Annotated in this window: 99 protein-coding genes, 1 tRNA gene, 1 rRNA gene, 4 pseudogenes and 1 riboswitch (1 of these 106 running past the window's edge); of the genes and pseudogenes, 80 read left to right on the top strand and 25 right to left on the bottom strand. The window is 36.9% G+C overall.

Going from position 1 to position 115343, the window contains the following annotated elements; translation table 11 throughout:
• The 3 genes from atzF to M3175_RS07040 all read left to right on the top strand — a co-directional run.
• Positions 1-1409: the 3' portion of an allophanate hydrolase gene (gene atzF / locus M3175_RS07050; RefSeq protein ID WP_251516569.1), read on the top strand. Its footprint begins 340 nt before the window's first position; 1409 of the gene's 1749 nt are visible here — the last part of the coding sequence; its start codon lies beyond the left edge, outside the window; it ends in the stop codon at positions 1407-1409.
• Between the two features lie 151 nt (positions 1410-1560).
• Positions 1561-3753 carry a putative bifunctional diguanylate cyclase/phosphodiesterase gene (locus M3175_RS07045; protein WP_251516564.1) on the top strand — a complete coding sequence of 731 codons (2193 nt, stop codon included), beginning with the start codon at positions 1561-1563 and terminating at the stop codon, positions 3751-3753.
• 87 nt (positions 3754-3840) lie between these two features.
• Positions 3841-4713, top strand: coding sequence for a carbohydrate kinase family protein (locus M3175_RS07040; RefSeq protein ID WP_251516561.1), 873 nt, complete (start codon positions 3841-3843; stop codon positions 4711-4713).
• Positions 4714-4755: 42 nt separating this feature from the next.
• On the opposite strand, the gene M3175_RS07035 is transcribed toward M3175_RS07040, so the two are convergent.
• Positions 4756-7140, bottom strand: coding sequence for a beta-glucosidase (locus M3175_RS07035; RefSeq protein ID WP_251516558.1), 2385 nt, complete (start codon positions 7138-7140; stop codon positions 4756-4758).
• Positions 7141-7459: 319 nt separating this feature from the next.
• Between M3175_RS07035 and M3175_RS07030 the strand changes: the two genes are divergently transcribed.
• Entirely contained in the window at positions 7460-7615 is a 156-nt protein-coding gene (locus M3175_RS07030) for a hypothetical protein (RefSeq protein WP_251516556.1), read from the top strand.
• Between the two features lie 487 nt (positions 7616-8102).
• Here M3175_RS07030 and M3175_RS07025 read toward each other — a convergent pair whose 3' ends face one another.
• A complete protein-coding gene (locus tag M3175_RS07025) occupies positions 8103-9254 on the bottom strand; it encodes an MFS transporter (RefSeq protein WP_251516554.1) in 1152 nt (383 codons plus the stop codon).
• 265 nt (positions 9255-9519) lie between these two features.
• Between M3175_RS07025 and M3175_RS07020 the strand changes: the two genes are divergently transcribed.
• Both M3175_RS07020 and M3175_RS07015 read left to right on the top strand, forming a co-directional pair.
• Positions 9520-12981, top strand: coding sequence for a glycoside hydrolase family 3 C-terminal domain-containing protein (locus M3175_RS07020; RefSeq protein WP_251516552.1), 3462 nt, complete (start codon positions 9520-9522; stop codon positions 12979-12981).
• A 272-nt stretch (positions 12982-13253) separates the two neighbouring features.
• Positions 13254-13937 carry a helix-turn-helix domain-containing protein gene (locus M3175_RS07015; protein ID WP_251516550.1) on the top strand — a complete coding sequence of 228 codons (684 nt, stop codon included), beginning with the start codon at positions 13254-13256 and terminating at the stop codon, positions 13935-13937.
• A 47-nt stretch (positions 13938-13984) separates the two neighbouring features.
• Here M3175_RS07015 and M3175_RS07010 read toward each other — a convergent pair whose 3' ends face one another.
• Positions 13985-14326, bottom strand: coding sequence for a winged helix-turn-helix transcriptional regulator (locus M3175_RS07010; protein WP_285852204.1), 342 nt, complete (start codon positions 14324-14326; stop codon positions 13985-13987).
• Between the two features lie 190 nt (positions 14327-14516).
• On the opposite strand from M3175_RS07010, the gene M3175_RS07005 reads away from it, so the two are divergent.
• Positions 14517-15161 (top strand): FMN-dependent NADH-azoreductase, encoded by a 645-nt coding sequence (locus M3175_RS07005; protein ID WP_251516546.1) that lies wholly within the window; start codon positions 14517-14519, stop codon positions 15159-15161.
• 198 nt (positions 15162-15359) lie between these two features.
• Here the strand turns inward: M3175_RS07005 and M3175_RS07000 are convergent, their stop codons facing one another.
• Entirely contained in the window at positions 15360-15677 is a 318-nt protein-coding gene (locus tag M3175_RS07000; protein WP_251516544.1) for a hypothetical protein, read from the bottom strand.
• A gap of 203 nt (positions 15678-15880) precedes the next feature.
• Between M3175_RS07000 and M3175_RS06995 the strand changes: the two genes are divergently transcribed.
• The 5 genes from M3175_RS06995 (at position 15881) to M3175_RS06975 (ending at position 23120) form a co-directional block, all read left to right on the top strand.
• Complete coding sequence (locus M3175_RS06995; RefSeq protein WP_251516541.1) at positions 15881-17791, top strand: PTS mannitol transporter subunit IICBA; 1911 nt, start codon at positions 15881-15883, stop codon at positions 17789-17791.
• A gap of 79 nt (positions 17792-17870) precedes the next feature.
• Positions 17871-19967 (top strand): BglG family transcription antiterminator, encoded by a 2097-nt coding sequence (locus M3175_RS06990; RefSeq protein WP_251516538.1) that lies wholly within the window; start codon positions 17871-17873, stop codon positions 19965-19967.
• A 12-nt stretch (positions 19968-19979) separates the two neighbouring features.
• Positions 19980-21122: a mannitol-1-phosphate 5-dehydrogenase gene (locus tag M3175_RS06985; RefSeq protein WP_251516535.1), complete on the top strand. Its 1143-nt coding sequence runs from the start codon at positions 19980-19982 to the stop codon at positions 21120-21122.
• Between the two features lie 248 nt (positions 21123-21370).
• Complete coding sequence (fbpA, locus tag M3175_RS06980; protein ID WP_251516533.1) at positions 21371-21586, top strand: Fur-regulated basic protein FbpA; 216 nt, start codon at positions 21371-21373, stop codon at positions 21584-21586.
• A gap of 148 nt (positions 21587-21734) precedes the next feature.
• The gene (locus M3175_RS06975) at positions 21735-23120 is read left to right on the top strand and encodes an L-cystine transporter (RefSeq protein ID WP_251516531.1); all 1386 of its coding nucleotides are present in this window, start codon (positions 21735-21737) and stop codon (positions 23118-23120) included.
• A gap of 119 nt (positions 23121-23239) precedes the next feature.
• Here the strand turns inward: M3175_RS06975 and M3175_RS06970 are convergent, their stop codons facing one another.
• Entirely contained in the window at positions 23240-23680 is a 441-nt protein-coding gene (locus tag M3175_RS06970; protein WP_251516528.1) for an Rrf2 family transcriptional regulator, read from the bottom strand.
• 174 nt (positions 23681-23854) lie between these two features.
• Between M3175_RS06970 and M3175_RS06965 the strand changes: the two genes are divergently transcribed.
• The gene (locus tag M3175_RS06965) at positions 23855-24718 is read left to right on the top strand and encodes an SDR family oxidoreductase (protein WP_251516525.1); all 864 of its coding nucleotides are present in this window, start codon (positions 23855-23857) and stop codon (positions 24716-24718) included.
• A 320-nt stretch (positions 24719-25038) separates the two neighbouring features.
• On the opposite strand, the gene M3175_RS06960 is transcribed toward M3175_RS06965, so the two are convergent.
• Complete coding sequence (locus M3175_RS06960) at positions 25039-26184, bottom strand: ROK family transcriptional regulator (protein WP_251516522.1); 1146 nt, start codon at positions 26182-26184, stop codon at positions 25039-25041.
• Positions 26185-26441: 257 nt separating this feature from the next.
• On the opposite strand from M3175_RS06960, the gene M3175_RS06955 reads away from it, so the two are divergent.
• From M3175_RS06955 to M3175_RS06905, 11 genes are all read left to right on the top strand, one after another.
• The gene (locus M3175_RS06955) at positions 26442-28595 is read left to right on the top strand and encodes a glycoside hydrolase family 52 protein (protein ID WP_251516520.1); all 2154 of its coding nucleotides are present in this window, start codon (positions 26442-26444) and stop codon (positions 28593-28595) included.
• Positions 28596-28688: 93 nt separating this feature from the next.
• Positions 28689-30020 carry a xylose isomerase gene (xylA, locus tag M3175_RS06950; protein ID WP_251516517.1) on the top strand — a complete coding sequence of 444 codons (1332 nt, stop codon included), beginning with the start codon at positions 28689-28691 and terminating at the stop codon, positions 30018-30020.
• 73 nt (positions 30021-30093) lie between these two features.
• Positions 30094-31593, top strand: a complete 1500-nt coding sequence (gene xylB, locus M3175_RS06945; protein ID WP_251516514.1) for a xylulokinase — start codon at positions 30094-30096, stop codon at positions 31591-31593.
• Positions 31594-31613: 20 nt separating this feature from the next.
• Positions 31614-32375 carry a polysaccharide deacetylase family protein gene (locus M3175_RS06940; protein ID WP_251516511.1) on the top strand — a complete coding sequence of 254 codons (762 nt, stop codon included), beginning with the start codon at positions 31614-31616 and terminating at the stop codon, positions 32373-32375.
• A 22-nt stretch (positions 32376-32397) separates the two neighbouring features.
• Positions 32398-33054, top strand: coding sequence for an SGNH/GDSL hydrolase family protein (locus M3175_RS06935; RefSeq protein WP_251516509.1), 657 nt, complete (start codon positions 32398-32400; stop codon positions 33052-33054).
• Between the two features lie 21 nt (positions 33055-33075).
• A complete protein-coding gene (locus tag M3175_RS06930) occupies positions 33076-34113 on the top strand; it encodes an aldose epimerase family protein (protein ID WP_251516507.1) in 1038 nt (345 codons plus the stop codon).
• Between the two features lie 147 nt (positions 34114-34260).
• Positions 34261-36003, top strand: coding sequence for a sensor histidine kinase (locus tag M3175_RS06925; RefSeq protein WP_251516505.1), 1743 nt, complete (start codon positions 34261-34263; stop codon positions 36001-36003).
• Positions 35997-36785, top strand: coding sequence for a response regulator transcription factor (locus M3175_RS06920; protein WP_371321669.1), 789 nt, complete (start codon positions 35997-35999; stop codon positions 36783-36785). Before M3175_RS06925 ends, M3175_RS06920 begins: the two co-directional genes overlap by 7 nt.
• Before the next feature lie 135 nt (positions 36786-36920).
• Complete coding sequence (locus M3175_RS06915) at positions 36921-38207, top strand: extracellular solute-binding protein (RefSeq protein WP_251517654.1); 1287 nt, start codon at positions 36921-36923, stop codon at positions 38205-38207.
• Between the two features lie 96 nt (positions 38208-38303).
• Complete coding sequence (locus M3175_RS06910; protein WP_251516503.1) at positions 38304-39182, top strand: carbohydrate ABC transporter permease; 879 nt, start codon at positions 38304-38306, stop codon at positions 39180-39182.
• Positions 39183-39199: 17 nt separating this feature from the next.
• Positions 39200-40096 carry a carbohydrate ABC transporter permease gene (locus M3175_RS06905; protein WP_251516501.1) on the top strand — a complete coding sequence of 299 codons (897 nt, stop codon included), beginning with the start codon at positions 39200-39202 and terminating at the stop codon, positions 40094-40096.
• A gap of 109 nt (positions 40097-40205) precedes the next feature.
• On the opposite strand, the gene M3175_RS06900 is transcribed toward M3175_RS06905, so the two are convergent.
• Positions 40206-41369: an endo-1,4-beta-xylanase gene (locus tag M3175_RS06900; protein ID WP_251516499.1), complete on the bottom strand. Its 1164-nt coding sequence runs from the start codon at positions 41367-41369 to the stop codon at positions 40206-40208.
• Positions 41370-41680: 311 nt separating this feature from the next.
• The gene (locus M3175_RS06895; RefSeq protein ID WP_251516497.1) at positions 41681-42664 is read right to left on the bottom strand and encodes a glycoside hydrolase family 43 protein; all 984 of its coding nucleotides are present in this window, start codon (positions 42662-42664) and stop codon (positions 41681-41683) included.
• Positions 42665-42822: 158 nt separating this feature from the next.
• Here M3175_RS06895 and M3175_RS06890 point away from each other — a divergent pair, with 158 nt between their 5' ends.
• The 10 genes from M3175_RS06890 (at position 42823) to M3175_RS06845 (ending at position 52845) form a co-directional block, all read left to right on the top strand.
• Positions 42823-43194: a cupin domain-containing protein gene (locus tag M3175_RS06890; protein ID WP_251516495.1), complete on the top strand. Its 372-nt coding sequence runs from the start codon at positions 42823-42825 to the stop codon at positions 43192-43194.
• A complete protein-coding gene (locus M3175_RS06885; protein ID WP_251516492.1) occupies positions 43179-43382 on the top strand; it encodes a hypothetical protein in 204 nt (67 codons plus the stop codon). Before M3175_RS06890 ends, M3175_RS06885 begins: the two co-directional genes overlap by 16 nt.
• A 242-nt stretch (positions 43383-43624) precedes the next feature.
• Positions 43625-44569, top strand: a complete 945-nt coding sequence (locus M3175_RS06880) for a sugar phosphate isomerase/epimerase family protein (RefSeq protein WP_251516489.1) — start codon at positions 43625-43627, stop codon at positions 44567-44569.
• A gap of 77 nt (positions 44570-44646) precedes the next feature.
• Positions 44647-45738 carry a sugar ABC transporter substrate-binding protein gene (locus tag M3175_RS06875; RefSeq protein ID WP_251516486.1) on the top strand — a complete coding sequence of 364 codons (1092 nt, stop codon included), beginning with the start codon at positions 44647-44649 and terminating at the stop codon, positions 45736-45738.
• A 70-nt stretch (positions 45739-45808) separates the two neighbouring features.
• Positions 45809-47326 (top strand): sugar ABC transporter ATP-binding protein, encoded by a 1518-nt coding sequence (locus M3175_RS06870; RefSeq protein ID WP_251516483.1) that lies wholly within the window; start codon positions 45809-45811, stop codon positions 47324-47326.
• The gene (locus M3175_RS06865; protein ID WP_251516481.1) at positions 47313-48299 is read left to right on the top strand and encodes an ABC transporter permease; all 987 of its coding nucleotides are present in this window, start codon (positions 47313-47315) and stop codon (positions 48297-48299) included. The genes M3175_RS06870 and M3175_RS06865 overlap by 14 nt, the downstream gene beginning before the upstream one ends.
• A gap of 2 nt (positions 48300-48301) precedes the next feature.
• Positions 48302-49213, top strand: a complete 912-nt coding sequence (locus M3175_RS06860; protein WP_251516478.1) for a ribokinase — start codon at positions 48302-48304, stop codon at positions 49211-49213.
• Positions 49214-49290: 77 nt separating this feature from the next.
• Positions 49291-50034 carry a DeoR/GlpR family DNA-binding transcription regulator gene (locus tag M3175_RS06855; RefSeq protein WP_285852203.1) on the top strand — a complete coding sequence of 248 codons (744 nt, stop codon included), beginning with the start codon at positions 49291-49293 and terminating at the stop codon, positions 50032-50034.
• 415 nt (positions 50035-50449) lie between these two features.
• Complete coding sequence (locus tag M3175_RS06850; protein ID WP_251516472.1) at positions 50450-52141, top strand: SulP family inorganic anion transporter; 1692 nt, start codon at positions 50450-50452, stop codon at positions 52139-52141.
• 167 nt (positions 52142-52308) lie between these two features.
• Entirely contained in the window at positions 52309-52845 is a 537-nt protein-coding gene (locus M3175_RS06845) for a D-glycero-alpha-D-manno-heptose-1,7-bisphosphate 7-phosphatase (protein WP_251516469.1), read from the top strand.
• Positions 52846-52890: 45 nt separating this feature from the next.
• On the opposite strand, the gene M3175_RS06840 is transcribed toward M3175_RS06845, so the two are convergent.
• Together M3175_RS06840 and M3175_RS06835 are read right to left on the bottom strand one after the other, a co-directional pair.
• Entirely contained in the window at positions 52891-53199 is a 309-nt protein-coding gene (locus M3175_RS06840; RefSeq protein WP_251516466.1) for a hypothetical protein, read from the bottom strand.
• Positions 53200-53295: 96 nt separating this feature from the next.
• Positions 53296-54306, bottom strand: coding sequence for a Gfo/Idh/MocA family oxidoreductase (locus M3175_RS06835; RefSeq protein WP_251516447.1), 1011 nt, complete (start codon positions 54304-54306; stop codon positions 53296-53298).
• A gap of 224 nt (positions 54307-54530) precedes the next feature.
• Between M3175_RS06835 and M3175_RS06830 the strand changes: the two genes are divergently transcribed.
• Positions 54531-55388, top strand: a complete 858-nt coding sequence (locus M3175_RS06830) for a MurR/RpiR family transcriptional regulator (protein ID WP_251516427.1) — start codon at positions 54531-54533, stop codon at positions 55386-55388.
• A gap of 54 nt (positions 55389-55442) precedes the next feature.
• Here M3175_RS06830 and M3175_RS06825 read toward each other — a convergent pair whose 3' ends face one another.
• Positions 55443-56279 (bottom strand): HAD family hydrolase, encoded by an 837-nt coding sequence (locus tag M3175_RS06825; RefSeq protein WP_251516425.1) that lies wholly within the window; start codon positions 56277-56279, stop codon positions 55443-55445.
• A gap of 201 nt (positions 56280-56480) precedes the next feature.
• On the opposite strand from M3175_RS06825, the gene M3175_RS06820 reads away from it, so the two are divergent.
• The 3 genes from M3175_RS06820 (at position 56481) to M3175_RS06810 (ending at position 62518) form a co-directional block, all read left to right on the top strand.
• Entirely contained in the window at positions 56481-57260 is a 780-nt protein-coding gene (locus M3175_RS06820) for a DUF3231 family protein (protein ID WP_251516423.1), read from the top strand.
• A 319-nt stretch (positions 57261-57579) separates the two neighbouring features.
• Positions 57580-60786 (top strand): glycosyl hydrolase, encoded by a 3207-nt coding sequence (locus M3175_RS06815; protein ID WP_251516421.1) that lies wholly within the window; start codon positions 57580-57582, stop codon positions 60784-60786.
• A gap of 538 nt (positions 60787-61324) precedes the next feature.
• On the top strand, positions 61325-62518 hold the full coding sequence (locus tag M3175_RS06810) for a C40 family peptidase (protein ID WP_251516419.1): 1194 nt from the start codon (positions 61325-61327) through the stop codon (positions 62516-62518).
• Positions 62519-63022: 504 nt separating this feature from the next.
• Here the strand turns inward: M3175_RS06810 and hxlB are convergent.
• The 3 genes from hxlB to M3175_RS06795 form a co-directional block, all read right to left on the bottom strand.
• Positions 63023-63580: a 6-phospho-3-hexuloisomerase gene (hxlB, locus tag M3175_RS06805; RefSeq protein ID WP_251516417.1), complete on the bottom strand. Its 558-nt coding sequence runs from the start codon at positions 63578-63580 to the stop codon at positions 63023-63025.
• Between the two features lie 7 nt (positions 63581-63587).
• Positions 63588-64232, bottom strand: a complete 645-nt coding sequence (hxlA, locus tag M3175_RS06800) for a 3-hexulose-6-phosphate synthase (RefSeq protein ID WP_251516415.1) — start codon at positions 64230-64232, stop codon at positions 63588-63590.
• 151 nt (positions 64233-64383) lie between these two features.
• The gene (locus M3175_RS06795; RefSeq protein WP_251516413.1) at positions 64384-64746 is read right to left on the bottom strand and encodes a winged helix-turn-helix transcriptional regulator; all 363 of its coding nucleotides are present in this window, start codon (positions 64744-64746) and stop codon (positions 64384-64386) included.
• 887 nt (positions 64747-65633) lie between these two features.
• Here M3175_RS06795 and M3175_RS06790 point away from each other — a divergent pair.
• From M3175_RS06790 to M3175_RS06780, 3 genes are all read left to right on the top strand, one after another.
• Entirely contained in the window at positions 65634-65777 is a 144-nt protein-coding gene (locus tag M3175_RS06790) for a VOC family protein (protein WP_251516411.1), read from the top strand.
• A 2-nt stretch (positions 65778-65779) separates the two neighbouring features.
• Entirely contained in the window at positions 65780-66778 is a 999-nt protein-coding gene (locus M3175_RS06785; protein WP_251516410.1) for a Gfo/Idh/MocA family protein, read from the top strand.
• Positions 66779-66970: 192 nt separating this feature from the next.
• Positions 66971-67486, top strand: a complete 516-nt coding sequence (locus tag M3175_RS06780) for a heme-binding protein (protein ID WP_251516409.1) — start codon at positions 66971-66973, stop codon at positions 67484-67486.
• Positions 67487-67647: 161 nt separating this feature from the next.
• Here M3175_RS06780 and M3175_RS06775 read toward each other — a convergent pair whose 3' ends face one another.
• Positions 67648-68685, bottom strand: coding sequence for an AbrB family transcriptional regulator (locus M3175_RS06775; RefSeq protein ID WP_251516408.1), 1038 nt, complete (start codon positions 68683-68685; stop codon positions 67648-67650).
• A 47-nt stretch (positions 68686-68732) separates the two neighbouring features.
• On the opposite strand from M3175_RS06775, the gene M3175_RS24860 reads away from it, so the two are divergent.
• A complete protein-coding gene (locus M3175_RS24860; protein WP_285852202.1) occupies positions 68733-68855 on the top strand; it encodes a hypothetical protein in 123 nt (40 codons plus the stop codon).
• Between the two features lie 400 nt (positions 68856-69255).
• On the opposite strand, the gene M3175_RS06770 is transcribed toward M3175_RS24860, so the two are convergent.
• The 3 genes and pseudogenes from M3175_RS06770 to M3175_RS06760 all read right to left on the bottom strand — a co-directional run bounded on the left by M3175_RS06770 (position 69256) and on the right by M3175_RS06760 (position 72630).
• A complete protein-coding gene (locus M3175_RS06770; protein ID WP_251516407.1) occupies positions 69256-70095 on the bottom strand; it encodes a MurR/RpiR family transcriptional regulator in 840 nt (279 codons plus the stop codon).
• A 274-nt stretch (positions 70096-70369) separates the two neighbouring features.
• Positions 70370-71068 carry an N-acetylmannosamine-6-phosphate 2-epimerase gene (locus M3175_RS06765; protein ID WP_251516406.1) on the bottom strand — a complete coding sequence of 233 codons (699 nt, stop codon included), beginning with the start codon at positions 71066-71068 and terminating at the stop codon, positions 70370-70372.
• Between the two features lie 18 nt (positions 71069-71086).
• Positions 71087-72630 (bottom strand): annotated as a pseudogene (locus tag M3175_RS06760) (PTS transporter subunit EIIC).
• A gap of 281 nt (positions 72631-72911) precedes the next feature.
• Here M3175_RS06760 and nagA point away from each other — a divergent pair.
• The 9 genes and pseudogenes from nagA to M3175_RS06710 all read left to right on the top strand — a co-directional run bounded on the left by nagA (position 72912) and on the right by M3175_RS06710 (position 79074).
• Positions 72912-73874: an N-acetylglucosamine-6-phosphate deacetylase gene (nagA, locus tag M3175_RS06755; RefSeq protein WP_251516405.1), complete on the top strand. Its 963-nt coding sequence runs from the start codon at positions 72912-72914 to the stop codon at positions 73872-73874.
• Positions 73874-74498 (top strand): annotated as a pseudogene (locus M3175_RS06750) (glucosamine-6-phosphate deaminase). The gene nagA and the pseudogene M3175_RS06750 overlap by 1 nt, the downstream one beginning before the upstream one ends.
• A gap of 447 nt (positions 74499-74945) precedes the next feature.
• On the top strand, positions 74946-75329 hold the full coding sequence (locus M3175_RS06745) for a YkvA family protein (protein WP_251516404.1): 384 nt from the start codon (positions 74946-74948) through the stop codon (positions 75327-75329).
• Between the two features lie 126 nt (positions 75330-75455).
• A pseudogene (locus M3175_RS06740) lies at positions 75456-75548 on the top strand (GNAT family N-acetyltransferase); the annotation flags it as partial.
• A gap of 471 nt (positions 75549-76019) precedes the next feature.
• Complete coding sequence (gene sigY / locus M3175_RS06735) at positions 76020-76550, top strand: RNA polymerase sigma factor SigY (protein ID WP_251516402.1); 531 nt, start codon at positions 76020-76022, stop codon at positions 76548-76550.
• A complete protein-coding gene (locus M3175_RS06730) occupies positions 76537-76881 on the top strand; it encodes a YxlC family protein (RefSeq protein WP_251516399.1) in 345 nt (114 codons plus the stop codon). Before sigY ends, M3175_RS06730 begins: the two co-directional genes overlap by 14 nt.
• Positions 76882-77189: 308 nt before the next feature.
• Complete coding sequence (locus M3175_RS06720) at positions 77190-77393, top strand: PLDc N-terminal domain-containing protein (protein WP_251516393.1); 204 nt, start codon at positions 77190-77192, stop codon at positions 77391-77393.
• Positions 77393-78298, top strand: a complete 906-nt coding sequence (locus M3175_RS06715) for an ABC transporter ATP-binding protein (RefSeq protein ID WP_251516390.1) — start codon at positions 77393-77395, stop codon at positions 78296-78298. Before M3175_RS06720 ends, M3175_RS06715 begins: the two co-directional genes overlap by 1 nt.
• Positions 78295-79074, top strand: coding sequence for an ABC transporter permease (locus M3175_RS06710; RefSeq protein WP_251516387.1), 780 nt, complete (start codon positions 78295-78297; stop codon positions 79072-79074). Before M3175_RS06715 ends, M3175_RS06710 begins: the two co-directional genes overlap by 4 nt.
• A gap of 511 nt (positions 79075-79585) precedes the next feature.
• On the opposite strand, the gene M3175_RS06705 is transcribed toward M3175_RS06710, so the two are convergent.
• The gene (locus tag M3175_RS06705; protein WP_251516385.1) at positions 79586-80056 is read right to left on the bottom strand and encodes a DinB family protein; all 471 of its coding nucleotides are present in this window, start codon (positions 80054-80056) and stop codon (positions 79586-79588) included.
• A gap of 477 nt (positions 80057-80533) precedes the next feature.
• Here M3175_RS06705 and M3175_RS06700 point away from each other — a divergent pair, with 477 nt between their 5' ends.
• The 3 genes from M3175_RS06700 to M3175_RS06690 are packed head-to-tail and all read left to right on the top strand — an operon-like array spanning position 80534 to position 82594.
• Complete coding sequence (locus M3175_RS06700; RefSeq protein ID WP_251516382.1) at positions 80534-81730, top strand: chromate transporter; 1197 nt, start codon at positions 80534-80536, stop codon at positions 81728-81730.
• 19 nt (positions 81731-81749) lie between these two features.
• Entirely contained in the window at positions 81750-82184 is a 435-nt protein-coding gene (locus M3175_RS06695; protein WP_251516379.1) for a Chromate resistance protein ChrB, read from the top strand.
• Positions 82181-82594, top strand: a complete 414-nt coding sequence (locus M3175_RS06690) for a chromate resistance protein ChrB domain-containing protein (RefSeq protein ID WP_251516376.1) — start codon at positions 82181-82183, stop codon at positions 82592-82594. Before M3175_RS06695 ends, M3175_RS06690 begins: the two co-directional genes overlap by 4 nt.
• A 462-nt stretch (positions 82595-83056) precedes the next feature.
• Here the strand turns inward: M3175_RS06690 and M3175_RS06685 are convergent, their stop codons facing one another.
• Entirely contained in the window at positions 83057-83407 is a 351-nt protein-coding gene (locus M3175_RS06685) for a CBO0543 family protein (RefSeq protein ID WP_251516373.1), read from the bottom strand.
• A 202-nt stretch (positions 83408-83609) separates the two neighbouring features.
• On the opposite strand from M3175_RS06685, the gene M3175_RS06680 reads away from it, so the two are divergent.
• The 7 genes from M3175_RS06680 (at position 83610) to M3175_RS06650 (ending at position 88333) form a co-directional block, all read left to right on the top strand.
• The gene (locus tag M3175_RS06680; RefSeq protein WP_251516370.1) at positions 83610-83984 is read left to right on the top strand and encodes a hypothetical protein; all 375 of its coding nucleotides are present in this window, start codon (positions 83610-83612) and stop codon (positions 83982-83984) included.
• A gap of 293 nt (positions 83985-84277) precedes the next feature.
• Positions 84278-84880 (top strand): VanZ family protein, encoded by a 603-nt coding sequence (locus M3175_RS06675; RefSeq protein ID WP_285852215.1) that lies wholly within the window; start codon positions 84278-84280, stop codon positions 84878-84880.
• Positions 84881-85101: 221 nt separating this feature from the next.
• Positions 85102-85293 carry a hypothetical protein gene (locus M3175_RS06670; RefSeq protein WP_251516368.1) on the top strand — a complete coding sequence of 64 codons (192 nt, stop codon included), beginning with the start codon at positions 85102-85104 and terminating at the stop codon, positions 85291-85293.
• 283 nt (positions 85294-85576) lie between these two features.
• Positions 85577-85906 (top strand): hypothetical protein, encoded by a 330-nt coding sequence (locus tag M3175_RS06665; protein ID WP_251516365.1) that lies wholly within the window; start codon positions 85577-85579, stop codon positions 85904-85906.
• A 210-nt stretch (positions 85907-86116) separates the two neighbouring features.
• The gene (locus M3175_RS06660; protein ID WP_371321668.1) at positions 86117-86650 is read left to right on the top strand and encodes a sigma-70 family RNA polymerase sigma factor; all 534 of its coding nucleotides are present in this window, start codon (positions 86117-86119) and stop codon (positions 86648-86650) included.
• Position 86651: 1 nt separating this feature from the next.
• The gene (locus M3175_RS06655) at positions 86652-87062 is read left to right on the top strand and encodes a PadR family transcriptional regulator (protein WP_251516360.1); all 411 of its coding nucleotides are present in this window, start codon (positions 86652-86654) and stop codon (positions 87060-87062) included.
• A gap of 5 nt (positions 87063-87067) precedes the next feature.
• A complete protein-coding gene (locus tag M3175_RS06650) occupies positions 87068-88333 on the top strand; it encodes an FtsW/RodA/SpoVE family cell cycle protein (RefSeq protein WP_251516359.1) in 1266 nt (421 codons plus the stop codon).
• A 784-nt stretch (positions 88334-89117) separates the two neighbouring features.
• Here the strand turns inward: M3175_RS06650 and M3175_RS06645 are convergent.
• Positions 89118-89603 carry a CBO0543 family protein gene (locus M3175_RS06645; RefSeq protein ID WP_251516356.1) on the bottom strand — a complete coding sequence of 162 codons (486 nt, stop codon included), beginning with the start codon at positions 89601-89603 and terminating at the stop codon, positions 89118-89120.
• 171 nt (positions 89604-89774) lie between these two features.
• Between M3175_RS06645 and M3175_RS06640 the strand changes: the two are divergent.
• Positions 89775-89912: pseudogene (locus M3175_RS06640) on the top strand (citrate transporter); the annotation flags it as partial.
• 7 nt (positions 89913-89919) lie between these two features.
• On the opposite strand, the gene M3175_RS06635 reads toward M3175_RS06640, so the two are convergent.
• Together M3175_RS06635 and M3175_RS06630 are read right to left on the bottom strand one after the other, a co-directional pair.
• The gene (locus tag M3175_RS06635) at positions 89920-90690 is read right to left on the bottom strand and encodes a TerC family protein (RefSeq protein WP_251516354.1); all 771 of its coding nucleotides are present in this window, start codon (positions 90688-90690) and stop codon (positions 89920-89922) included.
• A 350-nt stretch (positions 90691-91040) separates the two neighbouring features.
• Entirely contained in the window at positions 91041-93605 is a 2565-nt protein-coding gene (locus M3175_RS06630; RefSeq protein WP_251516352.1) for a substrate-binding domain-containing protein, read from the bottom strand.
• Between the two features lie 190 nt (positions 93606-93795).
• Here M3175_RS06630 and M3175_RS06625 point away from each other — a divergent pair, with 190 nt between their 5' ends.
• The 14 genes from M3175_RS06625 (at position 93796) to M3175_RS06560 (ending at position 109750) form a co-directional block, all read left to right on the top strand.
• Complete coding sequence (locus M3175_RS06625; RefSeq protein ID WP_251516349.1) at positions 93796-94512, top strand: LytR/AlgR family response regulator transcription factor; 717 nt, start codon at positions 93796-93798, stop codon at positions 94510-94512.
• A 200-nt stretch (positions 94513-94712) separates the two neighbouring features.
• The gene (locus M3175_RS06620; protein WP_251517646.1) at positions 94713-95708 is read left to right on the top strand and encodes a LacI family DNA-binding transcriptional regulator; all 996 of its coding nucleotides are present in this window, start codon (positions 94713-94715) and stop codon (positions 95706-95708) included.
• A gap of 203 nt (positions 95709-95911) precedes the next feature.
• Positions 95912-97081: a substrate-binding domain-containing protein gene (locus M3175_RS06615; RefSeq protein WP_251516345.1), complete on the top strand. Its 1170-nt coding sequence runs from the start codon at positions 95912-95914 to the stop codon at positions 97079-97081.
• Positions 97082-97138: 57 nt separating this feature from the next.
• Positions 97139-98635, top strand: a complete 1497-nt coding sequence (locus M3175_RS06610; protein WP_251516343.1) for a sugar ABC transporter ATP-binding protein — start codon at positions 97139-97141, stop codon at positions 98633-98635.
• Positions 98616-99596 carry an ABC transporter permease gene (locus tag M3175_RS06605; RefSeq protein WP_251516341.1) on the top strand — a complete coding sequence of 327 codons (981 nt, stop codon included), beginning with the start codon at positions 98616-98618 and terminating at the stop codon, positions 99594-99596. The genes M3175_RS06610 and M3175_RS06605 overlap by 20 nt, the downstream gene beginning before the upstream one ends.
• 70 nt (positions 99597-99666) lie before the next feature.
• Positions 99667-100845 (top strand): Gfo/Idh/MocA family protein, encoded by a 1179-nt coding sequence (locus M3175_RS06600; protein ID WP_251516339.1) that lies wholly within the window; start codon positions 99667-99669, stop codon positions 100843-100845.
• On the top strand, positions 100842-101813 hold the full coding sequence (locus M3175_RS06595) for a sugar phosphate isomerase/epimerase family protein (RefSeq protein WP_251516337.1): 972 nt from the start codon (positions 100842-100844) through the stop codon (positions 101811-101813). The genes M3175_RS06600 and M3175_RS06595 overlap by 4 nt, the downstream gene beginning before the upstream one ends.
• A gap of 74 nt (positions 101814-101887) precedes the next feature.
• Complete coding sequence (locus M3175_RS06590) at positions 101888-102922, top strand: zinc-dependent alcohol dehydrogenase family protein (protein ID WP_251516335.1); 1035 nt, start codon at positions 101888-101890, stop codon at positions 102920-102922.
• Between the two features lie 94 nt (positions 102923-103016).
• Entirely contained in the window at positions 103017-103868 is an 852-nt protein-coding gene (locus M3175_RS06585) for a sugar phosphate isomerase/epimerase family protein (protein ID WP_251516333.1), read from the top strand.
• Positions 103869-103941: 73 nt separating this feature from the next.
• Positions 103942-104754, top strand: a complete 813-nt coding sequence (locus M3175_RS06580; RefSeq protein ID WP_251516331.1) for a helix-turn-helix domain-containing protein — start codon at positions 103942-103944, stop codon at positions 104752-104754.
• Between the two features lie 271 nt (positions 104755-105025).
• Positions 105026-105847 carry a sugar phosphate isomerase/epimerase family protein gene (locus M3175_RS06575; RefSeq protein ID WP_251516328.1) on the top strand — a complete coding sequence of 274 codons (822 nt, stop codon included), beginning with the start codon at positions 105026-105028 and terminating at the stop codon, positions 105845-105847.
• A 26-nt stretch (positions 105848-105873) separates the two neighbouring features.
• Entirely contained in the window at positions 105874-107049 is a 1176-nt protein-coding gene (locus M3175_RS06570; protein WP_251516326.1) for a substrate-binding domain-containing protein, read from the top strand.
• A gap of 30 nt (positions 107050-107079) precedes the next feature.
• Positions 107080-108267 carry a levoglucosan dehydrogenase gene (locus tag M3175_RS06565; RefSeq protein WP_251516325.1) on the top strand — a complete coding sequence of 396 codons (1188 nt, stop codon included), beginning with the start codon at positions 107080-107082 and terminating at the stop codon, positions 108265-108267.
• A gap of 385 nt (positions 108268-108652) precedes the next feature.
• Positions 108653-109750 (top strand): L-dopachrome tautomerase-related protein, encoded by a 1098-nt coding sequence (locus M3175_RS06560; RefSeq protein WP_251516322.1) that lies wholly within the window; start codon positions 108653-108655, stop codon positions 109748-109750.
• 419 nt (positions 109751-110169) lie between these two features.
• On the opposite strand, the gene M3175_RS06555 is transcribed toward M3175_RS06560, so the two are convergent.
• Positions 110170-110242, bottom strand: a tRNA-Ala gene (locus tag M3175_RS06555).
• Positions 110243-110521: 279 nt separating this feature from the next.
• A riboswitch (TPP riboswitch) is annotated at positions 110522-110636 on the top strand.
• Between the two features lie 145 nt (positions 110637-110781).
• Between M3175_RS06555 and thiC the strand changes: the two genes are divergently transcribed.
• From thiC to M3175_RS06540, 3 genes are all read left to right on the top strand, one after another.
• Positions 110782-112566 (top strand): phosphomethylpyrimidine synthase ThiC, encoded by a 1785-nt coding sequence (gene thiC, locus M3175_RS06550; protein WP_251516319.1) that lies wholly within the window; start codon positions 110782-110784, stop codon positions 112564-112566.
• A gap of 222 nt (positions 112567-112788) precedes the next feature.
• On the top strand, positions 112789-113490 hold the full coding sequence (locus M3175_RS06545) for an MgtC/SapB family protein (RefSeq protein ID WP_251516315.1): 702 nt from the start codon (positions 112789-112791) through the stop codon (positions 113488-113490).
• A gap of 41 nt (positions 113491-113531) precedes the next feature.
• Positions 113532-114449 carry a DMT family transporter gene (locus M3175_RS06540; protein ID WP_251516312.1) on the top strand — a complete coding sequence of 306 codons (918 nt, stop codon included), beginning with the start codon at positions 113532-113534 and terminating at the stop codon, positions 114447-114449.
• 34 nt (positions 114450-114483) lie between these two features.
• Here the strand turns inward: M3175_RS06540 and M3175_RS06535 are convergent, their stop codons facing one another.
• Positions 114484-114660: a hypothetical protein gene (locus tag M3175_RS06535; RefSeq protein WP_251516309.1), complete on the bottom strand. Its 177-nt coding sequence runs from the start codon at positions 114658-114660 to the stop codon at positions 114484-114486.
• 359 nt (positions 114661-115019) lie between these two features.
• On the opposite strand from M3175_RS06535, the gene M3175_RS06530 reads away from it, so the two are divergent.
• Positions 115020-115343 (top strand): 16S ribosomal RNA (locus M3175_RS06530); the annotation flags it as partial.

Here is a 115343-nt window from a genome sequence, read left to right as displayed (position 1 = left end):
CTGGCGCCATCCCGGTTGGAAAAGCAAATCTGGATCAATTCGCCACCGGCCTTGTCGGAACCCGAAGTCCTTATGGCGAAACAAAGAACGCTCTGAATTCTGAATTAATTAGTGGGGGCTCAAGCTCAGGTTCAGCCGTTTCAGTTGCCAGGGGGCAAGTAGCCTTTGCTCTAGGAACGGATACAGCAGGGTCCGGCCGTGTACCAGCTGGGCTAAATAGATTGATAGGATTTAAACCCAGTCTTGGTGCTTGGCCAACGAAAGGGGTAGTTCCAGCCTGTGCGAGTATAGACTGTGTCACGGTGTTTACTCATACTTTATCTGATGCAGAACTCGTTGACGAGATTGTAAGAGGCTTTGATGAAGAAGATCCATGGTCAAGGGAGCTTGTGAGTAAGCCTAAAACTTTACCTGAAAAAATCTACTTTGTGCAACAGCCACACCGTTTCTTTGGACCATTTGCAGCTGAATATCAAAAAGCTTGGGAAGCAGCTATTTTACAATTGGAAGAGCTAAATATTCCAATTGAATACATTGATGGAGACTATTTATCTGAAGCTGCTAGCGTTTTATACGATGGTCCGTGGGTGGCAGAACGCTGGGCTGACTTAGGTGATTTTATTACTGAAAAAAATGGAGCAGCTTTTCCTGTAACTGAGACCGTTTTACGCTCGGGGGCGAAGCCAGAGTACGATGCGGCATCCGTTTTTAAAGCCATGCACAAACTTCAGATGTATAAACAAATGGCTCACCAGCAGTTTAAAGACGGTGTTCTCGTTATGCCTACCTCTGGTGGAACTTGGGCAAGAGAGGAAGTAAGAAGTAACCCGATAGAAACCAATAGTGCGATGGGATTGTACACCAATCATTGTAATTTATTAGATCTTTGTGCCATAAATATCCCGACCGATGATGCTGCCAGAAACCTTCCATTTGGAATCACTCTTTTTTCTACAAATCTGAATGAGCACTTTATTACAGGATTAGCCGATTTACTTCTTCATGGAAATCGTTCTGATTCAAAGAAAACTTCAACACTAGTAGCCGTTTGTGGTTTGCATATGAGAGGCTTTCCATTAGAGAAGCAAATGATCGAGCATCATGCCACCTTTGTAAGAGAAGCTAAAACCGCTTCAGTCTACAAACTAGTAAAACTTGATACGGTCCCCCCTAAACCAGGACTTATTCGAACGAATGACGAGGGAGCTTCTATTGAATTGGAACTTTGGGAGATGCCTCTTTCAGAATTCGGGAAATTTGCCCTTTTGATTCAAGCTCCACTTGCAATGGGGAAGGTACAGCTTGAGGATGGAACAGAAGTGCCAGGGTTTGTTTGTGAAGCGAGTGGTGAGAAGTTTGGAAATGATATCACACACTTAGGTGGGTGGAAATACTTGAATAATATATAAATTGAGTCGAATTCGAACCCTTTGCATCTAATGCAAGGGGCTTTTTTTTTAGGAGAGAAATTTGTTGTTGCTAATTTATTCCACGGGCTTTTATTAACATATCTCTATTTCGACCGATATATAATAAAAGATTACACTATAGGGGCTCATTATGGATAAAACATTGAAATGGCAGTATGGAAAGATCAGTATGATTATCCTCCTATTTATTGTCTCTGAGTTGATTGAGTTTTTTATTCCACATAATTCTATTGTATTTAAGGTTACTCATTATTTTCTTGTTGTAGTGATTATCATTCTATTATTATTTTTAACAAAACGAATCAATAAGCATTCAACCGATTTAAACGAGACGAATCAACGGCTTAGTACAATTTTTGAAACATTAGACGTGGCGATTTGGTCCATGAACTTAAAAACCAATAAACTTCTAATCACTCCTGGAATTGAAAAGTTATACGGCTACCCTTTATCTGATTTTTACCAGAACACCGAGCTATGGAGGGACACCATTGTAGAAGAAGATTCTCCTGTGCTTGAGGTAAGAAAGAGAAAAATAGAGAAAGGTGAAGCGGTCACTAGTGTGTACCGTATTCGTCGTCTAAATGGGGAGATTCGTTGGATTCAGGATAGAGGGATTCCTGTACTAGATACGAGGGGAACATTAATCGATTTTACAAGTGTATTATTTGATATTACAATTCTCAGAGAAAGCGAAGAACGTTATCGTAGCTTAGTGGAAATGTCACCCACTTTTATCGCCATTATTAATAGCGGTAAGTTGGATTATTTAAATCTTGCAGGTTTTCAGCTATTGGGTATCTCAGACGAACAGTCGATAAACAATGAACCGATCACAAGATTTATGAGGATGGAAACGATTAGTGATATAAAAAATAGAATGTTAAAGCACCATTTTGAGAGAAATTTAATCAGTTATGAGACAGTGATTACTGATATACATGGAAAAGAAATAGCGGTCGAACTTTCTGTATCTCCGATTAAAATCGAGGGACGTCCTGTGTTTCAAGTTATTGGTAAGGACATTACGGAGAGGAAAAAAGCAGAAGAAACGATTCATAATATGGCTTATTATGATACGTTAACAGGGTTAGGAAATAGAAATAAACTAAAAGAACAATTAGTTCATGCCACTTCCTTATCTACGAAATTTGCTGTTCTGTTTCTTGATTTAGACAGATTTAAAGTAATTAATGATACGAAAGGTCATTCCACTGGCGATTTAATACTACGTGATGTAGCCAAACGGTTACATACGATTATTGGGAAAAAAGGATCTGTGTTTAGGCATAGTGGCGATGAATTTATCGTGGTTTTAACTTGTCATGAAGTACAAGAAATGGAGCAAATAGCAAATACCATTCTACAAAATTTTAATATCCCCTTTGAAATTAGAGGAGAAGAGTACTATTTAACAACTAGCATTGGAATTAGTCGCTACCCTGAAGATGGCGAAGATCAAGAGAGTCTAATAAAGCATGCAGATACAGCCATGTATTTGGCCAAGGAACATGGGAAAAATAATTATCAATTTTATACCTCTCAGCTTGATGAGATAAAACTAAGACGGTTAGACTTGGAGAATGGGTTAAGAAAGGCGATTGAGTTAAATCAATTCTCGTTATTTTATCAACCTAAATTTCATCTGGAAAGTAAGGAGATTGTGGGTACTGAAGCTCTGTTGCGATGGTTTCATCCGACTTTAGGGGTAGTGTCTCCAATAGAATTTATTCCTCTTGCAGAAGAAACAGGGATGATTGTTGATATTGGAAAATGGGTACTAATAGAAGCCGTTAGGCAAAATAAGAAGTGGCAAGATACTGGGCTAAAACCAGTATCAGTGGCTGTCAATATTTCGGTTAGGCAATTGCTAGAGGAAGATTTCATTGAGTTCGTAGAAAACACTCTAACAGAGTATAATCTAGAAGCTAAGTTTTTAGAGTTGGAAATTACAGAAACCATCATGCAAGACATTGAAAATTCCATCCTTGTATTAAATAAACTAAAGGATTTAGGTATTAGCCTTGCAATTGATGACTTTGGTACGGGTTACTCTTCTCTAAGCTATTTAAAACATCTTCCCATTGATACAATTAAAATCGATAAATCCTTTTTAGATGATTTAGAAAAGGAAGCAGGGACGAATTCGATCGTTAAAGCCATTATTGAAATGGGAAGAACTTTAAAATTTGATGTCATTGCAGAAGGAATCGAAACAGAATTCCAAGCAAAGTATTTAATTAGTAACTATTGTGTTCATGGCCAAGGGTATATTTTCAGTAAACCCGTAAGGTCAGAGGAAATTGAAACCCTGCTAGTGTAAATGAATATTGCAGCCTAGGCTGCAATATTTTTTTTCTAGAGGCATGACGAAAGGAGTAAAAGATTGGAGAAGCAAGGGGTTATATCAATGGGTGAGGCTTTTGTGGATTTTATCTCCCAAGATCAGACGAATACAAATTATCAGCGACTATTAGGAGGAGCCACTGTCAATGTGGCGGTAGGAGTTCGAAGGTTAGGGATTCCTTCTTATTATTTGTGTAAGCTTGGGATGGATGAAACGAGTGTATTTGTGAAAGAAGAAATGGAAAAGGAACAAGTTAATCTTTCGTATTCTACTTACCAGGCCTCTAAAAAGATTTGCTCAGTATATGTTCATGTAAATGATCAAGGTGATCGATATTTCCACTCATACATAAATGAAACACCTGATGACTGGATCACAGCAGAAGAACTAGACAAAGAGTTGTTCAATCTAAGCAAACTATTCTACTTTGGATCAGGCACCCTTTTCCATCCAGTAGCAAGAAAAACAACCGAACAAGCTCTTGCGTTTGCTAGAGAAACGAATATGCAAGTTGCATTTGATACTAACATTCGGTTGAAACGCTGGGAAAGTGAAGAGCAGTGTAGAGAAGTGATTCTCTCCTATGTAAAAAAGGCTGATATCGTTAAAATGGCGGAGGATGAATTACTGTTTTTAACAAAATCGGACACATTTGAGCAAGGACTGAAAAGCATATCCAATATGAATATCCCTTTTCTTTTTATTACAAAAGGAAAGGACGGAGCTTTTGCGAGCCATGAAGATATTCAGGTGAACGTTCCAGGTATTGAAGTTAAAGCGGTTGATACGACGGGTGCAGGTGATGCTTTTATGGCCGCTCTATTATCTCGATTTCATGACAAAGGAGTACCTGAGAACAAAGCTTTGTTAGAGGAGTATACAAGCTATGCAAACCTTGCAGGTGCTATGTCAACAACCCGATTTGGATCACTTTAAAGTAAAAAACGCCAATACCCTGTGGATACTGGCGTTCATTTCTTACTTTTTACTTAGTCTATCGATTTCTACTTCTGGCTCTAACGAATTACTCACTTCTTCTACGATAATATCTTTAGGAACCGTGAAAGTTGCGGTTCCTTTAATATTCTCCGAAGAAGCACCGACCTTCACTGTATAAACACCTTTTTCTACGATCCATTGGTTTTTCTCTTCATCAAAGGAGGCTAGATCTTTCGCATTTAAGTCAAACTTTAACAGTTCGCTTTGATTTGGTTTTAACTCTTTTGTTTTTCCAAATGCCTTTAATTCAATTTCAGGTTTTTCAAGCTTTCCGTCTGGAGCTGATACATAGACTTGAACTGCTTCTTTTCCTGATACTTTTCCTGTATTTTTTATATTAGCAAATACGGTAATTTGGTCTTGGAATTTCCCAGCGTTATTCACTCGAATATTGCTGTAATCAAAGTTTGTATAAGACAATCCATATCCAAATTCATAGGCAGGCTTGACATTAAAAGTTGAGTGATAACGATAACCGACATAAATGTCTTCTTCATACACAACCTGTGTAGGATTTTCGGCTGGTGTTCCAGGGAAGTTTTCAGCAGAAGGAACATCCTCATATTTTACAGGGAAGGTGGTTGCTAGCTTTCCAGAAGGATTTATCGCTCCAGTTAATACATCGGCTACTGCATCTCCTGCTTCCTGTCCTGGTTGCCAAGCCAGGAGGATGGAATCTACTTGATCTCTCCAGCTTGCTACTTCAACAGGTCCGCCGATATTCAGGACAACCGCTACTTTCTTTCCAGCATCATGATATGCTTTTGAGACGTTTTGAATCATGGCTTTTTCCGTATCTGTTAGGAGGTAATCACCTTTTACATTCTTACGGTCCACACCTTCACCAGAGTTTCTTCCAATAACAATGACCCCAATATCTGATTCATCCTCGATTGTTTTAATCTGATTCGTATCTAACACCATCTCAGGAATGACTGGTATTTCTTTTCCGAAATCCTCACCCCATGGACTTGGCTTAATTTTGTATTCTTCCATTTGTCTTAACTCGCTAATATAGTGGCTATATTGATTCACAAGATCTTCGTGGAGTGAATATCCTGCATGCTTTAATCCGTCTACAATAGACACTGTATAAGCAGCATTTACATCTCCACTACCTGTTCCACCCTTTACCGTTTCAATCTGTGCGGTACCGAATAACGCAACTTTGTTTTCCTGCTTAAGTGGAAGTGCATTCTGATTATTCTTTAATAGAACCATTCCATCCGCCGCAGCTTGACGAGCCACTTTGGCATGTGCTTGCAGGTCTGGATTGTCAGAATGGTTATAGTTTTTAAAGCTAGGAGATTCAACGACGAAGTTTAAGATGTTCTTAACATTTCGATCCAATAATTTTTCGTCTAAGCTTCCGTCTTTTACCGCATTAGCAATTCTTTCTGAGCTTTGAGGGAAACCAGGCATAATCTGATCATTTCCTGCTCTCATTTGGGCAACAGGATCTGTTCCAGCAAACCAGTCCGTCATCACATAACCATCATAGCCCCAGTCTCCTCTTAAGACAGTTGTCAGCAATTCTGCATTTTGAGATGCTGGTGTCCCATTTATCAGATTATAGGAACTCATGACCGCTTTAGGATGAGATTCCTTTACGGCAATCTCAAAGCCTTTTAGATATAACTCTCTTAGCGCTCTTTCAGAAACGATCGTATCAATAGTAAAACGATTGGTTTCTTGATTATTTGCTGCATAGTGTTTAATAGTAGCACCCACTCCATTTGATTGGACACCATTTACTAGGGCAGCAGTCATTTTCCCTGCAATTAACGGATCCTCAGAAAAATATTCAAAGTTTCTACCGGTTAATAGGTTACGATGAAGGTTTAGAGCAGGTGCTAGTAATACATCGACACCGTATTCCTTCACTTCATTCCCTTGTGCTTGCCCAACCTTATTTACTACACTCGTATCCCAAGTGGATGCCAACGAGGTAGCAATTGGAAAGGCCGTAGTATAATACGTTTTTGATTCTCCAGGACGTGTTGGACTAATTCTCAACCCTGCTGGTCCATCCGCATAATACATGGCAGGAATTCCTAATCTTTCAATCGCTGGTGTTCCTCCAACCGCACCTTGAACGGGAAGTTTTGGAATCGTCATTCCAGGCATGCCTACACCTACTACAAGTTTTGCCTTTTCTTCCACCGTCATAGCGGCGATGACAGCATCAATGGAAGCCTTGTCTACTAATTGTGGCACTTCATTTTGTTTTATTTGTACGGTCTTTGACACTTCTTGTTCTGCTGCAAATGCTCCTGTTTGAAAACTAAATCCGGATAAAGCAATACCTGTTGCTAATGCAATGGAAGTCAATTGTCTTTTTCGTTTCTTCATCTTTTTTAACATCTTGTTCCCCCCCATAAATACGCAATCAAGTTTGGTAACGCTTTCAAAAGTAATTCTACCAACTAAAGTGTGAATTTTTTGAAGTTTTAAAAAGGATTAATTTAGTTTTACTAGTAATTTTTCAATGCAAAATCTACTGAAAATGGCCATACGACAGCGTTCACTTATAATCGACAGAATTAACGTCTCATTTTTACCAGTAACGAAGATAATATGGGTTTTTTAGAGTTTCAAGTAAATAAAAAATAAGCATTAGCACAATACAGTAAAGGGTTCCGTTTTCGGATACTTTCTTATTAAAATTCACGAGAAAAGACGTATGAATTGGCATAAAAAGAGGGTCAAAACTTATGTCATTTGCAGTGCCGTTCTGAGTACCGATTTTATTGATCTTGATAAGCGGTCGATAAAAAGTTGCTGTTTTCCACATCTAGGTTCAAGAGGGGCCGCACTTATCGGTTGGGGATCAGATTAACCATTCGAGCTGATCAATAGACGGAGAAATTCCGCTTAATTAGAAATTCTTTTTAAAAAAGGCTTAAATAGACGGAGAGATTCCGCCTATTGGCTCGAAAAATACGAAAATAGGAGATTTTGCTTTGCTTTAGCGGAAAAACTCCCCTTATTTACCCCAAAACGAGGCTCCATTCTGCAACTAACCGGAAATTCTCCGCTTAGTTTACTTTTGCTAGTTACTCGATTAAGGACAAAACATCTTACTTTATAAAGGTGTAAGTTTAATCTAAAAATCCACGAAAAACCTCATAATGATGCACTACGGTGAACCGTATCACAGGTAAGTGAGGTTTTATGTAATCTTGTTTTTGTATTCATAATAAAGAAACTCACCAATTATGATCTGCCTCGTAAATATTAGATACCATTCTGTCATTTCGGTACGTATTTTAAGAAAAGCACTTCAAAACGGAACTCTTTAACAATACAGTGTCTGCTTTATCTGTTTAATTTTCTTTTACCTCTGATAAATTCACCTTTTCCGGTCGTATCCAAAAGGTCCCCGAAACTAAGAAAATCCCACTAACTAAAAACACAGACATAATACCAGCTGAGGCACCAATCACTCCAAAGAAAAGAGGAGCGATCAGCTGTGATAGGCGATTCGTGGTTAATCGTAGTCCGAGAACTTCTCCGGTCCTTGATTTAGGCGACGCATTATACGTCGTTGTCATAGAGAGAGGTTGACCACAACCCAAGCCCAATCCCATAAGGGAGCTCAAAATGCCCATAAAAATCATATTCTCTGAAAAAGGCATAAGCAGAAACGAGGTTCCAGCAACAATGATAGAAGTAAGAAGGACCCTATCTCTTCCCATCCCCTCTATTAATTTTGGTAGAAATACGCGCACAACAATCATTGCTAGTCCTTGAAGGGCTATAATGATGCCTATCATGGAATCAGACATTTGGAAGCTTTTTGCATACAGAGGAAAATAGGCAACAAAAATATCTCTTGAGTACAGTACTAGGGCACTTGAAAACAAGGCTTTTTGTAATAATGGATTTTGTAATAGCTTAATAGAAGAAAGAATTCCATAATGATTAGCAGAAGTTTGTCTTTTGATTACCGGGAGGAAAAAAGTAAAAATCACTGGCACGATCCCAATTAGAATGGAAAGCAGAAAAGAAAACGAATATGAAATATGCTCCGTAACAAATCCTCCGATGATAGGCCCAATTAATGCTCCTGTTGCTACTGCCATGCTAAGCATACTAAAGTAGTGGTCACGATTCTCCTTTGTTGCACTATTTCCTAGGACATTCTGTAAGGAAACAGGGATAAATACACTTCCAATTCCTACAAAAAATTGGCTCACAAACAAGGCCCACATGCTTGGGAAACTCAATGGAATAGCCATCCCCACAAGTATTGAAAATAAACCAATGAAAACAGGGATGCGATCTCCAAGTTTATCCGCTAATTTACCGGCTTGAATCGCAAATATGAGCGGAAATAAGGCAAATGCGGCCGTAAGGACACCTATTTCAAGGGGAGAAGCTCCTAGCTCTGAGGCATAAAGCGTGATCACAGGTCTCGTCATATTGATAACGGTCTGAAATCCTAATGTAATGATAAATACAATTCTTAAAACCAACCCTATCACCTCAATCTGAAAAAAACTTCATTGTAGTCTAAGACATACTTTAAGTATACTCTTCATTTGACAGAGTAAAAATTAGGAAAATCCAATCAAGTTTGATAATAAAAATGAATCCCCTACTATCTGTCTTAAAAATGTGTACACAATCGTAAGAATCACTCACTATCGTTAAATGGTAGAGAGGGAGTAAGATATTTTTATAGGAGACCGGTCCCTCCAGTATTGAAAGCGCCTAATAAAATATCTGAGAGGAAGTGCTGTGTTGAAGAAATCCCGTCTATTTAAAATAGGGAGAAAATCACTATCCGTTTTGCTCATTACTTCATTAACTGCGAGTATGGTTGGATTTAAAGCTCCAATGAAACAAGCAGAAGAGAAGATCGTTTTTAATAACCAGGTGGGTGGGGTATTTGATGGAATGCCGCTGTTTGACGGAGTTCCTGACCATCTAGATGAGTATGTTGATGCATATTTTGCATACACAGGTCTAGAAGGACCAGCTGTATATGCAACAGGTTCAAGAAACCATTACACCTTACAACGTGGAGCCAATAAAGGCAAGGTGATTCCTGGTGCTCTTTCAGCAGCAGATAATGTCCAAGGGGTATCAACGGATTTCCCTGCTTTAGTAGGAATGGGGCAAACCTGGAACAAAGAACTGCTTACGGATATTGGTAAAGTAGTAGGAAGTGAAAAAATTAGCACATTAAAAGTAAAGCAAGGGGAGTCTAATATTCACGGTGGAACAGATCCTTCTGCGACGGTTGCATTTACGGTTGTGAGTGATATGAGAATTAACCCGTTAAGCGGTCGATTTGATGAAGGGTTTTCTGAAGATGTTCACATGGCTGCTACGATGATTGATAATATGGCAGCAGGACTTAGTGGGACTGACCAGGAAAAAAGTGAAGATGGCTTTTGGATGCGTGCAGCTGTTGGAACGAAACATTACTCTGTATATAATGCACAGTGGTTCCGACAGACGGCAAATAATAGTGCTGGTGCCAGATCAATTTTCGAATATCAAACAAAAAGTCCATTGAAAGCATTAAGCTCAGGTTCAGTTGCAGGGGTAATGACTTCATTTGGACGAACGAATGGTATTCCAAACATTCTTTCACCATACCAAATTCATGCTAATAATCACTCGAAGTACGGTGTGTATAGCTCTCCTGATTTTAATGGGGATGCACTTGTTTTTGGGGCAAATGGGCAAGGAAATGGTTATGATACGCAATATGCAACGGATCGAACGGCTGCAACCATCTTAATGATTTTAGCTGATGCGAATGCTGGACGTCCTGGGCCAAATCCTCAAAATGCATTAGACGATGTGGCCGCTGTAGTTGACGCAGTTGAAGAAGGGAAATACGGTGTAACAAAAGAGGATTTAATCGATGCAGCTCGTCCGCATGTGAATCAAATGGTTCGCGTGGGTATTTTTAACGAAGTAGATGAAAATGGAATTCCAAAGAACTATCCGTTTGCTCAAGAGGCGAAAGATGTTAGGGAGGAACTAGCTACATATAGCGATCCTGAACATCAAAAAGTTGCATTAAGAGCTGCTCAAGAAAGTATCGTTCTTCTAAAGAATGATGGAGCACTTCCACTCGAGAAAAACAAGAAGGCATCCGTTTCCGGAGTCTATGCAGATTCAAGGTTTAAAACCACCTACTCAGCAAGAACTACACCGAATATTGACAACTCTGGAATCTCACCACTATTAGCCATTATCAAGGCGAATGGTTCCAATAATGTTTCCTACGATCCAGCGATAGAAGTGGTTGCATTAAAATCAAAGCTGAATGGGCAGACAGTTACAGCTGACGAAAATGCAGCAGATGTAACAAAGGGTTCTCAGCTTGTAACTACAACTGAACCATTAGATGTGAATAACCCTGCTCATTTATTTGAAGTGTATGATTGGGGCCAAAAAGGGTATAGCTTACGTTCCGTATTAAACGGAAAATGGATAACGTCACCTACAGCTGCTAATGCATCTGTCGAAAATACAAATGCAACGGCATTAAACTTAACCAATAATGACTGGGATCTTGCCCAAATGTTAGGGAATACAAGTGCGATTCCCCCAACCATCCGAGTGGAGGAAAATGCAGATCAGACGGTTTCCCTTGTAGCAAATGGGTACAGAACTGGATTCTCAGGTGATTTCACGAATTGGTATTATTCCAACGGACGAGTGATTACAACTGGCTCTGATGGAAAATTGAAGACTGCGGCATCAACGATTGGAAATGCTGAAAATGTAACCAATCGAAATGATGATGTGAAGTTTGAACAAACCATCGTAAAAGAAGTTGGAGCCGAAGCGGTCAATCGTGCGAAAACAGATGACTATGCTGTTGTGTTTGTAGGCGCCATCCCACGCCATAGTGCGGGAGAAGGAAATGATCGCTCTGACTTAAATATGGGAGAAGCGGATTACGAGTTGGTTGAGAAAGTGTCGGCTGCTTTTGCTGCGGAAGGGAAAAAGACGGTTGTTGTTGTAAAGTCTAGCTTCCCAGTCGGAATGGAACCTATTCAAAATAACCCGAACGTCTCAGCCATTGTTTATCAACCATATGGAGGTCAGTATGATTCACATGCATTAGCTCAAGTACTATACGGGGACTATGCTCCAACAGGTCGTCTTTCTTCAACATGGTATGCAGATATGTCTAGCTTCCCAGAAATCAGTAAGTATTCCATTCCAGAAGGAAATACAACCATAACATTGGATGATATTGATCCAAGATTTACATTGGATATGACAAACGCCGACCCAATTGAACAAGAATTAACCTATATGTACACAAAAGCTCCAGTCACATACCCATTTGGTTACGGATTATCATATAGTAACTTTACGTATAGTGGCTTTAACTCACCGAAAAAGGCTAGCGATCAGTCTTCTTTTGAGGTATCCGTACAGGTAAAAAATGAAGGCAAAGTTAATACTTCTGAGGTTGTTCAGTTGTACGCCAAAAATAAAAAATCTGCTTACGGGGAATATGCTCCTCAAAAGCAACTTATAGCTTTTGAGAAAGTATCCTTGCAAGCTGGTGAGACAAAGAAAGTTACACTCAAGGTCGATCCTAAGGACTTAGCTGTTTGGGATGTAAATGCTGGAGATTTCCTTGTAGAGGAAGGAAACTATGTATTGATGATAGGATCTTCTTCTGAAGATGTTAAAGCAGAAAGTACAATTGCCATTGGTGGGGAGTCACTTGCGGCTTTACCAACTAATAAGCCAATTAATGTGTTCGACCACTCCTTTGCATCAAATGAAGTGGTTTATCATGAAGTCTCCAAAGCGAGAACAGCTGAAAGTTTAAAGGAAGAAAAGGTTGTTGGCGAATATCATGCCGTTCGTTCAAAACAAAATGGTTCATGGGTAGCTCTACCAAAAGTAGTATTAACAGGTTCTAAACAAGTAACGGCTAGTGTTGCTTCCGATGTGGCAGGTGGAAAAATTACTTTGCACTCGGGTTCTGTTACTAGCGAACCTTTTGCAGAATTTGAAGTACCGAAAACAGGAAAGAACTCATACACTATTCAGAATGCAGGGGTTCCTGTAAATGAGCTAGGATACACAGATGTGACTGTTGATCTTGAAGGGACATTGCCGAAGGGTCCAAACACGGTATATATCGTGTTCCATTCACCAGATCTTCGAATTGATAGTTTATCTTTTGAAGTAGGTAAATCCAATAAGAAATAAAGCACAAGAAGGGATTACAGCTGTCGATTAGACAGTTGTGGTCTCTTTTTTTGTTTAGACCTAAAAAAAGCTGACATCAACCAAAAAGATAGCGTTTTCAAAATCTTGAAAAACTTAGTAAAATGAAAGAATGAAATCTATCTCCTGCTGCTCTTCTTTAATAAACATCCAGTAGTTATCCTCCAAAATGATTTTGACTATCCAGAAATCGATTTTGCCCATATAAGTTCATTCTCTGAAAATATTCTATGGATTAGGAGTTGAAAAAGGTTATGGTTAAGGCTTCTATTTTTGAACTTGAGTGTAAGGTATTAACAGAAAAGGAACTTACACAAAGAAAACAATCACTTCTACATAGTCTCCGCATGCTCGATCGTGAAGGGTTTCTTCAAAAAATAGAACAATTTAATTGTTCCATGATAGAGCGGAGGTTAGATCCCGAAGTAGTAAAAGGAAAAATGCTTAGACTAATTTACCTAAGTATGGAAGTAGCTAAGGAAAGTCTTTGGAATAAAGGATATTTGCCTCATCAGGAAGTTGCCAACCTACACTCAACGATGGAGCTATGTTATTGGTTTCAACAGCAGATGCAACAAATCTTTCAATGGCTAAAGAATAATCAGATTAAGCCTAAACATATCGCCATTGAGCGTGCCCTCCGTTTTATTCATATAAATTTCGAGAAAGAACTTAGCCTTCAAGAAGTCGCACAACATACAAACATGAGTAGCACCTATTTTAGTGTGTTGTTTAAGGAACAAATGGGAGAATCATACATAAAGTACGTCACAAAATTGAGGATTGAACAGGCAAAGAAATTGCTAAAGAACGGAGCGAAAGTAAACGAAGTTAGTAAAAAAGTGGGGTATTATAATTACCGCCACTTCTCGGAGTTATTTAAAAGACATGTTGGAATTACACCAGGCATTTATAGAGATACACAATCACAAGCCTAATGACCAGAAAAATAGAGCTGTCCATAGTGACAGCTCTTAAAATTTTATCATTTACTAACTATTTTTTGTTTCTTATGCAAATTGTGTTTCGTGCCCCAATCATGCATGGCTCTTAATATGGGCTCCAAGCTTTTCCCATAATCCGTTATCGAGTACTCCACCTTAGGTGGGACTTGTGGATAAACGACACGTTGTACAATGTCTTCCTCTTCTAAATCACGTAATTGATTCGTGAGCATCTTCTGGGTAATTCCAGGCATATTTCGCTTTAACTCACTAAAACGTAGTGTTCCTTTTGTTAAAAGGTGCAATAAGATTATGGGTTTCCATTTCCCCGTTAAGATCCCTAAAGCGTCGTCAACACGACATAATTCAGGTTTTATTTCCAATCTCATTTCCTCCTTTAGGTAAAAATAAATTGGCTATATAAATGTAAGTGCTAATGCAATAGTATACATTTTGATACTATACCACTTTTAAGTGCGTACTTAACAATCATTTGACTCTGATTATAATAATTATAGATAGGGTAGTCAGTGAGGCTAGTCTGCAAAGAAGGAAACAGAGGAGAGAATAAAAATGAATGTTTTAGTAGTAAAAGCAAATAACCGCCCTGCTTCTGAGGCGATTTCTAGTAAGATGTACGAAACGTTTATGGCGGAATTAGAAGGAAAAGACGTAAACGTTACTACGTACGATGTGTTTGAAGAGGATACACCATATTTTGGCCAAGAGCTTTTTAATGCATTTGGAAAGGTTCAAAATGGTGGAGAACTAACGGACGTTGAATCACGTCTGTTAGCTGCGAAACAAAAAGCAATGGATGTACTTTCAAGTACAGATGTAGTTGTCTTTGCGTTTCCATTATGGAATTTAACGATTCCTGCAAAATTACAAACATTTATTGATTATGTATTTGCTGCCGGCTTTGCATTCAAATACGATGCTTCTGGAAACCTAGTTGGCTTAATGCCAGAAAAGAAAGCGATTTTCCTAAATGCACGTGGAGGAGTTTATTCAGCTCCTGAAGCAGCACCGATGGAAATGGCTGTGAACTATATGCGCAATGTTTTCGGTGGAGTGTTCGGAATGCAGATCATTGATGAAGTTATTATTGAAGGACATAATGCGATGCCAGATAAAGCACAAGAAATTATTGCTGCAGGTTTAGAAGAAGTAAAAGCATCTGCACGCCGTGTAGTTGAGTTAGCTGTAAAAGCCTAATCTTAGATTGAATAACAAAACCCTTGCGTTTGAACGCAAGGGTTTCTTTTCGTTTTATTTTTCTCTAAAGAATTCCATGAACGCATTAAAAATTTCAGCGCTTTGATAAGTAAAAAGTGTAAGAGCACTTATAGAGAACATCCCGATCATAACGAATCTCACCAAGCTCATTTTGTTTCCTCCTTAAAATTAAAATCTTTATTTAGTTGGAGGAATGATCACGTAATTTGATTGATAGAGAATGGGGGTGAGATTTACATACCTCTTCTTAATAGCTGTTAGTAAACTTATGAATTTAGTAACTATGAGAATGATAATAACGGTTAATAGTAAATCCTGTAATGTGGTTTCTTGCTTGTGGCCTAAGGAATGATCAAACGGTTGAAGTTCATCAGTAAACTTATAATCTAAAAGCTTACTTTCTTGAACAGCATTCCCATCTATATGTCCATGATTAATCACATTCGTAAGACTCGTTAGTATGAAGAGCAATGCAAGAAAAAAGAATTTATTCATAAATTCACACCCTTAAAGGTAGTAACATAATTATATGCCCTTTTTGCTTGTATGAATACAAATTTGACAGTTTTGTTAACAATACATATGAGAAAAAATACTTTTGTCTCTTTAGGAACGACAAAGTTGGTTTTTCACTTTGTTGATAGTGTTAACTATGTAAGATAACATGTGAAGGTACTAATTTTAGAAGGAGAACGAATATGAAACAATCAAATATAAAAGTGGCTGTACAAAAGTTTGGTAATTTCCTAAGCTCTATGGTCATGCCAAATATTTCGGCATTTATTGCTTGGGGGTTAATTACAGCTTTATTTATTCCTACTGGCTTTTTCCCAAATGAAAACCTTGCCAAAATGGTTTCCCCAATGGTTACCTACTTACTTCCTATATTAATTGGATATACAGGTGGTAAACTTGTTCATCAAGAACGTGGAGCGGTTGTTGGTGCGATTGCAACGATGGGGGTTATTGCAGGAGCAGACATACCAATGTTTCTTGGAGCGATGGTAATTGGTCCGTTAGGTGGCTTTGTTATTAAGAAATTTGACCAGTTAATTGAAGGGAAAGTTAAAGCTGGTTTTGAAATGCTTGTAAACAATTTTTCAGCTGGTATTCTAGGAGCTATCCTTGCGATTCTAGCATTTTTGGGCGTTGGACCTGCAGTTGATGTGTTTACCGGATGGCTTGTCTCAGGAGTTGACTGGTTGGTCGGAACAGGACTGCTTCCATTAACTAGTATTCTAATTGAGCCAGCAAAAGTTTTGTTCTTAAATAATGCAATTAATCACGGTGTTCTTTCACCAATTGGTGTGGAGCAGGTAAAACAAACGGGACAATCCATTCTGTTCCTTCTTGAAGCAAATCCAGGACCTGGTATTGGTGTTCTACTTGCGTATATGTTTTTTGGTAAAGGAACGGCTAAGAAATCAGCACCCGGTGCAGGAATCATTCACTTTTTCGGTGGTATTCATGAGATTTATTTCCCATATATCTTAATGCGTCCCATGTTATTTTTTGCTGTCATCCTAGGTGGTATGAGTGGAGTATTTACTTTGGTCCTTTTAGGTGGTGGATTATTTGCTCCATCATCACCAGGTAGTATTATTGCTATTACTGCGGTTACCCCACATCATGCAAGTGCTTATATTGCAAACTTTGCTGGAGTAATTGTCGCAGCAGCCGTTTCATTTATTGTTTCTTCCTTTATCTTGAAAACCGGGAAACAGGGTGAAGATGATCTTGAAGCTGCCGCTCAAAAAATGCAAGAAATGAAAGGGAAGAAAAGCTCTGTATCAAATGTGCTTACAGATCAAGGAGCTATTCCTGACAATGTTACAAAAATTATCTTTGCATGTGATGCTGGAATGGGTTCAAGTGCTATGGGAGCTTCATTGTTACGTAAAAAAGTAAAAGAAGCGGGAATGAATATCGGGGTTACAAATATGGCTATTAGTAATCTTCCAACTGACGCTCAAATTGTTATTACACAGGAGGAGCTAACTCCTAGAGCAATAAACAAAGTTCCGAATGCTTATCATATTTCAGTAGATAATTTCTTATCTAGTCCTGAGTATGACAAGCTAATTAGCGAGCTGAAATTTCCGGCAAGCTCAACTCTTCACGACATAGTAGATGAGGCAGAAGAGAATGGCACGGATAATTCGGAACAAGAAGTGTCACACAGCGATGATTTACTACGACCTGAGAATGTTTTTATCAATCAGGAATTTGCTAATAAGGAAGAAGCCATTCGATTTGCTGGTCGAGCATTGTTGAACGCAGGTTATGTGGATGAAAGTTATATCGAAGCAATGATTGAAAGAGATAACATGACTTCTACGTATATGGGAAATGATGTTGCAATCCCACATGGAACAGAAGAAGCGAAGAAGGCTGTTATTAAATCAGGATTTACAGTCCTTCAGGTTCCAAATGGTGTTGATTTTGATGGACAGAAAGTACGTTTAATCTTCGGTATTGCTGGAAAAGACGGCACTCATCTTGAAATACTTTCAGGAATTGCAGTTACATGCTCTGATATGGAAAATATCGAAAAAATGGCTAAGGCAAAAACCGCTCAAGAGATTATCGATATTATTGGTAAAAAGTAAATAAGAGATTAACAATAGAAAAGCGTAATTCTGCGCTTTTCTATTTTCTAGTTATTTCACTCAGGAACGAGTTGATACCGTGGATATAACCTCTAGGGAAAAAGCCATCATTGAACTGATCATTAAAACTTCTGGAAAACATACCGTTCTTTCAATTGCATCATCACTCAATGTAAGTACCAGGACAATACAACGTGATTTAAAAGCAACGGAAAGAATAATCGAGAAGTTTGGACTAAGGCTAACACGTAACATGGATCAAGGTCTTTCTATAGAGGGGAAGAACGAGCAAATTTACCGGTTAATTCAGCACTTAGCAGGGAGTACACCTATTGATCAACCTCCTCTAGAAAAAAAGCTTCGATTATTATTAGCTGTTTATGAAGAAGAACTATTTAAAATTCAGAGTTTAGCAAGTCATCTTGGCGTCAGTTCAGCGACATTAGCCATTTATCTAGATGAACTGGCGGAATGGCTAGAGATTTTTCAATTACAGTTAACACGAAAAAGAGGAGTAGGAGTAGAACTGTACGGTACAGAATCTAACAAACGTAGAGCACTCGTACATTTTTTTCTACAGTATTTTCATGATGAGATAATAGAAAAACTATTCATTTTGGAAAAAGAGAGTCACTCGGAGGAAAAGATTCTTCATTATTTTTATCCAGACGAATTAAAAGAAGTACTTATCTTGGTCAATACTACCTTTCATAAAGCCCAAGCACGTGTAACAGATAGAGCGTACTTGGAAGTGGTTTTACATATTTATATCACTCTAAAGAGAACAGATGCTCACTTTTTTCTGGAAGAGGATGTTCTCTTACAAGAAAGTGATGTTGCGATTGAACATGATCTGATGTTGATGATTAGTCGTGAGTTAGAACGAAAGCTTGATAGGAGCCTTACAAAAAAAGATATTCTTTTTTTAGCATTGATTCTAAAAGGTACCAAGCTTCAAGGTACTGAGGCTGAACCCGAAAACATTTTACTTGCTCAGTTGATTAAAAACGTGATTCGCTCTGTTTCCAATCAGCTCCAGGTAAATTTAACAGATGACTTTTCATTATTTCAAGGGTTGCTAGCCCATATGGAGCCAGCACTTTTTCGTATCGAACAGAAGATGGAGTCATTTAATCCGCTCAAGGAAGAAATCAAAAGAAAATATCCAGTTTTGTTTATGGCAGTAAAAAATAGTGTAAAAGAAGAATTTAAATCCATTGACCATTTTCCTGACGACGAGATTGCTTTTATGGTGTTACACTTCGGTTCCGCGTTATTAATGCAGGAAGAGTATTTAACAATTAAAGCTTTGGTGATTTGCCCAACCGGGATCGGGACATCAAAGATGTTGGCTAGTAGAATCAAAAAAGAAATAGCTGAAATTGACACGGTTGATATTAAGTCGATTAAAGATATAACGGAACATGTTGATTTACAAGAATATGACGTTATTATCTCAACTGTTAGATTGCCATTCATTCATGCAGATTACGTATTGGTAAACCCTCTGTTAAGTACAGAAAACATTGAGACGATTAAAAGCTTTATACAGAATAATATTGAAGCCATAGCAAAGGGCGAAAAATACAAAAAGATCGAACGTCATTCTTTGGTTTCATCGCATATGAAAAAAAACATGAATTTGCATGACATGCTTCATGATATGAAGGAAATTCAGCAGAGTATAGAGTCCATCATGCAAAATTACCGATTTTACCGGATGGACCATTCAGAAAGCCAGGAAATGATACTGCAAGAAATGCTGCAGATAGCTGAAAAAGAGAATTTCTTGACTGATTCAGGGGATATCCTAAATTCTCTAAAAGAGAGGGAACAAAGAGGCGGTCTCGGAATTCCACAGACCAATTTAGCACTATTTCATGCAAGAAATGTGCATGTTCATGAGCTGATTTTCCAGATTGCCCATCTGCCTAATCCTTGTCTGGTTAAGGGAATGGACGGAAACATGGTCATGATGAAGAACCTGTTGCTCATGCTGGCCCCATTAGAGTTAAGCAATAGACAACAGGAGATTATTAGCTTAATTAGTACGAATATTATTGAGACGGATGAGGCTATTTTGATTTTTTCGTCAGCAAATGAAGAACTCATTTATAAAAGGTTAGAATCTATCTTTGCAGATTATCTTCAGTCGAATTTTAAAATAAATGGATAGAGGGATGATGTAATGAAACAAGCAGTTCATTTTGGAGCGGGGAACATTGGAAGAGGATTTATTGGAGCACTTTTTTCTCAGTCCGGCTACCATGTTACTTTTGTAGATATTGCCGAACAAATCATTAATCAACTAAACGAAGAAAAACAATATAGAGTTAAGCTTGCAACAGATAAACAGGAAAGTATTCTAATAGAGAATGTTTCAGGATTAAATAATTTGAAACAAGAAGATGAAGTAGTAGAAACGATCAAGAAGGCAGATTTTTTAACGACTGCTATTGGACCTAACATCCTCCCAAGAATTGCACCTTTAATTGCTAAGGGATTGGCTGCTAGGGTAGAAGAGAATAGGGACAAGCTTTATGTTATTGCCTGTGAAAATCAAATTTCTGCTACCGATCTTTTAAAAGGCTATATCCTTGAGCATCTTGATGATGAAACAAAAGAAAAGGTACTTACCCGAGTTGAATTCTTAAATTCAGCTGTTGACCGGATTGTTCCGATTCAAAATAATCAAGGTTCCCTTGATGTGCTTGTTGAACCGTACCATGAATGGGTGGTTGAAACGAAGGAAGAAATTCCTCTAATTGAAGGAATGATTATTGTTCCTGAACTAGCCCCATTTATTGAAAGAAAATTATTTACTGTTAATACAGGACATGCCGTCATTGCTTATTTCGGTTACCTTGCAAACAAGGAAACGATTGACCAGACTCTAGCTGATGTGGATATCTACAATCAGGTTAAGGCCACACTGAATGAGACGGGTGCTTATTTAATCAAACAGTACCATCTAGATCCGGAAGAACATCAAAAATATATTGAGAAAATCATTAAACGTTTTGAGAATACTCATCTGCATGATGGTGTAACAAGAGTGGGTCGTTCCCCGTTAAGAAAACTTGGTCCAGAGGATCGACTTGTGCGTCCTGCACTACAAGCTCAAAAAGCGGGACTTTCTTACGGTAATTTAGCAAAGGCTATTGCTGCAGCCTTACTTTTTGATTATAAAGATGATGAAGATGCAGTAAAGCTTCAGTCAATGATGAACGAACATGGAGTTTCATATGTTCTTCAACAAGTGTGTGGTCTTGATGAGTCAAGCGAACTTGTTAGAGAAAGTATTAGACACTATGAAGAATTGAAGGGATAACTCTTTCTAAAGAGAGGTTGACGGAATCAAAACCGGCAGCCTCTTTTTTAAAATGGAAATTTCTATAATTGTAATAAAATTTTATTCATTTTTTAAATTCCGAGTTTACACATATGAATAATATGGTTTATAATTGAGATAGAAAAAATGACAATTATATAAATTGCCGATCAGAACACTGAAGGCCCTGTCTCCACCCGAAAATTCGGAAGAGCAGGGTTTTTTTTATTAACGTTCCTAATATTGGGGTGATTCAGTTGGAGGATTTTTCGAGCATTAGAAAAAAGATTCTAATAGATTTATTAATTGCTTGTAGTGTTTTTGAAAAGGAAGATAAGAGTCTACTCGAGTTATCATTAACGGAATTAGAAGATGAAATTAGACGGTATCAATCACAAAGTCATCCACATTCCGATTTTGGTTCTCTGCGGATTACTGGTAAGAAAACAAAAAAGAAGGAATAGGATTCCAAAAATAATGATATCTGAAAAGAGGTGTATGTATGAAAGTCAATTTCTATCTGAATAGCTCCTAACTATGTATCCTGCTAATTATTGGAATACTGTATGACTATTCAAATATTAAAGATATAACATTTTGGAGGGGAATTTTATGACAGTTACTTTCACAATCATCAATATTGCGGTCATGCTTCTATTAATCTTTGGATTGTTTAAACTACAACAAAAGCATGTATCGTTTTCAAAGCGTGTATTTTTCGCGTTAGGGTTAGGAATTGTATTTGGTCTCGCATTACAGTTTATTTTTGGAACAGGATCAGAAGTCATTATTGGTACCATCGATTGGTTTGCTATTATAGGATCCGGATATGTGAAGTTATTGCAAATGGTTGTCATGCCACTTGTATTTATCTCTATCGTAGCTGCATTTACCAAACTGAAGCTGTCAAAGAATATTGGAAAGATTAGTGCACTTATTATTGGTATTTTGGTAGGAACGACAGCTATCTCTGCAGCCATTGGGATTGGAACAACGCTCGTATTTGATTTAGAAGCGGTTCAGATTCAAGCAGGCGAAGCAGAAACGGCTCGAGGAGAAGAGATTGAGACCCGTCAGGTAGAAGTAGAGACCTTAACTATTCCTCAACAAATTCTTTCTTTAATACCTGCAAATCCATTTTTAGACTTAACGGGGGCTAGACCAACATCTACTATTGCCGTTGTTATCTTTGCGGCATTTATTGGAGTGGCATATCTTGGGGTTAAGCGCAAAGAGCCAGAGGTGGCTGAATCCTTTGCCAAACTAATAAATACATTAAACACTATTACAATGCGTGTAGTTACGCTTATTTTACGCTTAACGCCATATGGGGTATTAGCAATCATAACGAAAGTGACTGCAACAAGTGATTATGAATCTATTGCGAAGCTAGGAAAATTCGTGATCGCATCGTACGTAGCGTTAGGAATTGTATTTTTGGTTCACTTATTACTGCTTTCTTTGGCAGGTTTAAATCCAATCACATATGTAAAGAAGGTACTTCCTGTCCTAACCTTTGCCTTTACATCAAGAACCAGTGCAGGAACATTACCACTTAATGTGAAAACACAGTCTGAAGAATTAGGGGTTCCAACGGGAATTGCCAACTTCGCTGGATCCTTTGGTCTAACTATTGGTCAAAATGGATGCGCAGGTGTTTATCCTGCCATGTTAGCTATCATGATTGCACCTTCGGTAGGAATTAATCCATTAAGTCCAAGTTTTATCTTTACTGTCATTTTAGTGGTTGCCATTAGTTCATTTGGTGTTGCTGGTGTTGGGGGTGGAGCAACGTTTGCTGCAATCCTCGTATTATCTGCATTAGATTTACCTGTTGCATTAGCTGGTCTATTAATCTCAGTTGAACCTTTAATCGACATGGGCCGTACAGCTCTGAACGTAAGCGGTAGTATGACTGCTGGTATCTTAACTAGTAAGGTAACAGGTGAGTTAGATACGGCTGTATATGTTGAACCTAAACAAACAGTTGGAGTTTAGTAAATAGATAAAAAGGTAAAAATGGCGTGTCGGAAAAGTAGGCTTTCGCCTTTATAGAGCGGATTATTTTAGGGATTGCATGAGCAATCCCTATTAAAATGCAAGTTCATTAATAAAACTTATAATGAGCTGTTATTTTCTTTTTCTACAATATCTTTAATAACCTCTTCAATAGTCACATTTCCTAATACCTTTTCTAAAGCAAATTGAGCGGCTGATAAAAAAGGAGTAATCGAATCTTGTATATTTCTGCCGACAGGACAATCCGGGTGGGGATTATCATGTAAACTGAATAGTTCTTTTTCCTTTACCACATCAACTGCCTTATAAACGTCAAGTAAGGAAATAGTAGCTGGTTCCTTAGCTAGTTTTGCCCCAGCGATTCCTGGTTGTACTTCTATTAGTCCAGCTTTTTTGAGCATCCCCATTATTTTTCTGACTAAAGATGGGTTGGTGTTGACGCTCCCAGCTAAGAATTCTGATGAGCTAATTCCGTCTTTATTTAATTCAATAAGAGTTAATATATGAACCCCAACAGTAAAGCGACTACTAATGGACATTTCATGCACCTACTTCATTTTCATGTATTTAATTTGAATACAACGTATTATACCTTATCATTTGTAAAAAATAAAAAAGGTTTTGTTGACAAAACACTTAGAAGTATCTATTATGAATACATGTAATCAAGATGAATACAGGATAAGAAAATAAGAAAATGGAGGAATTAGAAAATGAAATTATTAGTAACAGGCGCAACAGGTAAATTAGGAACAAAAGTGGTAGAAACTTTATTAAAAACAGTATCAGCCAATCAACTAGCTGTAAGTGTTCGTAACCCAGAAAAAGCGGAAGAGCTACGTGCTCGTGGAGTAGAAGTTCGCCAGGGAGACTTTGATCGTCCGGAAACATTAGTGTCTGCTTTCGCAGATATTGACAGACTTTTACTCATCTCAGCTGATGGAGATAATGACACAAGAATTAGACAGCATTCGAATGCGGTATCTGCTGCAGAGCGTGCTGGGGTAAAATTTATTGCATATACTAGCATAGCGAATGCAATGGAAAGTAAAAACTTCCTAGCTCCAACTCATAAGGCAACAGAAGAAGCAATTATCAAAACTGGAATTCCATATTCCTTCTTACGTAACAATTGGTATTTAGAGAATGAAAGCTCAAGCATTCAAGGAGTACTTGCAGGGGCTCCGTGGGTAACTTCAGCAGGAAAGGGAAGAGTAGGCTGGGCATTACAGCAAGACTATGCAGAGGCAGCAGCAACCGTATTATCTGGGGATGGTCACGAAAACACCGTTTACGAATTATCTGGTAAGCTATTAACACAAGAAGAAATTGCAGCTGCTCTGGGGACGGTACTGGGTAAGGAAGTTCCTGTACAACAAGTGGATGATGCTACGTATGCGGATATCATGAAAGGTGCCGGGGTACCAGATTTCCTTATTCCTTTTGTAGTGAACATCCAAAAAGATATTCGCGAAGGAACACTAGAAGTCGACAGCAATGATTTCGAGAAACTTCTTGGGCGTCCGGCTACATCCATGATTGAGGGATTAGGTGTAATTGTTAAGAGTATCTCTTAGTATATTTTAAAAGCTGTTCGATAAATAGCAGCTGATTTTGGTTTCGCACGGGGGACCTGGTTATAGCACCCGAACTGATAAATAGACGGAGAAATTCCGTTTAATTCATATTTTTTATGAAAAAAGGCCTGATTAGACGGAGAGATTCCGCTTATTGGCTCAAAAAATTCAAAAAGGGGAGATTCTGCTTTCCATAAGCGGAAAAACTCCCCTTATTTACCCCGAAAAGTGCTCCATTCTGCATTTAACCGGAAATTCTCCGCTTATTGTTGATTACTCGATTAATTACATGTCATTATTTTTAAAGGAGTTAATGGAGTTTACGCTTTAATAAAATTCTCAACAACAAAGGCAGACATTCCAATCGCAATCGAATATTTTCCCAGTTTAGAGAAATCTAATTGAAATTCATTTTGGTGATAAGTGAGAGAGTGATTTTCAATTGTTGAAAGAATGGGGTGTTCAATCCATTCTTTAGCCATTGATAATCGATTGCCTATGATTACTTGGTCAGGATTAAAGGTATTAATAATATTATTGATTCCATATCCAAGGTAAGCACCAATCTCTTCAAACAAATTCTGAGCATTTTTATCTTCACTACTAGCTAACTGTATTAAGTTTTCAAGTGAATTCCTATTTTCCCCAGCCTTCTCCAACAGAGCCTGTTCAGAAGCATATGCTTCCCAGCATCCTTTGCTACCACAATTACATGGCTTTCCATTAATATCAATGATCATATGGCCCATCTCACCAGAAAATCCATTTTTTCCTTGGTATAGTTCTTTGTTTAAAATAATTCCTACACCAATTCCAATTCCTGCACTAATATAAATGATGTTTTGGTAATCTTGACCAATACCAAACTGTTGTTCACCAAATGCCCCAGCATTAGCTTCGTTTTCAACGATGACGGGAACATGGAATAAGTCTTCAAGATCTTTTTTTATTTGAGTGTTTTTCCAACCTAAATTAGGGGCTAACAAAACAGAACCCTCTTTGTTAACTATCCCAGGTACACCTACTCCAATCCCGACAATTCCATATCTACTGCTGGGCATCTCGGCGATTAATGAATGGATCATTTCTTTAACAATCTCTATGGTAGCAGCATAGGGAGTTTTGTGAACTGCCTGATTTCTTTCAATGACGATATTTCCTTTTAAATCAGTTAGTACACATAATACATAGTTCACCCCGATATCTATTCCAATGGAGTATCCAGCAATTTTATTAAAATGGAGGATAACCGGGCGACGGCCTCCACTAGATTCCCCTGGACCGGATTCATAAACTAGGTCTGCAGCTAATAATTCATTTACTAATGAAGAAACGGTTGCTTTATTTAATCCAGAAACTTGAGCAATGTCAGCTCTTGAAATGGGTTCTTTTTCCATAATCAACTGTAACACGAGGGCTTTGTTATTTTTTTTCACAACTTGTTGATTCCATGTAATGGTTTCCAATGCTAAAAACTCCTTGTTTAATAGTAAATATATTTTAACACAAAAACTTTGTTTATTGGGTATACAAACTTAGATGATCGGTGTTATAATCAACTTAAGTTAGTCAAGAATGTTGTAAGGAGGGACCCTCTACTTATTAAAATGAATCCGTTTACAATTGTTTTTTGACATCTACATACTATTATTTACATCTCAGAAGATGATTGGTTAGGTATTTCAATTTATAATACATTTCATTTACGAGAGTAGGGATGAAAATGGCTAAAAATATGTTTTTCAATGCACATCATTCACCAATCGGAGCATTTTCTAGTTTTACACTTGGTTTTTATGGCAATGGAGGCGGTTTGGACTTAGAGCTTGGGCGCTCTCCGAGAAAGAATGTATATGTTGGTGTGGAATCAAGTGACCAAGAAGGAATGTACGATGCACTCCCATTTTTTGAGATGGTAGATGATGAAAGTAAGCGCTACGATATTGAAAACATGGATCCTGATCCAGACAAACCACGTATTATTCGACCATATTCGAAGGAAGACATTCATCGTGATTTTCAATTAGGAACGGACACTTGGAAGGCTGGAGATCTAAGTTTTACGATCTATACACAAGTTGAATCTGTTCCTGACCCTTCTACAGCAACGGAAGAAGAACTAAAGAGAGCCATTATCCCGGCTGTTTGGGCAGAGCTTACCATTGATAACACGAAAGGTGCGAAGAAGCGTCGGGCATTTTTGGGATATCAAGGAAGTGATCCTTATAGTTCCATGCGTCGTTTAGATGATACCTGTGATGGGATAATAGGTGTAGGTCAGGGACGTTTAACTGGAATTACGACAAATCATCCAGAAGTTAAATCTGCCTTACACTTTAGTTTAGAAAATATCTTAACCACCCCAATAGAGGAGAATTGGACCTTTGGGTTAGGACCAATTGGTGCTCTTATTATGGATGTTCCAGCTGGAGAAAAGCGTACCTATCAATTTGCAGTATGCTTTCATCGTAACGGTTATGTAACGGCAGGGATGGATGCTTCCTACTATTACACAAGATATTTCCCAAATATTGAATCAGTAGCAGCTTATGCCCTGGAACATGTGGATGAGTTTGTAAACCGTGCCAAACAAGCTAATAGTTTAGTAGAAAATCCAGGATTATCTGATGACCAAAAGTTTATGATGATTCATTCCATTCGAAGCTATTACGGCTCTACTCAACTACTTGATGCAGAGGGGGATCCTTTCTGGGTAGTAAATGAAGGAGAATATCGTATGATGAATACCTTCGATTTGACAATAGACCAAATTTTCTTCGAACTGAAAATGAATCCGTGGACTGTGAAAAATGAATTAGACATGTTCGTAAGTCGCTTTAGCTATGAAGATAAGGTTCGCTTTCCAGGGGATCAAACGGAATATCCGGGTGGTATCAGCTTTACCCATGATATGGGGGTAGCGAATACGATCTCTAGACCACATTATTCCTCGTATGAGTTATATGGATTAGACGGATGTTTCTCTCATATGACCTATGAGCAGTTAGTGAACTGGGTCTTATGCGCGTCTATATATGTAGAGCAAACCGGGGATCTGGAGTGGTTACGTAAAAACCTTGATATCTTTATCCGTTGCTTTGAAAGTATGATTAACCGTGATCATCCAGAAGCGGATAAGCGAGATGGCATCATGGGACTTGATTCATCACGGGTTATGGGCGGTGCGGAAATAACAACCTATGATAGCTTAGATGTTTCACTTGGTCAGGCAAGAAACAATATCTATCTAGCAGGAAAGACTTGGGCTTCTTACGTAGCACTTGAAAAGCTACTTAGAGAACATGGCCTAGAGGAGAAGTCGAGGGAAGCGGGGCTATTAGCTGAAAAATGTGCAGCAACGATTGTCTCTCATGTGACACCTGATGGTTATATACCAGCTGTCATTAAAGAAGGAAATGATTCAAAAATAATTCCGGCAATTGAAGGGTTGATTTTCCCTTACTATACAAATAACCATGATGCATTAGATCCAAATGGACGTTTTGGTGCTTATATTCAAGTATTGAAAACACATTTAAAAACGGTACTTACAGAAGGAGTTTGCTTGTTTGAAGATGGCGGATGGAAGATTTCTTCAACTAGCAATAATTCTTGGTTGAGTAAAGTCTACTTATCTCAGTTTATTGCTCGTGAGATTCTTGGGTTGGAATGGGATGAAAAGGGAGCAAGGGCAGATGCAGCCCATGTTGCTTGGTTAACACATCCTACATTATCTGTTTGGAGCTGGAGTGATCAAATTATCTCTGGGCAAATCTCGGGTAGCAAGTATTATCCACGAGGAGTAACTAGTATTTTATGGCTTGAGGAAAGTAAAATAGCGGTTGCTTTAGATGAGAAGGTTACACAGCAGGCTTAGTCATTTATTTCTATCAACTTAGTTTATCTTTTATACAAACTAAGTTGATAGGTAAAATTTTAAATATAACAATGACCTTTAGGAGGAATTACCATGGCATATTTCGAAACAGTTAATAAGATTCAATTTGAAGGGGCAGGCTCCAAGAATCCACTAGCATTTAAGTATTATAATCCTGAGGAAGTGGTTAATGGGAAAACAATGGAGAATACTCTCCGTTTCTCTGTTGCTTACTGGCATACATTTACTGCTGATGGTTCAGATCCATTTGGTGTAGGGACAGCTCTTCGTCCGTGGGACCATTTAAAAGGCTTAGATTTAGCAAAAGCACGAGTGGAAGCTGCATTTGAGCTTTTTGAAAAGTTACATGTTCCTTTCTTTGCCTTCCATGATGTCGATATCGCCCCTGAAGGAAGAACATTAAAAGAGACGAATGAGAATCAAGACGTGATCGTTGGAATGATTAAGGAATACATGAAAACTAGCAAAACCAAATTACTTTGGAACACTGCTAACATGTTTACGAACCCAAGATATGTTCATGGGGCAGCTACTTCCCCTAATGCAGACGTATTCGCTTACTCTGCAGCAAAGGTGAAAAAGGCATTAGAAGTAGCAAAAGAACTTGGAGCAGAGAACTATGTATTTTGGGGTGGCCGAGAAGGATATGAAACACTCCTGAACACAAATATGAAGCTTGAGCAAGATAACTTAGCACGCTTCTTCCATATGGCAGTAGACTATGCGAAAGAAATTGGCTTGAATGTTCCATTCTTAATTGAACCAAAACCGAAGGAGCCTACCAAGCACCAATACGATTTTGACGTAGCTACTGGTCTAGCATTCTTGCAAAAGTATGATTTAACGGATTATTTCAAGTTTAATATTGAAGCTAATCATGCTACATTGGCGGGGCATACATTTGAACATGAGTTAAGAACTGCCCGCATTAATGGAATGCTTGGTTCTGTTGATGCTAACCAAGGTGATACACTTCTGGGGTGGGATACAGACGAATTCCCAACTGACCTATATACTAATACGTTGGCAATGTATGAAATTTTACAAAATGGCGGCTTAGGTAGCGGTGGTCTAAACTTTGATGCAAAGGTTAGAAGAGGTTCGTTTGAAGCGGAAGATTTGTTCCATGCACATATCGCTGGAATGGATGCATTTGCGATCGGTCTAAAAGTTGCGAATAAGTTAATTGAAGACAAGGTGCTCGAGAGTTTCATTGAGGAACGCTATAGCAGCTTCACAAAAGGGATTGGTTTAGAAATTGTAGAAGGAAAAACGAACTTCCGTGAATTAGAAGAGTATGCACTTCAATTAACGGAAATCAAAAATCAATCAGGTAGAACAGAACGCTTAAAAGCTGTCATTAACCAATATATACTTGAGACCCTTACTAGCGTAACAGTTTAATAACGAAAATAATCAATCATGTGCTGGCAGTATATATACTCCAGCACATTTTTGGATAGAAAGGATGAGAAAAATGAAATACGTCATTGGTGTTGACCTTGGTACGAGTGCCGTAAAAATATTACTTGTTAATCAAAATGGAGAAGTGTGTAAAGAGATATCAAAATCTTACCCTCTTATTATTGAAAAATCTGGTTTCTCGGAACAAAACCCGGAAGAATGGGTGGAAAAAACGACAGCAGGTTTAGCAGAATTGGTGGAACAATTTGAAGGGGATGTAAACGATATTGAGGGCATGAGCTTTTCAGGTCAAATGCATGGGTTAGTTTTACTAGATAACCAGCATCAAGTATTAAGAAATGCAATCTTATGGAATGACACAAGGACGACGAAACAGTGTCAAGAGATTTACGAAACCGTTGGGAAACAGAGATTACTAGAAATTACAAAAAATCCTGCTTTAGAGGGTTTTACTTTACCTAAAATTCTTTGGGTAAAAGAGCAGGAACCAGAAATTTTTGAGAGAGCCAGCCTGTTTATGCTTCCAAAGGATTATCTTCGTTACCGAATGACGGGGAATGTTCATATGGAGTACTCTGATGCGGCGGGTACCTTATTACTAAACGTAGCTAAGCATGAATGGAGTACGGAGATCTTAGATGCCTTTGACCTCTCACCTAATTTATGTCCACCTTTAGTAGAGTCTCAAGCTTTTGTTGGAAGCATAACGGCTGAATATGCAAAAGAAACCGGGTTGTCAGAAGGGATAAAAGTATTTGCCGGCGGCGCAGACAATGCGTGTGGTGCGATTGGCTCTGGGATCCTATCAGAGGGAAAAACTCTCTGCAGTATCGGTACCTCAGGTGTCGTACTTTCTTATGAAGAAAGAAATGATTTAGATTTTGAAGGAAAGGTTCATTACTTTAATCATAGTGAAGAAAACGCCTACTATACGATGGGTGTGACTCTTGCAGCTGGCTATAGTTTAAGCTGGTTTAAAGATACGTTTGCAAAGGAAGAGGCATTTGATCAATTTTTAAATGGAATTGAAAATGTACCGGTCGGTAGCAATGGATTACTCTTTACTCCGTATATCGTAGGGGAAAGAACACCACATGCGGATTCAACTATCCGAGGCAGTTTTGTTGGTGCGGATGCGGCACATGAACGTCAGCACTTTGTTCGTGCTGTCCTTGAGGGCATCACCTTTTCATTAAATGAATCAATTGAGATTTTTAGAAGCAACGGTAAAAAGATTGATTCCATCATCTCTATCGGTGGGGGAGCAAAGAGTGATGTATGGTTACAGATGCAAGCTGATATTTTTAATGCAAAGATTGAAAAGCTTTCGAGTGAACAAGGTCCAGGAATGGGAGCGGCCATGTTAGCGGCTTATGGTTGTGGCTGGTATCCATCGCTTAAGAAGTGTGCGGAAGAATTTATTCTAACCTCAAAAACGTATCTTCCTATTGAAGAAAATGTGAAAGCTTATAGAAAATTATTTGTTATGTATCAACAGGTATATAGACAAACAAAAGAATTGAATCAGCAGTTAAGTGAATTTAGAAAATGATTCTAGGAAGGATGATTCATTTGAAGAAACTATGGAGCCTGTTACTAGCTTTTTCTCTTGTTCTGATTCCAACTATGAGTGATGTGCCAATTGCTTCCGCAAAGGAGCATACGGAAATCCAAATTCCTGTTCTGTTATATCATGTCGTGAAACCGAATCCTGACCCAACCAATCCATATCAATTCAGCCTTGATGAATTTGAGAAGCATATGGCTTATTTAAAAGAAAATGGGTATCGAACGTTAACTATGAAGCAATACTTTAACATCCTGGATGGGCAAGCTGCCATGCCAGAAAAGCCTATATTACTGACATTTGATGATAATTCAAATGACTTTTATCCGTACGTATATCCAATCTTGCAGAAATATGGAATGAAGGCAACACAATTTACCGTTTCAAATTGGGTGAATGGAAGCTGGAATATGACGGCAAGTGAAATTTTAACCGTAATGGAAAATGGAGTAGATATTCAAAATCATACGTTAACCCACCCTTTTTTAGCTAACCTAAGTAAAGAGGAACAATACGTAGAGATTCATAACGCTACTGAAGCACTTAAGGACTTAACGGGGAGAACCACTTTTGCGTTTGCCTACCCGTATGGAAACTATAATTCAGATACGATTTCTCTATTAAAAGATCTTGGATTTAAGGGAGCATTCAAAGTTGGTGGAGGGCTAAGTACGGACCAAGGTAACCGATATGAACTTCCGCGAATCATGATCCTTCAGAACCACACATTAGATGATTTTGTTAGAATGATAGAAACAGGTTACTAATCTATATTCTGGAGGACTAGAAATGATCATTGAACCGTCACAAAAACTATTATTTATTGGTGATTCTGTTACTGACTGTGAGCGAGTAAAACCAGAAGGAGAAGGGTTGTTTCAGGCTCTAGGTAAGGGCTATGTTTCCTATGTTGATGCCCTGTTACAAGCGGTTTATCCGGAACTTGGGATAAGAGTTGTCAATAAGGGGATTAACGGAAATACCGTTCGCGACCTGAAAAACAGATGGCAAGAAGATGTTATTAGCCAAAGCCCTGATTGGGTATCTATCATGATTGGGATCAATGATGTTTGGCGACAATATGACACTCCTTTTATTAAAGAATGGCATGTGTATCTAGAGGAATATGAAGTTACCCTTAGGAAGCTTATTAAGGAGACCAAACCTTTAGTGAAGGGGATGGTCCTTATGACTCCATTTTATATAGAAAGCAACGAGCTAGACCAGATGCGACAGTCTATGGATCAGTACGGGTTGGTGGTAAAGAAAATAGCAGAAGAAGAAGGGTGTTTATTCATTGATACCCAGGCAGCTTTTAATGCTGTATTAAAGGAACTATATTCAGCCACATTGGCTTGGGACCGTGTTCACCCTACTGCTTCAGGGCATATGGTTCTTGCACGCGCATTCTTAAAGAAAGTTGGCTTTGATTGGAACCGTTCGTAATTTTACAGAGGAGGAAGGATTTTGGTAGTCACTCAAACCATTTTTGGGGAAGTTGATCAAAAGACGATATACTCTTTTACTATGGAAAATGATCATGGAATGAAAGTTACTGCCATTAATTATGGATGCATTATTACTAGTATCCTAGCACCTGATAAAAAGGGGACCTTTGAAGAGGTTGTAATTGGACATGATGCACTAGACGATTACATCCATGACTCATACTTCCTTGGTGCCGTGGTAGGCCGAGTAGGTGGGAGAATTAAAGACGGTTCGTTCGAACTGGACGGGAATACGTACACTCTTCCGACAAATAATCATAAGAACCATTTGCATGGTGGGTTTAAGGGTTTTAACAAAGTCGTTTGGGACGCGGAAAGGTTGGAGAAAGGAGTCCGTTTCTCCTATTTCAGTCCGGATGGTGAAGAAGGGTATCCGGGGAATTTACACATACAAGTAACGTATATCCTAGATAATCAAAACCAATTGAACATCCACTATGAAGCTCATTCAGATCAGAAAACGTTGCTCACTGTGACCAATCATTCTTATTTTAACCTTAGTGGGAACTTAAAGCGGGATATCCGACAGCATTCATTAAAAATAAAAAGTGATCGCTTTTTAGAACTTAACGATGAGTTTATCCCGACAGGAAACTTTCTAGAAGTTAGTTGTACCCCTTTTGATTTTAGAGATGAAAGGGCAATCGAGACGGGAATCACCTCAGCCCATGACCAAAACATATTAGTAGGATTTGGCTATGATCACCCTTTTATATTAAACACAAACCATAATACGGAGATGGTGCTTAAGGACCCTATAAGTGGACGGATATTAACAATAGAAACAGATGAGGTTGGAGTGGTTTTGTATTCAGGTAATTCTATAAAGAATGAAGGCCAATTCCGGGGTATTCCTGCTAGAAAATATTTAGGAATTTGCTTGGAGACACAGGGGTTACCTGATGCAATCCACCATCCCTCATTTCCAAAAGTCATATTGGATAAAGATCAAAAGTACTCATCTAAAACCATTTATAAGTTTGAGATTGGGCATTAAAAAATTGCAAGGAGAAGGAGGCACCCACCCAAAAGGTTTGTGCTTCCTTTTGCTTCTAATCTATTACTTTTAAAAAAATGTTAACGGTTTCAGAGTTATGAGTTATAGTAAAGAAAAACTACCTACGTTTAGAAGGGCGAAATAAATATGTTCTCTAAATTACATAAATGGAATACGTTGCGAAATCAAATATTAGTGGTTTTTCTCATTGTAATAGCAATTGTTTTACTGATTGTCGGCGCATTAACCTATAATCAAGTTTCCGCTATGTTGAAAAATAATGCGAACAAACAAATTCATCAAACCGCTACGGAAGCAAATGGTAGATTGGAATCTCTATATAAACAAATTAGTACGGCTTCTAAATTAGTGATGACTAATGGAAATGTTCAAAGAGTATTAACGAACGCCTACGAGGGACAAGAAGTAGGTTTTTCAGAAAGGCAACAACTAGAAGGAATTGTTAATATTATTCAAGCGAATTCTGAAGGGATTTTTTCCTTTGAGCTTTACACAAGTAATATGAAACGATTATTACCTTTGGATGATAAAAGTTTAATAACTAGAATTGATGAAAGGTGGATCCATCGTGCGAATCGGGCAAACGGTCGACTCGTCTGGATAGGAGATGATCCAAGTAACTCAGACAATATTCTTGCTCTTAGACGAGTGAACTTAATGGGGCGAGATTACGCAAACGGTGGCTACCTCCTTATTAGTATTTATAGAAGTTATCTTCAGTTTCCAAACCAGGATGAGTCCAATCAATATTCTATTTTAATTGATAAAGATATAAAGCCAATTCTTTCAAATTATGATAAGTCACTAGTACCAATCTTAGAAAATGAAGATCCAACCATTCTTTTGGATAACCAGGAGTATATGGTAACGAAACAAACTTCGAATGAAACCGATTGGACACTTATCATTCTAACGCCAATTAAGGCTCTTACAGAAGGGATAAGTGTATTACGTACGGGAATTATCCTTTCAGGGATCATTGGGTTTATTATTTTTTTCATCAGCTCACTATTTCTATCCACCTATATTACGAAGCCTATTATTAAACTGACAGAAACGATGCAGCAGGCGAGTGCAGGCTCTTTAACTATGAATCCAAGTATAACGACAATCAATGAAATTAATGAACTGAATAGTACCTATAATCAACTGGTAAAAGAAACGAATCATTTAATCAATATGGTCTACCAGAAGGAAATTACTCGAAGTAGAAGTGAGTTAAAAGCACTTCAAGCACAAATTAATCCTCACTTTCTTTTTAATACATTAGATGCGTTAAGATGGTCCCTTGAGGATAAGGATGAGGAAGATTTAGCCGAGTTTGTCGTTGCAATGTCTGAACTTTTCCGTTATACCATTACGAAACAAACGGATGATGATTGGGTAACGATTAAAGAAGAAGTTCACCATATCGAAAACTATATGGAGATTATTAAAATGAGGTTTGGCGATCACCTTCAATGGAATCTTATACTTCCCACAAAGTATGAAAAGGTGAAAATTCCAAAACTGTTAATACAACCGTTAGTGGAAAATGCCGTTTTACATGGAGCTGGAAATAAGCTGAATCCATGCACGATTTCGGTATCTATTCAACCTACGACAGACACCCAATATTTGCAAGTTCTTGTAGAAGATGATGGTCCCGGGATCACACAAGAAAAATTGGAATCTATTAAACAGTCCATGCAATCGGGAGGAATAAGCTCTAAAAAAGGGAATGGTATGGCCATTTCCAATGTTCATAAACGACTAGAACTATACTATCAGGATCAATTAAAAAAGGGACTTTCGATTATTAGTGAAGTAAATATGGGGACAAAGGTTTCTTTTGTTATACCTGTTAAGGGGGAGGAAGAACAATGTTGAATGCGAAGACCATTTTGGTTGTAGATGATGAGCCAAAAACACGTCAAGGGCTAAAGAAAACTTTAGACTCATGGGCCAATGGGGAACATCAAATATTCATCGCCTCAAATGGGGAAGAGGCGATCGATTTTATGCAAAACCAAAAAGTTCATATCCTTATTACCGACATTAATATGCCGGAAATAACTGGCTTACAATTATTGCGGACCGTAAAAGAACAAAATATCTTCCCTGTGATCATTGTTATTTCCGCTTACTCAGAATTTCAATACGCTCAGGAAGCGCTTCGTTTTGGCGTTATTAATTATTTACTTAAACCTATTAGCAAAAAGATATTATTTGAAGCTGTGGAAGAGGCTCTTCAAGCTGTTGAAAAGCAGGAGCGGGCAGGTATGATTGAAAAGGTTGTTGATAACAAGCTTGTTAATGCCAGCACCCAGCATCCCTCTGATCGTATACCAATCCGGGAAGCGATTGATTATATTAACAATCATTTAAAAAATGAATTAACTCAGAAGGAAGTAGCAGAACATGTGCATTTAAATCCAAGTTATTTGAGTGTCCTATTTAAGGAGCACGTCACATTAACTTTCAGTGAGTATGTCACTAGAAGAAGAATTCAACGTGCAAAGGAATTATTGATTTCTACTACTCTTCCGATAAACGAAATTGCAGAAGAATCAGGATATAAAACCGCCAAATATTTTATTAAGATATTCAAAGAATTAGAGGGTATGACACCGAGTGCATACCGAAAAAACAACAATGAAAGGGCTTTCTAAAAATAGTAGTATTTTTCCTAATCGTTGTGACCTATTTTCAGAATGATCTGAATGTTAAATTATAAATGTAAGGAAATCTAGTAAAAGGTCATAGGGGGAATTTCATTGGTAAAAAAGAAAACGGTTTCAGTATTAATGTCTTTAATCATGCTTGTCTCTCTAGCATTAGTAGGTTGTTCGTCTTCAAGTTCCACGGAAGAAAGTAGTGCGGATGATAAAAAAGTAATCAAGTTTATGCATTTATGGCCAGAAGGTAGCTCCAATGCACAGTTTTCAATCGTAAAAGACATCATTGAAGAATATGAAAAAGAGCATACAGATATAAAAGTGGAAACAGAAATCTTAAATCCAGATCAATACAGAGAAAAACTTAAAGTCTTAGCTTCTTCTAATGAATTACCGGATATTGGGATGACTTGGTCAGACGGATTCATTAAGCCTTATGTTGAAGGAGATATGTTAGCTCCTTTAGATGATATTGTTGATGCAAATCTAAAAGATGCTTTTATTCCTGGCGTAAAAGAATCCTATGCTGTAGATGGGAAAACGTATGGTTTACCATTAGAATTAAACATTTCTTATGTTTTCTATAACAAAGAAATTTTTGAAAAATTCAACCTTGACGTTCCACAAACATTTGAAGAATATAAGAACGTTGTTAAAACTTTAGCAGACAATGGAGTGGTTCCGGCTACTGTAGGTGCTAAAGATGGATGGCCTGCTTCTTTCTGGTTTATGTATCTAGCAGATCGTATTGGTGGTTCTACTATCTTAACAGATGTTATCCATGGAAAAGCAAAGATGGACGACCCAGCAATTGTGAAGGCAGCGGAAGAAGTACAAAATCTTGTTGATATGGGTGGGTTTGTAAAAGGTTCAAGTGCATTATCAAATGATGATGCAAAAGGTTACTTTATGAATGAACAAGCGGCCATGTTTCTAACAGCTACATGGGAGTTACCAAACTACACTACAAGTCCTGATGTATCTCAGGAATTTAAAGACAAGATTGGCTACTTCAAGTTCCCAACTTATGAAGGCGGTAAAGGTACAGATATCAACAGTTATGTTGGTGGACCTGGAGTTGGATTATTCGTAGCAAAGGATTCTAAAGTTCAGAAGGAAGCAAAAGACTTCTCAGCATATCTTGTAAAAAAATGGGGAGAAAAATCAGTGACAGATGCTGGTGTTATTCCTGCTACTAAAGTAGACACAGATAATTTGGATCTTGCTCCAATGTACATTGAGATTTTAAAAGATTTGAGTGAAGCATCAAACGTTACTACTTATTTTGATACTCAATCCAGCCCAGCTGTATCCGAATTACACCATGATTTAGTAACGGCTCTATTTGGAAAACAAGTGACACCGGAGGATTTTGTTAAACAACATGCGGACGAACTTGCCCAAGAACAAGAGTAATATGGCGTAAATCATCTTTCAGGAGTAGAGGGCATATAGAATATGCCCTCTATCATTTTATAGCAACGCTTTTCAAAGTAGAAGGGAGTACAGAAAATGAAAGGTGTCATGTCAAACAAATTCGTAATCACTCTTTATGTCCTTCCTGCGTTAATATTAATTCTGCTCTTAATTTATATCCCAATCGTATTAACCGGCTATTATGGTTTGATGGACTGGAATGGAATTGGAAAGATGAAGTTTATCGGATTAGAAAACTATATTGAGTTAGTCCAAGACAAAAAGTTCTGGCAAAGTACGTGGCATTCTCTTTTGCTTGGTATCTTCTCAACCGTCAGCTTGGTTGGTTATCTTGTTTTGTCACTTATATTGGCTAGTAAAATAAAAGGTGCCAATTTTTTAAGAAAGATATACTTAATTCCTATGCTGTTATCATCTGTTGCGATCGGACAACTTTGGGCCAAGATATTTGATCCTACTAATGGAATGATCAACCGGTTGTTAGTGATGTTGGGTGTTGATAACCCACCACTTTGGCTAGCTGATTCTAACATCGTATTATATGCCCTATTCATTCCGATTGTTTGGCAGTATGCAGGCTTTTATATCATTATCTTCTATGCTGCCTTAAAAAATGTTCCAGAGGAATTGATTGAAGCCGCAAAAATAGATGGTGCGAACCCTATTCAGATAGCCTACAAAATAAAGATTCCCTTAATCAGCGGTGTGATAAAAGTTATGGTTATTCTAGCGATTGTTGGATCCTTAAAGTATTTCGACTTAATCTTTGTGTTGACTGGTGGGGGACCTAACGGTGCGAGTGAGGTAATGGCTTCTTATATGTATAGAGAGGCATTTAGTAAATACAACTTCGGGTACGGAAGTGCAATTGGATTCGGTTTATTGGTCATCTGTCTCATTATGACATGGCTCATTCAAAAATTGTTAACTTCCAAAGAAGACGTTCAATTTTAAGAGGGGGAGTGAAACTGATGAGTAAGATTGCGTATGAAACAGAAACTAATGCGACGTTACTAGCTCCATATAAATCTAGTAAAACACTCGGAACAAGAATAGGATACGGAATCCTTTATTTTATCCTGGGAGTTATTGCGATTGTCCAAGTTTACCCACTGGTGTGGTTATTCCTTTTTTCATTGAAAACGAATCAAGAGGTATTCGGTATGTCCCCGTTCGCATTTCCACAAGATCCACAATGGGGAAATTATGTGAAGGCATGGACAGCAGGGCATATCGATGTTTACTTTTTTAATAGTGTGATATACACGGTTGTAGCAGTTTTGATTACGGTTATCCTTGCTAGTTTTGTAACCTTTGCTATTACAAGAATGTACTGGAAACTAAGTGGGTTAGTTCTTGGATTGTTTATGGCAGGTTATATGATTCCACTTCATTCAACATTAATTCCACTATTCAATATTTTTAAATCTGTCAATTTAATAGATAATCCCATTTCTATAATTTTGTCTTATGTTGCGTTTAATTTGCCTATTACGATTATGATTCTAACTGGATTCTATAGAACCATACCAAGGGAGATTGAAGAAGCAGCAGTTATGGATGGTTGTTCCGTTCATAGGATATTCTTTCAAATTACATTGCCGATGACCGTTCCGGTACTTTCAACAACTGTCATCATTAACATGATTTATAACTGGAACGAATTCGTATTTGTAAATACTTTCTTGAGTTCGGACAAGTGGAAAACAATTACGGTTGGTGTAAATAACTTTGTTGGGCAGTACTTAACCGATTGGGGAGCTATAGGTGCAACCTTGATGATTAGTATTATCCCTGTATTAATCGCATACTTCCTTCTGAGTGACCGTATCGTTGAAGGCATTGCAGCAGGATCTGTCAAGGGATAGAAGGGATTAAGGGCTAACTCGATTCTTAGAGTTAGCCCTTTTACTTACTCAAATCCGAATAAAAAAACAGCTCCTGGAATGGGAGCTGTTCTACTAGCTTCGTATGTTCTTAGTCCATAATTGACCAATAAGCCGGTTTTACGTTATATTCTGGATCAAACACGAATGGTGCATCTTTTCCTACCCCACCGTTGTATTGCTTGGCTCGATCATCCAACCAAGTATGATTATCAGCGATGCCCCAGAAAGTAACATTGCTGATTTTGTCTCCTAGTCGTTCATATATTTCAAAAATAGCATTGTAGCGATCTGCTTGGGCTACCAGTCTATCAGTTGGAATGTCAGCATAAGTTGGATACGCTGGTCTAGGTGGCCAACCGTATAAGCTAACATCTAACTCTGTAATTTGATTGTCTAAACCTAGGTCAGCAAACATATTAATGGAGTCTTCAATATCCTGGTTAGAAGGCCAACCAATTTGAATATGCGCTTGATGTCCAACACCGTCAATTGGAACACCTTGTTCAAGCATATCTTTTACAAGATTAAATAAGTGCGTTCTCTTTGGTGTAACTTCTGTATTGTAGTCATTAATGTATAGCTTCGCATCTTTTGCTGCATATCTATCCGCTGTTTCAAAGGCTACCTTAATATATTCATCCCCCGTAATCTTGTACCAAGCAGATTCACGTAGCCCTCTTTCATTTTGAGGAGAATCATCTATTACCTCATTCACAACATCCCAAGACTTTACGTCGTCCTTATAGCGTTTTACAATCGTTTTAATATGGGTTTCCAATCGTTTTAAAAGAAGTTTTTTATTTTTCTCACGTTGTTTTGGATCTTGCTCATCAACCATTTTGTTTCCTTCTTCGTCTAGGAAGAACCATTCAGGTACCTGGCTATGCCAAACGAGATTATGAAAACGGATGTCCATGCCATTTTCTTTAGCAAACTTAACAATTTTATCAGCCTCGGTAAAGTTAAATTTACCTTCCTCTGGTTGAATATTAATTGGTTTCATTACATTTTCAGCAACAATACTATTATAATGGCGTTTTAATACTTCTGCATTTGTGCCCTGTAATTGATAAGGCTCCACTGCTGCACCAATAGTGAAGGAATTCTTGTATCTTTCAGCTATAGATGGTACCGATAAAGCACTAGTAGACTGTTCATTTGTCGTTTCAGCAGCGGCAGGATTCAATCCAACAGGTAATAATAAGGCAAAAGCTAATCCTGTAATGAGAGGTTTACGTAATACTTTAAGCATGTGAGATTCTCCTTTTTAAATGGAATGTAGTAAGGTAGTGCGTATATTGATACTAAACCTCCTTTACGTCAGTTTTAGACAGGGTTGAGAAAGGGCTTTCATTTTTATGGAATTTATGTAACATGTCTTCCTGTCTTTAGTTTATTATACCTTCTCTATACTTAGTTTGTATAGTAAATAAACTAAGTATTTTGTAAATTTCAAAAAATAGTTATTGAGTAATAGTTGAATATTACTATTCTAAGTTTTTATGACCTTTATATAGAAAAAACAGCTGAACTTTATCAGTGAAAGTCAGCTGCTCTTTGCTATTAATCCTCATAAGGGTTTATTGTTACAATCGTTCCGTCATCATTATAGGTTAATTCAGTGTATTTAACCGATCGTTTATGATCTACACCATCTGAAAAGGAGCAATCATGATAGAAAAGATACCACTTTTCTTTAAACTGGACAATCGAATGATGGGTGGTCCATCCAATGACAGGAGTAAGTATCGTACCTTTAAATTCAAAGGGTCCCAATGGATCTTTGCTTACTGCATAAACAATCTTGTGAGTGGTACCTGTAGAATATGATAGATAGTAAAGATCATTGTATTTATGAATCCATGGACCTTCAAAATATCTCCGTTCTTCATCACCCGCAAGAATCGGATTTCCACTCTCATCAACTATTGATATTTCACGTGGTTCACTTTTAAAAGTTAGCATATCATCACTTAATTCAGCGACTCTTGGACCTAATGCTGGTTCTGTTAGCTTTGGACCTTCAGCATTGGAATTAAATGTTCCTTCTTGCCATTTTTCCAACTGTCCTCCCCAAAGCCCCCCAAAATAAACATATGCTTTGTCATCTTCATCGACGAATACGGCAGGATCAATACTGAAGCTACCTGGTATGTAATTTTCCTCGGGTGTAAATGGCCCTTCAGGGGTTGTGCTTGTGGCTACACCAATTCTAAAAATACCTTCTTTATCTCTAGCTGGAAAATATAAATAATACACGTTGTTCCTGTATGCAGCATCTGGTGCCCAAAGCTGTTTACTTGCCCAAGGAATATCTCTCAAGTGAAGAGCTTCCCCATGATCTACACATTCTTCGTTTACATCATCCATCGATAATACATGATAGTCTTCCATCGCATATTGATCACCGTTATCGTTTGAAGGCCCATCATGATCCAAATCATGAGAAGGATAAATATATAACTTTCCTTCAAAGACATGTGCAGAAGGATCTGCTGTAAAAATATGCGTAACTATAGGATTTTTAGGTTTTGAAGGTTTCCCCATAATAGCTCCCCCATACATTATTTAATCGCTTACAAGTATAGTATAACCGAAGTTAAACAACTTTGTATATTCGAAAAACTAAGTTTTTTAAAAAAGGATTTCTACAAAAAAATGAGTATATAAGTATATAACAAGAAAAGTAGGAGGCCTTGCCTTTTATGAAATATCCATATGAAAGTGCTGTAATTAAAGAAGAGGTTCCTGTATTCGCATTAATGACGAGTGTAAAGTATGTGGCCATGCATTGGCATGATAGAATTGAATTATTATTAGTTTTAAAAGGACAAATACATGCGTATGTGGGAAGAGAAGAGTATGTACTTGTGGAAAATGACCTTTTACTCATTAACAGTAATGAGGTACATGGTGTTGAATCCGATCAAGAGAATAAACTATTACTTATTCAAATTCCAATAGCTTTTATTAAAAAATTTTACAGTAATATTGAAAACGAATCATTTCATTGTCAGTCCTTTCTGAGTATGGACCAACAATCATATAACATAATTAGACCTTGCTTGCTCAACTAATGTTAGCTGTAAAAAGGAAAGAAGAAAATTATGAAATAAAAGTGCATTCTCTTCTATTAGATTTGGTGTATCAACTAGTTACACATATTAAGAATAAAACTTCCATACGACCTACTGAACTAAACGGAATAACAGGTTATGAATTTACTGAGGAAGAGGATTACCAGGAACTAGATAAACTTTTATAGCGGTGGAAAACACTCAAAACGGTTGTTATATCAACTGTTTTGAGTGTTTTTGTGTGGGAAAAGTTTTTGATAGATTAAATAACTGAGCAATTTAAAATATGAAAAAATATTAAAAAAGATGAAAAAAAGTTAAAAAATATGAAAAAATATGAAAAAAATTATTGAAATCGCTTTATTATGGTGTTAAATTTAATTCAAGAATTAATTACAAGAAGATTAAACAAGAAAATTGGAGGCTGACGATGAAATTAGCTACAAGGATAAACTCAATATTGCCTAAGGTAGATGGAGATATTATTAAAGCATTAGAGATAGTCTCAGAGATTGATGGAATCACATGTGTAGATTTAAATTATCCGGAACATTTTTCAAATTACTCTGCAGATGAGATCAATAAGACCCTAAAAGATTTAAACATTCATGCAAATGGATTAGCTTTACGTTTTAGAAATCATTTTATAAATGGCGAATTTGGGAACAACAATAAGTTGATTGCAGAAGATGCGTTTACTTTATGTAAAGAGGCTGCAGATACCTGTAGAGTCTTAGGAGGGAAAGTATTAACTTTATGGCTAGGCTTCGACGGATTTGACTATCCATTTCAAGTTGATTATCAAAAAGCCTGGAGTCAGGTTAGGGAATATGTAACGGCACTTGCTGATTATGCGCCAGATTTACAAATCAGTATTGAATATAAGCCATATCAAGAAAGATCATATGCATTAATTGATAGTATTGGACTAACGCTACTGATGGTAAATGAAATCAATCGTGAGAACGTTGGAGTGACAGTGGATTACTGTCATATGCTCATGAAACGAGAAAACCCTGCATATGGCTTAAGTCTTGCAGCAGAAAAAGGTAAACTATTCGGTGTTCATATCAATGATGGCTATGGAACTCACGATGACGGCTTAATGGTTGGGACGGTCTCATTAATGCAGACACTAGAATTCATGTATTATTTGAAAAAGTATAACTATGATGGAGCGATCTATTTTGATACATTCCCTATTAGAGAGGAACCAGTTGCAGAAATTAGGCAAAATGTAAAAGCGATTCGTATTATTAGTAGCTTAATAGATCAGCTAGGATTAGCAGAAATTGAAAAAACGGTTGAGAAAAATGACGCCATTTCAGTAAACAAGATGTTCTTTTCCATGTTTGAATTAAAAGTAAATAAATAATTACTAACCTAGTAAACACAATTTTTTTTCATAAGTATTGAAAGCGATTACCAACAAATTCTAGGGGGCTAAAAAAAATGAAAAAGTCAAAGAAAAATTTATTCGTAACTGGTATTTTAGCAATTTCTTTAGGATTGACAGCATGTAGTAGCAACAGCAGTAGTGGAAGTGCAACTCCAGATAAAGAAACAGGTGCTTTTAATCCGGATAATGCTGATGGTCAAACATATGAAGAAGTAAGATCAAGCTTAGGGGAAGTACCTAAATTAACTGAAGAGATAAAATTAGGTGCTGTAGCAAAAGCGTTTGAAAATGAATATTGGAGAACATTGAAAGAAGGAATGGAAACAGGCGCTCAAAAGTTTAGTGATAAAGGGATGAACCTAACCATTGATGTTAAATCCCCACAAGGTGAAGCGGATGAAGAAGGACAGCTTGCCATTGTAAAAGATATGATCAACAAAAAGTATAGTGCTTTGTTACTTTCTCCGATTTCAGACAGCAATCTTGTTCCTGGGGTTGAAAGTGCCCTTGAAAAGGATATCCCAGTAATGAACGTTAATGATGGAATTATCAAGGAAGCTCCTAATTTTGTCGGACCTAAAGCAGATTTAAACGGAGAATCAGCTGCAGAATGGATCTCAGAGAAATTAAATGGAGAAGGTAAGGTAGCGATAATTGTAGGAATGCCAAAAGCATTCGCAGCTAGACAACGTACGTTAGGATTTGAGAATTGGATGAAGGATAATGCTCCAAACATTGATATTGCTGAAAAACAAAATGCAGATTGGGATCGTGCAAAGGCAAAGGATATTGCTGCAACATGGATTAAAAAGCATGGAGATCTAGCTGCTATTTTTGCAAATAATGACACGATGGCTTTAGGTGCACAAGAGGCGGTTAATGAATCAGGGAAAGATATATTAGTAGTCGGAGTAGATGGAATTGGTGAAGCCTATGAATCTATTCGTAAAGGTGAATTGGACGCAACTATCGATTCATTCCCAAAATATAAAGGGCAAATAGCTGTTGAAATGACCATTCGTCAGTTGGGCGGACAGGAAGTACCTAGAGTGATTTGGACTCCTCAAGCGTTAATTGATGAAACAAATGTAGATACACCAGCTGAAGAGATTATTAATTGGGTAGACCCAACAATAGCAAAGTAACAAAATACTAGTTTATACCTATAGTCGGATTGATAGGATTCGACTATAGGTATGAAAAAGGGGAATCGAAATGGAAAAGCAAACAGAATGTATCGTTAGATTTCAGAATATTTCAAAAGTTTTTCCTGGAGTAAAGGCCCTAGATGGGGTGAGTTTTAATATTAAAAAAGGAGAGATCCATGCTCTCTTAGGAGAGAATGGAGCAGGAAAGTCAACATTATTGAATACACTTCATGGAGTCAATAATGAATATGAAGGAACGGTAGAAATTCAAGGAAGAATTGTCTCATATAAAAATGCAAACGAAGCCATTCAGGATGGAATAGTTAAAATTCATCAAGAAGTTAGTCTAATTCCAGAATTAACAGTTGGTCAGAATATTGCTTTAGGTCATGAACCAAGAAAAGGAATGTTTATTGATTACAAAACGCTACATCATGATGCGAATGAGATTCTCACTAAAATGAAGTGTAATTTTAAAAGCGAAGATTTAGCGAGTACGCTAAGTACAGGAGAAATGCAAATGGTAGCAATCGCCAAAGGACTGTACCATAATGCGAAACTCATATCATTTGATGAACCATCAGCTTCGCTAACAAATCAGGAAGTACAAACGCTCTTCTCCATTATTAACGACTTAAGAGAAAATGGGATAACAATTTTATATGTCAGTCACCGTCTAGATGAAGTTTTTGAGATTTGCGATAGTGCGACAGTCCTTCGTGATGGCAAGCATATAGATACCTTTCAATTAAGGGAGGTTACAAGAGAGCAATTAATAAAAAAAATGGTAGGCAGGGATGTTTCAGCTTATGCGGTAAGAACCAAACCGTCTCCAAAGACTGCTGAAAAGGTATTGGAAGTAGAAAACCTAAGTGTGAATGGAGTATTTGAAAACATTAATTTCCACCTTCATAAAGGTGAAATTTTAGGTTTTGCAGGTTTAGTTGGTTCCAAAAGGACAGATGTAGTTAGAACGATTTTTGGTGCAGAGGAAAAGTCGGGTGGCACCATTAAAGTAAAGGGAGTTCCTGTAAATATTAAGAATCCTCGCCAAGGTGTTCAATTGGGGATTGGACTCATACCAGAGAATAGAAAAACACAAGGGTTTATCAAATTTTTTAATAATGCAAACAATGTAGGTCTTACTAAAATGGAGAAATTCTCTAAGTATAGCTTCGTAAATCATAGAAAGAAAACAGAAAACTGTAATTATTATATCGATGAGATTAACTTAAAACCGAGTAACCCTCATTATATGACAACTAATTTGAGCGGAGGAAATCAGCAAAAAGTAGTGATTTCTAAATGGCTTTCCTCCGATGCTGAGATTCTAATCTTAGATGAACCGACAAAAGGGGTCGATGTTGGAGCGAAAGCTGAGATTTATAGAGTCCTAGAAGAATTACTTGAAAAAGGGAAATCTATAATCGTTGTTTCCTCCGAGTTGCCTGAGGTGTTAGGTCTAAGTGATCGGATCATTGTCATGCGCGAGGGACAAAAAGTGAAAGAATTTGATAATCAAAACCTTACTGAGGAAGATATCCTTCAATATGCGATGGGGGTAAACAAAGATGTTAAAAACTAAGGAATATAGTAGAGAACTAAGCTTAGTAGCAGCGATCATTATTATGGTTATTGTATTTTCCATTATTGAGCCCGTCTATTTAAGTGGAAGTAATTTACTTGATATTATGGACCAAAGTGTTATTAATGGATTATTAGCTTTAGGTATTACTTATGCAATCATTACAGGGGGAATCGACCTCTCTGTAGGATCAATCTTTGCAATTGTCATTGTAGTTGTAGGTGATTTACTTGTAAGTGGTTTAAATCCTGTCTTAGCTATTATATGTGGAGTGGGGATAGGTTTTATTTTAGGTGTATTTAATGGTCTATTAATTACAAAGTTAAATCTTCAGCCATTTATTGCTACACTAGGAACAATGAGTGCGTACAGAGGGATTGCTTATGTGATAACGGGAGGTTGGCCAGTTCTGGATATTCCTGGGGATTTTAGATCAATCTTTAACTCAGATATTTTTGGAGCATTTCCAGTGTCAATACTTGTACTTCTTGCATTCGCTGCTGTTGGACATATCATTTTAAAGTATACGAAACTTGGGACTTATATATATGCTATAGGGGGTAATGAAGAGGCTACTCTCTTATCAGGTGTAAATGTTAATAAAAGTAAAATGCTTGCGTATGCTATTTCTGGAGCTGGTGCTGCTTTGGCTGGTATGGTTTTGTTAGCACGATTAGGGTCAGGAGAGCCAGCTGCAGGGCAAACTTATGAATTAAATGCGATTGCCGCCGCTGCTATTGGTGGTGCTAGCCTGGCTGGTGGAAGAGGGAATATGATCGGTACATTACTCGGAGCCATCTTATTATCAACACTAAAGGTGGGATTAGTTGTTGTAGGAGTTGATAGTTTTTGGCAATATATTGCAACAGGAGCTATAATTGTTGTAGCAGCTTATTTTGAAGTGATTCAAGGGAAGCTTAAAGGAATGAGGGTTGGTAGAAGTAATACCAAAGCTATTGGGGTAGGTAAATAACCATGGAAAAGAATGCGGTTACAATAGTAGGTAGTATCAATTATGACATTATCCTTAAGCAAAAACGACTTCCGGAAATGGGCGAGACCTTTACAGCAGATAGTGTAACTTTCTGTGGAGGTGGGAAGGGAGCCAATCAAGCAGTACAGTGTGCCAAGCTGGGACTGGAAAGCTATATGGTAGGTAAGGTTGGCAATGATCAATTTGGCACTGAATTAATTGCAAATATGAAAAAGTATGGCTTGAATACCGACTATGTTTCCCAGGCTGATACAAACACTGGACTTGGCATTGTGAATGCAATCTCAGATGGAAGTGTGGTTGCAACCATAGCAAAAGGTGCTAATTACAGTATGACGATTGAAGATATCGATCAGGTGGAAGGCCTATTTAAGAAAAGCAAAATTGTCATATTGCAATTAGAAATTCCAAAAATAGTGGTAGAATATACGATTAAAAAGGCGAAAGAGTATAATTGCTATGTAATATTAAATGCTGCTCCTGCAAGTGAAATCGATGTTAATTGTTTAAAACTGGTGGATTGTCTAGTGGTTAACGAAACGGAAGCTAGTTTTTATGCTGGAGAGAGAGTTTCATCTCTAAAAGAGGCTGAAAAGGTTTGCGATAAGCTTTATCAATATACTAATAATCTGTTAATCATCACTCTTGGTGAAAAAGGCAGTATATTATATGATGGAAAGAAAACCATTCACATTCCTTGCAAAACTGTAGAAGTAGTCGAAACAACAGGGGCAGGTGACTCTTATACAGGGGCATTAGCTTACGGACTTATGAATGAATTGCCAATTGAAAAAATAGGAGAATTGGCGTCAATAGTTAGTTCAAGAACGGTTACCAAAATTGGCGCTCAAGATGCAATGCCCACCCTATTAGAGTTAAGTGAATATGTGTGATAAATTTGAAGTATAATCTTTAGTTCAACTAAGAAAATTTAACGAAATTTACTAAATATGTATCGAGGTATTAAATCATGATCCCTTATGTCAGAAGAGAAAAAATAATGGATGAATTAGAAAATAAACAAATCCTTTATATTGAAGATCTATTGAAAATTTTTGATGGGGTCTCTGAATCTACCATTCGTAGAGATTTGAAAATTCTGGAGGACGAAAATTATATAGTCCTTTTACGAGGTGGAGCAGTTAAATTAAAGCTGGATTCACATGAAATTCCTGTGGGTACAAAGAAGTTACTAAATAAAGAAAGTAAGGAAAGAATTGCAAAATTCGCTGCTTCTTTAGTAGAAGACGATGATGTTATATACATTGATTCAGGCACGACATGTTCAGCCATTGTAAAATACATTGTCTCAAAAGGGATTAGAGTGGTTACTTCAAATATCCAGGTGTTGAGTGAGGTCAACGGTACTCACATAGAAAACATTACAATTGTTGGAGGAGAGGTTAATAGAAATTTGGATTCTATTTCAGGTCCTCTAACAGACTCCTCTTTAAGAAATTTAAACTTTGATAAATCGTTTCTTGGTGCTAGTGGCTTCGGTTTAAATGTTGGGGTAAATACTCCCGACTTTCGAGAAGCAAGTAAAAAGAGCATTGTCAAAATGAACTCAAATAAATGCTATGTACTAGCAGATAGTTCCAAGTTTAATAAAAATACATTATGTAAGGCGTTTGATATTGAAGAATGTTTACTCATAACCAATAAGCAGATTCCTGAACTTGATGGTACTACAGAATATTATGTTGTTGACTAAATCTTGAAGTAACACAACAGTTGGTTATGACTGGTAATTATATTACCAGTCATTTTTTTTGAAACTCCTTGAAGAGGCAAGTTCCGATTAATTATTATGAATATCGTAATAAATTAAATCGATTTTATGTGAAAGATGATACTATATTATACAATAAGAATACCCCCATGCCCCATAAAGGGTTTCCAACGTGCCAATTAAAAAACTGGTATAAAGAAGTAATAGAGTCAAATGGAAAATTAATATAGTCTAAAAAACTCAAGAATTTTAATATAATTAGAATATAGTATAACAACTCTCAAAATGAAGGGAGTTTTTTTCTTTAATAGGTATACCAGGAAGTAATTTTTAAGAAATAAAAAAGGAACTAGAAGGAAAGATGTATATGATAAATAAAAAATTTAACCCACGAAATATGAAGGAGTTATACACTCGGGATTTATTGACGAAAGACCTTATTGCAGGGATAACACTTTTTGTCATGCTCGTTCCCCAAGGGATGGCTTATGCGATGTTGGCAGGACTACCACCTGTTATGGGTTTATATGCATCAACACTCCCCTTACTCATTTATGCACTCTTTGCATCTTCTAGACATCTTTCAGTTGGTCCAACAGCCATTACTTCATTATTAGTGTTTTCTGGAATCTCAGCAGTTGGGCAACCAGGAACCTCTGAATACGTAACATTAGTCATTTTATTAGCATTAATGGTAGGTTTATTTCAGTTTTTATTCGGGGTGTTTAAACTAGGCTTTATTGTAAGGTTTATTTCACCTTCTGTTTTAGGCGGGTATACCTCAGCAGCTGCAATTATCATTGCGTTGAGTCAATTGAAGCATTTACTAGGGATTGATTTAGGAAATTACTTTCAAGTTCATCTGTTATTCTATGATGTACTAAAGAGAATTGGTAATTTACATTTAATTACTTTATTAATAGGAGTATGTAGTATTACTGTTTTAGTGTTAATGAAGAAGGTGAGCCCACGAATTCCGACGGCACTTTTACTAATACTTGTTTCCATCGTGATGGTTTCATCTCTTGGTTTAAACAAAGAGGGGGTAAAGATTGTTGGTATGGTTCCGAGTGGGTTTCCTTCTCTTGTTTTTCCTACCATTACAATAGGTGGCATTAAACAAATTATACTACCTGCACTCACAATCGCATTACTTGGATTTATGGAATCTCTTGCGATAGGTAAGTCAATTGCTGATAAAGAAAAATATAAAATTAACCCTAATCGGGAATTAAAAGCTTTAGGGTTAGCCAATATTTTTGGTTCATTTTTTCAAATACTCCCGATAAATGGGAGCTTTTCTAGAAGTGCAGTAAACCACCAAAGTGGAGGAGCCACTCAAATGGTTTCTGTATTTACTGGCATTCTTATTCTAATTACACTCCTATTTTTTACTTCCTACTTTTATTACTTGCCTAACGCAGTGTTAGCTGCCATCATAATCGCTGCGGTTCTTAAACTGATAGATTTAAGGCAATTTATTAATCTAATAAAGATTAAACCTGTGGATGGTTGGAGTTGGTTAGTAACTTTTTTATCTACGTTATTTATAGGTATTCAATGGGGGATATTAATTGGTGCAATTTTTAGTTTCTACTTATTACTTAGCAGAATGTTTAAATCCAATATTATAGAATTGGGTTATCTTGAAAAGGAAAAGAAATTCCGTGATTTAAAAAGGTTCCCTGATGCTATAACTCTGGATGATGTAATATTTGTGAGAATAGATTCTTCACTTCATTTTGCTAATATTTTTTACCTTGAGGAAAAAGTAGGAGATCTAATTTATTCAAAGCCAAAGGTAAATATGGTGATCATGGACTTCTCAGGTGTTAATGATATGGATACAACTGCTTGTAATTCCCTTGAAGAGTTTAAAGATCAATTACACCAACAAAATAATATCGAATTGTATTTCGTGGGAATGAAAGGTCTTGTGAGAGATACCATAAATAGAGCTGGTTGGAATACGAAGTATAAGAAGGAAATAGGTTATGTATCGATAGAAAAACTACTTGAAGAAAAGAACATTATAATCCCGTCAACACGCAAGAGCGAAACAGAAACACCTTTTATCTATATGATTTAATAATGGAGTTATATCTTATGAAAACTGCACTTAGCCTGATAAATAAACGGGACATGCTGAGAGGCTGAATGATATTTTGGATTACATTGAATTAACCACCTTTTACATGTATAGAATGTTTACACTATTCCTTCATTGATTACAATAATAATCGAGGAGGGATAAAGATGGGTAACCGAGCTGTATTTTTAGATAGAGATGGCGTTATAAACGAAGTATTAACTAAAAGAGTGAAATTCGTAAACAAGCCATCCCAATTGTTTTTCTTACCTGGTGTTCCAGAGGCTATTCGAAAGTTAAATGAAGTTTTTGGGGACAACATTTTTGTTGTGACTAATCAGGGGGGAGTTGGGCTAGGGTTCATGAAAGTGAATCAACTAGAAACGATCCATGAACACATGATAAGCGAACTAAAAAAAGAGGGAGCAATCATTAAAGACGTGGCATATTGTCCTCATAAGCCAAAAGCGGGATGTGAATGCAGAAAACCTGGCTCCAAAATGATTACTGACTTAGCCGAAAAATATCAGATTGACCTAGCGCAGTCCTATATGATCGGAGATACGGACACAGACATCCAAGCAGGGAAGAAAGTAGGTACCAAAGGCGTTTTTCTTGGGGACAGTGATCCACTAGCGGATGCCGTATTTCCTGATTTACTAAGCGCATCTGACTGGATTATAGAAGATGCAACAAAATCTTGATAAATGCAATGCCCCAACTCTTTGAGAAGGGGCCATTTGATGTTGTTATGATATATCTGATATATCTTGGTTTTCTATATCCTTAATGGGATTGTACAGTTGTCCTATCATTTTACTTAAAGTACTCACATATTCTTCAACTTCAGGAGGTGTATATCCAACGGAATTCCATGCGGCTTCCCTTCCTCCATACATACCAACTGCTCTCTTTGAACTTAGAATACGCTTTACTTCTCCATAATGAAGATAAACTTCCCATAACCATTGATAGTGTTCTTCTGTGCTAATTCCAACTATTTTAAGGTTGGACCAATTATTATCGGTATCACCTATTTTATTTAATTTATGGATCATTTTACTCCAGCTCCTTATGATTATGTCTTAATTCTTGACATATCATAGGGTGTTTATAACTGTTGAGTAATGTTTATACATGCTAATTAATAGAGATTATTCTTTGATATGGTTCATTCCTTCTTCTAAAATTTCCATTTGCCGTATGGTTTCTTCATCCTTAACAATTTTTTCTTTTCCATTAAGGATCGATTCATAAACTCCATCGTAAATCCGCCCGTAGTCACCAACTTCAGAAATTACTTTTTCTTCATGATAGTTTCCATCTTCATCCACATAAGTTAGAACGCCATAGTGTTCTGGAAAATCAATCCCAAAATCCTTATTGGTTGGCATATAAAATAGTTTTAAATGCTCTTCTTGTCTATCTTTTGTTTGTTTAACAAAAACGCCTTTATTACCATATACGATAAAGCTAGGGCGTTCTTTCAGGCGGAAATAGCTAGATTTAACAGAAACCTTTTTGGAATCATAAAAGAAATCCAAGTCAAAATAGTCATTATAGTGTCCTTTTCCAAGAAGTTGTCTAACATCATAAGTAATATGATTTGGTTTACCAAAGTAAGAGAGGACTTGATCTATTGTATGGCATCCGTGTCCATACAGATAGCTGTTTTCTCTAGAAAACTTTAAAGACTTTGGTACTTCAGGTCTGAAATAATCATAGTGCATTTCGACTTCTAAAATATCTCCTAATACACCACTATTAATAACCTTTTGTACGGTTAGGAAATCTGAATCAAATCGGCGATTTTGATAGCATTGAATAAATAGATTCTTTTCTTTTGCATAGGCAAATAACTCTTTTGCTTGGTCAGAAGTCTGTGTGAATGGCTTTTCGACTAATACATGTTTGCCTTTTTCTAGTGCCAATTTAGCATATTCATAATGTTCTACTGGAGTACAAATGACGACTAATTGAATCTCTTCATCGAGCCAGATTTTATTTAAATCATGAACATAATTTACTCCAGGAATTTCTTCCCAAACACTATTGTTTTGTCGAGAGTAAATAGTTTTCACTCGAATGTTTTTGTTTCTTAATGAAAAAGGTAGGTGATAGCGGTTCGTACTTTTTCCATTTGCAATATAAGCAATCGTTAACATAAGAAACTCCTCCAATTTTCATTTGCTAGCTTGATTATATCTGAGATGATTAGTATTGAGAACGTTTATATATCAAACTGGACCTCATTCTCAGCAATACTTAGAATGGGAGACATTTAGCTGAACATAATGTTTAAAGAAGAGTTCAGCTAAATGGTTTGGTATATTAGTTATAAAATAGAAAAGATAAAAATTATTTAATGTCAATCAAAATGGAGGGGAAAATGACATTATTACATAAGCTTGAACACAAGCAAGGGTTTACTGACACTGAAAAAAGAATTGCTGATTTCATCTTAATAAACCAAGAGGATGTTCCGAATATGTTTATCCAAGAGCTGGCAGAGAATACTTTTACTTCCCACTCTGCAATCATTAGGCTTACTCAGAAATTGGGATTTTCAGGTTATAGGAATTTTAAAGTAGCATTAATACATGAAATTCAAAGTAATAAGCATACGATTGCGCATGTTGACCCCAACTTTCCTTTTCTTCCAACTGATAGTTCCATAAATATTGCAAAAAAAATGGCTGATTTGACGATTGAAACTATACGAAAGACGTTAGTAAAGTTGGAAAGGAATCAATTAAATAAAGCAGTTGATTTGATTCGAAGTTCGAAACGAATTTTCCTATTTGGAAATGGAGATTCTCAAATTCGTGCTCGCAGCTTTCAAAACAAATTTATTAAAATTAATAAGCAGTTAATCATCGCAGATGAATATGGAGAAACAACATGGAATTCATTAAGCATGGACCAGTTGGACTGTGCAATTTTTATTAGTTATGCGGGTAATTCAGCTTCTTACACGAAAATAATAAAATATCTAGCTTCAATGAAGATACCATTAATCATGTTAACCGGAAATTCTGAATCAACCATGTCTAAATTATGTAATTTGACCATTGAAGTACCACATGATGAATATGACTTCTTCAAAGTAGGGACATTTTCTTCACAAATATCGTTTGAGTATATCCTAGATACGCTATTTTCAATTATCTATGCGAAAGAGTATACAAGTAACCTTAATGATTTAAAGAAAAAGGAAGAGGCAATAAAAAAATGGGACCTACTTTAAGTAATATAGAAAAATAAAAACAGAAAAACCGCCTTGGCGGTTTTTTGAGATGAATTAGATTAATCCATATTTTTTAAAGCTATTATAGATGCCATCCTCATCATGTGTGTCAGTAACATCGTTAGCTATATTTTTAACAGCTTCATTTGCATTTCCCATGGCGATTCCGTACTGGACGAATTCAAGCATTTCTAAATCATTCCAGCTATCACCGTATCCAAAGGTATCCTCTTTTTTTATGTTTAAGTGATTAATTATCTTTTCAATACCTGTTGCCTTATTTACACCAAGAATGGATATTTCACCACAATTTTCTCCGAAAGCAGCTACTGTGCTAGGGATGACCGTGAATTTAGATGCGAATTCTTGTTTTATCCTCTCTAGTGGTAATTTTGATCCAAAAAAGGAAATCTTATTAATATCATCTCGAAGTAAGTCTTCACTCTCAATAATAGAATCGAAAATAGAATTAAATCCTTTTTCTATATCTAGATTTGTATTAGGATTAGTTTTTTGTAATTCTCCTAAAATGGATCGCATACGAGTGTTACCATTTTTACCAGTAAATATACCAATGTTTGATTCCAGATTAAACTCGATTCCATGATGGGTAAAAAAGTCAACAACATGCTTTACATCCTCTTTATTAACATTTACGTGTAATAACACCTCTTGATCCATTTCTATGTACCCTCCAGCAGAACCAATAATCCCATCAAACCCAACTTCTAGTATATCAGGTGAAATTAGCGATTTTGGCCTTCCCGTACAAATAAAAACAAAATGGCCATTTTCTCTAGCCTTTCGTACAGCAAGTTTGGCAGAATCAGGGATTACAAGATGGTCGTTAACCAAAGTTCCGTCGATGTCCAAAAAAATAGCCTTTTTCATATTTTTAACCTACCTATTCTTTGTTTTTCAGATGATTTTATAAGATCTAATTATACCTATTCTATCTTTGTTGTGGAGAAGTCAAGGCTAACTAGTTATGTATAACAACTAAAATAATGAGTTACATAAATGAAACACGTTGTTACATTTTTAGTTTTGTGAGGTGAGATGGAGTAATTAATTTTTAAAAAATAATTAATAATGAATAGGAAAAAACTAATAGATTTAACAATTGATGCACTAAAAGTATTTTCTGATACATTTACTTTGTATTTTTGTTTTGATCTCACACTACTATCGATGAGTACATATCCAATTGCATTATCAGATTGCACAAGAAGAGATGTGCGAAATCACTTTCAAAAAAACATTGTATTTTATGTAAACATACAGAACGAACTAGTAGACTTAATGTTGTCACAAGGAGTATATTTGAGACCTCCACAAGTAGCGATAGATAGTGAGGTGGAATTTGCTGATTCGATCACATATCTCAATGGTTTTTTTGGCGGATCAAGACCTCTTAATACTGCTGAAATTTCTAATCTATCCAGAATTGTTCATAGAGCACAGTTTTCAAAAATGGTATTTGTCACTTTTAGTAAATTAGCAAAAGAAAAAGAGTTAAAACAGCATTTTAGCAAAGGTAGAGATGGAATCGAAAAAGTATTGCAATCACTTCAAGAGGTTCTTGATAAAGAAAATATTCCAATATCAGCATCTGGAGACTATAAAATTTCCGATGTAGACATGTCTCCATTTTCTGATAAGCTAATGTTGTTTTTTGCGAATACTTGTCTAGGAATATTCTGTTTTACTATGATAAGTCAGGCTATGACTTCCAGCTTAAGAACCGATATTGTATCTAAACTAAGCAAAATTTCTGATGATATGAAGAAATCTTATGGTTTAGGTTTAATATTAGCGATAAAAGAAAAATGGTTTGAACAACCACCACAAGTAGTTAATAGAAAAGTCTAATTTGTTTTGTTATTTGACCATAAAAGTGAGCCATTTCTTTAAATTGAAATGGCTTACTTTTTTTAAAGTAGTTCTTATTCATTTACAACAAAATGGCTAAAATTAGTTATTAGAAAATTATAAAAATTATAATTTTATTCCGAAGATTGACCCCCCTAACCGAGAAATGTCTACTTTTCAAGCAATAAATTAGTTAGTAATCTAATAGTGCAGCAAGCATTATTAATCTGTAAAAAGGAGTGGTAGGAAGAAAGAGCAATGGCAAAAAATGAAAGCGATATCATTCGGTTTAGGAAAAATTTAATAAGGGGGAAATCTAGTGAAAAGCACTGTGAGTAAGTGGAAAAAGGTGGCCAAATCCTCTGTTGCTAGTACTGTCTTAATATCAACTATCGTTTTACCGGTTTTTTCAGTTCATACAGAGAATGAAAGGGTTCAGGCGGTTACACTCAATAAAAGTAAAGACACATTTGTTCAATCCTTTGAAAATCCTGAAAAGAAATTTGAATCTGGGTTTAGGTGGTCTTTGCCACTGGGGATGACAGATGACAAAGAGCTGATTAGAGAGTTAGAAGCTATATCTAAAGCTGGGTATGGTGTAGTTGAAGTCATGTCCAATGCTCATCCTACAGGAATAATCCCAGAAGGAAAACCTCATGCTGGTGAAAACTATGCAGATGTATACGGAATGGGTTCAGAGGAGTGGAGTCGTTCGATTCGAACAATTTTAAAAAAGGCAAATGAACTTGGAATAAGAGTTGATTTTCATATTTCAGTTAATAATGGGTCAAATACTCATGTGCCAGGTATATCTCCAAATGATGATGCAGCGTCCAAAACACTTGTACATAAAGCAACTACAGTAACGGATGCTGTTAACAACCTACCACCTTTATCAGAGATTACTCCCGCAACTGCTACCTATGTAAGTAACATAGATGGTTCTACACAAAACATTCAAGATCACTTCTATGCCGCCCTATTAGTCAATGTTACGGAGAAGAATAAAAAGGTTAATAAGTTAATAGAAGCCGATGGTTTGTCAGGTGAACGTCGTGGTAAAGCTGGCATTACAACATTTGATGCTAACTATGACATTATTGATCCTAATAAAACCATTGATGTAAGTGCGCTATATAATCCTGAAACTACTTTGTCAGAAAGAAATAAGGTTAAGGACGAAATCAAAAAAGTTTATAATGGCGAAGGGAACTGGGAAATACTAGGTTTTTGGTGGAGAGGTGAGGGAGCGTCAATAAGTGGTGTGACTAAATATCCATCCTATAAAATAGATTACTTCAGCCAGGCAGGAACCGACGCAGTGATGGACTATTATGAAAAAGATATCTTCAGACTTGGCCAACCGGGGTATGAAGATATGAAGAATTTGCTAAAGAAAAACGGAGGACATATTTTTAGTGATTCTTATGGGGCTTCAGCCAATTGGGCTCTAGAATTACCGGAGAAGTTTAAAGAATTAACGGGGAAAGAAATCACAAAATATTTGCCAGCCATTTTCTATGCAACGAATGACACAAATGCTTCAACCAAATTCGGATTTGCTTTCTCCGATGGATCGGAAGTAGACGTGTTAGAAGAAATCCGACAAGCTATGACAGATTTACATGTAAAATATCATCTCGAAGGATTGACCAAGAGATCCAATGAACTTGGATTATTGTATCGAGCACAAGTAGTGTATGCAACCAGCCGCCTAGACATGATTCAAGCTGCAGCTGCTGTAGATGTTCCAGATGTTGAATCCTTGAACTTAGTAGATAGTATTGATTATTACACAGCAATGTCTTCAGCCAACCACCTTCTTGGGAAAGATGAAGTTTCAAATGAATTAAGTGCAACGTATGGAACAAAAATTGGTGCATATGCTTTACCAATAAAAACTGTGGTAGACCAAGCGAATCGGGCATTTGCAGCTGGTATTAATCAGAGCTTATTGCATACGTATGCTTATAGTTATATGGATACTCCAGGGAATGCGAACGCTATGTGGCCAGGAAGATCTCCATTTGGAAACTTCTTCAGTGAGGCGTGGAAGGATAATATGCCACAATGGGAGCATATGGATATATTAGGAGATTATTTAGCTCGTACCTCCTTTGCAATAAGAGAGGGAACAACAAAGCGAGATATTGCTGTCTACAAACACAGTTATTGGTGGCCAAGACATGTGTCAGGTATATGGAGAGATCCAGAGCTCTCAGATGCAGGATTCACTTATGATTTCCTAAGCCCAGCTTCACTAGATTTACCTGAAGCTACGGTGAAAAATGGCAAACTTGCTTCAAATACTGCAGAATACCAGGCCTTTGTTTTTGATACAACAAATACAAAGGATATGCAGGACGTTGGAAACGCTCTAATGACCCTATCAGCAGTGAAGAAAATGGTCGAATATGCGAATGCAGGGCTGCCAATTATCATGGTTGGTTCCTACCCGACTGGAATGCCTGGAATCGTCACAAATCAAGAGAAGGCGGAATTCGATAGCGCTATAACAAAACTAAAGAAAAGTAAAAATGTGGTGGTAGTTGCATCTCAGGGAGAAGTACCAAGTGCTTTAACGAAATTAAAAGTAGCCCCTTATGCCGAAAATAAGACTCCAGAACGTATTATGTCTTATCGGACAAAAACAGAAGATGCAGATATTTACTATGTGTATAATCGATCACGAAATTATGTAGAAGGGATCGATAGTACATTCCATAATTCCTTAACTAATTATGGATATAAGAAAGAAGACGGGGGAACAGTTACAACGAAAATTGCCTTAACGGGAGAGGGTGTACCTTATACGTTAAATGCTTATACAGGTAAAATTGAAAGAATTGGAAATTATGAAGTAGATTCAAATGGGAAAATTGTTGTTGAAGTAACATTGGATGTAAATGATGCAACACTGATTGCAGTAGCTCCTAAAAATTGGGTTAATGGGGATCAAGTATCTAAAAAACAAATATCCTTACAAGACTCAATTGTAGTAGATAACTGGGACTTAGAAATTAAGTCTTTTACAAATAAAAATGATATTTCTGCCGTGGGTCCTGATGCTTCTGAAATGAAGTATACAACGATCTCTAACATATCATTACCAACATTAAAAACATGGACTGAATTAGGCACTATTAAAGCAACTGTAACGGAGGAAGATGGAACAGTTTCAACGAAGGATGTTGACTTAGGAACGATTTCTGGGGTCGGAAACTATTCAACAACTTTGACCTTACCGTCTTCATGGAAGGAGAAGAATGGAGCCTATTTAACTATTGAAAATAGTTATGACACTGTTAGAGTATCTATAAATGGTGTAGAATTGCCAAATGTTAATCCATTGTCTTTAAAGACTGATATAAGCGGGCTATTAACCTCAGGAGATAATACAATTGAAATTGAAACCGTAACAACATTAGGCAATGCCCTATCAACTATTCGTCCAGCTTTTTATAATAGGAAAAATGATTACGGAATAACTGGGCAGGTAAAAATCATTCCTTTTACAAAAAAATAATTGAAGTTTGAGCATGCTGAAGAATAAAACCAGACAGAAAATTAATTCTGTCTGGTTTTTATTCTTAGTATGTATAATTCGCCCTCCATTTGAAACGAAAATAATTTATTAAAACATCTTGTTACTTAGGTTAACCTTTTCAAATAGAAATTGAAAAATAGTATTCACTCAACAAAATCTAATAAGATAGACTCCACATTTCTTAAGATCAATAAAAAGCCGATTCTTTTCCAGCAAGAAGGATAAGTTAGGCTTTTTTGTTTAGTTTCGATCGTTATAAAAAGATAGCTATTAAATATAGTATTCTAGGTGACCAAAAATAATAAGTAAGAATAAGGAAACTATTAAACTCCATAATTTCTTCTATATATGCTTCTACTAAAAATGTTAAATTCAGATGAATTTTGTAATGTATTTGTAATATTTCTAAAATATTGTTGTCAAATTGTGATGATATAATGCAATAGATAGATAATTTTGTCGAAAAGTCAATTACATATAAATTGTTTCACTGCGCGGAAGCAGGGAGGATCTTAAATTGAAAAAAACTAGATTAATTACACTTATTACAACAGTAACACTTGGAGTAGGCAGCTTATTTACTGTTTCACCAGTAAATGCCGAATCCATTCAAAATATTGAAAGCAATATTGTAAGCGTTCAACAGCAGCTTAGTAGTTTACAAGCACAGCGTTCGGAAGTAGAAGCACAAATCCAGAAGATTGAACAAGCTATTGCTGACAACAGTGCTAAGATTGAATCTACAAATGCTCAAATTGCGGAAACACAGACTGAAATTGAACAACTGAACAGTGCAATAGCTGAGATTGAGGAACGAATTGTGGTTCGTAATGAAACATTGAAAGCCCGTGCTGTTTCCTATCAAGCTAGTGGTGGTCAGTTAAGCTATCTGGAAGTAGTATTGGGTTCGAAGAATTTTGGTGATTTTATTGACCGTGTTGGTGCAGTGGCAACAATAATAGATGCTGACCGGGAAATGATAGAAGCACATGAAGCGGATAAAAAGGAAGTAGAAGAGAAATACAAAGAAGTCGAACAAAAGCTAAACGGCCTAAACAGTATGAAGGTTGAACTTGAGGGAATGCAAGCTCAAATTGCTGAGCAAAAGGCAAACAATGAGGCTCTAAGAGCACAGTTGGTCAATCAAGAAAATGATAGCATAGCAGAAATATCTAGTTTGCAACAGCAGAAAGCAGAATTACAAGCAGCTGCTGAGGCTGTAAAAACCACTGCTCCTTCAAATTCTCAAACTGGGACAAGCAAAGGAACTTCAGTAAGTAACTCTAGTTCAATACCGGTTTCAAATACAGCTGTTCCATCTGATGCTATTTCGACTGTAATAAATGCAGGCTATAAATATATTGGAAATTCAGTCTATGTTTTTGGCGGTGGAAGAACAGCCTCTGACATAGCAAATGGACGTTTTGACTGTTCTGGCTTTGTATCTTGGGCCTTTTCACAGGCTGGTATTCGCGTAGGCGCTAGCACGGATTCCTTAAAAAGTACTGGTACACCTGTATCTGTAAGTGAGATGCGACCTGGTGATATGGTTTTCTTTAATACATATAAACAGGATGGACATGTTGGAATCTATATTGGCGGCGGCAAATTTATTGGGTCGCAAAGCTCTACAGGTGTAGCTATTGCCAATATGTCTAGTGGATATTGGGCAGATACTTTTAATGGAAGAGTTATGAGAGTTATTCATTAATAGATTAATAGATAGGGAGTTTTCCTTGTCTACATACGTGTATAGAAAAACGGTACCATAGCAGGTAACGGGTTCGGTTTTCAAGTACAAAAACTTTATTATCAAACAAAAATGCAGTCCAATTCGCAACTTTGGACTGCATTTTTGTTGTTATTCATTGTTGACTTTTTCTAAGAGGCATAGGAATTCATAGGCGGAGAAATTCCGGTTAATGTGTTTAGTAGGGGGTCAAGAAGCATATATAAGGGGAAATATTCCGATTAACTTCTCTAAATTTACCTAAATCTAAAGATTAGGTTCATATAAGCGGAAAAACTCCACTTATTTTGCAGGACATGTTGGTATTTCCTAAAATAAACGGAATTTCTCCGTTTAGGTTAGTTCTTAAATTATGTTTTTAGCTTCATAAATGAAAAGTAAAAATAATTTAAGAGTTATTTTTAGTCAACAAAGACCCTCTTATTATAAGGGTCCTTGTTGTGAAAGGATTTTTTAAAGAATACTTTATTCTAAATTTGCATGTTTTCCGTACATCTTATTAGAGTCTAATCCTTTAATCTCCATAAATCTTAATATTAAAGCATCGTAAAATAACAGCATAGTTTGTTCAAATAGAGAACCCATCGGTTGTAAAGTTTGATAATTACTGTTTGATCTATCTTTCTGTGCACCCGGTAGTGGAACAACTATATCCGCAATTTTTCCAAGGGTAGATTCAGGAGAGGTGGTAATTAATGCAACTGCTCCACCCAACTTCTTAGCTTTTTCTGCTATTGGAATTAACGTATTCGTTTCACCAGAGCCTGAACCAATAATCAATAAATCACCTTGTTCTAAGTTAGCTGTTACCGTTTCACCGACCACATATGCATCAAGCCCCATATGCATCATTCGCATGGCAAAGGATTTTCCCATTAAGCCAGACCTTCCAGCACCTGTCACGAAGATTTTCTTGGATTCAAGGATGGTATGCAATAATTTGTCAGCTTCTAATTCAGGGATTAAATCAACGGTTTTACTTAATTCCTGAACCACTTCCTTTAAGTATTGAGTGATATTCATTGATGTATTATCCTTGTACAACTGCTTCTTGAATTAGTTCTTGCATTTTTGCTGCTACTGACTTCTTATCCTCTTTTCCAGTAATTCCACCACCGACAATCACTAGGTCTGGTTTTTGATCAATTACCTCTGGAAGAGTTTCTAGTTTAATTCCTCCTGCAACAGCTGTTTTTGCATTTTTAACCACGCTCTTAATAGTTGCAAGATCTTCAAACGAATTTTTACCAACTGCTTGTAAATCATATCCAGTATGAACACAAATATAGTCGACTCCAAATTCGTCTAATTGTTTGGCACGTGCAGCAATATCTTTAACTGAAATCATATCTACTAGAATTTGTTTTCCTTGTTTTTTTGCTTCTTCCACTGCACCTTTAATAGACTCATCTTCAGCTACACCTAGAATCGTAACGATATCTGCTCCTGCAGCTGAAGCTTGGCTGACTTCGTAGCCAGCAGCGTCCATGATTTTTAGGTCGGCTAATACAGTAAGATTTGGAAATGCTGCCTTTACTTCTTTTACTGCTCTAAGACCTTCATTGATGACAACTGGTGTTCCAATTTCAACTACATCAACATGTTCCTCTACTTCCTTCACTAATTCAATGGCACCTGGGATATCGACTAAATCTAAAGCTAATTGTAATTTCATAATAAATTCGCTCCTTTTTTTGGGTATGAATTTATTATAATTACAAATTGTTCAAATAGTGAAGTACGCACATTAAACTCATATAGTAACAAAAAGTATACTGTGAAGACACAAAAAAACATGTACGATTGAACGTACATGTACTTTATCATTATTTCAATTGAATTTCTTCGTCAGTATTTGTTTCAATAAAGTCTTTATATTCTTTTCCCCATTCATACATGGCTTCTAGAATAGGCATTAATGTTTTTCCTCGCTCAGTTAGGGAATATTCTACTCTGGGAGGGACGACTGGGTAAACTTCTCGATGAACGATAAAGTCGGATTCAAGCTCTCGTAATTGGTTTACTAACATTCTTTGAGTAATCGAAGGCATTAAGTTTTTTAATTCATTAAAGCGTTTCGTACCTTCTTTTCCTAGATACCATAAGATCAACATCTTCCATTTTCCACCGATGACGGCTAACGTTAGTTCCTTTTCACAACTATACTCACGATAACAAACGTGTCCCAATTCTCCCACTCCTTTAACAGTTAGGTATATATATTGTAACTATATGATATTAAAGTGCGTACTTACTTAAAGGTAGTATAACAGTTATAATCAGCACTGTATATATTTTTCAAACCATACCCATTAGTGTTTTAACTAAAAAAGGCGCTAGGAATATGAGCTTATTTATTAAATATCTTCTGCATCGGTTTCTTCACTTGAGCGCTTATTTCCTTTATAGATAAAATAAAGGGCAATAATCACCCTTGCTATTGATCCTCCCCAAGAAAGTTAGACAAATCGTTTTATGCATGTTTCAAGACCTTAGTTCAGTATTCTACTGGACTTAGGTCTTTTAGTTTTGCTTTCATTCGTGTGATTTTAGAAGCTTTATTTAATTGTCTTTCCCACTAATAGGTGCTTTGTGTGGAATGTTGTCTACTTCAACTAGTTTCACGGCATTATACTGGCTCTTCATTAAACATTATGTTCAGCAAAATATCATTCATTCAAAGTATTATTAAAAATAAGATCCTAATTGATTTGTTAGCATTTTTAATACTGTTTATCTCAAATATAATCAAGCTACTAAAAAAGAAATGGAGGAGTTCTTTTATGTTAACAATTGATTATATAGGAAACGAAAAAATACCAATCGATTTCAATTGCCTCATTCATTTAAAAATGAAAACATTCGTGTGTAAACCTCATTAAGGATGAAGAGACAATACAGCCAATGGATGTTTTTAGAAGAGGGAATTTACCATATTTAAAAGCCGTAAAAAATAGTTTTATGGCGGCCATGCCACTTTTAATCATTGGATCGTTTTTTGTCTTGTTCGCTTATTTACCCTTTGATGGATATACAAAGTGTATGCAATGATATTTTTAAAACAAAATAAGAATTAATGGCAGCTGGAATTACTATCGACAGCGATATTTCGAAAGGTCCATCTGAAACATATCAACTGTGGATACAGGATCCAGACGGAAATAAGATTGAAATTATGCAGTATACTGAGAATTCATTACAAGTGAAAGGAAATTGTTAACTATGAAGCTAGGGATTATTGGTTCGGGAGTAATTGTTGAGGAATTCCTACCTAGATTAGTTGAGATGGATGGGATCGACATCTTAGGTATCCAGGGAGTCAAAGAATCGATTGATTCAGTGAAAGAAATGTGCATCAAGCATAATATTTTGTGCGCAACCTACGATTTTGATGAATTGTGTGCTACCGGTATTGATACGGTTTATGTTGCTGTCCCTAATTTCCTACATTTTGATTATTGTAAGAAAGCGTTGGAAAGAGGGCTGAATGTCATTGTAGAAAAGCCGATGACTAGTAATTATAAAGAAGCAGTCTATTTGCAGGAATTGGCAAAATCAAAGAAGCTATTTCTCTTTGAAGCTATTACTACACTTTATTTGGGGAATTATAAGAAAATTCAAGAGTGGTTGCCTCAAATTGGAACAATCAAAATTGTTCAGAGCCAGTACAGTCAGTATTCGAGAAGATATGACGCTTTTCAGCAGGGTGAAGTTCTACCTGCATTTGATCCAGCTAAAGCAGGTGGGGCATTGATGGATTTAAACCTTTATAATCTTCATTTTGTCATGGCCTTGTTTGGTAAGCCCGAGACGGCAAAATACTTTGCCAATATTGAGCGTGATATCGACACAAGCGGAACTCTTGTGTTGACATATCCATCCTTTATTGCAACTTGTACGGCAGCCAAAGACTGCAAAGGAATTTATGGTGGTATTATTCAGGGAACAAAGGGTTGCATCAAAAACGTATATCCCGCGAATTTGATTGGTGAGGTTTCTCTTGAACTAAATGATGGAACAATAGAAAAGTATGATGATGGATCTGCTAGTGAACGATTGATTCCGGAATTCACGGCATTTGTCAAAGCGATTAATAAGAATGATCTTGATTTTTGCTATGAAAATTTAGATAGAAGTCTGGCCGTCAGCGAGGTTCAGACAAAAGCAAGATTGGAAGCAGGAATTCATTTCCCGGCAGATGATTTAGTTCTAGTTCAATAGTTACTGATAACCATATCAAAGGAGACTTTTATCAGAGACCCGAAAACTAGCATTGGAATATGAAGTGCTGCCCTAATTCCTAGGTAATTTTCTTTAACCTACCTAGGAATTGGCAATTATGATACAAGAACTGATAAGGTTATTGACAAATAAAAAAATTGGAAGGTAAAGGAAAAGAAGATGTTGCATAAATTGAGAAGCGAACTAGAAGGACAATATCCACCTGGGTGTGCAAAGGTTTTGGAGGAAATAGAGAAGTCATTTGTTTTTGAAATGTTTAATAGTCAAGTTGCATTATCCGTAGGAAATTTAATTGTACAAATATCTCAGGAATATAAAGAAGATGTGATTGTTAGAATTACAAGGGAAAGCGATGAGTTAACTGTTTTTCAGTATGTAGGGAATAGTAAATCACAGAGAAATATTGACTTTGCTTTAGCAAAAAGGAATACAGTGTTAAAAACAGGCCATTGTAGTTTGTGGGCAATGGCTCAGGAATTAACCAATGGTGGTTTAGAAGATATTTTTCAAGAAAATAGTAATTGCTTACCAGTAGGCGGAGCTTTTCCTATCTATGTAGGGAAACAGTTGGTTGCAACGATTGCGGTTTCAGGATTACGTGATGGGAAGGATCATAAGGTAATTGAAGATGCACTGTGTTCCTATTTAAACAAAGAGATTCCAGTATTTAAAGGAAAACTTATCTAAGCGAATGAAAGCAAAGCTTTAAGACCTAAGTCCAGTAGAATACCAAACACAGGTCTTGAAAGATGCATAAAACTATTTTTCTAACTTTCTTGGGTAAGATCTCACCGTGCAAGGGTTAATGTTTTTGTGCGATATTGTATTCAATATGTAAACAGGTTAAATCACGCGTCATGGCTTTTAATCTTACTTGTTAGATATTTTATAGATGGAACAATTGCAATAGAGATTACTAGTACTCGAAATAATTGAAATGCTGTAACAAGGGTACTATCAGCATGAACTGACGCAGAAATGATGCCCATTTGATCAAGACCACCAGGCACGATACTTAAAAAGCTCGTTTTAAAGTCGAGCGGATAAACTTGCATCATTAATAGAGCGAGCCCAAAAGCGCTGGCAATATATAGAAACGAAGATACAAACGCATAGAAAATCATCTTTTTTGATAACTGAAGATTCTCTTTATTCATAAGCAGTCCGATGTAAATCCCCATCACAATTTGTGCAACATGAAGTGCACTCACTGGAATTTCTGGAACCTGGATTTTTGCCAGTTGTAATCCCATAAATAAAAATACCGGACCAAGCATATAGCCGGTCGGAATTTTTATTTTCATGGCTATAAAGCCAGCGATGTAACTCAAAACAAAAAACAATAAAAACGAAAACGTGTAATGTGCGTTTGAAACAGATGGGCCCGAGATACTGCTAGCTACAACAAGCAGTGGTACAAAGCCAATAATGCAGATTACACGGAGCACTTGATAAAACGTAATCAAGGTAATATTTTTATTACCTTGTTCTTCAGCATAAGCAACAATTTGTGTCATTCCGCCAGGTACACAGCTAGTAAGTGCGGTCAGTTGGTCAACTTTCACACGTTTAGCTATAACCCAGCTGATGAAAATAAATAAAATGATATATAGGACATTTAATAAAATCATCACAGGTAAATAAAGGCGAATATCTGCAAGTGTCTCTAGAGTAAAGGCATGACCAATCGAATACCCAGCAATAACTAAACCAAAATTTCGAAAGTGTTTGTTCCATTTTAAAGGAAGTTGCGTCGTTAATTTTAAAACTAATATGGTTAGCAATGGCCCAAGAAGCCAAGGCATTGGGATATGGAACAATTGAAAAGCATAGGCGCCAATAACACCAAGTAATGCAGTTAATAAATAGCTCTTTGCTATTGCCATAAAAAAACCTCAATTCAGAAAAAGCTAGTTGAAACTTCGTTATTTGCTTGCACATATTTTATTCTGTCTTTTCCACCATAACCATCCACTCAGATGCTGCAAGAAGTCAATATAATGCTTTATTTACTAGTAGTGAAGAGCAAGCAACCACATATGAACGTGCAATTTAAGTATAAGAGCTGTATTCCTTTTAACAGGGGGATAGGGCTCTTTTTTTTATTTTGTTTCTTCAATAGTTTAAATGAAAAATCCCCTTTAAAATAAAATCATATACAAAATGGAAGGGGTGCTGTTAATGCATCTTAAGGATTTTCTCACCGAAAAAGAACAAGAACAATTTGAAAAACTGAAATTTGAGTTACTGGTGTTGCTCTAGAAGTGATCTTAAAATCAATGTCGGTTCATACTTCTAGGGCTTTTATGATTAATCCGAAGCAGTGAGGGATATGGAGAACGCTCGGCTAATTATAAGAGGATCGTACCATAGAAATGTTATTTGCCCGTATCATAAAACTGTCTTATATATTATTTCCATAACTAAATATTGTACTAAATGAATAAAGTGATTGATCAAATATCCTTCAAAGCTCTCAACGTCTTATTCCGAAACTGAATACGGTTCATATAGTCTTTTGCCACTAGTTCTGTGTAAATTAAATCAAAAAGTAAAAAAAGTGGTAAGGTTGGAGAAATGTTTTGACCCATATGCATATTATTTTTACTCATGACTAAAAGGGTTAAATCTGCTAACTGAGAAAGTTCAGATGTTTTTTCACTTGTAATGGCAAGAATAGACGCACCCTGTTTCTTAGCAATATTAACCGCATCGATAACTTCTTTCGTATTCCCTGACACAGAAATACCAATGACTAAACTTTTGTCTGTGCTTAGTGCGGCATCCATTACAGCGAGATGTGGATCTGTAATTGACTCAACATTTATGCCAATCCGAAAAAACTTCCATTTAAACTCTTGAGCTGCAATTCCTGAGTTGCCGATACCGTAAACATGAATTTTTTGAGCCTCATTTAATAGAGAAACAGCTTGTTGAATATCAAAATAATTCATTTTTCTAAAGGTCGTTTCAATAATCTCCAAATGGTTTTGATAGAGATTAGAAAAATAATCAATCTCTTTGATATCACTAGTCATGGTTGGTTTGTTTCTTAAATCGATATATCGTCTTAACTCATGTTTAAATTCATTAAATCCTGAAAAAGAAATTTTTTGACAAAAACGAGTGACAGTAGCAGGTGATATATGAATTTTTTTTGCAATTTGACTAATCGTTAACTGACTGATTTCATCAGGATTATGAATAATATATGTTGCTAAATCCGCCTCAGAGCTTGTAAATTTCTCCATAGTAGAGGCTATACCATGAAGAAGATTCTCACCGAGATATTCCATAATGATTTCTCCTCTTTTAGATTTACTATTCGTAAATTATACACAGTGATGACCTTATTCTTCGTTTTAGTGTTGAAAACTATGAGAAATCTTCACTTGGAGTCAATGGACTAAGGCTAAGGGTTTCCTGTTCAAATCATTCTAATTCACCTTATTAACAAAGAATTTTAAAGCAAAAAGACAGTAGAAAAGTTCAAATTAAACGAACTTTCTACTGCCTAATTTCATTTTGGCTTATTCAGTGCCCATGCAACTGCCTGAGTTATTTTTTCTATTATTTATTCTTGCATAGAGCATCCACAAATCTTTTTGTAATAATCTGTGGTCTTGTAATCGCTCCCCCTACAACGACTGCGTGCACATTAATATCTAACACGGTGCGTGCAATTTCTGGAGTTGATACATTACCTTCTGCGATCACTTTTGCGTTTTTCACTTCTTTGACAATTTGTTTAATAACAGCATAGTCATGATCATCAATTTTTAAGCCATTTGTCTCTTCTGTATATCCATATAATGTCGGTGCCACAATATCAAACCCTAACTCATCGGCGTAAATAGCTTCTTCAACCGTAGACACATCAGCCATCAGAAGAATATGAGGATACTCCCTTCTTACTTCTTGATAAAATGATTTTAAATCATTGCCATCGGGACGGATTCGATTTGTTGCATCTGTCGCAATAATTTCGGCACCCGTCTCGGCTAAGGCAGCGATCTCTATCATAGTTGGCGTAATAAAGACAGGATGGTCCCCGTATACTTGTTTAATGATTCCAATTACAGGAAGAGATACATGTTTTTTTATTTCTACAATGTCTGAGACGGAGTTAGCTCGAATCCCAACTGCTCCACCTTCCTTTGCAGCTATTGCCATACGGCCCATGATTAACGAACTATGCAATGGTTCCCCTTCTAAAGCTTGACAAGAAACGATTAATCCTTTATTGATCTGTTCTAACACCTGATGCATTTTAATCACTTCCTCTATTTATTCCTTACCTAAATACTCTTCTATTTCGTTTTTGACAATAGTAACTTGAGGTCCATAAATAATTTGTACACCTGTTCCTTTTTTCACTACCCCTTTTGAACCAGTCTGTTTTATGACATCATCCTTCACCAAAGATTCATCCTTAATTGTTACGCGTAAACGAGTCGCACAGCAATCGACAACATCAATATTATTTGCTCCGCCTAATCCTTCAACAATCGTTTTAGCACGCTCTGTTGCTGAAACTTGTTCAGTAACCTGATCCTCATCTTCACGTCCAATAACCTTGAAATTCTTTTTTCTTATTAAAAACTTGAATGTAAAGTAATATAAGAAAAACCAAGGAATACCTACCAATAGCACATATGGCCAGTTTGTTTTATCGACACCTTGCAGAACTCCAAATAAAATAAAATCAATAAATCCGCCTGAGAAGGTTTGGCCGACAGTAATATTGAAAATATCTGCCATCATAAAAGCAAAACCATCAAAAATAGAATGAACTAAATAAAGAAGGGGTGCCACGAATAAGAAACTAAATTCGAGTGGTTCTGTGATTCCTGTTAAGAATGAAGTTAACGCAGCTGATAGCAGAATTCCTGATACTACTTTTCTATTTTTCTTTTTAGAACAATGATAGATCGCTAAAGCGGCCCCTGGTAAACCAAACATCATCGTAATAAAACGGCCTGACATGAACCTTGATACTCCTTCATAGTATTGTTCAGTCGAGGGGTCACCCAATTGGGCAAAGAAAATATTTTGAGTACCGCTGACTATTTTCCCGCCAATCTCTAGCGTGCCACCAAGAGCCGTTTGCCAGAATGGAAGATAGAAAATATGGTGCAATCCAAGCGGTCCAAGCATACGTAAGAAAAATCCATAGAAAAGAGTTCCAATTTCCCCGGTACTTGTAACAAGTGACCCAAGCTGGTTGATTAACGCTTGGAAGTAAGGCCAAATTAGAAATAGAATGGCGCCTACTAAAATGGAAGCAAACGAAACGACGATAGGAATAAAGCGAGATCCTCCAAAGAATCCTAACACTTGAGGCAGCTGAATTTTATTGTATTTATTATGCAAAGCAGCTGCCACGATTCCAACTATAATACCTCCAAATACACCGGTTTCTAATGTCTGAATCCCAACTGCCATCCCCTGCCCGCCTGCCCGGCCCCTGTCAAATTTTCTTGCACTAGGTCACCAGTTAAAGAAAGTAAAGCATTGATTGTACTATTCATGACAAAATAACCAATCATTGCAGCTAATCCGGCTGTTGCTTTATCAGAACGAGCTAGTCCTATCGCTACACCTACTGCAAATATAATAGGCAGGTTAGTAAATACAATTACACCTGCTGCACTCATAATTGTAAAAATGGCCTGTAGCCAACTAATATCTAAAAATGGATAAGCTGAAACCGTATTCGGATTAGACAGCGCTCCACCTATACCTAATAACAAACCTGCTGCTGGTAACACAGCAATCGGTAGCATAAACGATTTACCAAATTGTTGAGCTTTTTCAAAAACTTTTTTCATTGCTGTTGCCCTCCTTCATCTTGCTAGTCCTACATCTTATACCGGTATAACGGTATCATATATCCGCAATTAGAAGAGTTCAATGGAGTTTCGTTCGGTTTCAACTATTTTCATTCATCTCCCCATAACATTGAAAACATTTTCAAAATAATGTGTTAACCTATTTTTCTTTCATTTCTGATAGTAGAATATCTACTTGAAATAACTCCCTGATTCTTTTTTTCTATAACAGCTATTGCCATGATCAGATGTAGTTTTTCAATTAGTTTGATAAAAGGTGTGTGATAAACCTATCTGCATTAGACATCATATCAACTGCTCTTCCAAAGGAAGGAACAACTAGTTTTCTAGCTACAACAATGACTCAAAGCTTTACGGTTATTGAAAATGCACTTATGAATGCTGGAAAGTATATACACGAGCAACAGTCTCCTGGTAAAGCGGAGATCCTTGGCATTCATCTCGAAGGACCGTATGACAATAAGGCTAGAGCCGGCGCACAGCCTGTTGATTTCATTGTGAATTCTAGCATCGAGCAATTTAAAAAGTGGAACACTTTAGCGAAGAAATCTATAAAAATCGTCACATTAGCACCGGAACAGCCAGGCGGAATCGAGATGGTGAAATACTTATATGAAAACAGCATTATAGCATCGATCGGGCATTCAGATGCCACGTATGAAGAAGTGAACAAAGCCATTGAGGCCGGAGCTAAGCATGTCACACATCTATTTAATCAAATGCGAGGCATGCATCATCGTGAACCCGGTGTAGTCGGTGCAGCTTTTTTACACGATCAATTAACTGCAGAAATTATCCTAGATGGTTTTCATATCCGACCCGAAATGGTGAAACTGGTCTATAAGCAAAAAGGGAATAAAGAGTTAATTTTAATAACAGACTCTATGCGGGACAAATGTCTAATAAATGGAGTTTATGACCTTGGCGGACAAGCTGTAACAGTTGAAGGCGGGAAGGCACTTTTACAGGATGGAACGCTAGCGGGCAGTACTCTAAAACTCGGACATGCTATGAAAAACATGATGCATTATATTAACTGCTCACTAGAAGATGCGATTCAAATGGCTTCTCTTAACCCTGCTAAACAATTGAATATTATCGATCGAAAAGGAACGATCTCAATAGGTAAGGACGCTGACATTGTGATATCAGATGAGCAACTCGAAGTAGTCATGACGTTTTGTCGTGGACAACTAGCATATCTTCAAGGAGGAGAACATTAATGAGAATAGTAATAGTGAAGGATTATGATGAGATGAGCTTGAAAGCTTCGGAGATTTTGGTCAAAAGAATACGCCGCAATCCTAAAATAAAGCTGGGATTAGCAACAGGTGGAACCCCAGTTGGATTATATGGTCAATTAGTAAAGGATTATCAAACATTAACCATATTGATATAAAAAAATTAAATACCTACGTTCCTAAAGGTAATACAGAGGATCCAAAGAAGGAATGTAAAGATTATGAAAACCTCTTAGAGATGCATGGAGGGATTGATCTCCAAATTCTTGGCATCGGTAGTAACGGTCATATTGGATTTAATGAACCAGGAACGCCCTTTCAATCCAAAACACATCTTGTAGAATTAAACCTTCTACACGAGAAGCCAATGCAAGATTTTTCAACACCCTTAGTGAGGTGCCAACTCATGCAATCACCATGGGGATTGCCAGCATTATGTGCAGCAAAGAAATACTGTTGCTTATATCTGGAGATAGCAAAAAAGATGCTTTGATGCAACTATTACAAGAAGAGATGGATGAAAGCTTCCCCGCCTCTATATTAAAAACACATCCCAATGTAACAATTATTGCAGACGAGGCAGCTATAGGGAATTCCACAGTTTAAATTTATGCAATGTTAATGAGATGGTCGAATTAAGATAATTTATATCACCAAAAGATGCATAACGGTACTAAATAGATTGAAGCACGAAGCAACTATAATTCATACGTTAGCCTTATATGTCCAAGAAAAGCACGAAAATACTAAATATCCTTATGTCATATTAGCTCTTCCATCAAAATCTGAAGCGATTGATTTTCTTGTTAAATTACGTGCTAAACAAGTCATAAAAAAGCGGATGCTGCCCATAGAAAACGTTTTACAAAGCATAAATATCTTTTATTAAGTATGTCAAAATAAGATACTTTTACTAACGGGGCATTGATCTATGAAGGATGATGTCTAGTTATATTGAATATACTTGTTGTAGAATAGAAGTAGGTTAGTTCAATAAACAAAATACATTTTGTTATAATAAAAGCAAAATCTTAACTATATTTAGGAGATAAAATGTTTAAAAAAATTAAGGCTTGGGCGAAAAATTTAAAACGACAGATATTTATTCTCTATTATGCATGTAAAGATAAACGAATACCTTGGTATGCAAAGGTATTTACTGCTAGTATTGTCGCTTATGCGTTCAGTCCGATTGACCTCATACCAGATTTTATACCCATTCTTGGCTATTTAGATGATGTAATTCTCCTTCCGTTAGGGATAATGTTGGCATTGAAGATGATACCTAAAGATGTATTATTTGACTGTGAAATTAAGGCCGAAGAACTGATGAGAAAGGGGAAGCCGAAGAATTGGATAAGCGGTTCAATAATAATATTGATTTGGGTCATAGTTACGTTTTGGGTTTTTAAGAAAATTTATCCACTATTCAGCTAACAGGGGCGTTAATCTCTAAAAGGATTAATGCTTCTTTTTGTTGAACTGTTATTGAAGTAACGGTGCAGTAATGTTGAATAGGGTAGGTATTTAGGCTTGTACTAGTAAAATTCTTTTTCAGAATGGGAAGGTGTCATACTAGGTGGAGTTGACACATTGAAACAGTCATATAATCCAAATATAGAAACCACTTTGTATTGGTATAAGTTTTTCAAGTAAACATAGGTAATAGTTTGTCAATTTCTTTCAATTAAATCTTTAAATATTTCATGCTTCCAGAACAGCTTGAAATTGAAGTTTTATTTGTATGTACATTCCATTAGTTAGGGGGCTTCCGTTTAAGGAGAGCTCCTTTATTAATGAATCTTTTATTACTACGTGAAACTTTTATTAACACTAATGACACTTTGTAAACATCCTTATTGAACAAGAAGCAGGTTAGTTAAAGAAGACATACTTAAACAAATCATGTGAGTAGTTTTTAATACTATAATAATTTAACAAGTATTCTGAACTCGTTGAATGAGCAACAATACTTTGGTTTTTGGTCAAATATATAACTTTCAAGTAAACTTAATAAATACTAATAGGTACCTAAACGTTTTTGTTGTGTTTCTTTATTTTGAAAATGAACGATTTTTCCCAGTTAGTCGTATTACATATAGATCATTATTTTATGGAGTAGATCTTATGGATGAAAAGGATTTAATTCGAAAGGCGAAAAAAGGAGATACATTGGCGCTTTCGAAACTGCTACAACAGAATTATTCGTTCCTCGTAAAGTATTTAATGAAAGTTACCCTTCATCCACAAATCGCAGAAGATTTAACACAAGAGACGATGATGAAGTGTATTGAAAAAATCCAACTGTATAATGGTGAATCCAAGTTTTCCTCATGGCTCATCACAATCGCAACGAACCTTTTCATCGATCAACAGCGTAGAAAGAAGCGGGAGAAAAACTGGCTAGAGCAGGAACAAGCGCTCCGAAAAATGAAATGGAATGCAGCTAATATGAACGAAGAATGGACAGATGTACTTGATGTACTTGCCCAAATTAATGAAGAAATACGTATGCCAATCGTGTTAAAGCATTATTACGGATATTCATATGAGGAAATTGGAAAAATGATGGGCATTGCAGAAGGAACAGTAAAATCTCGAGTTTCAAATGGTCTAAAAAGTGTACGAAAGGAGTTGGCTGAACTTGAAGGAGTATGATTCTAAAAATAGTAATTCTAGGTTGGATGATGAAGATGAATTAACGGTTAGGCAATTAATAGATGGTTTAGAAAAACTGGATCAATGGAATCCAGTATCTACTCCAAACTTACAATGGTTTCAACAGAATGTTGAATTAGAGAAAAAAAGAATACGAAAGAAACAATGGAAAGACCTCCTCACGTTTATCTCTGTTGCAGTATTTGTGCTTTCAGTTGCGATTGCTGTCGTTTATCGTCAGCCAATTCTTTTTCTTTATTTTCAGCTTGTGGGGATTATCTTACTGCCCTTAGCTCTTAACAAAACTAGAAAGAAGGTCAGTAATGAATGAACTCAAACGAACTAAGTAGCATACCGCTTTGGTTATGGGTTGTGATTGCATTCATTCTGATTTGCCAGAGCTCATGGATGTTTTGGGATGCGCGGAAGAGGGGACACAATGCTTGGCTATGGGGTTTTTTAGGACTTATTCAATTTCCAACGTATCTTATTATCTATCTTATTTTTGCAAGAAAAATATTTAAAAGAAAGGTCTCAGGATCAAATTCCTGAGATTTTTTTATTTATTTTTTTCGTGAGTGAACGATTAGGCGAACGTAATCGTATTAAGGGTAAATAAAGAATTTAGAGGAGAAAAAAATGAATGAACTGTTAAATGGAATCCCATGGGGAGCGATTGCGCCAATTCTTGTCTTACATTTAATTCTTATGATTACCGCATTAGTTTCTTGTATTAGAGAAGAAAAAACGAACGGACCAAAATGGTTGTGGATCCTTATTATTCTCATTATCAACTTAATAGGACCAGTGCTTTATTTCGTTGTTGGAAGGAGAAATGATTAATGGAGTTATTAAAGGCAAGCGATTTAGTAAAAAGATTTGGAAATACGAATGCTGTTAAAGGAATCAATTTTCATATTGAAGAAGGCAGGTGCGTTTCATTACTTGGACCAAATGGAGCAGGAAAAACAACGACATTAAAAATGCTATCCGGATTGTTGGAACCGACTTCAGGTAGTATTGATTTTAAAGGGGAAAAAGCAAAGGATTTAAGGCAGTTTATTGGGTATTTACCTCAATATCCTGCTTTTTATAATTGGATGAGTGGAAAGGAGTTTCTTGTTTTCGCAGGACAATTAGCAAAGCTGAATCGTAAAGAAACAGAAAAAAGAAGTGACGAATTACTTGAACGAGTAGGCCTAACGAATGCGAAGAAAAGAAAAATAGGGGGGTATTCTGGTGGAATGAAGCAGCGCCTCGGATTGGCACAGGCTCTAATTCATCGTCCGAAATTACTTATTTTAGATGAGCCTGTTTCAGCACTCGATCCACTTGGGAGACGGGAAGTGTTGGACATGATGAGAGAGATTAAAGAGGAAACGACAATTCTCTTCTCAACTCATGTCCTTCACGATGCAGAAGAAATAAGTGACGACATTCTTATCATGCATGCCGGGGAAATTGCGATATCAGGTAGCCTGGGAAGTGTAATGGAAGAGAAGCGACAACCTATTTTACAAATTGAATTTGAATCACAGGCTGTCGATTGGCTAAAGAGCATAGCGAGTTATAGCTTTGTATCTGAAGTAAACATTCAAGGTAATAAAGCCAGCATCATATTAAAAGATATGGTAAATGGGAAGCAAACATTATTAAAAGATATCGTGGATAGAAAACTTCCAATTCGTAAGTTCGAGATTTCTCAAACAACATTAGAAGATTTATTTATGGAGGTGGTGAAGGCATGACACAATGGACTGTTCTTTATCGAAAAGAAATAAAGGAAATGGTGCGAAATTATAAAATTTTATGGATTCCAATTGTCTTTATCTTGCTAGGTGTCATAAAGCCGGTTAGTTCGTATTATATGCCGGAAATCTTGGACACTTTTGGCGGTCTTCCAGAAGGTACAATCCTTGAAATGCCTACTCCAACTGGGGCAGAAGTATTAATGATGGTTCTGTCAAATTATGGAATGCTTGGTGTACTTATTCTTGTCTTGAGTGCAATGGGTGTCGTTTCCGCAGAAAGACAGAGTGGAGTAGCAGGTATGGTCATGATTAAACCAGTTCCTTATTCCTCGTATATATTATCGAAATGGGCTGGGTTAATTACAATTACACTCATTTCATTGTTTATCGGATATGTAGCTTCTTGGTATTATACGAGTCTACTCATTGAAACAGTCGCTTTTGAGCACGTTTTTCAAAGTCTAGTGATCTACAGCATATGGTTAGTTTTTGTTGTTACACTGACGCTCTTTTTTAGTACGATAATGAAAGGAAATGGCAGTGTCGCTTTTGTTACAATTTTTGTGGTCTTTGCCATTTCGACGGTTACATCCATTCTAGGAAAGTATATGAAATGGAGTCCGGCTACGATGACTGAGCACACAGGACAGGTCTTGTTGTCAGGAGAACTAGATTCTAGTTTCTTGCTAGCTTTTATTACAACTATTGCTATTATCATCGTCGTTCTCATCTCGTCCATACAAATCTTTAAGCAAAAAGAGCTATTGGAATAAAAAAGGTATCCTACCGTGTGTATTCTTTTTTTATAGTTTATGAAACACTTCACTTAAATGTAGTGTAGTGTTTTAAGAAGCATATAAGTCAGATCGAAGTTATTTTTATATATTGGCGGGCGTTCTGATGGAAGTAAGTTCAGTCAATTTGTCACTTTACTTGGAGCCTCTACGGGCATGATTATATGCCGTGAAGCCCGACGTATTAAGGATCATGGCTCTGCTAGTAGGCTATCATGCCCGCCACTCCAAATAAAGTGCACGTCTCTACAATGGTATTCTCTTATACTTGAAAAGCTTTATTTTAGTTAATTTTCTTTATTAAAGACTATGGAAACTATAGGGGGCTTTGATTCAAGAAGGATTAAGGTCTCTTTATGTTGAAATTCTTATTGTAGAATAGGGGCAGGATAGTTGAAGAAGAACTCTTGAATACTATCTCAATTTTTAGTCTCTGAAGAACTGATACAAAAAAGGTACCTCACTATAGTGAAAGCACCTGTACTATAATTTAATCCCAGATTCGTATCCGTGGAACCCCTGCGGTTCTTAAATAATCCAATAACTGACCAGTGTGAATTGATTCGTGGTAGACAATACGGAGGAGCATATCCCCCAAGTCTCTTATGTATCCTGAATCAGAGCGGTCTATCTTTATATTTGTTAAATCTTCCTCAGAAAATGACTTGATTGTGTCGAAGAACTTATTACGATATGGCTTTGCAAACTCCAATTCCGCGCTTACATTAGTGAAAGGCCTATTTTCGAAAGGTGAAATAAACTCTGAAAGACTCCCTCTATTAATAAGTGCTAGGTGATAATAATGTTCGCTTTCTAGAACATGCCTGATCATTTCAATGCAATTCATGGCTTCATCATCAGGCTTCCATTTTAGTTTTTCTTCAGGTATCGATGTCCACACCTTAATGCTTCTTCTTCGAACTTCATTAAAGTTTAAAATAATTAGGTCAATTGAATTCAAAAAGAACCCTCCCTTACTAGTCATAAATAAATATTACACGAATATATGTTCTGGAGGAACTTTTTGTTGAAGGTTATTAGAAATTATTTTAACGAATTTTAACAATGTACTTGTGCTAGAAGGTAATCAAGTACTGTATTGTTTAATGTTATTAATAAACAAACGGGGCAGGTTTATGGAATAAGAAATGAACTTTTGACGCATATTGGACCCTAAAAGGACATCCATTGAATTGGGGCATGCTGGTGTCTGAATTTCGATAGCAAAAGATTTATATGTTCGAGTTTTATAAATTTAATAAAATGAATAAGTAAGAAGAGTCGAAGATCCCTTTTGGATTAACGGCTCTATTTTGATGTTCTTTTGAAAACGAAAATGTAACCATTGTTACAAATTTCTCTTCCTGTTTTAACTGGGTTTCATATATAATGGATTCATAAAATGTAACCAGTATTACTTAATAAGGGGAGATTACAAATGAATACGTCATTGAATAAAGAGTCTACTCTTCAACCTCAAGTTGCAACGTACTCACTTTGGCAAATGATTTTATATTTTTTAAAGTTAGGTACGGTCGGTTTTGGTGGACCAGTAGCATTAACAGGTTATATGTACACGGACTTAGTAGAGAAAAGAAAGTGGGTTTCGGAAGAAGATTATAAAGATGGTCTTGCCTTGTCACAACTTGCTCCTGGTCCTTTAGCTGCTCAACTAGCTATCTATCTTGGTTATGTCCATTATCGATTTATAGGAGCTACTCTAGTGGCTATTGCTTTTGTTTTACCTTCATTTATTATGGTGGTATGTTTAGGGTGGACATATGTTAGATTCGGTGGCTTAACTTGGATGCAAGCTGTTTTCTATGCCGTGGGAGCAAGTGTAATTGGAATCATTGCCTTTAGTGCTTATAAGCTAACAACAAAAACAATCGGCAAGGATTGGCTTCTATGGACTATATTTTCGATTGCAGGCATAGTAACGGTTATTACTGAAACAGAAAATGTCCTTTTATTTCTTGGGGCTGGGATTGTGTATTGGTTAGTAAAATCACCCCCAAAAGGGATAGGGAAAACGCTAAAAATAAAAAGTATTGATCCATTTTCAACTTCTTTACTACTTGGAGTAGCTATTTCCTCAAATTCAGGTAGCTTATGGAACATTTTCACATTCTTTGCGAAGGCAGGGGCATTCGTGTTTGGAAGTGGTCTTGCCATTGTTCCTTTTCTTTACGGTGGTACCGTTAAAGAGTATGGATGGTTAGATCCTCAACAATTTCTAGATGCAGTCGCAGTTGCGATGATAACACCAGGACCTGTCGTTATTACTACAGGCTTCATAGGTTACTTAGTAGAAGGATTTTCAGGTGCAACTGTGGCAGCTTTAGCTACATTTCTGCCTTGCTACTTGTTAACCATTGTCCCTGCACCATTGTTTAAAAAATACGGAAAACTCCCTGGAATCAATGCCTTTGTCAATGGAGTTACGGCTGCTGCCACAGGAGCCATTAGTGGAGCCGTTATTGTATTGGGTAAACGATCAATTATAGACGTTCCCACAGCCCTATTTGCACTTATTACGTTACTTTTATTATGGAAAACTAAAAAGATTTCAGAGCCTATTATCATTCTCATATCAGCCATTATTGGCTTAATTGTTTACCCATTAATCCAGTAAAAAATTAGGAGTTGGATTTATGCAAGTATGGCTGCATTTAGTATATAAGATTCCACGTAACCCCAGTAAAATAAGGGTTTATGTGTGGAGAAAATTAAAGAGACTAGGAGCTGTTCTTCTTCACGATTCCGTTTGGTGTCTACCTTCTAACCCTAAGACAAGGGAACAGTTTCAATGGTTAACTGTAGAGATTCAAGAACTAGGTGGAGAGGCTTCTCTTTGGGAATCTCAATTGCTCTTAGGAATGAAAGATGAAGAGATTTTGAAACAATTTTTGGGTCAGGTTGAACAGGAGTATAGAGAAATCCTAATTGAGCTAGAGAAAGAACCTTTTGACCTTGTTTCTCTCTCAAAGAAATATCAGCAGGTTAAGATGAAGGATTATTTTGAATCAAAACTAGGGAAAATTGTTCTGGAAGAATTACAACATGCTAGAGGGGGGATAAATGAATGAAATGGGTTACGTGGGAAAATGTTGGTGTCGATCGAATGGCTTGTGCGTGGTTAATAAAAAAATGGATTGATTCAGAGGCAGAATTTTCATTTATTCCTATAGGTCAGAAACCATTATCTGAAGGCTTGGAACCTTTTGATATTCCTGGTGTTCGTCTTTCCCATCAAAGGGGGCATTGTAGTTTTCACACGATGTTGCGGGAATATAAAATCAAAGACCCTGTGTTAGAACAAATTGCTAAAATTGTAGATGAAGCAGATACTGTACAAGAAGTATTCCTAGAACCAGTTGCACCTGGACTTGATTTTATATGCGATGGAATTCGATTAACAAGTCCTGATGATGTAACGGCATTAGAAAGAGGTAGTATAATATTTGACGCCTTGTATGCTCAAATATCAAGAAAATAAAATAATAATCGGGTGATTTTTCAAAATGAAGGTCGCCTTTTTTATTTAATTAGAAAGATTGTGAAATATAGTACTTAAAGAAACGTGGGCATTGATCCAAGATGGATTGATGCCTATTTTTGTTAAATATCCTTATTGCAGAAAAGAAGCAGGTTTATGTAATAAAGGAAATGAACAGTAGACCCCTATTGTGACATAAACGGAAATAAAAAACCTCTAGATAAAAAGAGGTAATTAAAACAAATGAAAGTTCTATTTAGAAAGAGGGTCAGTGATCTCATTAAATTCCTTTCTAGTTGTTAACCAATTAGCAACTAGATAAACCAGTATGTAGATAGGAACTGAATAGAAGAATCGCCAATTTTCAGGTTTGTAAATATCGATAAATACAATAAGAGTTTCTCCTAAAAAAGCAGTTAAGATACCAAATAAGACAGCCTTTTTGATCGGTGAGTAGTTAGGTTAATATTGGATTAAGCTCATAATTACTACGGGCATTAGAGCTAAGTCATAAGGAACATAAGCAGGTATAATGGGGAAAACTTCATATCTATATGACCACAAGCCAATTTGTACACCTAAAGCGTCTAAAATGACGGAGATTGTCATTACGAAAAAGCCCGCTAACAAAAGTCTATATCTACTCTCCTTCTTGTGGAATTTCATCCATAAGAACCATGCTAGTATAGTTAAAATTACACCAAACCACCAGCGCCATGAAAAAATAACTTCTTGATGCCAAAGGTTAATTGCATGCTTAACAATTTCTTGAGTTTCATTAACATATTTATCCATTTTTTCAATTGTAGACATATTATTCACCTTGTACTTTTATAGGATGAGTCTTCAATGAAATTATTAACAAAATATATAGTTAAACATACATGACAGCAAACATTATTCTGTGGCATAACGAAAATAATGTGCAATAGAGAAAATAGTACTTGTTGAACTAACGATGCAGGATAGTTGAACAAGAAACTGTTAAAATAGTGATAAAAAAGGTGATGGGAAAATGGCTATATTTCCAGAAGAAAACGACTTTCTTTCGTTATTCGAGTGTGAGCCAATGTTATTAGATAACACTTCGAAAGACTTGCCATTTTATTATAATAAAGCAACATACCGATTTTCTAATGGAGAGGAAGACTTTATTGTTACTCTTTCTCCCTCTTATGGTGAAGTCAAAATACAAGTAACTCAACGGGCTTCAAATAGATTGTTATCACTTTTGGACCTGAAACGGGTTGATAAATTTGAAATTACAGCAGATAAGAAAGACCATTCAAGGGTGCTATTAACAGTTGTTAATGAGGACACTGAACAAATGATTGAAATTGATTTTAAGCCTTATTTTAAACAGATTTTTAAAGAACATTTTACTCGGTAAGTACGAATTCATATTAAGCTCACAGATACAAGACTTGAAAATCCGGCTGCCATAATAGTGGCTTTTTATTATTGCACTAACGGGGCAGTTTAGTTCAATAAAGTCTGCGAAGGGGATGGGGGAAACTTCTATTACCATTCTTTTTCATGTTCATGTAATTGGAATGCACCTCAAAACAATAAACTAACATACATAATTACCTAAATATGGTAAAATAGAGATGGTTGTTAAATTGAAAGAGAGGTAGTGTCGGCTTGTTACTTCTGAATGGTATTGTGTTTATTTTGGTTGGTATGACTTTGTACTTTTTTATTAGAGGGTCTTTTGTATTAAGGAAGTACTTGAAAAAAGAACATAATTTATGGGGAAAAGAAACCCTGTTATTTTTATTTGCGTTATACTTATGCATGGTTGTTTCAGTAACATTATTTCCATTTCCAATTATATATGATAGGGAGATAGATTCAGGTTTATCTACAGCCTATATGACAGTCAATTGGGTCCCACTAGTAGCTGTTTTTCATGATCTCAGTCAAATTGGTGTTGCTTATAGTGGTGATACCTGGTTTATGGTTGGTTTAATTATTAGAAATATCGGTGGAAATATACTATTGTTGATGCCTCTAGGTTATTTAGTTCCTTTGCTTTGGGAGAGTTTTAAATTAAAGCAGACCCTATTACTCGGCTTATGTATATCGGTATTGATTGAGTTTTCACAGTACTGGGAAATTAAAATTGGAGCATTTGGTCGTGTAACCGATATAGATGATGTTATTTTTAATGTGCTGGGTTCCTATCTAGGGTATATGTTTTATAAGTTAACTATTATGATCTTTAAAAATTTCGTACAGCCAATAGTAGCTAGAAAAAACAGTAAGAGTTATAGTACACATTAGGAAATAAGAAGAAATTAACGGGCATTATTCTAAAGGATTAATAGTCTTTGTAATGGAACCTCTTATTGTAGAAAAGGGGCAGGTTTCTTCAATAAGAAACTTTTCCTGCTCTTTGAACGTAGTATTAGAAGTTGCCCTGAGTAGCGCAATGTTGTGTAACAATAGAAGCAAGTTAATACAACAAGAATGAATTAAGGGTGGGGAATAAGGTGTTAAAGTTTATGAGAAAATCTAGAAAAAATGCTTACCTGATATTATTCTCTTCTTTTGTCATCTGGTTAATATCCTTTGATTACAGCACTGAAAAGGACTTAAATCTAATTTTTAACATATTCCGTTCTTTAATATTTACTTTAGTCTATGCATTCTTTGACTGGGCTGTTAATGGGAAGGATTATAAAAAGAAAGAGTAAGTATGCTTGAATCTCCAAGTCAGTCTCAGGCTCCTTTCCTTATTACACTAGCGTGGATTCCTGTAATGGATTAAAGGTGATAATGGGATTAAGTTAAGATGTGAACCGATACACTTAAACAAACGAGGGCAAGAGTTAAGGATGTGATCGCTGAGGTGGTCTTATTTTCTTATTCCACAAAAGAAGCAGTTTTGTGGAATAAGAAAAAGAGAAAACCAACCTAATCGCAGGAATTTAATGGTAAAATAAATCAAAAAATACATATCAAATAGAGGTGATAAATATGTATTGGGAGACACTTCCTAGTTGGGTATGGTTAATTTACTATCTATTTCTATTTCTAACATTAGGATTAGGGATTTTGAATGTTATTCAAAAGAGAATGTTAGGCTTGTCGATTATTGCAATTGGCATAACGATTACCGTTCCAATTATTAGTATGTTAAATAGTATAGGAAGAGCGAAAGGTATCAATGAAATTGAACACTTAGCTGCTCAGCTACAACAAGGTTCAATCTGGTCTATATACGCAGTTATAGGTTTTCTATACCTATTTGTATATTGGGTTTTATTCTTCATCAAATATAAGGTAAATTCTGAAGTCTCTTACTAATCCTAGAATAATTATTCCTATATAGAACCAGCTCCTGAGTAGGAGCTTTATTTATTCGACTAAAGAGGCAGAATTATTGAATAACAAAACAAGCTTCAGAGCATAGGTTATATCCTAGCTCTTTTTTTATGTCTAAAATAATTTTCTTTAATGGCACTAAAACTTTCTTTGTTTTAGAATCGTCTAATGGGTGGAAGGGAGCAGAGTGCCTTGGAAGAAAGTATCATTGAAGACCTTATCGTTCATGATAGGGAGAAACTAATAGATCAACTAATGGATGAATATGGCCAATCGTTATTGCACCTTACCTATTCATACGTAGGTAAGAGGGAGATTGCAGAAGACCTAACGCAAGAGATATTTGTGAAATGTTATCAAAAATTGGACCAATATCAAAAGAAATCTTCTTTAAAGTCCTGGATTTGGAGAATTGCAATCAACCATTGCAAGGACTATCTAAGGAGTTGGTATTATAAACACATCATTGTTTCTGAGGAAAAAGTAAGGTATACCCCAAGCAAAGAGAAAGAAGTGGAAGTCCAAGTTATACAGAGATATGAAGACGAAGAATTAGCGAAAACAATATTGAGCTTGCCAGATTCATATAGGGAAGTTATATATTTATACTACTTCGAGGAATTATCGATTAAGGAAATTTCTTACCTAACAAGTGTAAATCAGAATACGATTAAGACCAGGCTAAAACGAGCAAAAGAAATCTTAAAAGAGAGCTTGGAGGTATAACATGGAAGACCGTTTAAAGAACATAAAAAATGCTATGAAAAGAACTGTTTTACAGGACCTTAACTTTACTGAGAAACATAAAAGTAGCATTAGACGACAAATTGACCAGCTATCTTCCACTTCAGAAGAGGATATATTATTAGCCATTTTTCAGTTACTCAAAGAAAAACGTACGGGTTTTGAATTGAGTAGACTGCTCCGTGCAAGAGGAATTGAAAAGTTTGAGAACGAAGAGGGATTCCTCTATATGTCCTTACATAAATTCGAACATAAAGGTTACCTTCACACTTACTGGGAAGAACCTGATGTTAAATACTATCAGCTTAGTACCAAGGGGTTAAAATTATTGAAGAACCTTCAAAACGAAGGTAATAGCAAAGCTTACTTTCTAAAAGAAATATTGGAGAGGTAATAAATATGACTAATCTTAAGGAGCATTTCTTAACCGAAGTAATGCAATACATAAAATCAAGAGAAGCGAAGGAAGTTGTCTACAAAGAGCTAAATTATCATCTGAAGATGTCTAAGTCAGAATTAGTATCTAACGGGGCAAACGAAAACGAAGCGGAAGAAAAGGCCATAAATCAGATGGGTAGCCCTGAAGACCTTGGAATTCACTTTAATAAACTGTATCGACCTATATTCGATTGGAAACTTTTTGGCCTTTTTATTATCATTATCTCAATGGGTATCCTACCAATTATCAATGTACAAGAATATTACTCGGAAAATCTAATGATTAAACAAACCATTTATATTGTATTAGGGATATTAGTTTCTATTACTGTTATGGTGATTGATTATAGAAAAATTAAGAAACTTGGCTATCTATTTCTTATTGTAGCACTCAGTTTATTACTAACACTTAACTTTTTTCCGAATATGATGCTTAATGGCGTTTCATATCTTCGAATAATGGGGTTTACTATCAGTGGGAACTCTTTATTGCCTTTCTTTTTAATGTTTTGGGCGTTCTATCTATCTAAAGAAAAACCAAGATTAAGCGTAGTATTTAGTGTTTACTTGATTACTGTGATTTTGATTATGCGATTACCAAGCCTTACAGATGTTTTTATTTATTCCATTTTGGTGTTAACTTTATTTATTTCTAGTTCCATCAGTAAAAAGGCCATATATACAACTATTGGAGTCTCTTTTGGTCTTCTTCTTATCTATGTAGTTCTTCTTTTGTTAACTACTAAAGAATACCAATGGGTTAGATTACTGGCATTCTTAAATCCAGAGGATTACGCACAAGACGCAGGTTATATGTACTTAAGGTTAAAAGACTTCATAAACAGTGGTGGATGGTTTGGGAAGCAGGAGGTTGCAAACCCTATTCCCGAATTAACAACAGATATGGTATTTGCAAATATCACCTATTTTTATGGTTGGCTAGTAGCTGTGTTTCTACTCGTTCTACTTTCGTTGCTTCTATTTAGAATGATCGTACTTTCTATACAAATAAAGGATCGATTCGGTAAACAACTAATCCTAGGTGTATGTTCATTACTATCTGTCCAGTTTGTATATAATGTTGGAATGGTGCTTGGTTTACTGCCCCTAATATCAATGTCATTACCTTTTATTAGCTACGGACTAACACCAACTGTTTTAAATTCCTTTCTAATTGGGATAGTATTAAGCGTGTATCATAGGAAAAATATAACTTTAAGTATATGATATTTTTATAAGAGTTAAGAGGGGTTTGTTTAAGCTTATTTAACGGCTGTCACTAACGATGGCCGTTTTTTGGTCTGATGTTTTGTAGAAACCATATATAAGAGGATTATCTTTGTGAATAATTACACTTAAAGAAAAGGGGGCTTTTATTAAATAACATGTTTCAAAAGGACTTCAATGTTGCTGCAAGTGAGTTCTATCTTAGAAGGGCCCCTTTTATATCAAAAAGGTTTCCTTTTGAGAGTACTAATTTAGGGATATCGCCTATGGTGGTAACGGTGAAGTGGACCTATAAGAAGTAACACCAGTTAGAAAAAATGACGAGTGACACAATAATACTAAAACCATAAAGTCTTTCAGTATTATTGTGTCATTTTATATTAAGTATCTTTGTGTCATTTCTAATCCATGTCGCAACCTTAAATAAAATCGATTCCAGGTACAAATAAATAAAATAGATGCTCTAAATTTATCTAAAAGACACTGGAAAAACATCAGTTCAGTATGTTTGTGTCACTCGAGTCAGAAAAAGAGGAACAGTATAATAATAGAAAAGGCACTTCAACAATTCGTATAATACTATTTAACGTTATTTGTTGATTTAACTGCAAACGTCCCAACCGGATGGTATCACTGGGTTGAGACGTTTATTATTTTTTTAAAATGCTACGCAAAACTTCTATTAACACGAATCGCCCCTCTTAAAAATCCTTATTCAACAAAAGGGCGGGTTTATTTAATAAGGAGCTGAACAATAGAACCCAACTATCAACAAAATAAACAATCAATATTGTGATTGTTTATTTGCAACTCGTCTAATTATTCCCATAAGAAATCGAACAATTAAAAAAGTAGATGCAATTGAGAAAAAGCTATGAAATGAGGACCAAGACTTTTTATATTTAATTAACTTTGTGTTCTTTTGAAGCCAGTGTTCAAATAGTGTCGATGGAAGACTGAATAGCAAACATTTAAACAAGATTCCAAAAATATTTGAGTTCTTAGTTACTTGATTAAAATAAATGCAGCTGACAGGAAACACTAAATAACTAAATACTGCGCTTATGTCAAAAAATTTAAATAAATTTACTGGGTACTGTAAATAGCCCTTTTTAACAAGTAAGTTGTCTAGAATCGATGCTATGTAACCTTTTAATAGGAATATTATTAACCAATCCTTTAAGGGAGGCTTTCTTAATAAATTAATAAACGAAAGAATCCCAATTCCAGTGATTAATCTCAATAGATTCTTTTCAAATTTAGTACCCATATTATACCTCCTATTACTCTTTTTTAGATTGCTCTAAAGAGGTTGAAATATGTTCTTTTTCTAAAGTTTATAAAACACAGTACGTAGAACAAGTGACACATCCCCCCTACATTAAGGGGATAAATAAATAACAATATTTTCTCATAAAAAAACAACCACTTTACCATTTTATTTTGGCTACTTCCTATTATTGCACAAACTGCTGAACCTTATGGAATAAGTGCAGCTGAAATAGGAAGAGCCTCTATTCTTGGTCAACCGGTACAAGTATTGAGTCCATTAGTAGCAGCCGCGCATTTATTAATTGGAAAAAATTCTAAGATGACTCTTCTTCAACTTTTTTTTCTTTCGATAGAAACCAACCTAGTATAGCGATGAGTAACAACACTGTCCAAAACGTTAGTTTCCATTCAGGAGATTTTGCGAAACCTTTAGGTAAATATGCTAAGTCAGGGTGAGACAGAGTATATACCGCTAATTTAACACCAACCCAACCTACAATAAGAAAGGCTGCGGTTTCGAGACCTGGCTTTTTGTGCAAAATTCCAACAAAGAAATTAGCTGCAAAACGCATAATAACAAGTCCGATTATTCCGCCTGCAAGAATGACCAAAAATTGTCCTCCATCTAAACCACCAATTCGGGGCATTCCAGTCTCGGGCAATGCAACAGCAAATGCAACTGCAGCGAGTATAGCATCCACGGCGAATGCTAAATCGGCTAGTTCTACTTTCAATACTGTCATCCAAAAGCCAGATCCTTGTTTTTCAACACCTGTCTTCTTATTTTCTCCTTTTCTTAATACAAATTTCTTAATAATGTGGGTAATAGAGATAAACAATAAGTACAAGGCACCGATTGCCTGTACCTGCCACACATCAACTAAAAAAGAAATAATAAAAAGTGAACCGAATCTAAAAATAAATGCACCTGCAAGTCCATAGAAGAGTGCTTTTTTTCTCCTTTCCTCCGGCAAATGTTTAACCATTATTGCAATAACCAATGCGTTATCTGCAGCCAAAATACCCTCTAAACCAATTAATACGATTAATACCCATAGATATTCTAGTATAAGGGCTGTATCCATTAAAAATAGCCTCCTTCAAACGGTCCTATTGCTACTTTACCCAGAGCAGATTTTTATATTCCGATTACTTCTTCAAATACTAGGTACGATGATCCGAGAAGGGAATGACGCTTTTTGTTGAAGTTATTGTACTCTCACGGTAGAACGATTATCTAAACCAGGCAGTTCTGCTTAATAAGAAAACCATTGTCACCGCCCGCATTTTGTAGAAGGTTTTTAGAGAAAACAGTTTCTATGAGTTAGTTGTTCATGAAGCGAAATCTGAGAGAAAAGAGGTCGTAAATAAGAGGCAAGTTTCAACATGAATCCGGCCTCTCCTTTTTATATGGTAATATTGGTGGTGATACTAATTAAAAGTACTTTTTAATGGCATATGGAGGATCTTGACGATAAGCCAGTTTCCAAACCTTTAAGATATTTTCTTTTGTTACTTTCATGGCTGGTACAACATAGAAAGGTGCTACTTCCTTACCAAGTAATGAATATCCCACAATAATTGCTTGTGCTACTCCATTTTCATAAGGTAATTGTGCTCCAAGACCTTTAATATTTCCTCCAGAAGCAATTTGATAAGCCGCATTACTTCCCAAATCAACGGTCGTAATGACTATATCATTTTTCCCTGCTTTACGTGCTGCAGCTAGTGCTCCTTCCGCGGGTTCATCCCAAATAGCAAAAATACCATCTAAATCTGGATTTTTTGCTAACATACCTGAAGCTGCTTTTTCCGCATCGTTTGGGGTGGAAATTCCAGTACGTGCAGCAATTTTAATATTTGGATATTTTTCTTTAATCGTAGTTTCGAATGCTTCTACTCGCTGATTATTTACAAAGAAATCAATACTGTGGAAAATAACACCAATATTACCTTTTCCTTTAAGTTCTTTTCCCATAATCTCGGCTGCAAATATACCATTTCCATAGTTGTCAGATGTAACAACACTCACATAATCTTTGCCAAATTCTAATCCTTCAGGCATGCTATCCATAAAAATTAGTTTGATTCCTGCTTCTGCAGCCTTTTTAAATGCGGGAGCAGTTGCCAATGGATCAACTGGTAAGCTAACGATAACATCTGGTTTTTTAGCCATGATGAATTCGATATCTGTTAATTGTTTTTCAGGATTAAATTGTGCATCAGTAACAGCAACAACTTCAATACCCATTTTTTCAAAAGTATCTTTCAAACCATTAATGATTGCTGTTGAAAAATCATTTTCAGTATAGTGCATGGCGATAGCTACCTTATAATTCATTCCCTTAAGCTTTTTCAGGTCTTTCATAGATAACTGGAGTGTTTTGGCTGAAAGAGCCTCCTCTCCATACGGCCCTGTGCTTAAAATTTCATTATCCGGAATATTTTGGTTAATCGTACTATTCAGCGTTTCTCTTATGATGGTCAAAAACTCTCTTACATTAAAGGGTTTTGTTACATAATTATCAAACCCCTTGTCCAATGTATATTGAATATCCTGCGGAAGCGCATTGGCACTAACAGCAATTACTGCAATATCCTTTGTTTGTTTTATTGTTTTTAACCTATCAAATATTTCATAGCCATGCATATCGGGAAGATTTAAATCAAGCAGAACTAAGTCCACTTTTTTGTTCGCAGCCATTTCTAATCCTTCTTTTCCTGTTCGGGCTGATAAAAGTGTATAAGAAGGCTGAGATTTCATGATTATCCTTACTAAGTTTAAGTTCGACTCGTTATCTTCAATATATAACAAACGATAGTCATCTTCCTTAGGGATATTTTTCTCAGTAAGTTCAGCCTCTTCACCCCATCTCATTACCGCCTTTAATTCATTTGGAAGCGGCAGACTAAAGAAAAAATCACTACCTATTCCTTTTTGGCTCGTTACACTAATTTTGCCCCCCATTAGCTGTACGAGCTGTTTTACTAAAGACAATCCAATACCTGTACCTTCTTCTTGTGTCCCTTCAATTCGGTAAAATGGAACAAATACCTTTTGATATTCTTCAACTGAAATTCCGACCCCTGTATCCGCAACATGAATAATCTGCTCGTTCCCTTTGAAATAAGAGAAGATCCTAACTTTTCCACCCTCCCGATTATATTTGATCGCATTATCGAGAAGATTAAGAAAGATTTGTTTAAGACGAATGGGATCAGCAAGAACAAATATGTTGTTCCATTGATCCAATTGGTTATGTATACAGATTCTCTTCTTGTTGGCCTGGGGCTGCACGATATTGATACATTCATTGATAATCGTCAGAAGATCAATCTCTTCGATCGACACTTTTATCTGGCCCGATTCTATTCTTGATAAATCTAAAATATCATTAATTAAACTTAATAAATGTCTCCCTCCACTTAAAATCTCTTGGACAAAATCACGCTGCTCATCATTTAGGTTTTTTTCAATTTCTAATAGCTGTGCAAAACCAAGGATTCCATTCAATGGTGTACGGAGTTCATGACTCATTTTAGAAAGAAAGTCGGATTTCGCCATATTTGCTTTTTCTGCCTCTTCTTTAGCTTGAATTAAGGCATTTTCCATGTTTTTTCGTTCGGTGATATCAGAAATGGTAACAAGGGAAGCATGTTCTTCTTTATCAACAATTTTAAGAGGCGTTGAATTGACTGAGATCCATTTAGGTTCCTTTTTCCCGTCGATAATACCTAATATGAAATCATGGAAAGGAATACCATCCTTAAGTGTTATTATTCCTGGTAACTGAGAATAGGGTAACGGTGATCCGTCTTCATTTATATATTCTAGTTGCATCAAGCTGGATTCAGTTAAAAACTCTGATTTAATCCCCAATATTTTTTCTACATTTTCATTTAGAGCAACCACTTTCCCCGACTTTTCAAGAATAATTACACACTCCGACATGGTCCGAAGAACTTCCTTATATAAATTATCTTTATAAAAGATTTCCATTTTTTCTCCACCATTCCCTTTCGATTCGAAAAAAACTACCTAAGCCGGATGTACTGTCTTATACTGTATGCAGTTAGATTGCCTACTAACAAAAAATAGGAATCCATTTATTTCATTTTTTCACAGATTATCTAGTTAATACGTTATGTGATATAGTTTAAACCAAACCTAATTACATGAGGGATGATTTATGAAAATTTTGATTGCAGAGGACAATGCAACATCAATAAAATTATTAAAGCATCTGATTAAATCTGTTCCGAACTATCAAATTGTCGGAGAAGCAGTAAATGGTAAGGATTTAATCAACAAGGTAATGATGGAAAAGCCCGACATCGTGTTAGTGGATATTAACATGCCTTTATTGAACGGAATGGAAGCTGTTAAATCGTGTAAAAAAATTCTGCCAACCTTGCAGGTTATTTTTGTCACAGGCCATGATGAATACGCGCTGGAAGCCTTTGGAGTGAATGCAATCGATTACATTATGAAACCGATTGAGCGAGACAGGCTTTATTCCGCTTTAGAGCGGGCAGCAGCCTATTTGAAGAAAACCGGCACGGTTCCGCCATCTGCTCCTGTCAAAAAGGATTTAATGATTAAGCAACAAAATCAATATTCCTTTATTTCATTAGACGAGATTATTTTTATTGAAAAAGCAGACCGAAAGTCCGTCATTCATACGATTGATAAAAAAATGGAAATAAATGAGGCATTAACCAATCTGGAGGAGCTCCTTGATTCGCGATTTGTTGTTTCTCATCGTTCTTTTATTATCAATTTGCAGTATTTAACGAGAATTGAAGTGGCTGGCCAAACGTATATAGCCCATTTTAAAAATTACGAAGAAACAGCAAGGATCTCTAAGCATAAGCTAGTTGAATTACAAAAATGTAAATCGTTGTAAAAAGTAAGGCTTAGTAATGAATAATTACTGAGTCTTATTTTTTTTTTTATTTTGCTTTTTTTGTTTGAATGAATGAAAGGGCTTTCTGAATGAAAGAAACTATCAGCTAAATGGACAAAAAGCATGTCTAAAGGCGATTAGACGTTAGGTATGTAAACGATTACAATCCGAGTATAGATACAGGAAAGGAAAAAATAATGATGGTTGGGATTGTCGATGTAGCAAAAAAAGCTAATGTTTCTACTGCCACAGTATCTCGAGTTTTAACAAAGCCTGAAACAGTAAGGGAAACGACGACGGAAAAAGTGTTAAAGGCGATTGAAGCATTGAATTATCAGCCTAATCTCATAGCGCGCCAGCTAAGAAGGCTCGAAACGAAGACGATCCTAGTTGTTGTACCTGACATTACAAATCCCTTTTTTTCAAAGGTGTTAAGGGGGATTGAAGCTGTCGCTGTTGCAAAAGGATATCAGGTTTTACTCGGTGATACAGGCAATGATGTGGAACGAGAAAAGGGGTATTTAAACATTCTGCAGCAAAAAAAAGCAGATGGAATGGTTTTATTAACCGCCAGAATGGATGCAGCAGCTGTTGAAGAGGTGGCCCGAAGTTTTCCAGTGGTGCTGGCATGTGAATATATTGAAGGCTCCAGGATCCCAACTGTTTCGATTGATAACATCAGTGGTGCCAGAAAGGCAACGGAATATTTAATCGATTTGGGACACGAAAGAATCGGTTGCATCACGGGACCTCTCGATATCGTATTGAGCCGTGACCGCCTCAAAGGATTTTATCAGGCAATGGCAAGGAAAAACCTTATTGTTGACCCGGTGTTAGTCCAGGAGGGGGATTTCTCATTTGATAGTGGTTTTAATCTAATGATGAAGTTTTTCGCTCTTGGCCAACTCCCAACAGCGATTTTCGCTGCAAGCGATGATATGGCAATGGGAGTGATTAAGGCGATTAAATCAAAGGATCTTAAGGTTCCTGAGGATATTTCGGTTCTAGGTTTTGATGATCTAAAATTTTCCTCCATATTTGAACCGGCTCTTACAACGATTGCACAGCCAGCATTCGAAATTGGTGAGAATGCGATGGAATTACTGATGAAGCTCATTCACAAAGAGGAAGTCAAACGCGAGCAAATTATCTTAGCTGACCAGTTGGTTGTAAGGGAGTCCGTCGGAACTATTTAAAAAATTTTATTAAGAAATGTAATCCTTTGCATTTTTGAAAATACAAGAGATTTTTATTCTCTCTTATATATGTAAACGATTACTAGACGAAATTTACTAAACTTTCAATTTATGAAAAGGAGGTGGTGCCACACTTAAGATTTAAGGTGGTGCCAACAAATAACGAGCTTAATGTAAATAACAAACAATGTGGGGGTTATGACATGAAAAAGAGTTTTTCACTTTCGGTATTACTATTATTCATTTTAAGCATTTTCCTAACCGGTTGTGGTGGTAATAAATCCACTTCTGGTGAAACAAAGACACAAAAGAATGAAAACTATTCAGAAACTGCATCAGGGCCATTAACGATCAATCCAGCAATTCCGGATTTAGAAGTACAAGATAAAGGACCAAATGGCGAACAAGCTGTTTCTGCAAAATCATTACAACTAAATGAGGAAGAACTTAAAAAGATTAAAGATGGAAAATATAAAGCAGCTATTGTTATGCATTACTCCGGTACTGACTATATGAATGCTGCAGTAGGTGCAATGCAAGATACATTTAAGAAGATGGGTATTGAAGTAGTTGCTGTTACAGATGCACAGTTTAAAGCAGAAAAGCAAGTAAACGATATTGAAACCGTTTTAGCTAAAAAACCCGATATTATGATCTCTGTTCCAGTTGATGCAGTATCCACTGCACCAGCTTATAAAAAGGCTATTGCACAAGGCGTTAAGTTAGTATTCATGGATGGAGCGGCAGAAGGCCTTATTGCTGGAAAAGATTACATTAGTATTGTATCCGGTGACAACATTGGTAACGGCGCAACAGCGGCTGACATTATGGCTGAAAAACTTGGTGGAAAAGGTAAAGTTGGGATTGTGTATCACGATGTAAATTTCTTCGTAACCAAAAATCGCTCTGATGCATTCGAAGCAAGAATCAAAGAAAAATATCCAAATATTAAAATTGTAGCAGAAGGCGGTATTACTGGTCCAAACGATGCTGAGAAAGTAGCTTCTGCAATGCTTACAAAAAATAGAGACCTTGATGGAATCTTTGCCCCATGGGATGTACCGGCTGAAGGCGTTATGGCGGCTGCCCGTACTGCTGGTAATAACGATTTAGTTGTGACAACTGTTGACTTAGGAACGAACGTAGCAATCTCGATTGCACAGGATGGACTTGTAAAAGGACTTGGAGCACAGTTGCCATATGACCAGGGTGTAGCACAAGCGATTCTCGCTGGTTATGGCCTATTAGGAAAAGATGCACCTGCTTATGTTGCTTCACCATCCATTAAAGTAACAAAAGAAAATGTATTGGATTCTTGGAAGCTTATCTACGGGGTAGATGCTCCAAAAACAGTTCAAGATGCAATGAAATAATAACAATCCGTGGGGCTGTTGAAAGCAGTCCCTATCACGAAAAGAAGGTGAACTTAGATGGATCAACCTATTCTCGAAATGAAAAATATCAATAAAGCATTTAATGGGATCCCTGTACTGAAGGATGTCAATTTCTCCGTCAAAAAGGGTGAGGTTCACGCTTTGATGGGGGGAAATGGTGCCGGAAAATCGACGTTAATGAAAATCCTTACCGGTGTTTATACTGCCGATAGCGGCGAAATTTCGATTGAAGGAAAGCCTGTCAGCATTAAGAGCTATGAAGAGGCTCAAAAAAATAATATATCGATGATTTTCCAAGAGTTTAGTTTAATTCCAACTCTTACAGTAGCCCAAAATATCTTTCTTACTCGTGAGAAGAAAACAGGGATGGGACTTTTAGATGATAAAGATTGTGAGAAGAAAACAGAAAAGCTACTAGAAGAATTAGGAGTAGATATTAAACCTTCTGATATTGTCCAAAACTTGGGCGTTGGCTATTGGCAAATGACAGAAATCGCCAAAGCGCTATCGCAAGAGGCAAAAATACTGATCATGGATGAGCCAACCTCTTCCTTAACGAAAAATGAAACAGAAGTGCTATTTGGTTTTATTAACAAATTGAAAGCAAAAGGTTATTCCATCATCTATATTTCTCACCGGATGGATGAAATCTTTCAAATATGCGACCGAATCACGATTTTACGAGATGGCCGATACATTACAACGGAAACTTGCAGTGAAACAACTCTTGATACCGTTATTCAACATATTGTCGGTATGGAGTTTGACCAGGCCTTTGAATGGAAGGAACGTTCTTACGCGACTGACGTACCGCCAATATTTGAAGTGAGAAACTTAACAGCCCGCAAGGTTCAAGATATCAATCTTAAAATTCAACCGGGTGAAATCGTCGGAATTGCCGGGCTGATGGGAAGCGGGAGAACAGAATTACTTCGAAATCTTTTTGGAATTGACCCCATTGAAAGTGGAGAAATCTACGTTAACGGACAAAAACAAACGATTAAGAATCCAAGAAATGCGATCGATTCCGGTCTTGCTTTAATTCCGGAGGATCGGCGCATGCAAGGGTTGGTGCTTGAACATAGTGTCAAGGATAATATGATTCTACCCATTCTTTCGAAGGTGAAAAAAGGAACATTTATTGATAATAAAAAATCCAATGACATTAGTAATGAATTTGTACGGAAGCTCAATATTAAAACCGATCATATTTTTAAACAAGCCAGATTGTTATCGGGGGGCAATCAGCAAAAAATCGTCCTTGCCAAGTGGCTTGCGAATGATCCTACCGTCCTTATGTTGGATGAACCAACCATCGGTGTGGATATTGGTGCTAAAACGGAAATCGTTGACATTATCAGAGCAATGGCCGAAAGCGGCAAGGCGATCCTTGTGGTCTCCTCCGAACTCCCAGAGCTGCTTGCCTTAAGTGACCGTGTAATCGTCATGCATGATGGGAAAATAAAGAAAGAGATTACGCGCAAGGAGATTAAATCAGAGGAGGAATTACAATATGCAATCCAAGGTTTCTAATTTACAAAAGCAGGAAAATCCGGTATTGAAAGGTTTCGAGTGGCGCAATTATATTGTTTATTTCGCTTTTGTAGGAGTATTAATCTATTTTTCTATCACCTTAAGTGATGATGGGTTTTTAACAACAGGGAACTTGTTAAATATTGTTAGACAAACAGCCACCATTTCTTTAATGGCGTTGGCAATGACATTTGTTATTAGTACAGGAGAAATTGACCTTTCGGTTGGATCAATTGCCGCTCTATCTTCATTAGTCGGAGCATTAGCACTTCAAGCAGGGTATGGCATCATCGGCGGACTTATTGGCGGTGTAGGAACAGGACTAGTAGTTGGATTAATCAATGGTTTACTTGTAACAAAAGTAGCGATTCCTTCCTTCTTAGTAACGCTTGGAACAATGGGAGCGATCAAGGGTTTTGCAATGTGGGTAACTGACACGGCTCCAGTTCCAATTGTAAATGCTAATTTCAACTTCATCTTCGGTTCAGGTGACATTGGTCCGATCCCGGTTCTTCTTCTTTGGACAGTCGTATTCACTGTGATTGCTCATGTGTTACTTCGTAAAACATCATTTGGCCGTCAGGTTCTAGCGACAGGCGGAAATGAAAATGCTGCAAGGTTCTCTGGTGTTAAGACAATGAAAATCAAGTTAATGGTTTTCCTAGGTACAGGATTAATGGCTGGTTTAGCTGGTCTTCTTTATGCAGGCCGTATGAATGCAGGACGTTTTTCTTTCGGTGAAGGCGATGAACTTTCTGTTATCGCAGCGGTTATTCTTGGTGGAACTAGCTTGTTCGGCGGAGTAGGAACGATTATCGGAACGATTGTAGGTTCCCTCATGATTGGTACGATTAATAATGGTTTGATCATTATGGGTCTGGATGTCAGTCAGCAAATGATTATCAAAGGAATTATCATCATCTTGGCGGTGGCATTCGGTAAGAAAGCGATGAAGCGATAGGTTTATGAAAACCAAGAACGAAACAGTCAAAATGCAGCACGAGTAGATTTTTCGAACAGGAGGAAGAGCAGTGAAGAAGATAAAAGTTGGTATTATCGGGACCGGTTTTATCGGGCCAACTCACATTGAAGCGATCCGAAGACTTGGATTCGTTGAAGTAGTAGCATTGGCGGAAACCCGTCAAGAAGCCGCTGACCAAAAAGCAGCGGAGCTAGGAATTCCGAAAGCCTATGGTGATTACCGTGATATGTTGAAAGACAGCCAAATCCAGGTTGTCCATAATTGCACCCCGAATCACCTTCACTTTGCGATTAATAAAGAGATTATATTAGCAGGAAAGCATGTCGTTTCCGAGAAACCACTGGCAATGAATAGTGAAGAATCAGCAGAATTGTTGGCATTAGCAGAAAAACATGGAGTCATCCATGCGGTGAACTTTAATTACAGACAGCATGCCAGTGTTCAAAATTTACAAGCTAAAATCGTAAACGGTGAGCTTGGGAAAGTAAATTTGGTACACGGTAGCTACCTGCAGGATTGGTTATTGTATGAAACAGATTTTAACTGGCGCTTAGCCCCTGAAGTAGGTGGCAAATCACGTGCTATAGCAGATATTGGTTCCCACTGGTGCGATACAGTTCAATTTGTAACCGGGAAGAAAATTGTGAAAGTGTTCGCCGATTTGGCAACAGTCATTCCAGTACGAAAGAAAGCGAAAAATGCAATTGCTACGTTTAGTACACAGACATCAGCAGATCAAGAATATGAAGGTGTTCCAATTAATACAGAGGACTATGCATCCGTTCTGGTTCACTTTGAAGATGGATCAAGAGGAGTCTTCACGGTATCACAAGTAAGTGCTGGCCGGAAAAATCGATTAAGCTTTGAAATCAATGGAAGCAAAAGCTCTATTTTTTGGAATCAGGAAGAACCTGAAAAATTATGGATTGGACATAGGGACCGTTCCAATGAAATTTTGTTAGCCGATCCTGCCTTGTTTAATTCAGAAGCAAGGTCTGCCATCCATCATCCAGGCGGACATAATGAAGGCTGGCCTGATGCCTTGAAAAATATGATGTTGAATTTCTACTCCTTTGTTCGCGATGGCAAGAGTCTGAAATCAGACAAGCCCAAGTTTGCAACGTTTGAAGATGGCCATTTTTCCATGTGCATTACCGATGCCATCTTGGAAAGCCATAAAAAGCAAAAATGGGTGAAGGTACAAGCAGTCAGGGAGGTTCTTACATGAAACTAGGTGTATTTACTCCGCTGTATCAAAACCTTCCATTTGAAGAAATGCTCGACAAGTTAGCGGGTATGGGTGTCGAGGCAGTTGAATTAGGGACTGGGAACTACCCAGGAAACCATCACTGTAATCCAGATGAATTATTGGAGTCCCCGGAAAAAGCGAGAGCCTTTCTGGGAGCACTTGAAAGCCGAGGGATCACCATCAGCGCACTAAGCTGTCATGGGAATCCGCTGCATCCTGATTTAAAGTTCGCTGCCAATTCTCATGAGGTTTGGAGAAAAACGGTATTACTTGCGGAACGCTTAGGGATCCCGGTTATTAACGGATTTTCCGGATGTCCTGGTGACAATAAGGACGCTAAAAATCCTAACTGGGTCACATGCTCGTGGCCGCCGGAATATTTGGATGTCCTTAACTGGCAATGGAACGAAGTCGTGATTCCTTATTGGAAAGAGGAAGCGAAATTCGCGGAGCAGCATGGCATTAACCAAATTGCTTTTGAGATGCATCCAGGATTTGTGGTCTATAATCCGGAGACATTGTTGAGGTTAAGAGAACATGCGGGCGAAAACATTGGGGCAAATTTTGACCCGAGCCATTTAATTTGGCAGGGAATCGATCCTGTTCAAGCTATCAAAAAACTTGGTCGTGAAAATGCGATCTTCCATTTCCATGCGAAGGATACGTATTTAGACCAAGCAAATATACAGATTAATGGAGTACTAGATACGAAGCATTATAGTAAGATTTTAGACCGCTCATGGACGTTCAGATCCGTTGGGTATGGATCGGATGAAAAAATGTGGAAAGACATTATCAGCGCGTTAAGAGCAGTCGGCTATGATTATGTGATTTCCATCGAACATGAAGATATGCTAGCTTCAACGGATGAGGGATTAAAGAAGGCTATTTCTCTTTTAAAAGGAGCTATGTTTAAGGAACAGCTTACAGAAATGTGGTGGGCTTAGTTTTTTCGAACAAAGTGCTAAGGGGAGCACGGGTTGGACGTCTTTATAAAAAATAACTTACTGGAGGAACGATTATGTCAACAATGCAAGCAGTATTTTTTCCAGGAGACAAACAAGTAGAAATTCGCGAGATTGAAATCCCAACACCAGGACAAGGAGAAGTACTCATTCAATTGAAGGCATCTGCGATTTGCCGAAGTGATATGAGCTTGTATTATGGAACATCTGTATTTGAAGGAACAAAATGCGGATGCACGGTTCCAGGTCATGAACCTGCAGGTGTTATTACTGAAATTGGTGAAGGGGTAAGCAATTTCAAGGCGGGTGATCGTGTAGCGGTTTACTTAGCGTTGGGCTGTGGCGAATGTGAATACTGTAAATCAGGCTACAAAATGTTCTGTAAAGAATTTAAATGCATCGGCTTTGACTCTCATGGCGGTGACGCTGAGTACATGGTAGTTCCGGCAGAAAACTGTATGAGACTGCCTGATAGCATGAGTTTCGTAACAGCAGCGGTTTCAACAGACGCAGTGGGGACCCTTTATCATGCGCAAAAGAGATTAGGCATTTCTGGAAGAGACTATCTTGTTATTTTTGGAATGGGACCAATGGGTGGTGCTGGTGTGATGATCGCCAAAGGACTAGGTGCAACCGTGATCGCGGTTGACATGCTTGATGAGCGATTGGAGCTTGCGAAGGAATTAGGTGCAGATTACACCATAAATGGTAAAACAATGAATGTTCAAGAAGAAATTTCCCGCATTACCAAGGGATTGGGAGCCACTGCTGCGATTGATTGCTCCGGAAGTCCTTATGCTGAAAATGATGCATTAGATTGCGTGAGAGCTCATGGTCGTGTAGCGTTTATCGGCGAAAGCAAAGAAACAACCATTAAGCCAAGTCAGCAGTTGATCCGTAAACAAATTACCGTAATGGGTTCTTGGTACTTCCCAATTCAAGAATTCGACGAAATCGCTGAGTTCATTGTAAGAAAAAATCTGCCTGTTGAAAAATTAGTCACACATCAATTTAAATTGGATGAAGCTGCAACTGCCTTCCAAATGTTTGATGAAAGAAAAACTGAGAAAGCAGTGTTTGTTTGGGAATAAGAAAGTGATAGTACGCTATTAGTGGTTGTAATTGTCGAATCACTTGCCATAACAAAACCTTTTTTTATAAAAGAGCAAAAAGGAGCTGTAAACGATGAAAGGAATTTCATTTAATACATGGGTTTATAGTAGTTTTCCAAACTGGCTTTCTTCTTACCCGTTAGAGGAAGTTATCAATCGTCTTTCTTCTTTTGGTTACGATGCGATTGAAATTGGCTGTGCCGCTCCACATGCGTGGCCGGACTATTTATCACCTGAAAGACGACAAGAAATTAAAAAATTGCTCAAGGAAAAGAACTTAAAGGTTTCATCCATGCTCCCAGCACCAGGCGGGGGCCCGGGAATGAACCCAAGCTCTCCATTAAAGGAAGAAAGAGAATTTACGATTAAACATTATAAGGAAGTCGTTCGCTTAGCACATGAATGGGAATGCCCAACAGTCATGTGGATTGCAGGCTGGGTGGTTTTTGGAACTTCACAGCAAGAAGCATGGAACTACAGCTTAGAAGGCCTAATTGAAGTAGCAAACTATGCAAAGGATCTTGGCGTGACACTCGTGGTGGAACCAACTCCTGCAGACAGCAACTTAATTGAAACTGCGGACGACGCTCTTCTATTAGCCGAGCAATCTGGTATGGACAATGTAAAAGTTATGTTCGATACCTTCCATGCCTTATATCGAAATGAAGTATCAAGCGATTATGTATACCGCATGCAGGATAAGCTCCACCATGTTCATATCGCTGATAGCGACCGCCTGCCTCCAGGTCAAGGCCGTTGTGACTACGATGCTGTGTTAAGAGCATTGAAGGATATCAACTATGATGGGTATCTATCAATGGAAGTCGGATTCCATGCAAGACAATCTGAGCCGGATTGGTATGCTAAACAATCGATTGCTTACTTGAAAGAAAAGTTAAAAGAAATTGGTTGGGAATACAAATAATCTTGAACAAAATCCGGGCGATAACAGGTACCTGTAGTCGCCCGCCCATTCTTCTTTAAAGGGGGCAATCGCCGTGCAAAAAACCTCCATTCTACTAGAAACTCCTCGATTAATATCTGCATCAGAAATCAATCCAAAAAATCCTCTTGGTTTTAAGAAAAATGCTGACTCTGACTATACTGAGATTATCTTTATAGAACAAGGACGAGGTGATTTTTTATTTGAAGAAAACCATTTTGTGGGAAAAACAGGAGACCTTATCATATTAAACCCATTAAGTGATCTCGAAGTGAAATCTTGTATGGACGAACCTCTTAATGGGATTTCCATCTGTTTTTCCAATCTCCATATCAATGGGAAGCAGAAAGGTTTTTTGATAGAATCCACTGATCTTCCTATTATTAATTTGCAGGAAGAAAAGAGGGAGATTCATAGTTATTTAAAGGTAATATTAAGTGAATATTATATAAAGCATGCGGGTTACCAAGATATCATTTCCTCAATATTACAAACGGTAGTGATTAAAGTTACTCGTCTATTGAAAAATGTCAATCATCATCCTTCCCTTTCGTCTGTGTGCCTTGAAGTAAAAAAATATATTGAAGAAAATTTTCGGCAAGAGCTGACCTTAAACGATTTAGCCAACCTCGTTTATGTAAGCCCCTACCATTTAGGACACGTTTTTAAAGAAGAAGTGGGCCTGCCGCCCATACAATACATGATTCAGTGCCGTATTGAAGAGGCAAAAAGGCTGCTGGAGCATTCCGATCTTTCTGTGAGAGAAATAGCTTCGTTAATAGGCTATGAAAATGCTAATTATTTTAATTTGCTTTTTAAAAAAATGACAGGGAGCCCGCCGGGAAAATTCAGAAGAATGAAAGTATAATGCTCTAATCTTTCAAAAAATAGGGGAAGATTAGAGCATTTTTTTGGTTAGCAAGAATGTGTATTTAATTTCGCAATTTTATTGATTTTACCTTTACCATATACCATGTAGTATAAGGAGTGAAAATACTACTTTGTAAATGTAATGGATTACATTATTTCTAATAGAAAACAAAAAAAGTTTTTTAAAACCTAAAATTGTAATCGATTACAAACCGGGAACTATTTTCGATGAGACAAGAAGCTACATAGAGAAAAATGGAGGGGAAATGATGAAACTAGGCTATCAAACGAATACGTGGGGAGGCGTGGTTGGTCACCCGGCTGGAGTTACTTCTGTAAAGGATCTCTACTACCTTGCAAACGGCTCAACAGAGGATGCACTCAAAGAAATTGCTGAAGCTGGCTATAAAGGGTTTGAAATTTTTGATGGAAATCTGATGCAATATCGAGATAATAAAGAAGAATTTATGAAACTCACCTCAGATCACTCTTTATCCTTCATAGGTGTTTATACCGGCGGAAACTTTATATTTCCTGATATTTTAGAGGAAGAATTAGCAAAAATTGAAGAGGTAGCAGCTTTAGCTTATGAATTAGGAGCAAAGCATCTTGTTGTAGGCGGCGGTGCAGTCCGGACTTACGGCATCAAAGAAAGCGATTACAAAAATTTAGGAAATGCCCTTAATAGAGTAGTAGAAATTGCAGAAAAATACCACCTTATTCCTAGCTACCATCCGCATTTGGGGACGAATGTACAGTCACCTGAACAGCTGGATAAATTAATGCCTTTAACAACTATCAACCTATGTCCTGACACAGCTCATATTGAAGCAGGTGGGGGAGACCCGGTTGAAGTGATTAAAAAATATGTCGACCGTATCAAATATGTTCACTTTAAAGACTATGAAAATGGTGAGTTTTTGCCACTAGGGCAAGGCCATCAAAAGTTTGCTGAAATGCTAAAAATACTAGAGGAAGCAAAGTATGACGGCTGGATTACAGTGGAATTGGACAGCTGGGCGAATCCAAAAGAGGGTGCTAAAATCAGCCGGCAATTTCTTGCCCGGTATGAAGCATTAAAGACAAAATAAGTTTTTCAATAGATAGGGGGGCCAATATGAAAAAGGTTTTATCGATTATTACTATGATTCTATTTATCACTAGTATTGCACTAGCCGGCTGCGGCCAGAGAAGCACAAGTACTGAAAAAAGTGATGGGCCAGAGAAGCCCAAAACGGAAGAAACAGTGGCAAGTTCCGGTCCAATCACCATTAATCAGGAGATCCCTGACCAAGAAATTTTAAGTAAAGGTCCTAGCGGGGAAGCGGCTGTTTCAGCTAAAACACTACAGCTGACTGAAGAAGAAGTGCAAAAGATCAAAGAAGGAAACTACAAAGCTGCTCTTGTTATGCACTATGCAGGAAACGACTGGGCGACTGCTCAAATCGATGGTTTAAAAGCCACCTTTGAGAAAATGGGAATTGAAGTAGTAGCCGTTACCGATGCCCAATTTAAGGCTGAAAAACAAGTATCTGATATTGAAACGGTTTTAGCGAAAAAACCTGATATTATCGTAGGGATTCCAGTTGACCCAGTTTCGACTGCTTCTGCTTTTAAGAAAGCCGCAGATGCAGGAGTAAAAGTCGTGTTTATGGATAATAAACCAAATGGTCTGGAAGCAGGCAAGGATTATGTGAGTGTAGTTTCTGCCGATAACTATGGAAATGGCGTTCAGGCAGCGGAAATCATGGCTGAAAATCTTGGTGGAAAAGGAAAAATCGGTGTAATTTATCATGATGCCGATTACTTCGTAACCAAGCAGCGTACAGAAGCATTTGAAAAAACAATCAAAGAAAAATATCCAAATATCAAAATCGTTGAACGTGGCGGCATCATCGGCCCTAACGATGGCGAGAAAGTAGCTTCTGGAATGTTGACGAAGAATCGTGACCTTGATGGCATGTTTGTCGTATGGGATGTTCCGGCAGAAGGAGCTTTAGCAGCCGTACGTACGGCTGGCAAGGAAGATTTCGTGATTACAACCATTGATTTAGGGACAAACGTAGCCTTGGATATTGCGTCTGACGGAATCATTAAAGGGCTTGGTGCTCAGCTGCCGTATGACCAGGGGATTTCAGAAGCCATTTTAGCCGGTTATGGTTTACTGGGTAAAGAAGCACCTGCATATGTAGCCGTACCAGCATTACAAGTAACGAATAAAAACGTATTAGACGCATGGAAACTGGTTTACCATCAGGATGCACCAGAATCTATTCAAAGTGTTGCAAAATAATGAAACATTCATAATAGGGAGGACACAAGAATGAAAAAATTAAACGTAGGCATGATCGGTGGAGGATTTATGGGAAAGGCGCATTCTCTTGCCTATGCAGGAATGCCAATGTTTTTCTGGCCAGCACCAGCGCTTCCTCATCGCCATACAGTGGTAGATGTGAACGAACAATTGGCTAAAGATGCTGCAGCAAGATTAGGGTTTGAACATTATTCAACCGATTGGAGAGAAGTTGTTAACAATCCGGAAATCGATGTTATCGATATTGTCACTCCGAATAATACTCATGCGGAAATTGCAATTGCCGCAGCAAAAGCTGGCAAGCATATTATCTGTGAAAAACCATTAGCATTAGGTGCTGAACAAGCGAAAGAAATGCTGGAAGCAGTTAAAGCAGCAGGTGTTAAGCACGCGGTGGCCTTTAACTATAGAAGAACACCAGCCGTTGCTCTAGCGAAAAAATATATTGAAGAAGGAAGAATTGGAAAAGTTCTAAGCTTCCGCGGAACCTATTTACAAGACTGGTCGGCTGATCCAAATTCTCCATTATCATGGCGCTTCCAAAAGAAAATTGCCGGGTCAGGCGCTCTTGGAGATATCGGTACACACGTGGTTGATTTTGCTCGTTACCTTGTGGGTGAAATTACCGATGTGAATGCGATGACAAAAACATGGATTCCAGAAAGACCTATCCAATCTGGCGGTCTTGACAAGTTAGGTACAGTTAAAGCTGGTGGAGCTGATGTTCCGAAAGCGGCTGTCGACGTTGATGATGAAATGATTACCATGGTTAAGTTTGATAATGGTGCGATTGGTACAATTGAGGCAACACGTAATGCATGGGGGCGTAACAACTTCCTTACTTTTGAAATTCATGGTGAAAAAGGTTCTTTATACTTTAACTATGAGCGCCGCGACGAGCTTCAAGTTTGCTTCGCGGATGATCCAAGTGATGCGAAAGGCTTCAGAACGGTTTATACTGGACCTGCAACTCCATACGGTGAAGGTTTATGGCCAATCCCTGCTCTAGGAATTGGTTACGGAGAAACAAAGATCATTGAAACCTATGATTTATTTAAAGCAATCGCTGAAGATACTGAATTCTCACCAAACTTCCAAGATGGTTATCAGATCGAATTGATCGCAGATGCTATTCTTGAATCAGCTGAAAAGGCTCAATGGGTAAATCTTGAAAAAACAGCAGCGGAAGTAAAATAAATAGAGGCTTCTCAATTGAACTATACCCCGAATATCGGACACTATTATAAAGGTGCCCCTTATTCGGGTTTATTTTATGTTTTAAAAAAAATCAAGCCTTATAATTAATTCATACGTTAAAATGGGGGATAATCGTGGTCAAGATAGTGAGAAGTATAACTACTATGATTCCTACAGTGGTATTCTCAATGTTTTTATCATATTCTTCGCTACCACTAATTGAATTCTGCTTTATCTGGAGACCTTTAGATTAGAATGTTTCCTTCTTCGAAGAGACTTATTAAATTTCGAAATTGTCAATTAAAACTTATTAAGAACAATGCACTAGAAAAAATATACATCATATATATAGGAGATATCCCGTTTGAATGCTGAGGAGGATAGTATGAAACCTATGTTACCTAGTGAAAAATATTTCGGAAATTTAGAACTAGTTTATGCATTTTATGGGGCTATGCCTACAGGTGTTACTGTTTCAGAAACTGGTCGTATTTTCATTTGTTTTCCGAAATGGGGAGACGATGTTAAATTTACGGTGGCGGAAATTGTTGAGGGGAACTTGCAGCCTTACCCTAATTTACAAACTAATTTGGTTAACACTGAGAATATCAAAAAGACTTTCATCAGTGTTCAAAGTGTAGTTACTGATGGAAGGGGAACGCTTTGGGTATTAGATACAGCTGCACCCAATTTTTCGGAACCTATTAAAGGTGGGGCAAAGTTAGTCGCTGTTGATTTAGAAACCAATACAATAAGAACAGTTTATACCTTTACAGATGATGTTGTCCTGCCTACAACTTATCTTAATGATGTGCGTTTTGATTTTCGTGTTGGAAAAGCAGGTTATGCCTATATAACGGATTCTTCTTCAAGAGGACCAGGAGCTATTATCGTCGTAGATTTAGAAAAAGGAAACGCGTTTAGACGGTTAAATGGGGCAAATTCAACTTCACCCGACCCCTATTTTTTACCAAAGATAGAAGGGCAAATTTTAATGAATCGAAACAAAGATGGTTCAACTTCTCCTTTTAGATTGGCTTCTGATAGTCTTGCGATTTCTCCCGATGGAAAGATATTATATTTTGCACCACTAACTAGTCGTCATTTGTTCTCGATCTCAACAGAAACCCTAAGAGATAGAACTATACCGGAAGTGGATTTACCTTATCATGTGGAGTATTGGGGAGAAAAAGGTGCGTCTGATGGAATGATCACCGATGCAAAGGGTAATGTTTATGCTGGAGACTATGAAAACAACAGTATCCGTAAAATATTGCCAAATGGCATAATGGAAACTATCGCACATGATCCGAGAATTTTGTGGCCGGATACTTTTTCAATTGGTTCGGATCAATATTTGTATGTCATTGTGAACCAATTACATCGGCAGCCTAGATTTCATTATGGAAAAGACCTACGTCAGAAACCTTATAGTTTACTTCGTATGAAAATTGGTGAATTTCCTGCTCCGACCTTTTCATAATTAATTGTTTTCAGTATATATAGTCTAAAACAAACATGAGTAAGCAAGAAGTAAATGATTTGATTCATGTTCATTCACCTGTCGGAAGTAATGCTTTACGCTAAAGACACTTTTCAGATTTAGAATTTCAAGCTCAGGCCATCATGGATATATGATCGTTTTGCAAAGATCTTGGCTCTTTAATTTTCCCACATCTATGAAATAATAAATAGTTTCTCTTTCAGTTCTTGGTTTTTCATTAATATCACCAAGATAAGTTACTTTCATAAAAAAGATAATTTCATAAAGCTAAAGATAGGACCCACAATAGAACACGTAAGTTTACTAAAGTGTTTCTATTGGGCATACTTAGGTGAATTTTTTAATTTAAATATTCCGAGAAATAATAAAAACCCTTGCTATGCAAGGGTTTTCGTGTATGGAGCATAGGGGGCTCGAACCCCTGACCTCTACGCTGCCAGCGTAGCGCTCTCCCAGCTGAGCTAATGCCCCGAATATCTGAAACGATATAAAAATATTATACTACATCATTGCATTTTTACAATACCTGAAAATGCATTTTTTTGCCTGAGCTAAACAGTTCTTAATGAAAAGAATCCAATTATATTAGATCTTCACAAGGGAGTTATGAACAACTCAGAACCTTATTAGCTTCACTTCCGAATTTTTCATAAGGTAGTTCTGAGTCATATTAGAGGTCTAGTATGCCGATTCAGGAAAATTTACCCTTTCATTTCCTATTGTTTCATGTATAATGAATGTGAATTGAATAGCAATAACTAGGGGAGTCCAATAGTTTGGGCTGAGAGAGAGACACGTTTAAGTTTCTTGACCCTTTGGACCTGATCTGGATCATACCAGCGTGGGGAAGTTAACGACAATCTATTAATTTAGATTATACTTCTACATATTAAGCCGGGTCCGTCTATATACGGACCCGGCTTTTATATTGTGTTTTTCTTACTTCAATCCCCCGTTTTTTTTTCTAGATCTCGTCCTTTTATTACATTAGATAAAAGGAGAGATTTACCATGGCATCAACTTCATTAAATCAAACAAGCATGTCCATTATGTCAAGTTTTTCAGGAAGTAAAAAGGTGTATGTAGAAGGCTCACGACCTGATATTCAAGTGCCAATGCGAGAAATTGCCCTTAGCCCCACATCTGGAACTTTTGGTGAAGAAGAAAATCTACCTGTTCGGGTATATGATTCAAGTGGACCATATACCGATAATCAATTTTCAGTCGATATAACCAAAGGTTTACCTAATCTAAGACATAACTGGATACGAGAAAGAGAAGATGTAGAAGAATATGAAGGAAGAGAAATTAAGCCAGAAGACAATGGATTTAAGGATGATCATGACCCGAGAGCGAATCACAAAGTGTTTCCGGGGCTCAATAGAAAACCATTACGAGCAAAAAAAGGTCAGAATGTAACTCAACTTCACTATGCTAAAAAGGGAATTATTACTCCTGAAATGGAGTTTATCGCCATTAGAGAAAATATGGAACCAGAGTTTGTTCGTGAGGAAGTGGCAAAAGGAAGAGCCATCATTCCGTCGAATATCAATCATCCAGAGATGGAGCCTATGATCATCGGACGTAATTTTCACGTGAAGATAAATGCGAATATCGGAAACTCCGCTGTTTCCTCTTCGATTGAAGAAGAAGTGGAAAAAATGACATGGGCTACCCGCTGGGGGGCAGATACGATTATGGATTTATCAACAGGAAAAAATATTCATACAACCAGAGAATGGATTATCCGTAATTCAGCTGTTCCAGTAGGTACCGTCCCTATTTATCAAGCACTAGAAAAAGTAAATGGTATAGCGGAGGATTTAACTTGGGAAGTTTATCGTGACACATTGATTGAGCAAGCGGAGCAAGGGGTTGATTATTTTACCATCCATGCAGGGGTTCTTTTAAGATACGTTCCTTTAACGGCAAAACGATTAACTGGTATTGTTTCAAGAGGTGGCTCTATATTGGCCCAGTGGTGTTTGTATCATCACAAGGAAAATTTCCTTTATACGCATTTTGAGGAAATCTGTGAAATTATGAAGGCGTATGATGTAGCGTTTTCCCTTGGTGATGGTTTACGTCCGGGTTCTATTGCAGATGCAAATGATGAGGCGCAGTTTGCGGAACTTGAGACATTAGGAGAACTAACCCAGATTGCATGGAAGCATGATGTGCAGGTAATGGTGGAGGGTCCAGGGCATGTACCAATGCATCTGATAAAAGAGAATATGGATAAACAATTAGAGGTTTGTAAGGAAGCTCCTTTTTATACATTAGGACCATTAACGACTGATATTGCTCCTGGGTATGACCATATCACATCAGCCATTGGAGCTGCGATGATCGGTTGGTATGGTACGGCCATGCTGTGTTATGTAACTCCAAAGGAACATTTAGGCTTACCTAATAGAGATGATGTTAGGGAAGGGGTAATCACCTATAAGATTGCCGCTCATGCAGCTGATTTAGCTAAAGGTCATCCAGGGGCACAAAAGAGAGATGATGCTCTATCAAAAGCAAGATTTGAATTCCGCTGGAGGGATCAGTTTAATCTGTCTTTAGATCCAGAACGAGCGTTGGAATATCATGACGAAACTCTACCTGCAGAAGGAGCAAAAACAGCCCATTTTTGTTCCATGTGTGGTCCGAAGTTTTGCAGCATGAGGATTTCACATGATATTCGCAATTACGCGAAAGAAAACCAACTTGATACAAATGAAGCAATGGTGAAGGGGATGAAAGAAAAAGCTGACGAGTTTAAACAATCAGGTGGAAGTATCTATCAATAATATATGCAAATAGATATAGAAGGAAGTCGTCATAATTGACTTCCTTCTATTATTTTCTCTATTAAATTAAATTGTATGGAAAAACGTTTTTTGTGTGTTATATTTCATATAATATATTGACGTGAATGAATGGAGCTCGGATGGAATACGTATAGATGATATACGCATCGTTTCCTTTTCTTTTACCAAAAATATATCTACATAATTTAAGGGGGATAATATATGAAAGAACTATTTATAGAATTTACTCGTTACGATGTTCTTTTTAAATTATCTTTTGCGGCTGTTGCTGGGATTGTCATCGGATTGGAACGAGAACTAAAAGGAAAGCCATTAGGATTGAAAACTTGTCTCATTATTTCTGTCATGGCTTGCTTGTTAACAACGGTGTCATATGAATCGGCCTTTTTATATGCTAAAGAGTATTCAAGACCCATGGATCCAGGTAGAATTCCCTCGTATATCATTAGTGGTATCGGGTTTTTAGGTGCAGGGGTAATAATGAGGAGAGGTAATGAAGCAATCTCAGGGCTCACTACCGCGTCATTAGTTCTTGCGTCTGCTGGAATTGGAATTACAATAGGTGCTGGCTTTTACATAGAGGCTCTCGCTGGCATATCTTTTTTAATTTTCGGTATTAAAGTCATTCCATTCTTATTTGATAAAATGGGGCCAAGAAAGTTAAAAGAGAAAGAAATTAAGGTGAAATTATTTTTAGAAAAATCAACCAACTTAACAGAAATGATTAAGGAAATAAAAGGTAGAAAATTAGGAGTAAAACACTTAAAGGTCAAAGAAGAGACAGATGATATTTTGATTAGTTGTTTAGTCACAACCTATAAAGGTATTTACACAACCGATATTTACTACGAGTTGAAATCAATTAATGGTGTAAACCAAGTTGAAGTCGAAAGCGTTGAGTAGATAGTGTGTAGTACTTGGAGGAAATAAGAAGGGGAAACCGAATGAATCGTACAATAGTCAATCCGTATTTTGCATTAATTGTTGGTGTGATTGCTGTATCGGCTTCAGCCATTTTTGTAAAGTTTTCTGAGGCCCCTTCGGGGGTACTTGCTTTTTACCGACTACTTTTCTCTGTTTTGTTTATGCTGCCGGTCTTTTTAATGAAGTATGTAAAGGAATTGGCGCTTATTTCGAGAAGGGATTGGTTATATGCTACTCTTGCGGGAGTGTTTTTAGCCTTTCACTTTATATTATGGTTTGAATCTTTAAACTACACATCTGTGGCAAGTTCTACAGTACTTGTTACTCTTCAGCCATTGTTTGCATTTGTCGGTACTTTTTTATTTTTTAAGGAACGCTTTACATTAAAAGCCATACTATGTGCGGTAGCAGCGATTGTAGGGAGTGTCATCATTAGCTGGGGAGATTTTCAAGTGAGTGGAACGGCATTATTTGGGGATATTCTTGCATTACTGGCATGTGCACTTGTTACTGCGTATTTAATGTTTGGACAATCAGTAAGAAAGAGAATTTCTCTGGTTACCTATACGTTTGTTGTATATAGTATAAGCTCGATTGTTTTATTGCTTTATGTACTTTTTGCCGGAGAATCTCTATATCCTTATCCGAAAAATGAGTGGTGGATCTTTATTCTATTAGCACTTATCCCTACCTTATTAGGTCATACCTTATTCAATTGGGCAATCAAGTGGATTAGTACTTCCATTATCTCGATGGCTATCTTATTCGAACCGGTGGGAGCAACAATTCTTGCTTATTATCTTTTATCAGAAAAAGTTTTAGTTACTCAGTTGTTAGGGGGAAGTATTGTAATAGTGAGTATTTCCTTGTTTTTAATAAATGAGAGAAGTGGAAAACAAAAGAAAGCAAAAAAAGATGCTTTAAAAGAAATCGTATAAAGATAGAAGGAGAACCTTTGAAGGTTCTCCTTTTTTAGAGTGTGTAGGTGAATCCAGAAAAGATAAAAGCTGAAACAAGTGTAAAGATAAATGTACCACCATATACTTTACCTTCGCTATTTGCAATTCGAATTCCCTCCCAGTAAGCATAGTAAAATAAGAAGATGGCCATAAATAGTGAAAGGTATAAGGAGAATGATTCTAATAGCATGTGTTACTCCTTTCTATTATTTTATATAGTATTTATATGCTAGCAAACCAAATCTATTACACCTCTTAAGGGATTCTATTTTTAAAAGGAAAAACTTTTTTAAAATTATATTGAAATTGCATTTTATTCGTGATATATTATTTCTTGTCGTCACGAGGAAGCAACGATTTGAAAAAACAAAAAGTAAAAAAGTTGTTGACTTTAAAATGGACGATATGATATATTAAGGAAGTCGCTTTTGAGCGATAACCTAACAAATTGTTCTTTGAAAACTAAACAAATCATACGTCAACAAAAAAATGATTAGTGTTGAAATACACACTAGCCAACGTTTTAACTTTAAGAGCTAATCTTACTCTTTATTGGAGAGTTTGATCCTGGCTCAGGACGAACGCTGGCGGCGTGCCTAATACATGCAAGTCGAGCGGATCTTTGGGAGCTTGCTCCCAAAGATTAGCGGCGGACGGGTGAGTAACACGTGGGCAACCTGCCTATGAGATCGGGATAACTCCGGGAAACCGGGGCTAATACCGGATAATTCTTTTCTACACATGTAGAAAAGCTGAAAGATGGTTTCGGCTATCACTCATAGATGGGCCCGCGGCGCATTAGCTAGTTGGTGAGGTAACGGCTCACCAAGGCGACGATGCGTAGCCGACCTGAGAGGGTGATCGGCCACACTG

The organism is Robertmurraya korlensis (assembly GCF_023715225.1).
Classification (GTDB): domain Bacteria; phylum Bacillota; class Bacilli; order Bacillales; family Cytobacillaceae; genus Robertmurraya_A.
The sequence above is the reverse complement of the archived record's forward strand: the minus strand, read 5'-3'. Positions and strand labels throughout refer to the sequence as shown.

Bases quoted from the DNA above. Each gene is read 5' to 3' on its own strand.
- M3175_RS07045 (WP_251516564.1), top strand. From the start codon at position 1,561: ATGGATAAAACATTGAAATGGCAGTATGGAAAGATCAGTATGATTATC.
- M3175_RS07040 (WP_251516561.1), top strand. From the start codon at position 3,841: ATGGGTGAGGCTTTTGTGGATTTTATCTCCCAAGATCAGACGAATACA.
- M3175_RS07035 (WP_251516558.1), bottom strand. From the start codon at position 7,140: ATGTTAAAAAAGATGAAGAAACGAAAAAGACAATTGACTTCCATTGCA.
- M3175_RS07030 (WP_251516556.1), top strand. From the start codon at position 7,460: ATGAATTGGCATAAAAAGAGGGTCAAAACTTATGTCATTTGCAGTGCC.
- M3175_RS07015 (WP_251516550.1), top strand. From the start codon at position 13,254: ATGGTTAAGGCTTCTATTTTTGAACTTGAGTGTAAGGTATTAACAGAA.
- M3175_RS07005 (WP_251516546.1), top strand. From the start codon at position 14,517: ATGAATGTTTTAGTAGTAAAAGCAAATAACCGCCCTGCTTCTGAGGCG.
- M3175_RS07000 (WP_251516544.1), bottom strand. From the start codon at position 15,677: ATGAATAAATTCTTTTTTCTTGCATTGCTCTTCATACTAACGAGTCTT.
- M3175_RS06995 (WP_251516541.1), top strand. From the start codon at position 15,881: ATGAAACAATCAAATATAAAAGTGGCTGTACAAAAGTTTGGTAATTTC.
- M3175_RS06985 (WP_251516535.1), top strand. From the start codon at position 19,980: ATGAAACAAGCAGTTCATTTTGGAGCGGGGAACATTGGAAGAGGATTT.
- M3175_RS06975 (WP_251516531.1), top strand. From the start codon at position 21,735: ATGACAGTTACTTTCACAATCATCAATATTGCGGTCATGCTTCTATTA.
- M3175_RS06970 (WP_251516528.1), bottom strand. From the start codon at position 23,680: ATGTCCATTAGTAGTCGCTTTACTGTTGGGGTTCATATATTAACTCTT.
- M3175_RS06965 (WP_251516525.1), top strand. From the start codon at position 23,855: ATGAAATTATTAGTAACAGGCGCAACAGGTAAATTAGGAACAAAAGTG.
- M3175_RS06955 (WP_251516520.1), top strand. From the start codon at position 26,442: ATGGCTAAAAATATGTTTTTCAATGCACATCATTCACCAATCGGAGCA.
- xylA (WP_251516517.1), top strand. From the start codon at position 28,689: ATGGCATATTTCGAAACAGTTAATAAGATTCAATTTGAAGGGGCAGGC.
- xylB (WP_251516514.1), top strand. From the start codon at position 30,094: ATGAAATACGTCATTGGTGTTGACCTTGGTACGAGTGCCGTAAAAATA.
- M3175_RS06935 (WP_251516509.1), top strand. From the start codon at position 32,398: ATGATCATTGAACCGTCACAAAAACTATTATTTATTGGTGATTCTGTT.
- M3175_RS06925 (WP_251516505.1), top strand. From the start codon at position 34,261: ATGTTCTCTAAATTACATAAATGGAATACGTTGCGAAATCAAATATTA.
- M3175_RS06920 (WP_371321669.1), top strand. From the start codon at position 35,997: ATGTTGAATGCGAAGACCATTTTGGTTGTAGATGATGAGCCAAAAACA.
- M3175_RS06915 (WP_251517654.1), top strand. From the start codon at position 36,921: ATGTCTTTAATCATGCTTGTCTCTCTAGCATTAGTAGGTTGTTCGTCT.
- M3175_RS06910 (WP_251516503.1), top strand. From the start codon at position 38,304: ATGAAAGGTGTCATGTCAAACAAATTCGTAATCACTCTTTATGTCCTT.
- M3175_RS06905 (WP_251516501.1), top strand. From the start codon at position 39,200: ATGAGTAAGATTGCGTATGAAACAGAAACTAATGCGACGTTACTAGCT.
- M3175_RS06900 (WP_251516499.1), bottom strand. From the start codon at position 41,369: ATGCTTAAAGTATTACGTAAACCTCTCATTACAGGATTAGCTTTTGCC.
- M3175_RS06895 (WP_251516497.1), bottom strand. From the start codon at position 42,664: ATGGGGAAACCTTCAAAACCTAAAAATCCTATAGTTACGCATATTTTT.
- M3175_RS06890 (WP_251516495.1), top strand. From the start codon at position 42,823: ATGAAATATCCATATGAAAGTGCTGTAATTAAAGAAGAGGTTCCTGTA.
- M3175_RS06880 (WP_251516489.1), top strand. From the start codon at position 43,625: ATGAAATTAGCTACAAGGATAAACTCAATATTGCCTAAGGTAGATGGA.
- M3175_RS06875 (WP_251516486.1), top strand. From the start codon at position 44,647: ATGAAAAAGTCAAAGAAAAATTTATTCGTAACTGGTATTTTAGCAATT.
- M3175_RS06870 (WP_251516483.1), top strand. From the start codon at position 45,809: ATGGAAAAGCAAACAGAATGTATCGTTAGATTTCAGAATATTTCAAAA.
- M3175_RS06865 (WP_251516481.1), top strand. From the start codon at position 47,313: ATGTTAAAAACTAAGGAATATAGTAGAGAACTAAGCTTAGTAGCAGCG.
- M3175_RS06860 (WP_251516478.1), top strand. From the start codon at position 48,302: ATGGAAAAGAATGCGGTTACAATAGTAGGTAGTATCAATTATGACATT.
- M3175_RS06855 (WP_285852203.1), top strand. From the start codon at position 49,291: ATGATCCCTTATGTCAGAAGAGAAAAAATAATGGATGAATTAGAAAAT.
- M3175_RS06850 (WP_251516472.1), top strand. From the start codon at position 50,450: ATGAAGGAGTTATACACTCGGGATTTATTGACGAAAGACCTTATTGCA.
- M3175_RS06845 (WP_251516469.1), top strand. From the start codon at position 52,309: ATGGGTAACCGAGCTGTATTTTTAGATAGAGATGGCGTTATAAACGAA.
- M3175_RS06840 (WP_251516466.1), bottom strand. From the start codon at position 53,199: ATGATCCATAAATTAAATAAAATAGGTGATACCGATAATAATTGGTCC.
- M3175_RS06835 (WP_251516447.1), bottom strand. From the start codon at position 54,306: ATGTTAACGATTGCTTATATTGCAAATGGAAAAAGTACGAACCGCTAT.
- M3175_RS06830 (WP_251516427.1), top strand. From the start codon at position 54,531: ATGACATTATTACATAAGCTTGAACACAAGCAAGGGTTTACTGACACT.
- M3175_RS06825 (WP_251516425.1), bottom strand. From the start codon at position 56,279: ATGAAAAAGGCTATTTTTTTGGACATCGACGGAACTTTGGTTAACGAC.
- M3175_RS06820 (WP_251516423.1), top strand. From the start codon at position 56,481: ATGAATAGGAAAAAACTAATAGATTTAACAATTGATGCACTAAAAGTA.
- hxlB (WP_251516417.1), bottom strand. From the start codon at position 63,580: ATGAATATCACTCAATACTTAAAGGAAGTGGTTCAGGAATTAAGTAAA.
- hxlA (WP_251516415.1), bottom strand. From the start codon at position 64,232: ATGAAATTACAATTAGCTTTAGATTTAGTCGATATCCCAGGTGCCATT.
- M3175_RS06790 (WP_251516411.1), top strand. From the start codon at position 65,634: ATGGCAGCTGGAATTACTATCGACAGCGATATTTCGAAAGGTCCATCT.
- M3175_RS06785 (WP_251516410.1), top strand. From the start codon at position 65,780: ATGAAGCTAGGGATTATTGGTTCGGGAGTAATTGTTGAGGAATTCCTA.
- M3175_RS06775 (WP_251516408.1), bottom strand. From the start codon at position 68,685: ATGGCAATAGCAAAGAGCTATTTATTAACTGCATTACTTGGTGTTATT.
- M3175_RS06770 (WP_251516407.1), bottom strand. From the start codon at position 70,095: ATGGAATATCTCGGTGAGAATCTTCTTCATGGTATAGCCTCTACTATG.
- M3175_RS06765 (WP_251516406.1), bottom strand. From the start codon at position 71,068: ATGCATCAGGTGTTAGAACAGATCAATAAAGGATTAATCGTTTCTTGT.
- M3175_RS06745 (WP_251516404.1), top strand. From the start codon at position 74,946: ATGTTTAAAAAAATTAAGGCTTGGGCGAAAAATTTAAAACGACAGATA.
- sigY (WP_251516402.1), top strand. From the start codon at position 76,020: ATGGATGAAAAGGATTTAATTCGAAAGGCGAAAAAAGGAGATACATTG.
- M3175_RS06720 (WP_251516393.1), top strand. From the start codon at position 77,190: ATGAATGAACTGTTAAATGGAATCCCATGGGGAGCGATTGCGCCAATT.
- M3175_RS06715 (WP_251516390.1), top strand. From the start codon at position 77,393: ATGGAGTTATTAAAGGCAAGCGATTTAGTAAAAAGATTTGGAAATACG.
- M3175_RS06710 (WP_251516387.1), top strand. From the start codon at position 78,295: ATGACACAATGGACTGTTCTTTATCGAAAAGAAATAAAGGAAATGGTG.
- M3175_RS06700 (WP_251516382.1), top strand. From the start codon at position 80,534: ATGAATACGTCATTGAATAAAGAGTCTACTCTTCAACCTCAAGTTGCA.
- M3175_RS06695 (WP_251516379.1), top strand. From the start codon at position 81,750: ATGCAAGTATGGCTGCATTTAGTATATAAGATTCCACGTAACCCCAGT.
- M3175_RS06690 (WP_251516376.1), top strand. From the start codon at position 82,181: ATGAAATGGGTTACGTGGGAAAATGTTGGTGTCGATCGAATGGCTTGT.
- M3175_RS06685 (WP_251516373.1), bottom strand. From the start codon at position 83,407: ATGTCTACAATTGAAAAAATGGATAAATATGTTAATGAAACTCAAGAA.
- M3175_RS06680 (WP_251516370.1), top strand. From the start codon at position 83,610: ATGGCTATATTTCCAGAAGAAAACGACTTTCTTTCGTTATTCGAGTGT.
- M3175_RS06675 (WP_285852215.1), top strand. From the start codon at position 84,278: ATGACTTTGTACTTTTTTATTAGAGGGTCTTTTGTATTAAGGAAGTAC.
- M3175_RS06670 (WP_251516368.1), top strand. From the start codon at position 85,102: ATGAGAAAATCTAGAAAAAATGCTTACCTGATATTATTCTCTTCTTTT.
- M3175_RS06665 (WP_251516365.1), top strand. From the start codon at position 85,577: ATGTATTGGGAGACACTTCCTAGTTGGGTATGGTTAATTTACTATCTA.
- M3175_RS06655 (WP_251516360.1), top strand. From the start codon at position 86,652: ATGGAAGACCGTTTAAAGAACATAAAAAATGCTATGAAAAGAACTGTT.
- M3175_RS06650 (WP_251516359.1), top strand. From the start codon at position 87,068: ATGACTAATCTTAAGGAGCATTTCTTAACCGAAGTAATGCAATACATA.
- M3175_RS06645 (WP_251516356.1), bottom strand. From the start codon at position 89,603: ATGGGTACTAAATTTGAAAAGAATCTATTGAGATTAATCACTGGAATT.
- M3175_RS06635 (WP_251516354.1), bottom strand. From the start codon at position 90,690: ATGGATACAGCCCTTATACTAGAATATCTATGGGTATTAATCGTATTA.
- M3175_RS06630 (WP_251516352.1), bottom strand. From the start codon at position 93,605: ATGGAAATCTTTTATAAAGATAATTTATATAAGGAAGTTCTTCGGACC.
- M3175_RS06625 (WP_251516349.1), top strand. From the start codon at position 93,796: ATGAAAATTTTGATTGCAGAGGACAATGCAACATCAATAAAATTATTA.
- M3175_RS06620 (WP_251517646.1), top strand. From the start codon at position 94,713: ATGGTTGGGATTGTCGATGTAGCAAAAAAAGCTAATGTTTCTACTGCC.
- M3175_RS06615 (WP_251516345.1), top strand. From the start codon at position 95,912: ATGAAAAAGAGTTTTTCACTTTCGGTATTACTATTATTCATTTTAAGC.
- M3175_RS06610 (WP_251516343.1), top strand. From the start codon at position 97,139: ATGGATCAACCTATTCTCGAAATGAAAAATATCAATAAAGCATTTAAT.
- M3175_RS06605 (WP_251516341.1), top strand. From the start codon at position 98,616: ATGCAATCCAAGGTTTCTAATTTACAAAAGCAGGAAAATCCGGTATTG.
- M3175_RS06595 (WP_251516337.1), top strand. From the start codon at position 100,842: ATGAAACTAGGTGTATTTACTCCGCTGTATCAAAACCTTCCATTTGAA.
- M3175_RS06590 (WP_251516335.1), top strand. From the start codon at position 101,888: ATGTCAACAATGCAAGCAGTATTTTTTCCAGGAGACAAACAAGTAGAA.
- M3175_RS06585 (WP_251516333.1), top strand. From the start codon at position 103,017: ATGAAAGGAATTTCATTTAATACATGGGTTTATAGTAGTTTTCCAAAC.
- M3175_RS06575 (WP_251516328.1), top strand. From the start codon at position 105,026: ATGAAACTAGGCTATCAAACGAATACGTGGGGAGGCGTGGTTGGTCAC.
- M3175_RS06570 (WP_251516326.1), top strand. From the start codon at position 105,874: ATGAAAAAGGTTTTATCGATTATTACTATGATTCTATTTATCACTAGT.
- M3175_RS06565 (WP_251516325.1), top strand. From the start codon at position 107,080: ATGAAAAAATTAAACGTAGGCATGATCGGTGGAGGATTTATGGGAAAG.
- M3175_RS06560 (WP_251516322.1), top strand. From the start codon at position 108,653: ATGAAACCTATGTTACCTAGTGAAAAATATTTCGGAAATTTAGAACTA.
- thiC (WP_251516319.1), top strand. From the start codon at position 110,782: ATGGCATCAACTTCATTAAATCAAACAAGCATGTCCATTATGTCAAGT.
- M3175_RS06545 (WP_251516315.1), top strand. From the start codon at position 112,789: ATGAAAGAACTATTTATAGAATTTACTCGTTACGATGTTCTTTTTAAA.
- M3175_RS06540 (WP_251516312.1), top strand. From the start codon at position 113,532: ATGAATCGTACAATAGTCAATCCGTATTTTGCATTAATTGTTGGTGTG.
- M3175_RS06535 (WP_251516309.1), bottom strand. From the start codon at position 114,660: ATGCTATTAGAATCATTCTCCTTATACCTTTCACTATTTATGGCCATC.